Source organism: Shinella sp. BE166 (genome assembly GCF_051201095.1).
Classification (GTDB): Bacteria; Pseudomonadota; Alphaproteobacteria; order Rhizobiales; family Rhizobiaceae; genus Shinella; species Shinella lacus.
Map to the genome: position 1 here is coordinate 164,679 of NZ_JBPEHL010000006.1, position 112,284 is coordinate 276,962.

The window sequence follows — 112,284 nt, forward strand, 5'->3', positions numbered from 1 at the left end:
CGATGCCGTCCGCGCTGTCGGAGAGCCCGTCCTCGTGCAGCGCGCCGGTGACGAGCACCTGGAGCGCCAGCGTGGCGAAGGCAAGCAGGAGCGGCGGGGCGTCGATTGCCGACAGGATGGCAGCAAGCGCTGCCGAGGGCAGCACGACCAGCAGGCCGGCGAGGGGAAAGGCACGCACCGCGCGCGACAGCCGCCCGTCATGGCCGGCAAAATGGCGCTGCGGCACCGGCACGCGCGACAGGAAGGCGACAGAGCGAGCCGTGTCGTCAATGAAATCCCGGATATCCACGTCGAAGAGCCCCTCCCGGCAAAAGGGCGAGGCAAGCCGCTGCAAATGCGGTTGTCGGATTCGCGCCCTGCCTCTATTAGAGCAGTTCCAGCAAAAGTGCGTGAGCGTTTTGCGTGCCGGAACTGCGTAAAATTGATTGCTTCAGACGCCACCAACCCCGCCTTCGAAAGCCCAAAGCAAGGAATTCCCCAAGATGAGTGCCAGCGGCCTGCCGTTCGATGATTTTCGTGATTTGCTGCGCAATCTGCCCGGTCCCGATTCGGCAGCGCTCGTGGCTGCGCGCGAACGCGACAAGCAGCTCACCAAGCCGCCGGGCGCGCTCGGGCGGATGGAGGAAATCGCCTTCTGGCTCGCTGCCTGGACCGGCCGTCCGCCGGCCGTGACGCGCCCGCTCGTCGCTATCTTCGCCGGCAATCACGGCGTTACCAAGCAGGGCATCACGCCCTATCCGTCCTCGGTGACGGCGCAGATGGTGGAAAACTTTGCGGCCGGCGGTGCGGCGATCAACCAGATCTGCGTCGCCTATGACCTCGGCCTGAAGGTTTTCGACCTCGCGCTGGATTACCCGACCGCCGATATCACCGAAGAGGCGGCCCTTTCCGAGCGCGACTGCGCCGCCACCATGGCCTTCGGCATGGAAGCGGTTGCCGGCGGCACGGACCTGATCTGCATCGGCGAGATGGGCATCGGCAACACGACGATCGCCGCCGCGATCAACCTCGCGCTCTACGGCGGCACGGCGGAAGAATGGGTCGGCCCCGGCACGGGCTCGGAAGGCGAGGTGCTGAAGCGCAAGGTCGCGGCCGTGAAGAAGGCCGTCGATCTGCACCGCGCGCACCTGTCCGATCCGTTGGAAGTGCTGCGCCGCCTCGGCGGGCGCGAGATCGCGGCGATGGCGGGCGCCATCCTGGCCGCCCGCATGCAGAAGATCCCGGTCATCCTCGACGGCTATGTCGCGACCGCCGCCGGCGCCATCCTGCGCGCTGCCAATCCCTCTGCGCTCGACCATTGCCTGATCGGCCATGTTTCGGCGGAGCCCGGCCACCTGAAGTCGATCGAGAAGCTCGGCAAGACGCCGCTCCTGGCGCTCGGCATGCGGCTGGGCGAAGGCACTGGCGCGGCGCTCGCCGCAGGCATCGTCAAGGCGGCGGCCGCCTGCCATTCGGGCATGGCGACCTTCGTTCAGGCGGGCGTCAGCAACCGCACCTAGAGCGCGGTCGGCAAAAAGCCCCAAATGGTATGAATGAGACCCAGGGCATTCCCGTCATACGGGCATGCTTTATGGGCGCGGCAGAATCAGGATGTTGGAATGGGTCAGGCACCAATCAAGAAAAAGACGGGCTTCAGCCATCTCATCGCGGCGGCGACCTATTCCGCCGACGGTGCGCGGCGCCTGCTCAGCGAATCCGCCTTCCGGCACGAGCTGATCGCCTTCGGCGTCGCCATGGTGCTCTTCACCGTGGTCGGCGCCTCGTTCTTCCAATATGTCGCCATGGCGATCCTTTTCCTGCTGATGGTCGCCTTCGAGGCGCTCAACACGGCCATCGAGGAGATCGTCGACCGGGTCTCGCCGGAGATTTCGGAAATGGGCAAACATTCGAAGGATCTCGGCTCCTTCGCCGTCTTCTGCCTGATCGTCTCGAATGCCGTTTACGCCGGCTACGTCGTCGCCTCCAAGTTCATCTGAACTCAGGCGAAGCTCTTCTTGCGGGGTGCTACGGCCTGCGTCTCGGTGACGGCGGGCAGGCTCTGGAGCACGCGTTTTGCCGGCAGGATGGCGATCGCCTCGGTGCCTTCGCGCAGCTTCGATTTCAGGATGAACTCGCCATTGTGCTTGGCGAGGATGGCCTGGACGATCGGCAGGCCGAGGCCGGTGCCCTGTTCGGCGCTCTTGATAGCGATGGAGCCTTGGCCGAAGGCCGAAAGCACGACCGGGATTTCCTCTTCCGGAATGCCGGGACCGTTATCCTTGATCGAGACATATTGCCCGCCGCCGGCCGTCCAGCCGGCCTTGACGAGGATCTCGCCGCCCTGGGGGGTGAATTTCACCGCATTGGACAGAAGGTTCAGGATGACTTGGCGCAGCGCCTTTTCATCGGCCCAGACCGCCGGCATGTCGCCCTCGACCTGCTCGGCAATGGTGATGTTCTTGGCGCGGGCGCGGAGCTGGACCATACCGATGCAATCCTCGGCGATGTCGACGAGGTGCACGGAATCCTCCAACAGGTCGTATTTCCCGGCCTCGATGCGCGACAGGTCGAGGATCTCGTTGATGAGATTGAGGAGATGCTGGCCGGAGCGGTGGATGTCGGACGTGTATTCCTTATAGACCGGGTTGTTGAGCGGCCCCAGCACCTCCGTCGACATGACCTCGGAGAAGCCGAGGATCGCGTTGAGCGGCGTGCGCAACTCATGCGACATGGAGGCGAGGAAACGGGACTTCGCGAGGTTCGCCTCTTCCGCCCGGCGGCGGGCTTCGTCGGACATGGATTTCGCCACTTCCAGCTCGGCGATCAGGTCGTCCTTTTCCGATTGCGAGGAGAGCAGCTGCGCGCTGGTGTGGCGCAGGCGATGCGTCATGAAGACGAGGAACATCATGGCGGCCGCGATGATCGCGGCCATGCCGACCGTTGCGGGATCCGGTCGCAGCAGGGCGGAAATCGAAAGCGCGCCGACCGTCGGCAGGAAGGCATAGAGCACCGCATGGCGCAGCATCAGCGTGCTGATGGCGGTGACGGCGAGCGCCACGAGCAGGGAGGAGCCCTTGTAGAAATCGAAGGTGACGCCCGTGCACTGGCCGCAGGTCTGCAACGCGAAGGCCGCCCAGGTGAGGCCCATGAAGACCTGCGCGATGAGGAAGATCTGCTGCCAGCGGCGCGTGTTGTCGGCGGTGATTTCCTGCTTGCGGGCGCGGCGTGCCACGATCATGCCGAGCGCATGGACGCTCAGCGCCAGGATCGCCCAGGCGATCAGGCCGATTTCCTGCGTGAGATAGATGCCGCCGGCCGCGATCAGCACCACGACGACAGGTACGGCGAGCGCGCTCTGTGCGGCGGAGGCGATGTGGAGTTGCAACATTTCGCGCTCGAAGCCGGGCGCCAGCCCCGTCGCCGTCTGCAACCGCTCGCGAGTCGTGCGGACAGCCCGCGAAACAGCCTTGTTTCGGTGGCTGCGCGACTTGTCGACGATGATCTTGTCGGTCGAGGTACTGACGCCGGTACTCATCACACTTGCAACTGTTACGGACAGCGTTGAATTCTAGGGTCGAATCCTTAAGAAGATGCTGCCGCGCATAAACCATTTGCGAACCATTCCGGCATTTTCCGTAACGTGAATTGGGCCTCGCGCCGCCATATGACGAAACGTCAGGACTCTAGGACAGGAACGGGGTTGCATGGGACTTACGAGGCGCGCGCGTGATGTCGGCGTGGCGATGGCGATCCTGGCGCTGACGGCGCTCGTGGTCGCGCGCGTGAGCGGCGAAACAGGCGAGACGATCACCGGAGCCGCGCGCGCTGCGGATGGCGACACGCTGACGCTCGACGGCCACCGCATCCGCCTCGTCGGCATCGATACGCCGGAACTGACGCAAGTCTGCAAGCGCGACGGCGCCGACTGGCGCTGCGGTGTTGCCGCGCGCTCGCGGCTCGCCGAGTTGTTGCGCGGCGGTGCTATTACCTGCCGCACCGAGGGGACCGACAAGTACAACCGCTGGCTCGCGCGCTGCGAAACGCTGGAGGGCGACCTCGGCGAGCGCATGGTGCGTGAGGGGTTGGCGGTCGCCTATGGCGGCTACGAGGACGAGGAGCAGTTCGCCAAGGCCGAGCGCAAAGGGCTGTGGGGCTCCGAATTCGACATGCCGCAGCAATGGCGTCGGACGAACGGGCGGCCGCAGGAAGACGTGCACGATGCGGAACCGGGCGTGCTCGGCGGCATTCTGGGCGCATTAGGACTGATTTGAACGGACGACGCGATGGATGATGCGGGATTGGCAGAACTTCGCGCCGCGATTGCGGCCTGTCGGCTCTGTCGCGACGCGCCGGCGAAGGGGCCTGCCGATCGCCTGCCGCACGAGCCGCGGCCGGTCGCGGTCATCTCCGAAACCGCGCGCATCCTGATCGCAGGCCAGGCGCCGGGGCTGCGGGTGCATGGCAGCGGCCTGCCTTTCAACGATGCCTCGGGCGACCGGCTGCGCACCTGGCTCGGCGTGACGCGCGAGGAATTCTACGATCCGGCAACATTCGCCATCGTGCCGATGGGCTTCTGTTTTCCCGGGTATGATGCCCATGGCAGCGACCTGCCGCCCCGGCGCGAATGCGCACCGCTCTGGCGCGCCCGGGTGATCGGCGCCATGCCGCAGGTCGAACTGGTGCTGGCGATTGGCCAGTACGCGCAAGCCTGGCATCTGGGGGCGGCGAAGGCCGCGAGCATGACCGAGACGGTGCGCGACTGGCGGCGCCACCTCGGGCGCAACGAGGGGCCGGCGGTGCTGCCGCTGCCGCATCCGAGCTGGCGCAATACCGGCTGGCTGAAGCGCAATCCGTGGTTTGAGCAAGAGGTTCTTCCGGAGTTGCGAAAGCGGGTGAAAACTCTTACGGAATGAAATGCATTTCTTTCATTTTGCCGCTATCACGGTATATGAGGGAATTAAATTTCGTTAGGGGAAATCGATGGATCGTCTGGACCGCAAGATCCTGCGCCTTTTGCAGGAAGATTCCACGCTGGCAGTGGCGGACCTCGCCAAGAAGGTGGGTCTGTCGACCACGCCGTGCTGGCGGCGCATCCAGAAGATGGAAGAGGACGGCGTGATCCGCAAGCGCGTCGCGCTGCTCGATCCGATCAAGATCAACACCAAGGTCACGGTCTTCGTCTCGATCCGCACCAATTCGCACTCGACTGAATGGCTGAAGCGCTTTTCCGAGGTGATCGTCGAGTTTCCCGAGGTCGTCGAGTTCTACCGCATGAGCGGCGAGGTGGATTACCTGCTGCGCGTCGTCGTGCCGGATATCGGCGCCTATGACGCCTTCTACAAGCGCATGATCGCCCGCATCGAAATCCGCGATGTCTCCTCCGCCTTTGCGATGGAGCAGATCAAGTACACGACCGAGCTGCCGCTCGACTATATGATGGTGGACAACCAGAAGAGCGGCGAAGAGTAAGGCGCTTACATCTCCGGCCGCCTGAAGGTCACCGACACCGATTTCCAGGTGTCGTAGGGTGCTAGCTTTTCGAGGCCCGTGAAAGGCGCGCAGCGCACGACCGCGCGGACGGCGCTCGCCACGAAGGTCTTGGTCGCCGGATCGCCGGCGACGGGGCCGTCGACCTTGGGCGAGCCATCGAGCTCGCCCGCTTCCGTCAGCGGAAACCCAACCCGGACGGCATCGACATGGGCGGGCAGGTCCGCCGGGACGTTCCAGCATTGCGCGATCTTCTGGTGCAGCGCAGTGGCGAGCGCCAGCGCGGCGCTGTCGTCCGCCCGGACTGGTGCTGCGAGGCCCGCCAGGGTCGCGACGGCGAGCAGGGCGCGGCAGGGCGCCATGTTACTTCTTCTCCAGTCGGGCGAGCAGGGACGACGTGTCCCAGCGGTTGCCGCCCATGTCCTGCACGTCGCCGTAGAACTGGTCGATCAGGGCGGTGACGGGCAGCTTGGCGCCGTTGAGGCGGGCTTCGGACAGGACGATGCCGAGGTCCTTGCGCATCCAGTCGATGGCGAAGCCGAAATCATATTTGCCGGCGATCATCGTCTTGTGGCGGTTGTCCATCTGCCAGGAGCCAGCAGCACCCTTGGAGATGACCTCGATGACCTTCTCCATGTCGAGCCCGGCCTGCTTGCCGAAATGGATGCCTTCGGCGAGCCCCTGCACGACGCCGGCAACGCAGATCTGGTTGACCATCTTGGCAAGCTGGCCGGCGCCGGCCGGGCCCATCAGGCCGACCATGCGGGCATAGGCGTCGATGACCGGTTTCGCTTTTTCAAAGGTCGCTTCCTCGCCGCCGCACATGACGGTGAGCACGCCGTTTTCCGCGCCGGCCTGGCCGCCGGAAACGGGGGCATCGATGAAGCTAAAACCCTTGGCCCGGGTGGCGGCGTCGAGTTCACGCGCGACTTCGGCCGAGGCGGTGGTGTTGTCGATGAGGATGGCGCCGGGCTTCATGCCGTCGAGCACGCCGTCCTTGGCCGTCGTGACGGAACGCAGGTCGTCGTCGTTGCCGACGCAGGTGAAGACGAAATCGGCATCCTTTGCAGCCTCGGCCGGCGTCGCGAAGGCCTTGCCGCCGAACTCGGCTGCCCATTTTTCCGCCTTGGCAAAGGTGCGGTTGTAGACCGCCACCTCATGCCCACCCTTGACCTTCAGGTGGCCTGCCATGGGATAGCCCATGACGCCGAGACCGATGAATGCAACCTTTGCCATGCCGTAACCTCCTGCAATCTTTGGCAGGAGGTGTAGCGGATCATTGATTTCAGCGAAAGTGTTTCGTCAGCCGCGATACTTGGCAAGCACCAGATGGCCGGGGATGGGCTCGCCTTCCTCCATGCGCACGGTGATGTCGGTCATCTCGACGAGGTCGAAACCGGTCTCGTCGAGGCGCTGGCGGACATAGCCGGCGCCGTGCGCAAAACGCTGGTGCGGGCCGACCATGAAGGGGCGGCCGGCAAATGTCTCTTCCGGCAGCGTCTCGGAGGAGAAGATGAAATGGCCGCCGGCAACGAGGTTTTCGCCGGCGCCGAAGAACAGCGGTTCGAGCGCGCCGAGATAGGGCAGCACGTCGGTCGCGGTGATGAGATCGAAGGGCTCGTCGTCGTTGTCTTCGAGAAAATCGATCGCTTCGGCGACGTAGAGCGTTTCGTAGAGCTCCTTGTCATGCGCGATCTCGACCATGTTCTCCGAAAGGTCGACGCCGGTGATGTCCTCCGCCATGTCGCGCAGCGCCCCGCCGGTGAGCCCCGTGCCGCAGCCGAGGTCGAGCACGCGCTTGAAGGGGCCGAGGCCGAGCGCCTGGAACCGCTGGCGCACAAGCAGCGGCACGCAATAGCCGAGTTGCTCGACCAGTACATTGTCGAAGACTTCGGCATGCTGGTCGAAGAGGGTGGTGACATAGGCGTCGGGCGCCTTTTCCGGCGTCTCGCCGCGGCCCATCGAGGCAAGCCGCACGGCGGCCCCGCCATGGTCCTCGGGGTCGAGCGCCAGCACTTCGGCATAGGCCTTGGCGGCGGCATCGAAATCGCCGGATTTTTCCAGCGAAAGGGCGCGGTTGTAGGCGTCCGCGAGCGCGTCTTCGTCGATCTTGGTCATGGCGGGTCTCATAAGGGCCAGGCAGGACTTTGGCAATGCCGCTGCCGTGGGTAGATCTCCCGTTAGAGAAGGCGTCAGCTTTCAGTTATAGAGGTCGAGAGACAGTAACAGCGTCTTTGGAACCGGGTTCCACAGACCCGTTCGCAGTCCCGCTGCGCGGAGCGCCTGTGCCGTCCAGGTGTTGCAGCCGATCAGCGCGTTGAAATAGCCCTTGGCCTCGAAGAAGCGGTCGTTTGTTCCGTATCCTGCATTCTGGATATGCCGCCGATCACCATTGGGGTCGGTCGCGAAGCTGTCCGACGCGAAGCCGACCAGTCGTTTGAAGCCGTCATCTCCAATCTGGAAACGGGTAATGGAAGAGCCGTTGGGTGTGATGTCTCCGGCGACGTCCACATGCATGACCGCGCTGTCGACGGTGAATGCCTTCAACACAGGAATCGGTTTCAGATCCGACCAGGTCGGTGTTTCGAGATAAAAGGCGCGACCACCCCAACCGAAGATGATCCATCGTGCGTCGGGATGCGCAAGTGGCATTCCGGATTCTGCAAGGAAGGCGAAAGTGGCGCGCGTCTCGTCATCGAGCGGTATGGCGATATCCGTGTGGATGGGATTGGACAGGACAAGGATATCGCGCGTCCTTGCGGTTTCGCCGTCATGCCAGATCGGTCGCGGAAACAGCGTGCCGATCGTAACCGCGACGGCGATCACCAGGACGACGAACAGGGTGTACCGTGCGGTCTTTCGCATTGTCTCGAAGGTGCCTGCCGGGATATTCAATGCTGGCGGCAGTGGCCATTCGGGCCACAATCGTCAGCGGCGATCCGGCACTCATACACGGTCTGTCGACAGCCCGCCGGGATTTTCATCGTTTCGTCAGTGAATGATGAACTCACCCTTCAGCGCGCGCCATTCGGACGCCGAGATCAGCCGGCGGTGGACGTAGCGCACCGAATGCAGCGGGCCGTCCAGCTTCTCCTGCCAGAATTTCAGAAAACGCTTCATCTCCGGGAAATCCGGGGCGAGATCGTAGTGCTGCCAGATATAGGTCTGCAGGAACTGCTGGTGATCCGGCATGCGGTAGAGGATCTGGGCCGTGGTCATCCCGTAGCCCTTGAGCTGCATTGCCATGTCATTCGTCATAGGGACCTCATTGCTTGGTGAATGATGGTCCCTATGATTGAGCGCTTACAGGGTTAATGAAATATTGATTTTTGATGGATAGTGAGAATTTTTGTTTGAAAACAGGGTCTTGGCAGCTCTCGCCTGCAAGTGCTGCCAAGGGTCTCACCGTTTCAGGTGGCGCGTCAGGCGCAGTTCCAGCCAGGCCCAGAGATTGCGCAGCAGCTCCACGATCAGGAGATACATAAGTGCTGCCCAGAGATAGGCCTGGTAATCGAAGGTGCGCGAGAAGGCGCGGCGTGTCTCGCCCATCAGGTCGAAGACCGTGACGATGGCGACGATGGCCGAGCCCTTGATCATCAGGATGATCTCGTTGCCATAGGGACGTAGCGCGACGATCAGCGCCTGCGGCAGGATCACCTTGAAGAAGGCGACCTTCTTGGGCAGGCCGAGGGCGGCGGCGCCCTCATGCTGGCCGCGCGCCACGCTCTCGATGGCGCCGCGCAGGATTTCGGCCTGATAGGCGGCCGTGTTGAGCGTGAAGGTCAGGAGGGCGCAGTTCCAGGCATCGCGAAAGAACCACCAGAGGCCAAGCGATTTCAACTCGGCGGAGAAGCTGCCGAGGCCGTAATAGACGAGGAAGAGCTGGGTGAGCAGCGGCGTGCCGCGGAAGAAATAGACGTAGCCGTAGGCAATCCACGAGAAGACCGGGTTCTTCGACATGCGCGCGAAGGCGAGCGGCAGCGAAATGAGACCGCCGAGCACCACCGACAGCGCCACGAGCAGCAGCGTGACGCCGAGGCCGGAGAGGTAGCTGGGGCCGTATTTCGTGAATTTTTCCGGATCCCAGCCGCCGACGATCATCAGGAAGATGCCGACGGTCAGCGCCAGCCAGACGCCCATGAAAATATTGCCGAAGAAGCGGCCGGCGGTGAAGGTTTTCGGCGGGGCCGGCGGCGGGGCCTGCGGCGGGATGAGGGTGGTGACGTAGCTCATCGTGCGGCCTCCGACCGTTTGGCCCAGCTTTCGATCGAGGAGAAGACCAGCGAGGACAGGAACGCGAGCACCAGGAAGAGCAGGCAGGCGATGGCGTAGAACTCGAAGGCTTCCTTGGTGACGCGTGCGGCGACGCTCGTCTGGCGCAGGATATCCGGCAGGCCGATGACGGAGACCAGCGCGGTGTCCTTGAGAAGCGCCATCCAGAGATTGCCGAGGCCGGGAAGCGCCACGCGGATCAACTGCGGCAGGACGATGAGGCGCATGGTGCGGCCTTTGTGCAGGCCGAGCGCATACCCCGCCTCGTACTGGCCGCGCGGGATCGCCTTGAAGGCCGACAGCAGCACTTCCGAACAATAGGCGGAGAACACCACGCCGAGCGCGATCATGCCGGCGAAGAAGGCGTTGATTTCCACCGCGCCGTCATAGCCAACCGCGGCCATGAGGTTCTGCACGAGGATTTGCAGGCCGTAATAGACGATGAAGAGCGTCAGAAGCTCCGGCAGGCCGCGGAAGAGCGTGGTGTAGATGTTGGCCGACAGCCGCAGCGAGCGTTCTTCCGACTGTTTGGCCAGCGCGATGAAGAAGCCGAAGAACAGGCCGACGGGCAGGGTCGCGATGGCGAGGCTGGCCGTGACCAGGAAGCCCAGCGCGATCTCGTCGCCCCAGCCGGCGTCGCCGCATGCCAAGAGCGTGTTGCCCGCGAATAGATTGAAGATGCCGATCGGTCCGCAGAGGGGATCGATGATCCCGAGAAATGCGGATACCGCCTCGACGATGGCGGCGAAAAACCCGCTCATGCCAGAAGAACCCCCGATGCGCGCTTCGCGCTTCTTGTTAAGGCGCCTTATGCGCCCGTCTTTTCTTTATGTACAAGTTCTCAAACAAAAGGGGCGGGAGAGCAAGCCCTCCCGCCCGTGCATTCTGCTGATGGGGTCAGAAAAAACCCGCATGAAGCAGTACGTGCCGCGATCAGTCGCCGTAGACGTCGAAGGGGAAGTACTTGGCGTTGATTTCCTGATACTTGCCATTGGCGCGGATCGCCGCGACTGCAGCTGTGAACTTGTCGGCCAGCGCGGTATCGCCCTTGCGAACGGCCACGCCTGCGCCTTCGCCGTTGATGACCGGATCGATCGGCAGGGTGCCGAGCAACTTGCAGCAGGCGCCGTCCTCGGACTTCAGCCATTCGGAGAGCACGACCACGTCGTCGATCACGGCGTCGATGCGGCCGTTAGCGATGTCGAGCTTGTACTCGTCAGCCGTCGGGTAGAGCTTGACCTCGGAATCCTTCATATGCGCTTCGGCATAGTTGGAATGCGTCGTCGAGCCCTGGGCGCCGAGGAGCTTGCCGGCGAGCGCTTCCGGGGTGGCTTCCGTGATCTCGCTATCCTTCGGCACGACGATGGCCGGCGGCGTGTTGTAGTACTTCTTGGAGAAGTCGACCTGCTGCTTGCGCTCTTCGGTGATCGACATGGAGGCGATGATCGCGTCGAACTTCTTGGCGATGAGTGCCGGAATGATGCCGTCCCAGTCCTGCGTCACGAAGGTGCATTCGGCCTTCATTTCCTCGCACATCGCCTTGGCGATATCGATGTCGAAGCCGGTCAGCGTGCCGTCGGATTCGAGGTTGTTGAAGGGCGGGTAGGCGCCTTCCGTTCCGATCACGATCTTCTCGCCTTCAGCCATCGCGGAGGAGGCGAAGAGGGCGATGACCGCAGCCGAAGCTGCAAGCGTGAAACGTTTGGAAATACGCATTTTGATCCTCTCTATTATAGGCTCTCGGGTTCTTCTTGTTGTCCGGGCCTTGATGTGAAGCGGGCAGGGCTGCCCGCTTGGGTCGGATAATCGACCAATTTTCGCCAAAAAATCAACTGGTTTTCAGCCGTCTTTCCGCCCGGTTTCCCCGACAATTTCACGGCCCCTCCACTGGCCGGGCTGGCGGCGCGACCTATCTCCTGCGTCAACCGGAGCCGTTCAGGCAGGGTTAAGGCGCCGATGGCTAGGCCTTTGGACGACCATGACGGGTTCACCCACCGGCCGAAAGAGCCGGATGCACCCCTCTCGATGCAACAGACGGGACACCGTGAGGACAGAAAAAATGAGTTTCCGCTCCAGACTATTCGCAACCGTGGCACTGCCGGTGCTGTCGAGCGCGCTGATCGCCACGCCGACGCTCGCCGATGCGCTGATGAAGCCGTTCGAGGTTGCGCAGGAGAGCACCGACCAGGGCCAGGGCCAGCCGAGCGAGGAAGAACTGCTGCAGCAACAGCAGGATACCCAGCCCGCGGCTGAAGAGGAACAGCAGGGCCAGGCCGAGGAACAGAAGGCCGCCGAAGAGGCAGAGCGCGCCGCCGCCGAGCAGAAGGCTGCGGAAGAGGAAGCCCAGCGCGCCGCTGCGGACGAGCAGAAGGCCGCCGAGGAGGCGGAGCGCGCCGCTGCCGAACAGAAGGCTGCCGAGGAAGAAGCGCAACGCGCGGCCGCGGAAGAACAGCAGGCCGCCGAAGAGGCCGAGAAGGCGGCTTCAGAGCAGAAGGCTGCGGAAGACGAAGCCCAGCGTGCCGCCACAGAAGAGCAGCAACGCCAGGCCGACGAGCAGAAAGCCGCGGAGGACGCAGAGAAGGCTGCTTCCGAACAGAAGGCCGCCGAGGACGAGGCCCAGCGCGCGGCTGAGGAGCAGCGCCAGGCGGAAGAGCAGAAGGCTGCGGAAGAGCAAAAGCCGGCCGAAGACCAGCAGGCCGAGCAGCCAGTAGAACAGCCGGATGGCAGCGCTGCCGAAACGACGACGGGCGAAGAGCAGCCGGCGACCACGACCGGCGAGAGCGAACAGCAGCCGACCACCGGCGAGGGCGAGCAGCCCGCGGTCGCCGGCGAGGAAACCCCGGCCGAGACCGGCACAGAGCAACCCGCGACGGCCGAGACCGGCGAGACGCCCGCCACCGAGCCGGTGCCGGAGGTGGTCGACACGCTGACGGAAGAACAGAAGCAGGAGATCGCCGAAGATCCGGGCAAGAGCGACGAGACCGTCGTGCTGCCCGTCGAGAACGGTGCGGCCGTGCTCGACAGCGACAAGGACGCCGACAATTCCGGCGGCCAGAAGAGCCGCGACCAGCGACGCAAGCAGCGCGAAGAGCTGCGCGCCCAGGAAGAAGAGGCCCCGGTTCCCGATTCGGATGATTCCGCCCAGACGGCGATTTCCGAAGAGGTGCGCGAGGCCGTCTCGGGCAAGATCGAGGCCGGCAACAGGGAAGAGGGCAGGCGCGTCAAGCGCGCGCCGGACTTCGAGGTGCCGGAGACGACCAACATCATCAACAACACCGTGATCAACAATACGGTCATCAACAACAACACGACGATCGACAACAGCGTCACGCAGGTCAACGTCATTGAGCGCGTCGAGAACCGCACGGTGCTTGAGGTCGGCGACCAGTTGATCGTGCGCGGCGACGACCGGCCGCGCCTGCGCCGCGATTCGGAAGAGGTCTATTACGACAACCTCGCCCGTGGCCGCGTGCGCGAGACGATCGTGCGCCCCGGCGGCGTGCAGATCGTCACGATCTACAATCGTTACGGCGATATCATCCAGCGCTCGCGCGTCGGCCGGGACGGGCGGGAATATATCCTCGTCTATGCGCCGGAGCTGGAGGACGACTCGCCGCGTCCGGGCCTCGTCGATGTCGGCTATGAGCTGCCGCCGATGCGCCTGCGCATTCCGGTCAGCGACTACATCATCGACACGTCGAGCAACCCGGACCGCGACTATTACGAGTTCCTGTCCGAGCCGCCGGTGGAGCGCGTCGAGCGCGTCTACACCATCGACGAGGTGAAGCACTCGGCCCGCCTGCGCGACAAGGTCCGCCGTATCGACCTCGACACGATCACCTTCGCCACGGCGAGCGCGGAAGTGCCGATGTCCCAGGCCCGCACGCTGCGCAGCGTCGCCGACGCCATGCAGAAGGTGCTCGACAAGGATCCGGGCGAGACCTTCCTGATCGAGGGGCACACCGACGCGGTGGGTTCGGACAAGTCAAACCTCGTGCTCTCCGACGAGCGCGCCGAATCGGTCGCGAGCCTTCTGACGGACGTCTACGGCATTCCGCCGGAAAACCTCCAGACGCAGGGGTACGGCGAGCGATTCCTGAAGGTGAAGACGAGCATTGCCGAACAGCAGAACCGCCGCGTCACCATCCGCCGGGTGACGACGCTGGTACGCCCGATGGCGCGGGCGAACTGATCGCGCTTTCAAGCGTTCTAATATGGCCGCCGGTATATTGCCGGCGGCCATGTCGCATTCAGCGCGGATTCATCTGCGATGATTTAGCGTCTTTTTGAACAGTGGCGGCTTGCATTGAAACACAAAATCGCCCCAAACCCTGAAGCAAGTGCGTCAAACGCTGGCAAACGAGGAAACGCCAATGGCTAAGAGAACAACACTTCTGGCGACGGTGGCTCTGCCCATCTTTTCGCTGGTCTGGCAGCCGGTCGAAGCGGCCATGGTGCGGCCGCTGCTGCCGCAAGTCGAAAAATCCGACGTGACGACGGTGCAGAGCGAAGAAGAGGAAATCATTCGCAAGAAGCGCAATCGCGAGGAGCAGGGGGGCGGCCAGAACAAGCGCGAACGCAACCGCGAGGCCGAGCAGCAGCAGGACAATCGCCAGGAGCGCCGCAAGAAGCAGCGTGAGGCCGAGGGCGACCAGCAGCAGCAGGAGAACCGCCAGGAACGCCGCAAGAAACAACGCGAAGCTGAAGGCGACCTGCAGCAGCAGGAAAACCGCCAGGAGCGCCGCAAGAAGCAGCGTGAGGCTGAAGCCGACCAGCAGCAGCAGGAAAACCGCCAAGAGCGTCGCAAGAAGCAGCGCGAGGCTGAAGCCAACCAGCAGCAGCAGGAAAATCGCCAGGAACGCCGCAAGAAGCAGCGTGAAGCCGACGCGGATCAGCAGCAGCAGGAGCAAAACCAGGGAACCTGGCGCGCTGAGGACCGCAAGGATCAGCGTGAGCGCGAAGCCGATCGCCAAAAGCAGGAAAACACGCAGAAGACCCGTGAAGAGCGGCGTCAGAAACAGCGTGATGCCGAGGCGGATCAGCAGCGCCAGGATGCGGACCAGCAGCGTGCTCGCGAGGAACGCCGCAAGAAGCAGCGCGAGGCGGAAGCCAACCAGAAGCAGGACGACCAGAAGGCACGCCAGGAACGCCGAGAAAAGCAGCGCGAGGCCGAGCGGGAAGGCAAGCGTCCGGACGAGACGGCCGGCCGGCCGCGCCGCGAGCGCGACAAGGACCGCGAGCGCATCGCGCGCGACCCGTCCGGCACGACGGACACGATCGAGCTGCCGTTCACCGACGGTGCCGCCGTGCTCGACAGTGACAAGGACTGGGACAACCGCCGCGACCGCTCGCGCGACGAGCTGCGTCGCGAGCGCAAGGAGAAGCGCCGTGACGTGCGCGTGCGCGTTCCCGAATCCGACCGCGATGCGCAGGTCGGCTGGGAAGGCGACCGGGTTCGCTACGAATCGGGTGACCGCGAGCGCGGCGAGCGCCGTGACCGCCGGCCGCGTTACGACGAGCGGGACGGCTGGCGCGTCGAGCGCGAAATCGATGACCGCACCGTGATCAATTTCGACGGCGGCATCATCGTGCGCTCTGACGACGGGCGTCGCCTGTCGCGTCGCGCCACGGAGACCTATTACGAGGATCTGCCGAACGGCCGCACCCGTGAGGTCATCGTGCGCCCGAACGGCGACCGCGTCGTCACCATCCGCAACCGCTACGGCGATATCATCCAGCGCTCGCGCATCGATGGCGGCGGCCGCGAATATGTCATGTACTACGCGCCGGAAATCGACCGCGACAGCCGGCCGACCTTCGTCGATCCCGGCGAACGCCTGCCGCCGATGCGCCTGACGATCCCGGTCGATGAATATATCATCGACACGTCGGCGGAAGACGACACGGACTATCGTGCCTTCCTCGATCGTCCGCCGGTGGAGCCGGTCGAGCGCGTCTACTCGCTCGACGAGGTGAAATACTCGGCCCGTATCCGCGACAAGGTGCGCCGTATCGACCTCGATACGATCACCTTCGCGACCGGCTCGGCGGATATTTCGATGAACCAGGCCTCGACGCTGAAGCGGGTGGCGGATGCGATGAATGAGATCCTCGACAAGGATCCGGGCGAGACCTTCCTGATCGAGGGCCATACGGATGCGGTCGGTTCTGACGAATCGAACCTCGTGCTTTCCGACGAACGCGCCGAGGCCGTCGCCAACATCCTGACCGACGTCTACGACATCGCGCCGGAAAACCTGGCGACGCAGGGTTACGGCGAGCGCTTCCTGAAGATCGACACCGATGCTTCGGAACAGCTCAACCGCCGCGTCACCATCCGCCGCGTCACGCCGCTGGTGAAGCCGGTCGCGATGGCCGAATAATCGGCGTTAGCCGACGAGATGAAGAAGGCCGCGGGAGAAATTCCGCGGCCTTGTTTTTTGGGCGCGAAAGTTTTTCTGGCGCCGGCTGTCGGCTCGGGCATTCTTCCGGCGTCCTTTGGAAATCGTGAGAAGCTGGAGGAGAACGGCGATGATGAAACTCTATGGATTTGGCCCGACGCGCTCGCTTCGTGCGCTATGGGCGCTTCAGACGCTCGATGCGGAATTCGAGTTCGTGCCCGTCAACGTGATGGCCGGCGAAAACTATCAGCCCGATTTCCTGCGCCTCAATCCGGCCGGGAAAATCCCTGTCCTGGTGGATGGCGATCTCGTCCTGACGGAGTCCGCGGCGATCGTCTTCTATCTGGCGGAGAAGTACGGCGCCAAGGGCCTGATGCCGGCTGACCTGAAGGAACGGGCGCAGGCCTATCGCTGGGCCTTGTTCGCCGTCACCGAGCTGGAACAGCCGGTGTGGCGCATCACCAAACACACGATGTTATACGACGAGGACAAGCGCCTGCCCGGCGATATCGCGCTCGCTCGTGAAGAGTTCACGGCCATGGCAAAGGTGCTGGAGCGCCACATGGAGGGGCGCACGTTCATCGTCGGCGACCGGATGAGCGTCGCCGATTGCGTGACCGCCTATGTGCTCGACTGGGCCAATGAATGCGAGCTTCTGGGCGGCTGTCCCGGTCTCCAGGCCTATCTTGAGCGGATGTATGCGCGTCCCGAGGCGCCGCAGCGCATCGCCAAAGCCTTCGCGGACGTCCAGTCCGCCGCCTGACGGCGGGTTGCGTCAAGCCGTTGAGGGTTTTGCGAGGCCGGTTACTGCCACGACGAAATCGGCGATGCTTTTGGTGTCGTCGAGATCGAAGACGGGCAGCGTGGTGTCGGTGACCGGGTGATCGGCGGCGATGGCTGCGATATGCGGGTCTTCCGGCGCAAGCGGGATGCTGTTGGCAGCTTCCAGCCGGCGGGCCTCGATTTTCGGGATCGGCTCGCGCTTGTAGCCTTCGATCAGTACGAGGTCGCAGGGGGCGAGGCGGGCGAGGATTTCTTCGAAACTCGGCTCCGGTGCGCCGCGCAGCTCATGCATGATGGCGTAGCGCGTGCCGGAGACGATGGTCACCTCATGCGCCCCGGCCTGGCGGTGGCGGTAACTGTCGGCGCCGACCTTGTCGATGTCGAAATCGTGGTGGGCATGTTTGATGGTCGAGACCAGGTAGCCGCGGGCGACGAGCTCGGTCACCAGCCGCACGGCGAGCCCGGTCTTGCCGGAATTCTTCCAGCCGGCAATGCCGAAGATCTTTGGCCGCGTCATCGCTCCAGCACCCAGAGCCAGTTTTCCGCCTCGTCGAGATCGTCCGGCGTGTTGATGTTGAAGAACGGGTCGAATTCGCCGCGCGGCGTGTCGATCAGCGGGAAGGTGAGGTCGCGCGCCTGGTGGCGTTCGAGGTAGCTGCGCACCCGCAACGCCCCGCCGCCGGCAAGCCATTCCGAAAGGTCGGTGGCGAGTGTGACCGGCCACAGCGCGAAGACGGGATGCAGGCCGCTGACCGAGCGGGCGACGGCCATGCGCTCCGGCGTGTCGATGACGCGGGCGAGCCGGGCGACGAGGTCGGTCGGGAAGAACGGGCTGTCCGTCGGCACGGTGGCGACGTGGCTCGCCTCCGGGTGGTGGCGCTTGGCATAGTCGAGGGCGGCGAGCACGCCGCCGAGGGGACCGGCGCGCGCGGCGTCGAGATCGGCGAAGACCGGCAGTTCCTCGCCGCGTTCGAACAGCACGGGGCCATTGGCATTGACCGCGACGGCGGAGACCTGCGGGCGCAGTCGCCGGGCGGCGCGATCGATGAGCGCGGCGCCGCCGAGACGGATGCGCGCCTTGTCCTGCCCCATGCGGGAGGAAAGCCCGCCGGCGAGGATCACGCCCAATATCGCTTGTGCCGGTGCCATCTCGCTCCCATCGGCAGGTTGTTCCCATCCGATCTAGTCGGTGCGGCTCTGGCTCGCAACCCTGTCAGGGCGATTCCGGCTTCGACTCTTGTGCGACGGCCGGCACCCGGCGGCGGTTCTCGCGGTAGAAGGTGTAGAGGCCGGAGGCGACGATGATCAGAACGCCGACTGTCATCCAGACATCCGGTATCTCGCCGAAGAACAGGAAGCCGATGGCGATCGCCCAGATGAGGCTCGTATAGCGGAAGGGGGCGATGAAGGATATTTCGCCCGTGCGCATGGCGAGGATGATCGCCTGGTAGCCGACGAGCAGCAGCACGCTGGCAATCGCTAGCCGGCTAAGCACATCGCCCGACATCGGCTGCCAGCCGCCCATCGGCACGATCAGCGCCCCGCCGACGACCGTGATCGACGTTGCGGTGATGACGCTGATGAAAAGGGTGGAAACGTTCGGGTCGATGCGGCGGGTCGCAAGATCGCGCGCGGCAGCGCCGACGACCGAGGCGATGACATAGACCGCCGCCATCGAAAACCCTTCCGGGCCGGGGCGAATGACGATGAGCACCCCGGCAAAACCGGCGATGATGGCGAGCCAGCGCCGCCAGCCGACCTGTTCGCCGAGGAAGAGGGCGGCGCCGAGCGTGACGGCGAGCGGCAGCGCCTGGAGGATCGAGGCGGTGTTGGCGAGCGGCATGGCGCCGAGCGCGGAAATATAGGCGAGCGAGGCGAGGATTTCGGCGACGAGCCGCAGCAAGAGCGCCGGCTGCAGCACGACGCGCCAGGAGCCGAGTGCGCCCATCCACCAGGCGATGGCGACGACGAGCACGGTCGTCATCAGCCCGCGCACGAACATGATCTGGCCGACATTCATGGCATCGGTGACGGATTTGACCAGTGCGTCGTTGCAGGTGAAGCCGGCCATGGCGACCACCATGAAGAGGGCGCCCTTGGCATTTGCGGTGGAGTTCATGCGGGTGATTCCAGGCGATTGTCCTTCCCTCATAGGCACATTGTCGGCCGGGTGCCATCACTAGATCGACTGGAACAAACGGGATGGTTGCCGAAGGAAGCGGCGAATGAGCGTGTTTTGGGCACGAAACGATGACGATTTCGGCGCAACAGCTTGAATTTCTGCTGCTTTGGCGAAGCATTTCATTAAGCTTCCCCACCTATCGTTGCGTCATCCCAATGAACGATCGCATGATGCGACGGGTGAGGGCAGGCCGTCTGGTGGAAGATCGGCCGAATGCCCCGACATGAAGTGCCGGCCGCGCTCCCGATGGTGAGCCGAGCGGCCCCTTCGGCTTTGACAGACACCCGACGGGATCTTGGTCGTCATAAAAACGTCGGGGAACCCATGTCCTTCATTGACCGCCTGCTCCAGCAGCGCCGCATCGTTACAAAGGTGCTGCTGTTCGTCATTCCTCTCGTCGCGCTGATCGCCGGTATCGGCCTTGTCGGTTATTTCACCGCGAGCACGCTGAACGGCCACATGACGGTCACCCGCGAGACGATCAACAGCCTGTCGCATTTCCAGAACCTGCGCAGCGGATTGCAGGATTTCGTCGACAAGCCCGCGCAGGAGACGCGCGACGCGCTCTCTGCGCGGATCGACGAGCAAGATGCCGGCATCCACGATCTCGACGCGCTGCTGCCCGATGCGGGCGAAAAGGCAAAGATCGCCTCCGTCGTGGCGCTGGCCGGCACCATGCGCGCCCAGACCGAGACGCTCTGGGCAATCGACCAGGAGCGCAACGCCGTGACCGCGGAGCTCGAAGGATCGCTTGCGGCGATGGCCAAGGACGGCGCCTTTGCCGAAAAGCAGATCGGCGTCATCCGCAGCGAATCCGGCGAGAAGGAAGCCTTCGCCAAGGCTCTTCTGTTCGATGCCGCCGCCTATCAGGGCCTTGCCGAACGCATCGGCAAGTTCCGCAAGCCCGTCGCGCTGGCCATGAAGCCGGAGGACAAGGTGAAGGCGGCCGAGACCTACCTGCCGCAGCTTCTCAAGCAGCTTGCCGAATCGAAGGCGATCGCCTCGCCCAAGGCGCTGGAACAGATCAAGGTCTTCGAGGTGGAAGTCGCCGCGGTACAGGCCATCCTTGCAGGCACCGACGACGCGGAGGCCAAGAAGGCGAAATTCGTGCCGGTGCTGTCCAAGCTCGCGAAGTTCGATGCCGATTTCCTGAAGGAAGCCGGCAAGAACTCCGACACCGCCGCCAAGCGTTTTGTCGGTATGGATGCGGAGATCGTGCTGCTCAAGACGCTGATCACGCTGATGGGCGACACCTTCAAGGGCATCGACGAAACCCGCCTGCATATCAGCGAGCTGCACCGCAAGCTCGACCAGCCGAGCCGCGACGCCGTGCTTGCGGACGTCAAGGCCGTGGCCGCTAGCGCCGCCGAACTCGCAAAGCTCGGCACGAAGAATGCGGCGTTGCGTGATCTCTCCGACAAGCTCGCGCCCTCGCTCGTCAAGATCGAGAAGGGCACGCAGGACCTGATCTCCGTCGGCGAAAAATGGCAGGCCGCGCGCGTCGCCGCCTCCGCTTCCGTGGCGGATGCCAGCCAGACGCTCGAACAGTTCGTGTCGAGCGCCCAGGAGGCCGGCAAGAAGGACAGCCAGCGCTCGGCCAATGTCTCGATCATCGCCATGGTCGCCGGCACGCTGCTCGCCATCATCGGCGGCCTGATGCTCGTCGAAACGCTGCGCGGACCGCTGCGGCGCGTCAACGAAGCCATGTCGCGGCTGGCGAGCGGCGATCTCGACATCAGCATCGATGGCCGCAACCGCGGCGACGAGATCGGCGACATGGTGCGCTCGGTCGCCGTCTTCCGCGATGCCGCGCGCGAAAACGTGCGCCTCGAACAGGAAGCGGAAACCCAGCGCCAGCTGACGGCCGAGGAGCAGGCGCGCCGCGCCAGCGAGCAGGCCCGCATCGAAGCCGACCAGACCGAGGCGCTCACCGCCCTGTCCGACGTGCTCGGCCAGCTTGCCGCCGGCAATCTCGAAGAGAGCATGACGGAGGCGCTCGCCGCCGAATATGTCGCGATGGCCCGCACCTACAACAATGCCGTCGAGGCGCTGCGCGTCACGCTGTCGGACGTTCGTGCGACGACGGTTGAGATCAACGGCGGCACCAGCAACCTCGCCACCTCCGCCGACGATCTGGCGCGCCGCACCGAACAGCAGGCGGCAGCGCTGGAGGAAAGCTCGCGGGCATTGCGCCAGCTGACCGAAATCGTCCGCTCCACCGCCGAAAGCGCCCAGAAGACCGCGGTTTCGGTCGACGAGACGCACAGCTATGCCAAGCGCTCCGGCGAGGTCGTGTCTAAGGCGGTCGACGCCATGGACCAGATCAAGAAATCCTCGGAGAAGATCAGCACGATCATCGGCGTCATCGACGAGATCGCCTTCCAGACCAACCTCCTGGCGCTGAATGCCGGGGTGGAAGCGGCGCGTGCCGGTGAAGCCGGCCGCGGCTTCGCGGTCGTCGCGCAGGAAGTGCGCGAGCTTGCCCAGCGTTGCGCAGGTGCGGCCCGCGAGATCAAGGGCCTGATTTCCGACAGCTCGGCGCAGGTCCGCAACGGCGTTTCGCTCGTCACCGAGACCGGCGAGGCGCTGACTGTTATCAACGAGCACATCTCGTCGATCCACACGCTGGTCGGCAAGATCGAGGCTGCCGCTGCCGCGCAGTACGAAGGCATCAACGAGGTGAACCAGGCGGTGCACCAGGTCGAGCTCATCACACAGCAGAACGCGGCGATGGTGGAGGAAAACACCGCGGAAATCCACGGCCTGCGCCGCCGCGTCGAAAACCTCAACGAGAAGATCGACCACTTCAAAACACGCGATCTCGACACCCGGGACGGTTTCGGGCGGCAGCATTACGCGGCCTGAGCCTAGGCTCTTTTGGACATGAAAAGGCCGGGCGAAAGCCCGGCCTTTTTCGTTTGGAACCTACTTGCCGGCCTCGTAGACGACGTAGCTCTCAGGCACCGCCGGGTCCTGTTCGCCATAGGTCGGGTCGACTTCGAAGCGGGTCAGCACGAAGTCGCCGTTGATGAAGGTCCAGGTGCCGCTGTCCCAGGCGTCGCCGATGCCGCGCCAGGCGGTGTGGCTGGTGATGGTGCGTTTTTCCGCGTCGTAGGTCGCGTTCACCAGCAGTCCGGTGGCGCGGAAGCCGCGCACCTTCGGCTCGGCCTTAAGCTTGCCCATCTCGTCGTCGGTATAGGCATAGTCGAGATCGGGCGTGGCGAAGGCGACGAGTTTCGGCGATTCCGTGTCGCTCACCTTCAGCACGAAGGCGTGGCGGACATTGTAGGCGCCGGAGCCGCAGAACAGCTGGTAGAGTTCTGCCTCGATTTCCGGATCAGCCGCCGACTGGTAGCTCGCGCGATAGGAGAAGCGATAGACCGAATGGCCGAAGCCTTCGCCGTCCGGCTCGGCCATCGGCACTTCCGTCATGCCGTTCATGTCGCAATCCGTGCCGAAGGCGGCCTTGGCGACGGCTTCAGCGGCGGCAAGGCCTTCAGGGCGATCGGCTGCGAAGGTGATGGAGGGCAGGGCGGCGCAGAGGAGGGCGGCCAGAAGGGTTTTCACCGAAACCTCGCTGTTGGGCAGCGCTCAGCCGCCTGTGACGCTCATGTGGCGGGCGACGGCCGGGCGGTTGCGGCGGTCGATGATGAAATCGTGGCCCTTCGGCTTGCGGCCGATCGCCTCGTCGATCGCCTGCGACAGCAGGGCGTCGTCCTCGGAGGCGCGCAGCGGCACGCGCAGGTCGGCCGCGTCGTTCTGGCCGAGGCACATGTAGAGCGTGCCGGTGCAGGTGAGGCGCACGCGATTGCAGCTTTCGCAGAAATTATGCGTCATCGGCGTGATGAAGCCGAGGCGGCCGCCGGTTTCCGCGACCGTGACGTAACGCGCCGGCCCGCCGGTGCGGTAGGCGTTTTCGGTCAGCGTAAACTCTTCCGCGAGCCGTTCGCGCATTTCGGACAGCGGCAGGTAGCGGTCGGTGCGGTCTTCCTCGATCTCGCCCATCGGCATGGTTTCGATGAGGGTGAGGTCCATCCCGCGGCCATGCGCCCAGCGCATCAGCTCGGAAATCTCGCGATCGTTGAAATCCTTCAGCGCGACGGCGTTGATCTTGATCTTCAGGCCGGCAGCCTGTGCCGCATCGATGCCTTCCATGACCTTCGAAAGCTCACCCCAGCGGGTGATCGTCTTGAATTTCTGCGGATCGAGCGTATCGAGCGAGACGTTGATGCGGCGCACCCCGCAATCGGCAAGCTCGGCCGCGTGTTTGGCGAGCTGGGAGCCGTTGGTGGTGAGCGTCAGTTCGTCGAGGCGCCCGTCCTGCACCTGATGGCCGAGTTCACGCACGAGATGCATGATGTTCTTGCGCACCAGCGGCTCGCCGCCGGTTAGCCGCAGCTTGCGCACGCCCTTGGCGATGAAGGCGGAACAGAGCCGAGTGAGCTCTTCCAGCGTCAGCAGGTCCTTCTTCGGCAGGAAGGTCATGTTTTCCGCCATGCAATAGGTGCAGCGGAAATCGCAGCGATCCGTCACCGAGACGCGCAGATAGGTGATCGCCCGCCCGAAGGGGTCGATCATCGGTGCGTCGGACTGCGCAATGCGGCCCGCGCCATCCCATGGTCCTGCAAACGAATTCAAAACACAGCCTCCGTTCCCGGATATGTCGTGCGCGCGGGGCGCACCGTCAAGCCGGTGCGGCGATTATGGCAGCATTTTCCGCCTTGCACATCCCCGGCTTGCGGCATAGTCCTTCGCGCAAAGGCGATGGAAAGGTAATGGCATGAGCGATCTGTGGCCGACGGAACTGCGGGTCTCCAAGGACCGCCAGCGCCTCGTCGTGACGTTCAACGACAACCAGAGTTTCGACCTTTCGGCGGAACTTTTGCGCGTGCTTTCGCCCTCCGCGGAAGTGCAGGGCCATGGGCCGGGCCAGAAGGTGACGGTGCCGGGCAAGCGCAATGTCGCGATCATCTCGATGATCCCGACCGGCAATTATGCCGTGCGCATCGGCTTCGACGACCTTCACGATACTGGTATCTTCACGTGGTCCTATCTGCGCGAAGTCGGGGAAAAGGGCGCGGAGCTCTTCGCCGACTACGAACGCGACCTTGCGGAGAAAGGCATGAGCCGCGATATGTCGGAGAAACCGCGGTAACATTTCGGACTGCCTCCAAGAAGGTAGCGTCCACCGACAACCAACGGGAGATGCCCTTTTGGCAGAAGCGAATGCAAATGATCTCACCCAGGTCGTCGTCCTCTTGGCGGCGGGCGTGGCGGCGGTGCCGGTCTTCAAGAAGATCGGGCTCGGCTCGGTGCTCGGCTACCTGGCGGCGGGGCTGGCGATCGGCCCCTTCGGGCTCGGCTTCTTTGCCGATCCGCAGGCGATCATCCATGTCGCCGAACTCGGCGTGGTGATGTTCCTCTTCATCATCGGCCTTGAAATGCAACCCTCGCGGCTCTGGGGCATGCGCAAGGACATTTTCGGACTTGGCGCCATCCAGGTGATGGGCGCGATGGCGGCGCTGACCTGTATCGGGCTTTCCTTCGGCTTCCCGCTCATTCCTTCCTTCGTCGCCGGCACCGGCTTCGTCCTGACATCGACCGCCATCGTCATGCAGATGCTGCAGGAGCGCGGCACCATGTCGACGCTGAAGGGCCAGCGCATCATCGCGATCCTGCTCTTCGAGGACCTCGCCATCGTGCCGCTGCTCGCCATCGTCGTGCTGCTGGGTACGGGCGGCGCTGCCAAGGATACCTCCGACCGCTGGCTTTCGGTCGGCATCGCCATCGGCGCCATCGTGGCGCTGGTGCTGGCGGGGCGCTACCTGCTCAATCCGCTGTTTCGCGTGCTGGCGGCGTCCGGTGCGCGCGAGGTGATGACGGCCGCAGCCCTTCTCGTGGTGCTCGGCTCGGCGCTCGCCATGCAGGTCTCCGGGTTGTCGATGGCGATGGGCGCCTTCCTTGCCGGCGTGCTGCTCTCCGAATCGGCCTTCCGCCACCAGCTCGAAGCCGATATCGAGCCGTTCCGCGGCATCCTGCTCGGCCTGTTCTTCCTTGGCGTCGGCATGGCGATCGACCTCTCGGTCATCGCGGCCAACTGGCAGCTCGTGGTGGCGAGCGTCGTCGGCTACATGATCGCCAAGATCCTGATCATCTATCTGGTCGCCCGCGTGCTCGGCACCTGCCACGCCGAAAGCCTGGAACGCGCCGTGCTGATGGCGCAGGGCGGCGAATTCGCCTTCGTGCTCTATGCGGCCGCCGTTTCCGCCGGCATTTTCGACGGTGAGGACAATGCGATCCTGACGGCGACCATCATCATCTCGATGGTGCTGACACCGCTGATGGTCATCCTGCATGACCGCGTGGTGCCGAAGCAGCAGCCTTCCACCGAGGGGCTAACGTTGCCGGAGAATGTCGAGGGGACGGTGCTGATGATCGGCTTCGGCCGCTTCGGCCAGATCGTCAGCCAGCCGCTGCTCGCCCGCGGCTACACGCTCTCGCTGATCGACAAGGACGCGGAATTCGTGCGCGATGCCGCGGAGTTCGGCTTCAAGGTCTATTACGGCGACGGCTCGCGCATCGATATCCTGCATGCCGCGGGTGCGGCGACCGCCAAGGCGATCCTCATCTGCGTCGATGACAAGGAGGCGGCGGTGAAGATCGCGCAGATCGTGCATGAGGAGTTTCCGCTGGTGCCGCTTCTGGCGCGCGCCTACGACCGCGGCCACGCCATCGACCTCATCCATGCCGGCGTCGACTACCAGATCCGCGAGACCTTCGAATCCGCCACGGTCTTCAGCCGCGAGACGCTGAAGGTGCTCGGCGAGGACGAGGATCTCGCCATCGAAGTGGTCGAGGAATTCCGCGATGTCGACCGCGAGCGCCTGGCGCTCGAAACCGTCGGCGGCATCTATGCCGGCCGCCAGCTCGTGCGCGGCAATGCCCAGCCGGCCGATCTCGTCGCGGCGCGCACCGCCCGCGAGCGCGCGGCCGCGGAGGAGGAGCGCGAGCGCCGCGAAAGGGAACAGCAGGAAGAGGCCGGCTGACCGCGGATCGGGCTTGCCTTCGCGCGCCGGGTGGTTTCCCATGGGATCGACGCCGCCCGGCTCGATCACACTTGGAGAAGGACCCGCCCGCATGACGGCGACGAACGACGAACGCTTCGCCCATTCCGCCTTTTTGCGTGCCCGGGGAACAGCACAGGAAGGCAAAGTCGGCTTCGCCGAACTCTTCTTCGACCTCGTCTTCGTGCTGACCATCATCCAGCTTTCCCATTCGCTGGCGGGGCATTATTCGGCGCTCGGCCTCGTCGAGGCGGCAATGCTGACGCTCGCGGTCTGGTGGGTGTGGATCTATACGACCTGGGCGACCAACTGGCTCGATCCCGACAAGGCGCCGGTGCGCATCCTGCTCTTCGTGCTGATGTTCCTCGGACTGATGCTGTCGGTCGCCATTCCGGTCGCCTTTAGCACCGGCGGCCTGCTCTTCGCGCTCACCTATGTCGCCATGCAGGTCGGCCGCTCGGCCTTCACCGCCTATGTGATGCGGCGCGACTGGCCGGAAAACAGCCGCAACTTCATCCGCATCACCGCCTGGTCGGCCTTTGCCGCGGTGTTCTGGATCGCCGGCGCCTTCGTCGAGGAGGAGGCGCGGCTGGCGCTGTGGCTGCTGGCGCTCGTCATCGAATACAGCGCGCCGGCGCTCGGCTTCGTCACGCCCGGCATCGGGCGATCGTCGGTCAGCGACTGGCAGGTCTCCGGCGAGCATATTTCGGAGCGCTGCGCACTCTTCGTCATCATCTGCCTCGGCGAGACGATCCTCGTTACCGGCCGCACGGTCGCCGGCATGGAGTTGCTCGACGGCTTCACCATCATCCTGCTCGCCACCGCCTTCTTCTCGACCGCCACCATGTGGTGGATCTACTTCCGCTTCGGCCATGGCGAGGCGGCGCACCTGATCGAGCATTCGGCGACGCCGGGCCGTGTCGCCCGGCTTGCCTTCACCTATGCCCATATCCCGATCGTCGGCGGCATCATCCTGTCGGCCGTGGCAGAGGAATTCGCGCTCGCCCATCCGCATGGGCACGTCGATTTCAAGACGGCGAGCGCCATCCTCGGCGGGCCGATCGTCTTCCTCTCCGGCAATACCTGGTTCAAGCGGGCGGTGCGCGGACGGGCGCCGCTGTCGCATCTCGCCGGCATCGGCGCGCTTCTCCTGCTCGCCGCAGCCGTGCCCTTCGTCGAACCCTACCAACTCTTCATGGCGGCTTCCGCGGTGCTGTTCGGCGTGGCGCTCTGGGAGTTCCAGTCGCTGAAATCGACGCGGGCGGATGCGGTCGCAAAGGTCTAGATCGGATCGACATTTAGGTTGAACTCAGCCGCTGTCCCCGCGATCGCCGGAGGTTGATCAGCCTTTCGTTGGTTCTGGCCGATGGCAGCTGGGCGCGAGGTCGTAGAGGACGACAGCGACGCCAGCCTTTCGCTGCGCTGCCATCCGGTATCCCGTTACAAAAGCTGCAAACAGGGCCGCCGTTGACCGTATTGACATATCGGTAAATATCGATATTATTAGCCTATGGAATTGCTCGAAATATTCAAAGCCCTCTCAAACCGGACCCGCCTTGAAATCTTGAAAGGTTTGAAGGATCCCGCGAAGAACTTCCCTCCACAGGATGAAGGGGACGTTCTAACGGTAGGGGTCTGCGTCAGTAGCATTCAAGAAGGCGTGGGACTGTCGCAGTCGACGGTGTCTGATTATCTTGCAACCCTGCAACGAGCAGGCTTGGTGGAAGTCAGGCGCATCGGCCAGTGGACCTACTACAAGCGGAACGAAGCCACCATCAGTGCTCTTGCCGAGATCATCGGGAAGGAACTGTGATTTTTTGCCTCAGAATATCGGGAATTCTCTATATTCCTTTTTACCGAAACGAGGATGTGCAATGAAAGCGATGACACTTAAATCATTTGGCGGCCCGGATTCGTTCGAGCTTTGCGACGTGCCCAAGCCAGTGCCGCATGCCGGACAGGTGCTGGTCCAGGTACATGCAACCTCCATCAATCCGTTGGATTACCAAGTCCGACGTGGCGATTATCGCGATCTGGTGCCACTGCCGGCTATTACCGGACACGACGTATCCGGCGTTGTCGAAGCGGTCGGGCCGGGTGTGACGGCCTTCTCTCCAGGAGATGAAGTTTGGTACACCCCGCAAATATTTGACGGGCCAGGAAGCTATGCCGAGTACCACGTTGCTGCCGAAGGCATTGTGGGGAAGAAGCCTCCCTCGCTGAGCCACCTTGAAGCCGCAAGCTTGACCCTGGTTGGCGGTACGGTGTGGGAAGCACTGGTCGTGCGTGCGGCGCTAAGAGTGGGGGAAAGCATTCTGGTACATGGCGGCGCGGGAGGGGTCGGTCATGTGGCGATCCAAATCGCAAAGGCCATGGGAGCAAGAGTGTTCGCGACCGTGCGTGAAGCAAACTTTGAGTTCGCACATAGTTTGGGTGCCGATGTGGTCATCGACTACCAAAAGGAAGATTATGTCGACGCCGTCATGCGGGAAACGGCTGGCCGCGGAGTCGATGTGGTGTTCGATACCATCGGCGGTAACACATTGTCGCGCAGCCCCGACGCGCTCGCACAGCTTGGCCGTGTTGTCACGATCGTGGACATTGCACAGCCACAAAACGTCGTTCAGGCCTGGGGCAAGAACGCGAGTTATCACTTCGTTTTCACCAGACAAAACCGCGGAAAGCTCGATGAATTGAGCGCATTGATAGAACGCGGTCAGCTGCGGCCACATGTCGGCGCCGTCTACTCGCTTGCTGACATTCCACTCGCCCATGCCCGGCTGGAGACCCCCAACAACGGTGTTCGAGGAAAAATCGCGATAGCAGTCGGGCCTTCCGCTCATCTCGCAAGTGCGGGCTTTTAACCGTTGAACTCACTTTAGGGGAACGCCATGATTTATGAAATCGCTCAACTCTCGGTCCACAGAGCGCAAATTGAAACGTTCAGAGCCGCATTTGCCGAGGTCGCTCCGTTGCTCAGCCGCGCAGAAGGCTATTGCGGTCACGTTCTCGCACAAGGGATCGAAACACCCGAACTGTTCCACCTAATCGTGCGATGGCAGTCACTCGAGGATCACACGCCGGGCTTCGAAGCAAGTGAAGACCATCGGATGTTCATGATGGGCTTGCAGCGGTATTTTTCGGAAGAACCGAAGGTCTATCATATCGAGGGGGCAGCTTTTGCTACAGGCGAATATCTTGTTTAAAGTCTTATACAGAGCACGTAGCGGACGCTTGGGCAACGAAAAGCCAGCAGAGTCCTGTCCAGCCTCGCCGATGAGAGTTTATCGCTCAAAAGTCGATCCGGCCTAGGCGTCTTCGGCCACCTCATCCGCATCCATCGTCTGGAGGATGCGGATGATGTCTTCCATCGATTCGGCCACTTGCAGGCAACGGTCTTCCGGGGTCTGCGACAGGATGCGGTCGATTAGGCCGGTCTGGATGATCATTGCCTGTTCGGTGAGGCTGCGGCCGGCCTTCGTCAACGACAGGCGCAGTACGCGCTTGTCCTTCGCGTCGGCCTTGCGCAGGATCAGGTCGCGCTTTTCGAGCTGCGGCAGCAGCATGCTCATGTTGGAGCGGCCGACGAGCAGTTTTCGCGCCAGCTCCTGCTGGGAGATGCCATCGAAGCGGTAGAGGTTGACCAGGATATCGAGATGCGGCGGCTTGATGCCGAGATCGGCGATCGCCCTTGTCACCGCCTGCTGCATGAGCTGGCAGGCGCGCGCCACGCCGATCCAGCTGCGAAAGCGCGGATGATCCCAGGGGAAGGCTTGATTTTTGTTCATCGTTGTACTTTATTGTTCAGCATTGAACATTTTTTATGGATTCCCACTATGGCATCCTTTGGCTTGAAGGTCATCCGGCTGGCGCTCCAGGGGGCTGCCGCCGTCTCTCCTGCTGCCGCCGGCCGCGCCGCGTTCCGGCTGTTTGCGACGACGCCGGGCCGCCGGCCGCGTACGGCGAAGGAGAAGGAGCTTTTCGCCCGCTCCGAGGGCTGGATGCGGCAGGCCGAGCGCGTGACGCTCGCCTTTGCCGGCGGCACTGCCGTCGCGCACCGCTTTGCCGCGCGGCCCTGCCAGGCCTTTTCCGGCCGGGTGCTGGTGGTGCACGGCTGGGGCTCGCGCGCGGCCTATCTCTCGACGCTGACGGAGGCCTTGGTCGCCGCCGGCCACGAGGTGGTGGCGCTCGACCTGCCGGGCCATGGCGCCTCGCGCGGGCGAACGCTGACGCTGCCGATGGCGGTGCGGGCGATCGACGCGGCCTGGCAACGTTTCGGCGGGTTCGACTATTTCTGCGGCCATTCCTTTGGCGGGGCGTCGCTCGCCTGCGCGGCAAGCGGTCTCGTGCCGTCGGTTCCCGCGCACCGGCCGCGCCGGCTCGTCACTATCGGTTCGCCCAGCGAAATGACGTGGCTGTTCAAGGATCTCGGCCGGTTCCTGAAGCTCGGGGCCAAGGCCCAGGTGGCGCTGGAAAACCATGTGGAAAAGATTGCCGGCGCGCCGCTTTCGGCCTTCGACGCCGCGAACGGGGCCGGGCGGCTGAAGGTGCCGATGCTCGTGCTGCACGCGGAAGACGACAAGGAGGTGCCGGCGCTGCATGCCCGGCGTTATGCCGCTTCGGGGCCGAATGTCACGCTCGAATGGGCGAACGGCTTTGGCCATCGCCGCATCGTCTCCGCCGAGCCGGTGATCGATCGCATCGTGCGCTTCCTCGCTGAGGACGGGCAACGCATCGCCGCCTGACGGCCTTTTCGTCATGAACCTGTCATGCCAGGGTGCGATGCGCCGGAAACGGCAAGCAGCACAGGAGGCAAGCATGACCATCGTCACCTCGGTCGACCAGTTGAACGCGCTTTACGGCGAACCGGGCGAAGCCTCGCTCGTCAAGGTGACGAATTTCCTGCTGCCGCAATATCGCGCGATGATCGAGGCCTCGCCCTTCATGGCGCTCGCCACCGTCGGGCCGGAAGGGCTCGATTGCTCGCCGCGCGGCGATGCCGGCGCCGTCATCCATATCGAGGACGAGCGCACGCTGATGCTGCCGGACTGGCGCGGCAACAACCGCATCGATTCGCTCTCCAACATCGTGCGCGATCCGCGCGTGGCGCTGATGTTCCTCATTCCGGGCTCCAACACGACCATGCGCCTCAACGGCCGCGCGGTGGTGCGCATCGACCAGGCGCTCACCGAACGCTTCGTGATGGACGGAAAACACCCGCGCTCCGTCGTCGTGATCTCCATCGAAGAGGTCTATTCGCAATGCGCGCGCGCCGTTCTGCGCGCCGACCTCTGGAACCCGGAGAAGTTCCGCGATACCTCTTGCCTGCCGACCGTGGGCCAGATGCTCGCCTCGGCCAAGAAAGGTTTCGACGGCACCGCCTATGATCGGGAATGGCCCGGCCGGGCCGCCAGGACCATGTGGTGAGGGACAGTGAATATCTTGCCCTCCCGACCCGTCTTGTTAGCGATTGCAAGCGGCCACGGCCGATAGGTGGAGTTGGGAATGCGGATAGGAATTTTTGCGGCGGCGATCGCCGCAGTGCTTGCGGCTTCGGCCGGAGCGGCCAGGGCGGATGAGCTGATCGAAAGCTACGGCGCCTATATCGGCCAGGACGACCTCTACAACTCCAGCAACGAGCGCCTGACGCAGCCCTGGCAGGTCATCCGCCAGGACCGCGCCAATGTGCACCGCTTCGGTGTCAGCCAGCCCGGCGACGATTTCGACAACTTCTTCGCCTCGGCGCGCAACCGCGAGCTCGCCGAGCGCATGATCCGCAGCGGCCGCATCGACGGCAGCGCTGCTCGACGCCTGCTGAACGGCGATGTGCAGATCCACGTCGAAATCTGGCGCGGCGGGGGAGGCGATTATATCAACATTTCCGTGGACTAAGCACGCACTTGCGGGTGCTGCTCTCTTCGTGCTCGCCGCCTCAGTGGCGGGCGCTGCGGAGCCCGATCTTGCGGCCCGTCTCAAGCTGCTCGTCGCGGCCTATCCCGAAAGCCTCGCCGGCATCGAGGGCAACAGCCTTGTCTTCAAGGACGGTGGGGCACCGCTCGAAATCGACGACGGCAAGACGAAGGATCACCAGGCCGCGCTCGCCACCGGCGACGTCGAGGACAGCCTCCAGCAGATCTATCCGCTCGGCGCCTGCGACGCGAAACCGGTGGTGAATTTCGATCCCGGCCGCATTCGCAGCGACGCGCTGATGATGCGTCTTTACGGAAAATCGGCGAAGGCGGTGCAGGCCGATCTCGTGCCGGTCAAATGGTTTGGCGCGACGGTTCGCGTGACCAAGCGACAGGGCGCGGCTGCGGCGCTGGAGAAGGTGCGCGACGAGCTTGCGGCCAAACCGGAGCTGAAGCGCTATCTGGCGCCGTCGGCCGGCACCTTCAACTGGCGCAAGGTCTCCGGTGCGCCCAATATGTCGGTGCACAGTTTTGGCGCGGCGATCGATCTCAACACCAAGTTTGCCGATTACTGGATCTGGTCCGGCGGCAAGCCGGGCAAGGTGCCGAAATATGCCAACAAGTATCCGCTGGAGATCGTCGATATTTTCGAGCGGCACGGCTATGTCTGGGGCGGACGCTGGTATCACTACGACACCATGCATTTCGAGTATCGCCCCGATCTCATTGCCATAGCAAAAGCGGCAGGCGCTTCCGCCTGCCGCTGAGACGATATAGTGCCCAAACCTCTCCTCCGTCATCCTCGGGCTTGACCCGAGGATCCATAACCCTTTGAAAATAATGGATCCTCGGGTCAAGCCCGAGGATGACGGAGTGGTTGGGGCGGCAGGGCGTTTCCGCCTGCCGCCGATAGTGAAAAACTCAATCGCGAACGATGACCGTGACTCCCGCCGTGACTTGGGCATAGAGGTGTTCGACGTCTTCGTTCGCCATGCGGATGCAGCCGGAGGACTGCGCCTTGCCGAGCGAGGACGGCTGGTTGGTGCCGTGGATGCGGTAGATGGTCGAGCCGAGATAGATGGCGCGCGAGCCGAGCGGGTTGTCGAGGCCGCCCTTCATCGAGACCGGCAGGATCTTGCCCTTCTTGGCTTCGCGGGCACGCATGTCTTCCGGCGGCGTCCAGGTCGGCCATTCGGTCTTGCGGGTGACCTTTTCCGCGCCCGTCCAGATGAACCCCTCGCGGCCGACGCTGACGGCGTATTTCATGGCCAGGCCAGAGCCGAGCACGTGATAGAGGCGGCGTTCGGAATTGTCGACGATGATCGTGCCGGGGGCGACCTTCTCGTTGAAGGCGACGAGTTCGCGGGCGATCGGCGCGCGGGAGACGGCGGCGATCTTCTTTTCCGACTTGACCGGCTTGCCGCCGGACAGAACCTGCAGCCAGCCCGTCTTCTGGGCCGAGGAGGAGAGCGAGGCGACTTCGATCGGGTCGACGGCGTTGTCGGCTGCGAAGGCCGCGCCTGCGGTGGAAAGAAGACCTGCGAGAAGAGCGATAGCGAGCTTTTTCATTGTCCTGGTCCCTGTTTGCGGCCGTTGGCTTCATGCTCGGCGCTTTGTTCTGATGGGGACTTTCTAGGACAGCGGCGCGCGCCACGATGTTCCGGCGGGAACAGGCCTCCCGCCGGGCTTTTCGAGCCCCTAGAAGGGCTGGATCCAGACGAGGCTGCTCAGCATCAGGGCGGCGATCATCGTCAGTTCGAAAAATCCGGTTTGCATGGCGCGTTCCTCCCGTGCCGCAAAAACGCGCGACTCCCGCCGCGGTTCCGCCGGATTTGGCGGGCGAGAAAAAATTTCGTGCCAAACGCAAAACGGCGCCCGAAGGCGCCGTTTCGAAGGCAGTGCGAGGCCGCTTATTTGCGGTAGATCAGCCAGCTCTTGGCGAAATCCTTCTTCATGCCGTCCTCGAACGGCATGGTGCGGTTGCGACCGCCGTTCTTGGCGCAATAAAGCGCGATGTCGGCTTTGGAGTAGAGTTCGCCTGGACCTTCCGCCCAGGAGGCCATGCAGAAGCCGAGCGAGATGGTGATCGGGCCGTAATTGACGCCGGTCTTTGAGTTCTTGAAGGGCGTGTGCTCGAGCGCGACGCGGATGCGCTCGGCGATCGCCATTGCCTCTTCCTCGGTGTTGCCTTCCACGATCATCGCGAATTCTTCGCCGCCGGTGCGGGCGACGAGAATGTCCTTGCGCACATTGGCGCGAATCAAGCTGCCGACAGAGGCGAGGATTTTGTCGCCAACGGGGTGGCCGTAGGTGTCGTTGATCTTCTTGAAATGGTCGATGTCGGCGAGGATCAGCGCGGTCACACCGCGCGACATCGTCGAATTGTAGATGGCGGAAAGCTTGTCGTCGAAGGCGCGACGGTTGGAGAGCTGCGTCAGCGAATCCGTGTTGGCGATGCGCTTGTATTCGTCGAGTTCCTTGCGCACATTGTCCATCTCGATCGACTTCTGCGCGACGTTCTCCACCATCTCCTTGCCCTGGTTGATGGTGTCGCCGGTCGCCTGCGTCAGCACGCCGACGACGCTCTTGATGATCTCGACGCTGGTTGCGTTCTTGCCGGTGATGCGCCCGAACGTCTCGTCGAGCAGCTTATTGTAGCTTTCGAGTGAGGTCTGCTCCTGCTTCAGGAGACGCAACAGCCCTTCCAGCTCGCCGACGATCTTGGTGTGCGCGCCGTCGATGGCGGTCGCGCCATGGTGATGGCCGAAATATTTCGCGCCGATCTCGTCCAGCTCTTCCTGCGAGGCCTTGCTGCCGAGGGCGGCGAGTTCGCGCGTCAGCTTGGGATTGGAACCGATATAGGCTTCGTAGAACAGCTCGTAGTTCCGCGGGATGGGCGCGACGCCCATTATGCGCATGGCATAGGTCACCTGGGCCGCGATATCCGGCACCTGGACCTTCTGCGCAACTGCCGTGCTCATGTCGGCTGCTCCTGAATTTCGTTGGTTGGCTCCCGACCCGCAAAATAAGGCGGAAATACTTTGGGAATGATTAACGCTTCTCAACTCTCGTTACGGAAGGCTGGACGCAAAAAAGGCCGCAGATACAATGACCTGCGGCCTTTCAAGGCGGAATATTCAAAAATTCTATCTCAACCCGGCATAATCATTTTTTCAGGACGTACAACCGCGTCGAATTCTTCGTTGGTCACGTAACCGCCGCCGACGGCCTCTTCGCGAAGCGTCGTCCCGTTTTTATGGGCGGTTTTTGCGATTTTGGCGGCGTTGTCGTAGCCGATCTTCGGGGCGAGTGCTGTGACGAGCATCAGCGAACGGTCGAGGGCCGCCTTGATGTTGTCCTCGCGCGCCTCGATGCCGGTGACGCAATTGTCGGTAAACGAGATTGCGGCATCCGACAGCAACTGGACCGATTGCAGGAAGTTGTAGGCCATCAGCGGGTTGAAGACGTTGAGCTCGAAATGGCCCTGGCTGCCGGCGAAGGTGAGCGAGGCATGGTTGCCGAAGACCTGGGCGCAGACCTGGGTGAGGGCCTCGCACTGGGTCGGGTTCACCTTGCCCGGCATGATAGACGAGCCCGGCTCGTTTTCCGGCAGCGCCAGTTCGCCGAGGCCGGAGCGCGGGCCGGAGCCGAGGAAGCGGATGTCGTTGGCGATCTTGAAGAGCGCTGCGGCGGCGGCATTGATTGCGCCGTGCGAGAAGACCATCGAGTCGTGGGCGGCGAGCGCTTCGAACTTGTTCGGCGCGGTCTTGAAGGCGATGCCGGTGATCTGCGCAATGTGGTCGGCGACCTTCTCCGCAAAGCCGACCGGCGCGTTGAGGCCCGTGCCGACGGCGGTGCCGCCCTGGGCGAGTTCGCACAGGCCCGGCAGCGTCAGCTCGATGCGCTTGATCGAGGAGGCGACCTGCGCGGCGTAGCCGGAAAACTCCTGGCCGAGGGTGAGCGGAGTGGCGTCCTGCGTGTGCGTGCGGCCGATCTTGATGATGTGGTCGAAGACCTTCACCTTCGCTTCAAGGGCAGCATGCAGGTGCTTCAGCGCCGGCAGCAGGTCGTGCACGATGCGCTCGGCACAGGCGATGTGCATGGCCGTCGGATAGGTGTCGTTCGACGACTGGCTCATGTTGACGTGGTCGTTCGGGTGCACCGGCTTCTTCGAGCCCATGACGCCGCCGAGCATTTCGATCGCCCGGTTGGAGATCACCTCATTGGCGTTCATGTTCGACTGGGTGCCCGAGCCCGTCTGCCAGACGACGAGCGGGAAATGGTCGTTGAGCTTGCCGTCGATGACTTCCTGCGCGGCGTCCGTGATGGCCTTGGCGAGCGCCGGGTCGAGGCGGCCGAGTTCGGCATTGGCGCGGGCGGCGGCCTGCTTGACGATGCCGAGCGCACGCACGACCGAAAGCGGCTGCTTTTCCCAGCCGATCTTGAAATTGCCGAGCGAGCGCTGGGCCTGCGCGCCCCAATAGCGGCTGTTGTCCACTTCGATGGGGCCGAATGTATCCGTTTCCGTGCGCGTCGATGTCATTGTGCTTCCCGCTAAAAACCCATGCGCTTCGTCCTGCCGCCGGCGATGCCGCCGCATGGGGCGCGGCAGGCCGGGCGAGCGCGGGCCGTTTCATAAAAGGCCGCGCTGGCGCGAAAAAATCGCGAAAATCTCTGGCCCATCTGCGACCCGGTTGCAAGGGGCGGAATGGCCGCGCGGGACGAGACTTTCGGTTAAAATCGATTAGGCCGCGGACGGGCGGGATGAGGGCGCGCGGAGCGCTCGCGGGGCTGTGCTTTTTCCATCACAATCGTCGGCTTGTTTTTCGCGCCTTGCTGACGTTCCAGGCGAAATTTTCGTTTCCAGCGGTAAAATTCCACGCCAATTCAAATTTTTACGCCTGCCCATCCGTCTCGCTTGCCGAGGTCTGAAATGACGGTTTCGTGAGGTTTGGCAAGGCTGGCGGGGAGGGGCGTTTCCTTTTCATTCACCATCCTTTCCTATAACTTACCGGCCTGCTGGTTCGGGCGCCACCAGAGACCGCGACACGCGCGGGTCAATCGGGGAATGGAATACATGAAGCTTACCAAGACTGCCGTGCTGGCCGCCGCGCTGGCTCTCTCCTGCGCCACTGTTTCGCTCAACGCGACGCCCGCAAACGCCCTGACCGTCATGGAATGGCTGAACGGCAAGAAAAAGCAGAAGGCCGAGCCGCTTCCCGGCGTCGACACCGGCTTTGCCCTGCCGGGCGCCGAAGTGAAGCAGGAAGCCAAGCCGCTGCCCCGCGTCACCGGTCCGCGCTACTATACCTACAAGGCCGATGCGCTGAAGCGCGTCGCCGTCGACAAGCTGGCCGATCCCGTCATCACCAGCTCGATTTCCGCCGCCGTCCAGCCGGCCGGCGATGCGGGCATCCGCGCCGCCTTCGCCACCGTTGACGTGCGCACGACCGAGGGGCCTGCCAAGGCGGTCGAGAGTTTTTACGGCCAGCAGAAGAAATTCGTCTGGATCGACGGCACGGGCATCAACGAGAAGGCGAAGAGCGCCATCGCGGTTCTGGCCGATGCCGCTTCGGTCGGCCTCGATCCGTGGGACTATGCGGTCAAGATTCCGTCGGACAGCTTCGACAGCGCCGACATGAACAAGCGCTATGGCGAGCTTGCGACCTTCGAGGTGGCACTTTCGGCTGCCGTCGCCACCTATGTGCAGGACGCCGTGCGCGGCCGCATCGATCCGAACAAGATTTCCGGCTACCACGATTTCAAGCGCAAGGACGTCAATCTCGTCGCGGCGCTGAAGAACGTGGCGATGAGCAGCAACGTCAAGGGCTATCTCGAAAGCCGCTCGCCCTCGAGCGCCGATTTCCAGGCGCTGAAGGCGGAGCTTGCCAAGCTGAAGGCGGAAACTGCGGGCGAAGATCGCGTGGTCATCGCCGAAGGCACGCTCCTGAAGCCCGGCCAGAGCAATCCGGAACTCGCCAATGTCGTCAAGGGCATCGTCAAGCACGGCTCCGACGCGCTGAAGACCGATCATTCGGTGACGATCGCCACGTACACCGGCACGCCCGAATACACGCCGGAACTGGTGGCCCTCGTCGAGGCCTTCCAGAAGGAAAACGGCCTGAAGCCGGACGGCGTCGTCGGCAAGGCCTCGATCCGCAAGATGACGGGCGGCGACAGCGTTGCCGACAAGGTCGCCAAGGTCGAGGTGGCGCTGGAGCAGGCGCGCTGGCTGCCGGTCGATCTCGGCGCCCGCCACGTCTTCATCAACCAGCCGGCCTTCCAGGTCTATTATTACGAGGACGGCGCGGAAAAGTTCTCGATGCGCACGGTCGTCGGCTCGAAGTCGAACCAGACCTATTTCTTCGAGGACAAGGTGCAGACTGTCGAGGTCAACCCCTATTGGGGCGTGCCGCAGTCGATCATCATCAACGAGATGCTGCCGAAACTTCGCAGCGATCCGTCCTATCTCGACCGCATGGGCTACGAGGTCGCCGTCGGCGGCCGCGCGGTGCCGTCTTCGTCGGTCAACTGGTACGGCTCGACCTCGGGCGTTTCCGTGCGCCAGCCGCCGAGCGGCGACAATGCGCTGGGCGAACTGAAGATCCTGTTCCCGAACAGCCACGCCATCTACATGCACGACACGCCTTCGAAGAGCTTCTTCAAGAAGGACATGCGCGCGCTCAGCCACGGCTGCGTGCGCCTTGCCGAACCGCGCAAGATGGCGGCCGCCGTGCTCGGCGTGAGCGAGGAAGACGTCGGCAAGGAGATCGCCGCCGGCCACAACAAGGCGCTGCCGGTCAAGGCGGATATCCCGATCTACATCGCCTATTTCACCGCCTGGCCGAACAAGGACGGCGTGGTCGAATTCTTCGACGACGTCTATGGCCGCGACGACTACATGCGCAAGGCTTTCGCCGCGACGCAGAAGGCGCGGCAGGTCCAGGGCTGACCGTTCAGCCCCAGGTCAGCGGATCGAGCCGCAGATAAAAGGCGAGGCGCTCCCGGTCGGGCGCCTCGATTCCCAGCGTGGCGAAGAGAATGTCGAAGGCTTTTTCAGCCTCCGCTTCCGTCGTCCAGTTTTCCCCGGCATTGGCGAGCATGAGCGTGAGGTCGGCGTAACGGTCCGCCGTGCCGAGACGGCCGAGATCGATCAGGCCCGTGCAGCGCAGCGTCTGCGGGTCCACCATGAAATTCGGCATGCAGGGATCGCCGTGGCAGACCACGCGGTCTTCTCGTTCCTGCGCAAGCCGCAGCGGCAGTTCTGCCTCGACGCGGGCGAGCAGCTCGCCTGCCGGCCGCTCCTTGTCCTCATCAGGCAAAAAATCCGGATTGACGGCGTCGCGCGCCACGACACCGGCGGCGCGGGCGAACATGCCGGCGAGGTTTTTCTCGAAAGGGCAGTTTTCGATGGGAAGGGCGTGGAACGCGGCGAGCTGTTCGGCCATCGAAGGCCAGGCCGTGAGGAGGTCGGCGCCCGAAAGCGTCACCGCCGGCAGGCCCGCCACGGCGCTCATGACAAGGCAGGCGCCCTGTTCGTTCTCGCGCCAGTCCAGAAGTGCGGGGCAGGCGATGCCCTTGTCCGCCAGCCAGGCGAGCCGGTCGCGTTCGCCGGCAAGCTCTAAAGCGCGCGGTCCGGCCGCGAGCTTCGCATAGCTGCGCCCGTCCGGGCTGCGAAAAACCCGGTCGCCGGATTCGCCTTGATGCGCCGGCACCCAGCCGGCGTTGATATCCAGGAGCGTTCCGGCCCAGTCCATGGGTTCGCTCAGCGGGCGAGCAGGCGCTCGACGAGGTCGGGCGTCAGTTCGTCGAAATGGGTGATGACATGGGTCGGCTCCAGCTCGGCGACCGGCACGTCGGAATAGCCGAAGGGCACGCCAATCGACGGGACGCCGGCATTGCGCGCGACGAGCATGTCGTTGAGGCTGTCGCCGATCATCACGGTACGGAGCGGATCGGCTTCGGCGAGGCGGACAGTGCCGAGCAGGTGTTCGGCATCCGGCTTGCGCACCGCGAACGTATCGCCGCCGGTGATCGCCGCGAAACGCGCGGTCAGCCCTAGGCCGTCGACGAGGCGGCGGGCGAGGCCTTCCATCTTGTTGGTGCAGACGGCGAGGCGGTAGCCGGCGCCGGAAAGGCGGTCCATCGCATCGACGAGGCCCGGATAGGGCACCGAGACGCCCGGCATGGCCTCCGCATAATGGTCGACGAAGACGCCGAGCATGCGGGCCAGCTCCTCCTCGCTGATCTCGCGGCCGCGCAGCGAGAAGGCGCGCTTGATCATCACCGTCCCGCCATGACCGACGAGATAGGTGAGGTCGTCATAGGTGATGGGGTCAAGGCCTTCGAGACCGATCGTGTGGTTGAGGCTTGCCACGAGGTCGTGCGCGGTATCGATGAGCGTACCGTCGAGATCGAAGACAACGAGAGATGCGGACATGCGGGAAACCTTGTGAGGAGAGCGAGGGCAGGCCTCTCCGGTATGCGATGGCGCCGGCATTTGCAATCGGCTTCTCGCCCAGGGGGATGCGGCGATTTTGGCTTTCGTTTGGCATTCAGGGCGTGTAAGTGTCTCACCGGAATTCCGGCCGCTTCGGGCGCCGGCTGACGCGTATTCAAGGAGTTTTGGGGCATGGACGCCCGGGAAATGAAGATCAAGGCCGCCGAGGCCGCACTCTCCCATGTGGAAGACGGCATGCGCCTCGGCATCGGCACCGGCTCGACTGCGGAAGAGTTCGTACGGCTTCTGGCGGAGAGGGTCGCAGGCGGCCTGAAGGTCGAGGGCGTGCCCACATCCGAGCGCACGGCGCGGCTCTGCGTCGAACTCGGCGTGCCGCTGAAGTCGCTCGACGAGCTGCCGGAACTCGACCTCACCATCGACGGCGCCGACGAAGTCGACGGCCGGCTGAGCCTCATCAAGGGCGGCGGCGGTGCGTTGCTGCGCGAAAAGATCGTCGCCAGCGCCTCGACGCGCATGATCGTCATTGCCGACGAGAGCAAGGTGGTCGAGACGCTCGGCGCCTTCAAGCTGCCGATCGAGGTCAACCCGTTCGGGCTTGCCGCCACGCGCATCGCCATCGAGAAGGCGGCCGCCCGGCTTGGCCTTTCGGGCGCCATCGTGCTGCGTGCGTCAGGCGACGGCACCTTCATGACCGATGGTGGACACTATATTCTCGACGCATCTTTTGGCCGCATTCCTGATGCAGATGCGCTCGCAAGCAGCCTCAATGACATACCCGGTGTCGTCGAACACGGACTCTTCATCAATATGGCGTCGCTGGCCATCATCGCGGGACCCGCTGGTGCGCGCACGCTGACGGCAAAAGAATAGACAGGAGCACAGACCGATATGATCAAATTTGCTGGTTTCGGCCGGACCCTCGCGGTGACCCTTATCGTTTCGGCAAGCCTTGCAGGCGCTGCCACGGCGCAGGACGTCACGGACGAACAGATCAAGACCGCCCGCTCTGCCATCGACGCCATCGGCGCGACGAACGGTTTCGACAACATCCTGCCGGGCCTTGCCGTGCGCATCAAGAGCACGCTGGTTCAGGCCTCGCCGAACCACGAATCGGAAATCAATGCGACCGTCGACGAGCAGGCGCTCGCGCTTGCGCCGCGCCGCGCCGATCTGGAACGCGAGGCCGCGTCGATCTACGCAAAGACCTTCACCCAGGATGAGCTGAAGGCGATCGCCGATTTCTACACGTCGCCCGTCGGCAAGAAGCTGCTTTCGGATGGCCCGATCGCCACGCGCGAAGTCATGAAGGCCGCCGAGATCTGGGCTGTCGGCGTCGACCGCGACCTGCGGGCCGAAAGCGCCAAGAAGCTCAACCCGATCCTCGGCAGCGTGCCGGCCACCGATGGTGCGGCCACCGAGGGTGGCGAAGCGCAGCAGCCGCAGCAGTAATCGATTTTCCGGAAAAGGCGGCGTCAGCCGCCTTTTTCTTTTGCACCACCTGCTCCTATATGTTCTTCGGCCCGGTGACGGATTCGCGCTGCCGGTCCCGTCAGACGGCCACGCTTGCCCGCAGGAGATCTACCCATGGCGACATTCGACTACGACCTCTTCGTCATCGGCGGGGGCTCCGGCGGCGTGCGCAGCGCGCGGCTGGCGGCCAGCATGGGCAAGAAGGTGGCGATCGCGGAAGAATTCCGCTTTGGCGGCACCTGCGTCATCCGCGGCTGCGTGCCGAAGAAGCTCTATGTCTACGCCTCGCAGTTCCACGAGCATTTCGAGGATGCGGCCGGGTTCGGCTGGCAGGTCGGCGAGACGCGCTTCGACTGGCAGGCGCTCGTCGCCGCCAAGGAGAAGGAAATCACCCGCCTCGAAGGGCTCTACCGCAAGGGGCTCGACAATGCCGGCGCCACGATCCTTGCGACGCGTGCCGTGCTGGTCGGCCCGAACACCATCCGCCTGACCGCCACCGACGAACTGGTGACGGCGGAACGCATCCTGATCGCCGTCGGCGGCCATCCGACGCCGCATCCCGGGCTTCCCGGCTTTGAGCTGTGTATCTCCTCCAACGAGGCATTCGACCTGCCGGAGCTGCCGAAAGCCATCCTGATTGCCGGTGGCGGCTATATCGCGGTCGAATTCGCCAACATCTTCCATGGCCTCGGCGTTGAGACCACGCTGATCTATCGCGGCAAGCAGATCCTGTCGCGCTTCGACCAGGACATGCGCCACGGCCTGCAATCCGCGATGATCGCCAAGGGCATCCGCGTGATCTGCGAGGATATTATCACGGACGTGTCCGAGACCGGGGACGGCCGCCGTTCCGTCACCACCAAGTCGGGCGAGACGCTTGTCGTCGACCAGGTCATGCTGGCGCTCGGCCGCGTGCCGAACACCGGCAGCCTTGGATTGGAAACGGCGGGCGTGGCGACGAACGAGAAGGGCGCGATCATCGTCGACGATTTTTCGCGCACCAATGTCGAGAGCATTTTTGCGCTCGGCGACGTGACGGACCGCGTGCAGCTTACCCCTGTCGCGATCCATGAGGCCATGTGCTTCATCGAGACGGAGTTCCGCGGCAACCCGGTCTCGCCGGACCATGACATGATCGCCACCGCCGTGTTCTCGCAGCCCGAGATCGGCACCGTCGGCATGAGCGAAGAGGAGGCGGCAAAGGCCTTCGACGATCTCGAAATCTACCGCGCCGAATTCCGCCCGATGAAGGCGACGCTCTCCGGCCGGCAGGAAAAGACGATCATGAAGCTCGTCGTCAACGCCGCCGACCGCAAGGTGTTGGGCGCCCATATCCTCGGCCACGATGCCGGCGAAATGGCGCAGCTCCTCGGCATTTCGCTGAAAGCGGGCGTCACCAAGGACGACTTCGACCGCACGATGGCGGTGCACCCGACGGCCTCCGAAGAGCTCGTCACCATGTACCAGCCGAGCTATCGCGTGCGCGGCGGCCAGCGGGTCTGAAAGCCCGCCCGTCACGGTGACGCAAATCGGCCAGCCTCGGCTGGAACTTCGGCTATGCAAGAACCATCTAACGGTTTATAAGCCCGCATCTTCAAAACGGAGGGGCGTTCGCAGGCTTTCGCGGGCGCTTCAGGACAGGTGAGTATCATGGCACAGAATTGGACCCCGACCAGCTGGCGGCAGAAGCCCATCCAGCAGGTTCCGGATTATCCGGATCTCGCCGCATTGGCGGCGACTGAAGAGCGCCTCGCGAAGTTTCCGCCGCTCGTCTTCGCCGGCGAGGCACGCCGCCTGAAGTCGGCGCTGGCCAACGTTTCCGAGGGCAAGGGCTTCCTGCTCCAGGGCGGCGACTGTGCCGAAAGCTTCGCCGAACACGGCGCCGATACGATCCGCGACTTCTTCCGCGCCTTCCTCCAGATGGCCGTGGTGCTGACTTTTGGCGCCCAGCAGCCCGTCGTGAAGGTCGGTCGTATTGCCGGCCAGTTCGCCAAGCCCCGTTCCTCGGGCATCGAGAAGCAGGGTGACGTGTCGCTGCCGTCCTACCGCGGCGACATCATCAACGGTATCGAGTTCACCGAGGATGAGCGCATTCCGAACCCGGAACGCCAGCTCATGGCCTACCGCCAGTCGGCCGCGACGCTGAACCTGCTACGCGCTTTCGCGATGGGCGGCTACGCCAATCTCGAGAACGTCAACCAGTGGATGCTCGGCTTCGTCAAGGATAGCCCGCAGGCCGAGCGCTACCGCAAGCTCGCCGACCGGATTTCCGAGACGATGGACTTCATGAAGGCGATCGGCATCACCTCGGAAAACCATCCGAACCTGCGCGAGACCGATTTCTTCACCAGCCACGAGGCCCTGCTGCTCGGCTACGAGCAGGCGCTGACCCGCGTCGATTCGACCTCGGGCGACTGGTATGCGACGTCCGGCCACATGATCTGGATCGGCGACCGTACGCGCCAGGCCGACCATGCGCATGTCGAATATTGCCGCGGCATCAAGAACCCGCTCGGCCTCAAGTGCGGCCCGACGCTGACCAGCGACGGCCTGCTGGAGCTGATCGACCTCCTGAACCCGGCAAACGAGGCCGGCCGCCTGACGCTGATCTGCCGCTTCGGCCACGACAAGGTCGCCGACAACCTGCCGCGCCTCATCCGCGCCGTGGAGCGGGAAGGCAAGAAGGTCGTCTGGTCCTGCGACCCGATGCACGGCAATACGATCACGCTCAACAACTACAAGACCCGTCCGTTCGAGCGGATCCTGTCGGAAGTCGAAAGCTTCTTCCAGATCCACCGCGCGGAAGGCACGCATCCAGGCGGCATCCATATCGAGATGACCGGCAACGACGTGACGGAATGCACGGGTGGCGCGCGGGCGCTGTCGGGCGACGACCTCGCCGACCGCTACCACACCCATTGCGATCCGCGTCTGAACGCCGACCAGGCACTCGAACTCGCTTTTCTTCTTGCCGAGCGCATGAAGGGCGGCCGGGACGAAAAGCGCATGGTCGTGAACGGCTGATCGCCTTTCGTTCGTGCTTCGTCTCCGTAAATTAGCGGGGCTGATGCATGCATTCAGAAACGTGAATTTGACAGGAACCGGGCCGGCTCGCAAAGCTGGCCCGGTTTCGTTTGGGAGGACATATGAGCGAAGAACATTTGGGGCATTGCCTGTGCGGCGCGGTGCGCTTTCGCACCCAGGGCCAGTTGCGCGAGGTGGTTGCCTGCCATTGCAGCCAGTGCCGCCGGCAGACCGGGCATTTTTATGCCGCGACCAATGTGCGCGACGATGCGCTTGCCGTGGAGGGCGGCGAGAACGTCACCTGGTACAGGGCGAGCGACACGGCAAGCCGTGGCTTCTGCCGCGTCTGCGGCTCCGCCCTGTTCTGGAAGGGCGACGGTTCCGACTATACCTCGATCATGGCCGGCGCCTTCGACCAGCCGACGGGGCTCAGGATCGGCGTGCATATCTTCTGCGCCGACAAGGGCGATTATTACGAGATCAACGACGACGCACCGCGCTTCGCCCAGGGCCACTGAGGGCTACTGGACGAGGGCAGGGCGTTTGCAGGAGACGCCGGTGACGCGGATGTCGGCCTCGCCGATCCGGATGCCGGCGACCAGCAGTAGGTTGTAGAGCAACTGGTCGAGCGCCGGCGTCACGGCGCCGAGCGTGGTGGCGAGCGCCGAGGTGAGGATCGACGCGTTGATCGGCAGGCCGAGCAGCTTCACGTTGATCTCCAGCTCCATGTCCCCCAGCATGGTCTGGATGGTGGAGGAGAGCGTGTCGCGGGTCGATACGGATTTCGTCGTTCCGGCGGCGATTTCTGCCGATGTATAGGTGAGGTGAGTTTTTGTCAGATTCATCGCCTCGCCGGGTGCTCGCGCATCGACGCTTAAAAGCGCCGAATCGACAATGCGGGCCTTTTCCACGCGGGGCTCATCGGAGAAATGCGACAGCACCGAGGGGTTGACCTTGCCAAGCGCGATTTCCGCAACGCCCGCCACTGCGTCGATGGCCACACTGGCATTGCTGGCCGAACCGCCAAGACAGCGGATATCGGCAAGCTTTGCCTCCGACGCGGCGACCTCGATATAAAGCGGCAGCTTGACACGCAGGCCAGCAAGCACTGCGAGGCCATCAATGTTCACCTCGACCGCAAGCCGCGTCTGGGCGCTGCGCACCGCGGTGCCCGGCGCGCCAAGCCTGTTCGACGGGGTCTCCACCGGCGGTTCGCCGATTGCGAGGTCCACGGTAACGGCGCCAAGGCCGGGCACAACCGTGCCGAGGTCGAGGGCGACCTGGTTCGTTCCATTCGCCAGCGCGGCCGCGGAAGAGATCATCTGCAAGGCGTTGATCGACATCTTCCAGTCGCCGCCGGTTCCAATCGTCAGGCCTTTCTTCGGATCGAGGTTAAGGATGCGCGACAGCGGCAGTTTCACCTTGCTGCCGGCCGTTGCCTGCTCCAGAAGCCGCAGGGCCGACCGTACGGGGCCGGAAAGCCCCTCGACGGCGCCCATCGAGGTGAGAAGTTGCGGCATGGTTACGCCGGCATTCAGCACATCCTCATAGGTGCCGGCCGTCAGGTTGAGGTTCGTCGCAATCGCCTTCAGGAACGGCTGGACCGAAATGTCGGTATCGACCAGCGCCCGGTAGTCCATGACGTTGAGCGAGAGGTTCGTGCCGAGGAGTTTCCCGAGCAGCGCATTCAGGATGCCGCCATTGAGGCTGGCAAGACGCGTGCCGATGGAGAAGGAGGCTGTCTTGGAGCGGGCGGCGGAGCCCGTGGCCGAAAGCGTCAGCGAGTTCTGCATGAAGAGCGAGGAGACAAAGAGGTCGGCTTTCCTTGAAAGCATGACGCGGGCGGCGTCCGCATCCGTGGTGGCAGTCTTGAAGCGCGCTTCCGGCGCGATAGCGGGGTCAGCAATATAGCGCCCGCGCTCGACAAGCGCCGTTCCCTGCGTCAACTTGGCGTTGCTGGGCGTGATCACCGCGGGGATGACCTTGCCGTCCTTACCGGTCACGGAGATCGGCAGGTTGTTGAGTGCAAAGTATGTGGCGGCCGATTGTTCGGCATCGCCGACGCTTGCAGCGGCTGCGATGGCGGCAAGATCCGCTTCCGTCTGCAATTGGCGCTGTTGCAGCGTGAGGTAGCTATAGTCAACGCCGAGCGCGATCGAAAAAATCAGGAGGGGCAGGCTCAGGGCTGCGAGGGTGCCGATGTTGCCTGCGCGATCCTTGAGGAGTGTTTTGGGCACCTTCATGCGTCAAAGCCCTCCTACGCGAACAGTGGCATAGCGCTCGATCTTTTTCCCGGGGAGCACGAAGGTGAAGAGGCCCCAGATGGGCAAATCGCTTGAATCGTAGGAGATGACGACCGTGAATTGATCCGAATTACCAGGATCGTCCCCAATCACCACCTGCATCTTCGAGCGATTTATAAAGGAGTAATCAAACCGCGACGCTTCGAGATAGCGGTTTACCAGCGTGACCCGTTCCGTCGAATTAATACCCGCGACTGCCGTGCGGGCTGCATCGGCGGCGATCTGTTGCACGGAACTCGCGACGCTCAGGTAGATGCCGTAGGCAATGATCGTGAAGAGCACGAGAAAGAAGAGTGGCGCGATGATCGCAAACTCGATTGCCGACGTGCCAGCGCGATCCTTGCAAAGGCGGGACAGAGCATACATGACATCTCCTCCTTAGGATTGTGACGAGGCTGTCCGCATCCACCAATGGATGCTGAGGTCATGGTGCACCCTGAATCTTAAGTTCCCCTTTAGATTGCGCTGTTTTATTCTGAAGCACTTTTTGATTGTGCGCTATTTAGTTTCGCCCTTCTAATATGTTGTGCAAGCGCAGAACTTCGCGCTTGAGCCCTGCGATCTCGTCGATGAAGTGCGTATCAATCTTGTGGTGTAGAGCGATCAACTCGATCTCCGCCTTGAGGTTGACCTCGTAGTCCTTGGAGGCCTCGAAGCGGTCGCGGGCGGCCTGCCGGTTCTGCGACATCATGATGATCGGCGCCTGGATGGCCGCGAGCATGGACAGAACGAGGTTCAGGAAGATGAAGGGGTAGGGGTCGAAAGCGTCGCGCGTGAGCAGGATCGTATTGGAAACCGTCCAGACGACAAGGAAGATGAAAAAGCCGATGATGAAGCCCCACGAGCCGCCGATGCGGGCGATGTCGTCGGCTATGCGTTCGCCGAACGATTGTTTGGCTTCATAGGCGACGTTCCTGTCTTCCGACAGGATGCGGCCTTCGCGGGAGTGCAGCAGCACTTCCCGTTCGGTCTCGTCGAGTTCGCTGGCGGCTTTGCCGAAGAGGATCTGGGCGGCGTCGTCGAAGGGTCTCATGGCCGGGCTCCGGAGAAGGGAATCGGAGCCCTAGCCTAGCGCTGTTTAGAAGCCCGCCGCCATCAGTTCCGCATGGGAATTGAAGAAGCGTTCGAGACCGTACTGCTTGCCGAACATGATGTCGTGCTGCAGGAAGCGGAAGTCGCGTACCAGCGGGTCGATCGTCTTCTTGCGCGCCCAGCCTGCCGTGCCGTTGCCCTTGGCGTCGATCAGCATGTAGCGGTCGATGACGCGCAGCTTGTCGTGCACCGCGCCTAGGAAGCCGGTGTAGTAGGGATGCTCGAAGCCGGCTTCCTTGAGGATGTAGTAGGACAGGAAGGCCGGGCTGATCGTGCCGATCTCCTTTTCCGTGCCGGTCTTGTTCGACCAGATGACGAGCGGCGTTTCGTGCTCCTTCTGCATCTGCTCGGGCGAGCCCTTGCGCGATGCGGTGATGCCCCTCATGTAGCCGGAGTTCTGGTAGACCGTGTTGAGCGGCGGCAAGTGATCGCCGAAGACGACGATGATCGTCTCGCGATCGCGCGTCTTCGCCCAGTCCATCAACATCTTCAGGCTCTGGTCCGCTTCCTTCACGCCCTGGGCGTAGCTGGCGAGCATGCGGTTGTCGCGCGCATCGAGCTTGCCGTCCACGGCGATGTCGGTCTTCGCATAGCGCCCGTCGTCATAGGGGCCGTGGCCCTGGAGCGTGACGGTGAAAAAGAAGAACGGGTCTTCCTGCGCATCCGCCTGGCGGATGATTTCCTTGGTCAGCGCCTCGTCCGAGGTGAAGTTGCCGCGTTTTGCAAGCGGCGGCATCTTGTCGACGTCCTTGAAGGTCTGGAAGCCGAAGGCCTTGTAGACGCTGGAGCGGTTCCAGAACCAGCCGGAGAACGGATGGATGGCGCGCGCCGTGTAGCCTTCCGCCCGGAAGAAGGTGGCAAGCGACGGGATCGGCTTGCGCACATATTGCTGGTAGGGAATGCTGCCCGTTGGCAGGAAGGCATTGGAGAAGCCGGTCAGCGCCTCGAACTCGACATTGGCGGTGAGGCCGCCGAATTCCGGCGAGAAGACGTTGCCGCTCTGGCTTTCGCGGATCACCGGCATCGGGTCGGCCGAGAGTTTCACGCTCTGGATGCGCGTCGGATCCCACAGCGATTCACTCATCACCACAATGACATCGGGCTTGGAGCGGTGCGTGGTGCCGGCCGGCAGCGGCTTCGACGGGATCTTGTCGATCGCATCGACCATGTAGCCGGACGGGGCCTGGACGTTGGCCATCGGCAGGTTGATGGCAAAGGCCATGACGAAGCCGTTGTGGCGATAGTTCTCCGCCTGGTCCCACATGATCGGGAAAACCTTCAGCCGGTCACGGACCCAGGAGAATTCGTTATAGTCCATGATGGAAACGAAGCCGGCGATGAGCGGCAGCGCGACGGCAAGCCGCGTCAGGCGCTCCTTCTTCGTCAGCGGCCGGAAGCGGCGCCAGGCGAAGACCCACAGGCTGATGAGGGCGACGACGGACGCGACGACGGCCAGCGCGAGCGCGGCGGCCGTCCACGGCCGGTCCTGCACCAGCACCGGCATCAGCTCCATGATCTGGCGCCCGAAGAGCAGGTCGGTCGGATAAAGCGGGTCGGTCAGAAAGACTTGTTTCTGCTGCGAAATGACGCCCATCAGCACGACGAGCGGCGAGACGAGCAGCACGGCCTTGTGCTGCCGGCCGATAAGCGCATCGATGGCGAGGTAGAGCAGGAAGAACACGCCCGTGGTGGTCCAGGCGGGCTGTTCGGGGTTGGTGAAATAGAGCCAGGTCTGGTCGACGGAGCCGCGCGTGATAAGCTCGACGGCAACGACGGTCAGAAGGGCGAGAAGCAGGGAAACGGCGAGCGAACGCAGGACCGCCAGCGCCTTGATATGACGCGCGAAAAAGCCTGCCTCAACGGCAAGGCCTTCGGCGGCTTCGATAGCCACGGCGGTGGGAGTGAACAGGGCCAAGGCCATCTCCAAACTTCATAAAACTTTCGTACCATTGTCATATGGATGTCATCTTGAACAGGAGATGAACGGTTTCTGCAACGTTCATCCAATGCTTTGGTTCCCCCTGTTGCACTGCGGCAATGTTCGGCGCGAGACGCTGAAAAACCGGGGCTTGCGGCGAAAGCGCGCGCAAACCGCACGCAAACCCCACCGGCCTTCATTCCCAAAGCGCCCGTCATGCTCTAAAGAGCTTGTCGACCGTTCGAGAGTGCGGCAGCGAGGCGCGGCCGCAGGATCGGACACCATGAGGAAACGGGTCCGCAGACATGACTTCCGAGACTGAAAAGGCGACGCTGCGCATCGCTATTGCGCAATTGAACCCGACCGTCGGCGACGTTGCCGGCAATCTCGCCAAGGCGCGCGCCGCGCGCGAGGACGCCGCCCGCCAGGGCGCCGACCTGCTGCTTCTGACGGAGCTCTTTATTTCCGGCTATCCGCCGGAAGACCTCGTGCTGAAACCCGCCTTCCTGAAGGCCTGCCGCCGCGCGGTGGATGACCTCGCCAATGACACCGCCGACGGCGGCCCCGGCGTCATCATCGGCTTTCCCCGGCAGGACGAGACCGGACGCTACAACGCCGTCGCCGTGCTCGACGGCGGCAAGGTGATCGCGGTGCGCGACAAGGTGGACCTGCCGAACTACGGCGAGTTCGACGAAAAGCGCGTCTTCGACCAGGGCGCTATGCCTGGGCCGGTCAATTTCCGCGGCGTGCGCCTCGGCATCCCGATCTGCGAGGATATCTGGGGCGAACTCGGCGTTTGCGAGACTCTGGCCGAAAGCGGCGCCGAAATCCTGTTGTCGCCGAACGGTTCGCCCTATTATCGCGCCAAGGTCGACGTGCGCCACCAGGTGGTGCTGAAGCAGGTCATCGAGACCGGGCTGCCGCTCATCTACGCCAACCAGCTCGGCGGCCAGGACGAACTGGTGTTCGATGGCGCGAGCTTCGCCTTCAACACGGACAAGTCGCTCGCCTTCCAGATGAGCCAGTTCGAGGAAACGATCGCGCTCACCACCTGGAAGAAGCGCGGCGACGGCTGGGTCTGCGACGGCGGGCCGATGTCGCGCATTCCCGAGCACGAGGAGGCGGATTACCGTGCCTGCCTGCTCGGCTTCCGCGATTACGTCAACAAGAACGGCTTCAAGAACGTCGTGCTCGGCCTGTCCGGCGGCATCGACTCGGCGATCTGCGCGGCCATCGCCGTGGATGCGTTGGGCGAGGAGCGGGTGCGCTGCATCATGCTGCCCTACCGCTATACCTCGAAGGATTCGCTAAAGGACGCGGCCGATTGCGCCAAGCTGCTCGGCTGCCGCTATGACATCGTGCCGATCGAGGCGCCGGTGAGCGGCTTCCTCTCCTCGCTTTCGGAACTTTTCGAAGGCACGGAAGAGGGCATCACGGAAGAAAACCTGCAGAGCCGCACGCGCGGCACGATCCTCATGGCCGTCTCCAACAAGTTCGGCTCGATGGTCGTCACCACCGGCAACAAGTCGGAAATGTCGGTCGGTTACGCCACGCTCTACGGTGACATGAACGGTGGCTTCAATCCCATCAAGGACCTTTACAAGATGCAGGTCTACGCGCTGTCGCGCTGGCGCAACGAACATACGCCGCCGGGTGCGCTCGGCCCGACGGGCGAGGTGATCCCGAAGAACATCATCGACAAGGCGCCGTCGGCCGAGCTGCGCCCCAACCAGACCGACCAGGATTCGCTGCCGCCCTATCCGGTGCTCGACGACATCCTCGAATGCCTCGTCGAAAAGGAGATGAGCACCGAGGAGATCGTCTCGCACGGCCATGACGTGGCGACGGTGCATCGCATCGAGCACCTGCTCTACATCGCCGAATACAAGCGCCGCCAGTCGGCGCCGGGCGTGAAGATCACCAAGAAGAACTTCGGCCGCGACCGCCGCTACCCGATCACCAACCGGTTCCGGGATCGGGGCTGAACATGGAGGCGCGCTCCAGCGAGCCGGGCGGTGATGAAAACCGCCCGGATTTCACGACGGAGGAAATCAGGCTCATCCGGTTGTGGTCGCTGAGCGACATGTCGGCCGGCCGGCAGGTTTCGGCGCAGGTCGCCTATTTCGCAACACCGGCAGTGTTCGGCATCTACGGCCTTGCGACCGGCAGCCTTGTCATCGTCGGCGTGGCCTTTACCTGCATCCTTTTGTTGTTGGTCTGGGGTTTCGTTTCGACTTGGCGCGACCAGAGCAATGTCGTGCTGATGCAATCGATCTGCCGGAAGCTGTTGCCGGCGGTGGATGAGCAGCGATAACGGCAGGAGAAATCATGCGCAGTTCCGTCGAAATCCACAACATTGTCACCGGCGAAACGCGGATTGTCTGGCAGACGGAGCGGCTTGTCGAGGCGCCGAATTTTTCGCGGGATGGGCGTTTCCTGGTCATCAACGGTGACGGGTCGCTGTATCGCCTTTCAGTCGACGGCGGCGAACCGGTGCAGATCGACACCGGGTTTGCAACGCTTTGCAACAACGATCATGGGCTTTCGCCCGATGGCACGTTGCTGGCGATCAGCGACAAGGTGGAATTCGGCAAGTCGGCGATCTATGTGCTGCCGGCGGAAGGCGGGACGCCGCGGCTGGTGACTCCGAACCTGCCGTCCTATTGGCATGGCTGGTCGCCGGATGGGGCGACGTTCGCCTATTGCGGCATCCGCGACGATCTCTTCGATATCTACACGATCCCGGTCGCCGGCGGCGAGGAGCGTCGGCTGACATTTGGCGAGGGGCGCAATGACGGGCCGGATTATTCGGCGGATGGCGACTGGATCTATTTCAATTCCAGCCGCACCGGCCGCATGCAGATCTGGCGGGTGCGGCCAAATGGCAGCGAGCCGACGCGCATCACCGACAGCCCCTATGGCGACTGGTTCCCGCATCCTTCGCCCGATGGCCGGCACTTGCTGGTGCTTTCCTATGATGGCGATGTCTTCGACCATCCGCGCGATCTTAGCGTGCGCCTGCGCCTGATGGACATGGATGGCGGCAATGCGCGCGTCCTTTTCGAGCTTTTCGGCGGGCAGGGCACGATGAACGTGCCGAACTGGGCGCCGGACGGCGAAAAATTCGCCTTCGTGCGCTACGCGCCGGCCGCCTGATCTCCCGATATCCGGTGAGCGCAAGTTAAGTTTTTGCTCACCAGCCCGCTTAAGCGATTTTTGCCGTCTTGCCTGTAGCCTTTGTTCAACAATGTCCGGAAAACCGGGCGGGGGACAGGCAGGGGCAGAGATGACGAGCAAAGCGGAAGAAAGCCGCGCGACACGGCGACGCGGTGTTGGTTTGGTGATCCGGACGGCGGCCGTGATGATCGTGCTGCTGTTCGGCGCCGCCAATTACCTCGTGCTCGATTACGCGATCGAGCGGGCCGACAGTTTCGTTGCCGAGACCGAGCGCACGCTGGTGCGCAACGAGTTCGGCCACCAGATCGACCAGGTCGTGCAGTACCAGAGCCAGCTTTCCTTCTGGGACAAGAGCTTCAACGAACTGGCCGATGGCATGCCGGGCGACGCCTTCGTGCGGGACCAGCTGCGTGACTGGATGTGGTCCGACTTCGGTTTCTCCTGGATGATCTTCGCTTCGCCGGACGGCGAAAAGGTGCTCGGCGTTTATCGCGGGGAAAAGGTTTCCGAGAGCAAGGCGCGCGAAAAGCTGCATTGGGTGAGCGATCTCACCCACAAGGCCGAGCGCAAGTATCGTGAGGCGCTCTCGCCGGACCGCGGCGGCTGGCAGGTGGCGCGCGCGAAGGAGGATCCCGACCTCCTGACCCCGGCGCTGCCGGAAATCCATGTCACCGGCATGCGCCTCATCGACCGCGTCATGAGCATCGTCGTCGTGCAGGCCGTCGTTCCGAAGTCGCTCTATATCCCGGCCCACCGGCTGGAGCCGACACTGCTCATCACCGTCAAGCCGGTCTCGAAAAAGATGCTGGCGAACACCGAGCGACGACTCGGCGTGCACGATCTCGGCTTTACCCCCATCGTGACGCAGGAGCCGGGGCTGGTAATGACGCCGGTCGGCGCCGATGCCTACAATCCCATGGTCGCCTCCTGGCGGCCGAATATGCCGGGCTCCTTCGTCTGGCGCTCGGCGCTGCCGCAGATCGCGATGTTCGTGCTGGTCTTCGCCGGCGTCATGCTCTTCGTCACGCTGCGCTTCTCTGCCCTCATCAAGGCGCTCCAGCGCAGCGAGGCGAAAAACGCCTTCCTCGCGCGGCATGACACGCTGACGGGGCTGAAGAACCGCAGCGGCTTCGACGAGGAGGTGCGCCGCGCCATCCGCAGGGGCGAGACCAAGCCCTTCGCCATTCTCGCGCTCGACCTCGACAAGTTCAAGGCGGTCAACGACCGGCATGGCCATGCGGCCGGTGACGCCGTGCTCCAGGCCGTCGCCCGGCGGTTTTCCGATCGTATCGGCAAGCAGGGCTGTGTCGCCCGCCTCGGCGGCGACGAATTCTCCGTGCTCCTCACCGGCGAGCGAAGCCACGAGGCTCTGCTGGAGCTTGCCGGCAGCCTCGTGCGCGATACGCAGGTGCCGATCGCCTATGACGGCCAGTTGCTGGTCATCGGCGGCAGCGCCGGGATCGCGCAGTTCCCGCAGCACGGCGGCTCCGTGCATGACGTGATGGTGATGGCGGATGCTGCGCTCTACGCCGCCAAGAACGCCGGCCGAAACCGCGCCGTCCATGCGGATCATGTCGGCCAGGAGATGATTATCGAGGCCGGCGAGGCGCGCGCGGCCTGATATAGGGCGCTGACAGGCCGGTGCGCGGCGCGGGCAGGCTTGATCGCGCCGCCAAGCCATGCGCATATCGTTTCCGTCAGGTGCCTGCGTTTCGCAGGAGAATCGGGAATCCGGTGCGGGCGAGAGCCTCAAGTCCGGAACGTGCCCAGCGCTGTGACGGGGATGGTTCGCACCGTAAAAGCTTGAATCGATTCAGGCTTTTGCCACTGGTTGTTCAACCGGGAAGGCAGGTGCGGGGCGCGTGACCCGAAGTCAGAAGACCGGCCTGGCAAGATTGACCGAACCGCGCGGACGGCGGAAGGTTGTGCGCATTGTTGGGGAGATGACGATGCGAGCCGAACCGTGCGACCGTCTGGTCGGGGCGGGCGCCTTTTCCAGCGAGGACAAGGCCGCCGTCTACCATGCCATCGAAACGCGCCGCGACGTGCGCGACCAGTTTCTGCCCGATCCCTTGCCGAACGATCTCGTGGGCCGCCTGCTGCACGCCGCCCACAGCGCGCCCTCGGTCGGCTTCATGCAGCCGTGGAATTTTCTGCTGGTGCGCAGCGAGGCGACCCGGCGCGCGGTGCATGCCGCCTTCCTGAAGGCGAATGCGGAAGCGGCGGCGATGTTCGACGGCGACCGCCAGACGCAGTATCGTGCGTTGAAACTCGAAGGCATCCTGAAGGCGCCGCTGTCGATCTGCGTCACCTGCGACCCGACGCGCGGCGGGACCGTCGTTCTGGGGCGCACGCACAATCCGCGCATGGATGTCTATTCCACGGTCTGTGCGGTGCAGAACCTCTGGCTTGCGGCGCGGGCGGAAGGGGTGGGCGTCGGCTGGGTCAGCATCTTCCACGACAGCGACATCCGAAACATCCTCGGCATTCCAGACCATGTCGAGATCGTCGCCTGGCTCTGCGTCGGCCTGGTCGACCGCCTCTATGCCGAGCCGGAGCTTGCGGTGAAGGGATGGCGGCAGCGCCTGCCGCTGGAGGACCTGGTGTTTGAGGAGCGCTGGCCGGACGCGGGCGTCAGTTGACGCCGGCATCGGCCGGGCGGCCGAGGTCGATGGCGGATTCGTTGGCCGGCAGGAAAACCGGACCGACCGTGCGCACCTTGCTCTTCGCCGGGTCGTAGTCGCGTTCCTCGACCTTCACCGGCAGCTTGGCCGGCGTCTCGTCCTTCTTCGGCAGCGTGTGGATGGTGGTGATCGAGCCGCCTTGCTCGTCGCTATCCCTGCCGGTGTTCGCTGTCTCGTTGCCCTTCAGCGCCTTCTCGCGCTTGATCATCTCTTGGTAATAGGCCGAGAGGTTGCAGCCGCAGGCGCCGGGCTTGGAGAGGTCGCGCGTGCGATAGGAGAAGGCGTTCGGCATTTCGTAATAGGGCCGGCCGGTGACCGTTGAGGTCATCTGGTCCGTCTCCTGGCCGTTCGTCATCGACTGGTAGAACAGTTCGGTCTGCGTCTCGGGGCACATCATCGCGCAAACCTGCTGGTCGCGGCGGAAATCGAGCGGGGTTGCGCCCGACGAGATCGGGAAGAAGCCGCCGTCGCAGGTGCGCACGCAGACGGTGCGCAGGTTGCCATGGCCGGAGCCGCCGCCGAGCGAGCGCAGTTGCAGGCGCTCGCTGCCCTCCGGCGTGGTGCCGAGCGGGAGCGTGCGTTTTTCATCGAGCGTGCGCAGCGTTTCGGTCGCCGCAATCGGCACCACCTTCGCTTCGTCATTGCAGCCGTTGCTTGCGAGCAGCGCGGTCAGGCGGGTGCGCTTGCCCTGCGACGAGGTGCCGCCGGCAAATTCGCGGCGCTTCTTGTCAAGGATGTCGAGGTTGCGCTCCATCTTGCCGATGACCGTCGAGAGCGTGTCGCAGGCCGCCGCATTGGCGCCGCCGACGACGATGATGCTGCCGCCCGAGCAGCCGAGCCGGCGCTGGTCGCTCTTGGCCTTGCGAAGCTGGATGTTCTGGCGGGCGATGGCACCGGCATATTTGCGCGCGCTCGCCGTATCGACCACCACCTTGGGCAGGTTCGCAAGCTCCGCCTGGATCTGCTCGCACACCGCCGCTGCCGCCGTGCCGCCTGAAAACAGAAGCGGTAAGCCGGTCGCAACGGCAAACAGAAGGCGGCTCAAACCTTTCAAATTGACGATCCTGTGAAACTGTCGGGGCCGCGATCCGGCCGCATAAGCATATCCTATCATAGGCTGCATGAAGGGAAGCGCAACGTGCTCCCGCATTTGTGATTAATGCGCGCGGGAAAATATGAGTTGCGTATTCATCTTTTTGCCTGCTGCCCGCAATTGATCTCGTCGGGGGCTTGGTGTAGCACTCTGCGCACATACAACAGCCGGTTATGCGCCCTTCGCCGCGCAGCCGCCGTTCGGCGGAAGACCGGCCCTTCACAGGCAGGTGAACATGCGGATTTCGTCAGTTTTGTTGAGCCCATTCTACGCGCTCCAGCTCGCATCCGGCGCAAAATCCTTCGCCGACAATCCCGTCATCGGCAGCAAATGGCTGAACCGCAAGGGATTGCACGAGAAGCGCGTCTCGCTCGCCATGCGCATAGCGGCCTGGCGCCGCACCAAGCTGGAAAAGCTCGTTGCCCCGGAATACCGCCGGCAATATGCCGAAAACGGCTTCGTGAAGATCGAAGACTTTCTGTCGCCCGAGGTTTTTGCCGCTGTCACCCGCGAGATCGCCGAGCGCGATTTCGAGCGTTACGACATGCTGCAGGGCGAGACCGTCACCCGCCGCGCCATCATCGACGACAGCGATCTGGAAAGCCTGCCGGGCTTCAAGGCCGCGCGCAACGATCCGCGCGTGACCAATCTGCTGCGCTACGTTTCCTCACATGACGGCCAGCCGCTGCTCGTCGTGCAGGTGGTGATGGCGCTGCCGTCGGTCGTCACGCAGGGCTCGACGGACCCGCAGACAGCGCTGCACAGCGATACGTTCCAGCCGACCGCCAAGGCCTGGCTGTTCCTGCGCGATGTCGGCGAGGAAGACGGTCCGTTCTCCTATGTGCCGGGCTCGCACGAGATGACGCCGCAGCGCCTCGCCTGGGAGCGCCGCATCAGCGAGAACGCCGATTCCATCGAGAACAAATACTCCGCCCGCGGCTCGCTGCGCATCATGCCGGACGAGCTTTCGGCGCTGGGTTATGTCCAGCCGGTCAAGATGACGGTCAAGGCCAACACGCTGATCGTCGCCGATACGCATGGTTTCCATGCCCGCAGCCCGAGCTACAAGACGACGACGCGCATCGAGATCTACGGATCGCTGCGCCGCAATCCGTTCCTGCCGTTCACCGGCCTGCACATCGCTTCGCTGCCCTTCATCGCGTCCGGCATGAACCGGCTGATCATCAATGCGATGGGTTTTCGCGCCAAGCTCGGCCTCAAGGGCTCGCCCTGGAAGGATGCCGGCAAGGGCAAGGCCGATGAATGGTCGAAGCGGCTGAAGCAGCCTTCGGCCTGACCCTCACGAATTGCCGGATCGGCCGTGCTGCCCTTGCAAGGCGGCCGGTCCGGCCCTAAATGTCCGGCATCGTCAATGCCGACCGGATGGTGCACCATGGATTTCAACCCGACCACAAATCGACGTCGTTTTGTCCTCGGGGAATTTTCCGTCCATGCCGCATTCCATCACGCTTTCCAAAATCACCTGGTCCACGCCTGACGGCCACACCCTTCTTTCCGATCTCGACCTGACCTTCGGCGCCGAGCGCGCCGGCCTGATCGGCCGCAATGGCGTCGGCAAGACGACGTTGCTGAAACTCGTCACCGGCGATCTGGTGCCACAGGCCGGCACCGTCACCGTCGACGGCACGATAGGCCTGTTGCGCCAGAGCGTGCAGGTCTTTGCCAACGAGACCATCGCCAGCCTGTTCGGCATCGTCGATGCGCTCGATCTGCTCGCCCGCGCCGAGCGCGGCGAGGCGGAGGCGCATGAACTCGCCGACGCCGACTGGCCGCTGGAGACGCGGCTCAGCGCGGCGCTGGCGCGTGTCGGGCTGGAGGCCGCGCCGGACACGCCGCTCGCGTCGCTCTCCGGCGGGCAGCGCACGCGGGCGGCACTTGCCGCGCTTATCTTCGCGGAGCCGGATTTTCTGCTGCTCGACGAACCGACGAACAATCTCGACCGCGACGGGCGGCGGGCGGTGATCGACATGCTGGCCGGCTGGCGGGCCGGCGCGATCGTCGTCAGCCACGACCGCGAGCTGCTCGAAACCATGGACGGGATCGTCGAACTCACCACGCTTGGCGCTAACAGGTACGGCGGCAACTGGAGCGCCTATCGCGCCCGCAAGGCGCAGGAGCTCGCCGCCGCGCATCGCGACCTTGCGGATGCGGAAAAGCAGGCCGCGGAGGTGGCGCGCACCATGCAGACCATCGCCGAGCGCAAGGCGCGCAAGGACAGCGCCGGACGCCGCAAGAAGGCGAGGGGCGACATCCCGCGCATCATGCTGGGCGCGATGAAGGAGCGCAGCGAACTGACCAGCGGCGCGAACGCCCGGCTTGCCGAAAGCCGGCAGGGGCAGGCGGCGGCTGCCGTGATGGCGGCGCGCGAGCGCATCGAAATCCTCCAGCCGCTGACCGTCAGCGTGCCGCCGACCCATCTCTCCGCAGGCAAATCGGTGCTGAAGATGGAGGGCGCCACGGCCGGCTATCTGCCGGAGCGGCCCGTTATCCGTGACCTCTCCTTCGCCATGACCGGTCCGGAGCGGGTCGCCGTGACGGGGCCGAACGGTTCCGGCAAGACGACCTTTCTAGGGCTCGTCACCGGTGACCTCCAGCCCTGGCAGGGAAGCGTGCGCCGCTTCACCGACTTTGCCATGCTCGACCAGCGCGTGAGCCTGCTCGATCCGGCGCTGTCGATCCGCGACAACTTTCGCCGGATCAACGCGGATGCCGATGAAAACGCCTGCCGGGCGGCGCTGGCGCGCTTCATGTTCCGCGCCGATGCCGCCTTGCAGGGCGTCGGCAGCCTCAGCGGCGGCCAGTTGCTGCGCGCCGGCCTCGCCTGCGTGCTCGGCGGTGCCACACCGCCGCCGCTGCTCATCCTCGACGAGCCGACGAACCATCTGGACATCGACTCGATCGAGGCGGTGGAGGCGGGCCTGCGCGCCTATGACGGCGCGCTGCTGGTCGTCAGCCATGACGAACCGTTCCTGGAGGCGATCGGCATCACGCGGCGGCTGGAGCTTTTGGGTGCACCTCTCCTCCGTCATGGTCGGGCTTGACCCGACCATCCACGCAGCGGGCGCCGCCTGGATCCTCGGGTCGAGCCCGAGGATGACGAGAGTGGGGAGGAGGCTCGGCGGCGATCTGAACCGGGCTGAGCCCCGCCCTCCACCGTCAGGCGCGGCCGAAGCGTTCGATGACTTCGGCGAGCGGTATGTGCCCCTTGAACGCGCCGGAGCCGGCCGGGGTTTCGCCGTCTTCGAGGGCTGTTGCAAAGCGCACCGCCGGGTCTGCCTCCAGCCGGCGGCGGATGGCTTCGATGCGGGGCCAGCGGCTGGCGGGTGCCACCTCGTGGTAGTCCAGCCAGCGGGCGACGCCGATCAGGACGCCGTCTGCGAGGGTGGGGCGGTCGCCGACAAGGTAGGGCGTGTCGCCGAGCATGGCTTCCAGCTTGTCATGCCGCTCGATGACGGCCTTGCGGCCCCATGTGCGCAGCGATTGCTGCAACACCGGGTCCGGCGTCTCCATCTCGAGTGCCGACCAGAGCGGGCTGAAGGCGCCGGTGAAGCCGGTGTTGAGATAGGCCATCAGCTGGTGCATGCGGTCGGCTTCGGGAGACGTGGGATCGAAGCTGATGTGTCGTTCCGTATCGCGGGCGGCGAACCAGTGGGCGATCGCCATGGTTTCGGTGATGACCCGGCCGTCGTCGGTGACGAGCGCCGGCGTCTCGTGCCGGGCGTTGAGGTGGGCATAGGACGGGTCGCGCATTTCGCCCAGCATGTCGACGCGGCAGAGCCTGTAGGGCTTGCCGAGCCATTCGAGGGACGAGACGAGGCCCATGGAGCTTCCGGCGGGGAAGCCGTAGATGAGGATCGGTTCCAATGGTGTTCTCCGTGATTTCTGTTGACCACGCTGCGCAGCGACACTGGACCTAAGCGCTCTCCGCCCCCATGTAAATTACGCACATTTTTGTCACCACGCCGGAGCCCGCCATGAAGGATCTCGTTTCCCGTTGCCCAATCGAGGAGGTCATGCAGGTGCTCGGCGGCCGCTGGCCGACGCTCTTGATCTACTATCTGAAGGACGGCACGAAGCGGTTCAGCGACCTTCGCCGCGACAATCCCACGGTCTCGCACCGCATCCTGACGCTCGAACTGCGCAAGCTGGAACAGGCCGGCATCGTCGAGCGCACCGTCTTCGACGGCTATCCGCTGCGCGTCGAATATGATCTCACGCCCGCCGGCCACACGCTGATGCCGCTGGTCGATGCGCTGGGCGATTGGTGGGAGGCGCACGACGCGGCACGCCCGGTCGCGCAAACGAAAACGGCTACCGAGGCGGCGGCCGTTTCATAAGGTGCAAGGATTTCCGATCAGACCGGGTAGGAGGCTTCCACCACGGCAAGCGCTGCCATGTTGACGACGCCGCGCGAGGTGGCGGACGGCGACAGGATATGGGCGGGAAGCGCAGCGCCGAGCAGGATCGGGCCGACATGCAGCGAGTCCGTCATGGTCTTCACCACGCCGAGCGCGATGTTGGCGGCGTCGAGGTTCGGGAAGACGAGCAGGTTGGCTTCGCCCGTCAGCGTCGAATCCGGCATGACGCGATGGCGCAGCGCCTCGGAGATCGCGGCATCGCCGTGCATTTCGCCGTCCGCTTCCAGCGTCGGGTCCATGTCGCGCACCAGCGCCATGGCTTTGCGCATCTTGAAGGCGCTTTCCGAATCGCGCGACCCGAAATTCGAATGCGAGACGAGGGCGGCGCGCGGCGTGATGCCGAAGCGGCGGATTTCCTGGGCGGCCATCACCGTCATCTGCGCCACTTCCGCAGCCGTCGGCTCGCAGGTGACGTAGGTGTCGGTGAAGAAGGTCGCGCCGCGCTGCGAGATCAGCAGGCTGAGGGCGGAGAAATTCAGCACGCCGCCCTTCTTGCCGATGATCTGGCTGACATCGCGCATGTGGCGGGCATAGCGCCCTTCGACGCCGCAGATCAGCGCATCCGCCTCGCCGCGCTTGACGGCGAGCGCGCCGATGACCGTCTGGTTCGTGCGCACGATGGTGCGGGCGGCTTCGGGGATCACGCCCTTGCGGCCGACGATGCGGAAATAGTCGTCGACATAGTCACGGAAGCGCGGATCGTCTTCCGGGTTCACCACCTCGAAATCCACATGCGGGCGCACGCGCAGGCCGTAGCGCTTGAGGCGCGTCTCGATGATATGCGGGCGGCCGATGAGGATCGGCTTGGCGATCTCCTCCTCCAGCAGCACCTGGGCGGCGCGCAGCACGCGTTCGTCCTCGCCTTCGGCGAAGATCACGCGCTTCTTGGCAGCGTTCTTCGCGGCGGCGAAGATCGGCTTCATGATGAAGCCGGAGCGCCAGACGAAGCGGTTGAGCTGGTCGAGATAGGCGTCGAAATCGGTGATCGGGCGTGTCGCGACGCCGGTTTCCGCCGCCGCGCGCGCCACGGCCGGCGCGATGCGCAGGATGAGGCGCTGATCGAAGGGCGAGGGGATCAGGTAGTTCGGGCCGAAGCTCGGCGTGTCGCCGGAATAGGCGCGCGCGGCGACGTCCGACACTTCCTCGCGGGCGAGTGCCGCGATGGCGCGCACCGCCGCCATCTTCATCTCCTCGTTGATCGTGCGCGCGCCGCAATCGAGCGCGCCGCGGAAGATGTAAGGGAAGCAGAGAACGTTGTTGACCTGGTTGGGGAAATCCGAGCGGCCGGTGCAGATCATCGCGTCGGGACGCGCGGCGCGCGCCTCTTCCGGCATGATTTCCGGCGTCGGGTTGGCGAGCGCCATGATGAGCGGGCGCTCGGCCATGCGGGCGAGCAGTTCTGGCTTCAGCACGCCGGCGGCCGACAGGCCTAGGAAGACATCGGCGCCGTCGATCGATTCGGAGAGCTGGCGCTTGTCCGTCTCCTGCGCATAGACGGATTTCCACTGGTCCATCAGCGCTTCGCGGCCTTTGTAGACGAGGCCCTCGATGTCGTGCACCCAGATGTTCTCCACCTTGGCGCCGAGCACGACGAGCTGGTTGAGGCAGGCGAGCGCTGCCGCACCGGCGCCCGAGGCTACGATCTTCGCCTCATGCAGCGACTTGCCGGCAAGCTCCAGGCCGTTCAGCACCGCGGCCGCGACGATGATCGCCGTGCCGTGCTGGTCGTCGTGGAAGACGGGGATGTCCATCTTCTCGCGCAACTCGCGCTCGACCTCGAAACATTCCGGCGCCTTGATGTCTTCCAGGTTGATGCCGCCGAAGGTCGGCTCCAGGGCGGAGACGACATTGACCATCTCGTCGACGGTCGGCGCGTCGATCTCGATGTCGAAGACGTCGATGCCGGCGAATTTCTTGAAGAGCACCGCCTTGCCCTCCATCACGGGCTTGGAGGCGAGCGGGCCGATATTGCCGAGGCCGAGCACGGCCGTGCCGTTCGAGACGACGGCGACGAGGTTGGCGCGGGCCGTATAATCAGCGGCCGTGCTTGGGTCGTCGCGGATGGCGAGACAGGGGGCGGCGACGCCGGGCGAATAGGCGAGCGCCAGGTCGCGCTGGTTGCCGAGCGGCTTGGTGGGGGTGATCTCGAGCTTGCCGGGGCGGGGATGGCGGTGGAAGAAGAGAGCCTGCTGATCGATATCGCCGCTTGCGGGTCCGTCCTGCGTCCTCGATTTATCGCCCGTGCTCATGGTGCTCCCTGTCATATGCTGTTTTCGTTGCGGCTCTTTCTGCCATGAAACCGCCGCTACGTGAAGTTTCCGGAACATTCCATAAAGCCGCAATCAGCGACCTGTGCAATGCCTATTTGCGGACAGGAAATGCATAGGTGTGTCATCAATTTGAAACAGGAGTCTGGTTTTCAACGGAGCCAAAGCCGCCCGTTATGAAGATGTTTGCGGCGGCCGGCCACCCGGAGACCAAGGCATGACTGCGACCCTCGCCGACCCGAATGTCCGTCATTTCCGCACGCTGTTCATCTCGGATGTGCATCTGGGATCGAAAGCGGCCAAGGCGGATTTCCTGATCGATTTCCTGCGTCACCATGAAGCGGAGACGATCGTGCTCGTCGGCGACATCGTCGACGGCTGGCGCCTCAAGCGCAACTGGTACTGGCCGCAGGCCTTCAACGACGTCACGCAGAAGTTCCTGCGCAAGGCGCGCAAGGGCACGCGCATCATCTACATCCCCGGCAACCACGACGAATTCCTGCGCGAATTCCCCGGCACGCATTTCGGCGGCGTCGAGGTGGCGCAGCGCATCATCCATGAAGGCGCCGACGGCAAGCGCTACCTCGTGCTGCATGGCGACGAGTTCGACGTCGTGGTGCGCCACGCCCGCGTCGTCGCCTATCTCGGCGACTGGGCCTATGACGCCGCCATCGCCATCAACGTCGTCTTTGCCGCGGTGCGCCGGAGGCTCGGGCTGCCCTACTGGTCGTTCTCCTCCTGGGCCAAGCAGCAGGTGAAATCGGCGGTCAACTTCATCGGCGAGTTCCAGAAGGTGGTGGCCGAAGAGGCACGGCGCAACAATGCCGACGGCGTGATCTGCGGCCACATCCACCATGCCGTCATCACCGAGATCGACGGCATCCGCTACATCAACAGCGGCGACTGGGTGGAAAGCTGCACGGCGATCGCCGAACATCATGACGGCGAAATGGAACTGATCACCTGGCAGAAGATTTCGACCTCGACCGTGCCGGTCGCGCTCGCCTCGCGCAACATCGGCGCCATCGAGCCTGCCGGGGCGGAAGCCGCCTGACGCGGCGTTCCCGTATTGCCGCCGATTTCGGCCGCAATGGCGTCCGGTAGAAATAGCGGATTGGCGTAAGTACATCGGCGTGCTAGAGCCCGGAGCGTCTCCCAACGCAGGTTTCCCGCCAATGACTGCCCCTTCCGGGTTTACCGTGACCTCAGGCGCGCCGCCGTTCTTCGCCGCGCGCATCGCCCTCGTTTTCTGTGCGCCGATGATGGTCAACGGTATTGCGCTGCCGTTCTTTCCGGTCTGGCTCGAAACCTTGTCGATGAGCGATTTCCAGATCGGCATCGTGCTGGCCGTGCCGCTGTTCGTGCGCGTCTTCACGGCGCCGGTCGCCGGCATCATTGCGGACCGGATCGGCGAGCGCTCGATCGTGCTGATCTGGTCGGCGCTGCTTTCGCTTGCAACCGCGATCGCGCTCTTTGCAACCGGCTCCTTCTGGCCGGTGCTGCTGCTCTACACGCTGCAAGGTGCGGTCTATTCACCCTATGTGCCGATCACCGAGGCGATCATGCTGTCCGGCGTACGGCGCTGGAATTTCGATTATGGCAAGATGCGGCTCTGGGGCTCGCTCGCGTTCATCGTCGCGACGATGATCGGCGGCTGGCTTGCCGGGCTCTATGGCGGCGCCATGGTGCTGCCGGCGATGGCGGCCGCCTTCGTGCTGACGGTGCTCGGCGCCGTGATCGCCCCCAGGATCGGCAAGCCGCGCCGGCCTTCGCCGATCACTGCGATTGCCGAAGTGCCGCGAACGAGCACGCTGCGCCAAAGGGATGTGCAGCTCATGCTGATTGGCGTCTCCCTCGTCAATGCCAGCCACGCCATGCTCTTCGCCTTTTCGGCGATCTACTGGCAGAAGATGGGTTTCAGCGGCGTGGACGTCGGCATCCTGTGGAGCGCCGGCGTGCTGGCGGAGGTGGTTTTCTTCCTCTTTGCCGTCCAGCTTCGGCGGCGCTTCAACCTGTGGTCCATGATGATCTTCGGCAGCACGGTCGCCGTCGCCCGCTGGATCCTCTTTCCGATGGAAATGTCCTTCGCCGGCTACTTCATGCTGCAATGTCTGCATGCCTTCACTTACGCGATCATCCACATGAGCGTGCAGAGCCGGCTGGTGGAGCGCGTGGCGGAGGAGCAGGAGGCGGCCGCCCAGGGGCTCTATTTCTTCTACACCGGCATTTTCACGGCGCTCGCCACCTTCCTGTCGGGCTATGCCTTCAGCTGGTACGGCGTGCAGGGTTTTTACCTCATGTCGCTCGTCGCAGCGGCAGGCCTCGTCTCGGTCATTGCCGGCCGGCTCGTCGCACCGCATGCTCAGCCCCGGAGTGTCGCTTCCGGCGGATAGACGGAGGAGCCCTCGTAGTGCAGGCCGGGCTCCCGGTCTTTGGCAAGCAGCAGCGGGCCGTCGAGATCGACGAAATCGGCGCCCTGCGCCAGCAGGACGGCGGGCGCCATGCCGAGCGACGTGCCGACCATGCAGCCGACCATGATCTTGAGGCCATGCCGCTTTGCCGTCTCGCGCAGCGCCAGCGCCTCCGTCAACCCGCCCGCCTTGTCGAGCTTGATGTTGATCGCGTCATAGCGGTCGACGAGGCTCTCCACGTCCTCGGTGCGGTGCACGCTCTCGTCGGCGCAGACGGGAATGGGACGGGCGAGGCCGCGCAGGGCCGAATCATCGCCGGCCGGAAGCGGCTGCTCGACCAGCGCGATGCGCGCCTCGGCGCAGATCGAAAAATGATGAGCGAGGTTTTCTGCCGTCCAGCCCTCGTTCGCATCGAGGATGATGGCGCTTTCCGGCGCCCCGGCGCGCACGGCGCGGATGCGCGCGGCATCGTCCGCTGTCCCGACCTTTACCTTGAGCAGCGCCCGCCAGGACTGTTCCGCCGCCTGCCGCTGCATGGCTTCGGGCTCGCCGAGCGAGAGCGTATAGGCGGTGACGAGGTTTTGCGGGGCGCTCGTGTTGATCACCTGCCAGGTCGGCACGCCGGAGAGTTTGGCTTCGAGATCCCAGAGCGCGCAGTCGAGCGCGTTGCGCGCCGCCCCGGCTGGCATGACCCGGGCGAGTTCCTCGCGGCCGATGCCGTCCTCGACCGCGCCGCGCATCTCTTCGATGGCCGCGAGCACGCCGGCGACCGATTCGCCGTAGCGCGCATAGGGCACGCATTCGCCCCGGCCGATAAGGCCTGAAGCGCCGATCGTGCAGGTCACCACCTCGGCCATCGTCTTTGCGCCACGCGAAATGGTGAAGGTTCCGGCAATCGGGAAGGTTTCCGGCGTGGCGAGCAAGGTGCGGTGCATTGTGTCGATCCTGGCATGGTCCCCGAAAAAATCGAGGCGTGGCGCGGCTTTTGCCGGTTCGTTCGGTGACAGAGGGGCGACGAGCCGATAAGACAGGCGCATGTTGTCCCCAGCACACGGGAAGATGCAAGAGACTTGACCGCCGCTGCCCGTACCTCACTCGACATCGCGACCGAAAGCCTGCCCGGCAATGGCGGGGAGATCTGGCGTCTCACCGGCGAATGGGTGAACGCGTCCGCAGTTGCCGCCAGCAAGCGGCTCGCGGAGCTTGGCCGCGGGCAGGGCGGCGCGTTGGAGATCGACCTCAGCGGTGTCGCGGCCATGGATACCGCCGGTGCCTGGCTGCTGCGCCGCGCGATCACCGAGCGGCAGGCCGGTGGCGCCGATGTGAGCCTCACCGACCGCGAGGGCGCCAACTACGCCGACTTGATCTCCGCCCTGCCGGAAAAGCTCGCCGAGCCCGGCGACGGTGACGGCGAGCGCAAGACGCTGTTCGAGCGCGTTTTCGAACCTGTCGGCCGTGTCATGGTGGAGGTGTGGGACGACACGGTCGCCGCCATGTTCATCCTCGGCTCGGCGGTGCGCGGCGCCCAGCTCAAGCTTGGCCGGCAGAGCGGCCTGTCGCCGGCGGCGATCGTCCACCAGATCGACCGCATGGGCGTGCGCGCCGTGCCGATCATCCTGCTGATGTCCTTCCTGATCGGCGCGATCATCGCGCAGCAGGGGGCCTTCCAGCTCCGTTATTTCGGCGCGGAAGTCTTCGTCGTCGACCTCGTGGGCATTCTCCAGCTGCGCGAAATCGGCGTGCTACTCACCGCCATCATGATCGCCGGCCGCTCTGGCAGCGCAATCACCGCCGAAATCGGCTCGATGAAGATGCGCGAGGAGATCGACGCGCTGAAGGTCATGGGCCTCAGCCCGATCGGCGTGCTGGTGTTCCCGCGGCTCGTGGCGCTGACGATTGCGCTGCCGCTGCTCACCATTATCGCCAACTTCGCGGCGCTGCTGGGGGCCGCCTTCGTCTCCTGGTCCTATTCCGGCATCACCTTCGATACGTTCCTGTCGCGGCTGCGCGAGGCGATCGACCTTTCGACGATCGTTTCCGGCATGATCAAGGCGCCCTTCATGGCGCTGATCATCGGCATCGTCGCCTCCGTGGAAGGCTTGAAGGTGGGCGGCAGCGCCGAATCGCTCGGCCGCCACGTCACGGCCGCCGTGGTGAAGTCCATTTTCGTGGTCATCCTCGTCGACGGCCTTTTCGCCATGTTCTACGCCGCAATCGACTTCTGAGGACACTGATGGATCAGGTTTCGGCAAAACAGGACGACGTGGTGCTTTCGGTGAAGGACCTGACCGTCGGCTTCGGCAGCAATGTCGTGCTCGATGAGCTCAACCTCGACATCTATCGCGGCGAGATTCTCGGCTTCGTCGGCGCGTCCGGCACCGGCAAGTCGGTGCTGATGCGCACGGTCCTGCGCCTGCTGCCGCGCCGCTCCGGCGCCATCCGCATCTTCGGCGTGGACTTCGACAAGGCGACGGAAGAGGAGCGGCTCCGGCTCGACATGAAGCTCGGCGTGCTTTTCCAGCACGGTGCGCTGTTTTCCGCGCTGACGGTCAAGGAGAATATCCAGGTGCCGATGCGCGAATATCTCGACCTGCCGCAGGCGATGATGGACGAGCTGGCGCGGCTGAAGATCGAGCTGGTGGGCCTCGCGCCGGAAGCAGCGGACAAATATCCGTCCGAACTTTCCGGCGGCATGATCAAGCGTGCGGCACTGGCGCGTGCGCTGGCGCTCGATCCAAACCTCGTTTTCCTCGATGAGCCGACCTCCGGTCTCGACCCGATCGGCGCGGCCGAATTCGATGAGCTGATCGCCAAACTGCGCGACACCCTGGGACTGACCGTGTATATGGTGACTCACGATCTCGACAGCCTGTTTTCGGTCTGCGACCGCATTGCTGTTCTCGGGAACAAGAAAGTCATGGTCGAAGGCACGATCGAGGACATGCTGGCCTTTGACGATGCGTGGGTGCAGTCCTATTTCCAGGGCAAACGCGCGCGGTCGATCGTCCGCAATGCGTGAAGGAGTGTCCGGGGCTTTTTCGCCCCGGTGGATGGATTTGCGAGCAGGATAACCGGAACGCATGGAAACGAAAGCCAACTACGCCCTTGTCGGTTTCTTCACCGTGCTCGTCATGGCCGCCGCCTTCGCCTTCGTCTACTGGATGTCGCAATATGGCCGCGGCGGCGAGATGGCGCAGCTCGCGATCCGCATTCCGGGCTCCGCGAACGGCCTCAGCATCGGCTCCCCGGTGCGCTTCAACGGTATCCCCGTCGGCTCGGTGCGCAGCCTCGCGATCGATGCCGAAGACCCGCGTTTCTCCGTCGCCATGACGGAAGTCTCGACCAGCGCGCCGGTCAAGAAGTCCACGACGGCGGTTCTGGAAGTACAGGGGCTGACCGGTGCGGCTTACATCGAGCTTTCGGGCGGCAATGGTGGCGACGAGAACATCCTTCGCCAGGCCTTCGACAGCGAAGTGCCGGCGGTTCTCAAGGCCGAACAGTCGAGCGTGACGAACATCCTGTCGACAGCCGACAAGATCCTGAAACGCGCCGACACGGCGATTACCGATATCCAGGGTTTCGTCGCCGATGCGCGCGGGCCGCTTACCACGACGATCCGCAATGCCGAGCAGTTTTCCGGCTCGCTCGCCCGCAACGGCGAGAAGATCGACGAATTCCTGCAAAGCGTCGGCGGCCTGTCTGAAACCTTCCGCAATCTTTCGACCCGGCTCGATACGACGCTCGCCTCCGTCGACGACCTGATCAAGGCGGTCGATCCCAAGAAGGTCGAAGACTTCGTCGGCAATGTCGACAAGATCAGCAAGGACATTGCGGACGCCTCCGGCGATATCAAGACCACCGTCGAAGGGTTCCGCAAGACGGCCGAGACCTTCGACACCTTCGGCAAGCGGGCGACGACGACGCTCGACAAGGTCGATGGCCTGATCGCCGCAGTCGACCCGCAGAAGGTCGGTGGCGCGATCGACAATATCTCGGTCGCGACCGCGGATGCGCGCAAGGCCATCGCCTCGGTGACGGGTGTCGCCGACCGCATTGGCGCGCGCAAAGAGGATATCGACCAGATCATCACCGACGTGCAGCAGATGTCGAACAAGTTGAACGCCGCCTCCACGCGCGTCGACGGCGTGCTCGCCAAGCTCGACGGCTTCCTGGGCGAGGGCGATTCCGAATCGCTCTTCGCGGAAGCCAAGGCGACGCTGCAATCGATCAAGCAGGCGGCGGACACGCTGAACGGCCGGATCGGCCCGATCGCCGACGGGCTGCAACGCTTCTCCGGCTCCGGCCTGCGTGACGTCGAGGCGCTGGTGCTCGATACGCGGCGCACGATCCAGAATCTCGACAGCGCGATCTCCGGTTTCGAGCGCGATCCGCAGCGCCTGCTCTTCGGCGGCGAGACGGTCAAGCAGTATGACGGCCGCACAAGGCGTTGATTTCGCCCGCAAGTGTGGCCCTATCTCCACAATGGTTAACAGCCGGATGCCGGACGCGATTTTGTCCGCCTCCGCAACCGTGACAGCGTGCCATGCCCCTGATACAGATTCGTGGCGTAAGGGTTTGAGGACGACATGACGGTATCGGGTATGGGTTTGTTGCGGAACGGGACTGCGGCGCGCGCCGCGCTGATCGCCGTTCTGGCTGCCACGCTTGCCGCCTGCGGCAGCACACAGGCCAAGAACGACACCTACGCGCTCTCTTCCACCGCTTCGGTGCAAGGCCCGTCGGCCAAGAACAGGCAGATCCTCGTGCCGCAGCCGTCCGCGCTGAAGGCGCTCGACAGCGGGCAGATCGTCATCCGCCCGTCCCCCTCGGAAATCCAGTATCTCGCCGGCGCTCAATGGAGCGACAGCCTGACCAAGATGGTGCAGGCGAAGCTCGTGCAGGCGTTTGAAAATACCGGCCTTGTCGGCGGCGTCGGCAAGCCGGGCGAGGGCCTGGCGATCGACTACCAGGTCGCCACCGATATCCGCACCTTCGAGGTGGAGACCGCCGGCGCGGATACCGCCGTGGTGGAGATTTCCGCAAAGCTGCTCAACGATCGTAACGGCACGGTTCGGGCGCAAAAGGTTTTTCGCGCGGCAGTGCCGGTTGGCGGAACGGGAAACACGGCCTTCGTGAAGGCGCTCGATGCGGCCTTCGCCGCGGTCACCGCCGACATCGTGGGCTGGACGCTCGCCGCGATCTGATCATGCATTCGTGAGAATCAAAAAAGGCCGTGCGCTGCGGATCGCAGCGCACGGCCTTGTCACATCAGGCGCCCTGCACGCCCTGAATGGCCGAGACCTTCCACTCGGCGCCGTTGCGGCGCACGAAGGTCCAGATTTCGACGGCCTCTGTAAGGTTGTCTGGATCGCCGGAGACAAGCTTGCCGGTCGCGCGGTCGCGCATCACGTCGATTCTCTCGTAGCGCATGGCCACCGTCGCATAATCGTCCGCGCCTTCACTCCAGGCCTCCGCAACGTCGCCCTGCACGAGGTGGATGTCGCGCACCTCGTTCTTCAGGCCCTGCGTGGCGTTGTCGCTGAGCTCTTCGGCGAGATAGGACATCGCCTCCGGCGTGGTGATCTGGCGCAGCGTGCGGAAATCTTCCGCGGCATAGGCCGCCTGCAATTCCTTCAGGAGGCCCTCGAACTGTTGGAGGTCTTCCGGCTTGACGCCGATCTCGTCGCCGCCGGCTTTCGGCTGCACCGCCGCTGCTGCCGCCTGGCGATTGCCGCCGCCGATGCGCGGGATTTCGAAATCCGAGCCGCCAGTCTGATAGGCGTTGCGGGCCTGCGCATTGCCGGGGCCGGCATAGGCGGGCGCGTTCTTCTGCGCGAACATACGGCGCAGGAACAGGAAGACGCCGGCGATCAGCAGCACTTGCAGGATGAGGCCGAGGAAGCCGATGCCACCGCCGAGGCCCTGGCCGAGCAGCATACCGACGAGGCCGCCGAGCATCAGGCCGCCGATGAGCGAGCCGCCGAAGCCGCCGAACAGGCCGGGGCGCTGGCCATTGGCCGTCGTGGTGCGGTTTGCCGAGGGCTGGGCGGACTGCTGGCGCGTCATGGTGCGGTCGATCGGCTGGGCATCCAGCGGCGCGGTGCGCGTCGTCGAGGGCGTCTGGAAGGTCCGGGTGCCGCGGCTGCCGAAACCACCGCCGGCGCGGCGTGCTTCCGCAAAGTCGACCATCGTCATCATCACCATGACCGCCACCGCGATCGTCGCCAGAAACCGTGCAAAGCCCTGTATCAAGATCATTTCCGTCTCTCTTCCCATGCGCCGACCGGCGCGTCGAAACGCATATAGAGGGTAAGAGCGCGGAATTTAAGGGTTTTGACCGCGAAAAGACGCCGTGATCGTTCACAAAAACGAGACGGCCGCCCGGAGGCGGCCGTCTCTGTTCGTTTTTTCGCCAAAGCGATGCGCTTCGGCCGGAAATGCTTAGCTGAAGCGGCCTGCCGCGTGCGCCAGCATGGTGTAGACCTTGCCGGTGTCGGAGGTGAGGTAGGTCTGCGTCATCACCTTGTCGCGGTCGTTGCGGGCGACGTCGGCGAGCAGCTTTTCAAAATCGGAGATGTAGCGGTCGACCGCAGTGCGGAATTCCGGCTCGCGCTCGTATTTGCGCTTGATCTCGTCGAAGGTCTGCTGGCCCTTCAGCGTATAGAGGCGGCGTGTGAAGACGTCACGCTCGCCCCGCTGGTAGCGCCGCCACAGGTCGACCGAGGCATCGTGGTCGATGGCGCGGGCGATATCGACGGAGAGCGAGTTCAGCGATTCGACGACGTGGCGCGGGTTGCGGGTGTCGGCCGGGCGGGCCGCCTGGGCGTCGCCGCGCGGCTGGGCGAACTGGGCTTCCTCGCGGGAGACGGCGCCGCGCAGCAGGTCGCGCATCCAGCCGCCTTCGCCAGCGGTCTTGTTTTCCGCCTCTGCGGCGCGCTGCGGCACCGTGGCGGTCGCCGCACGCTCGAGGCCGAGGCTGCCGCGCAGCGGCACGCTCTCCTCGCGGCGCGGTTCTGCGCGGGTTTCCTGCACCGGCTGCTGCACGGCCTTGGCCTGGACCACGGCCGGGCGCGAGACTTCCAGCGCCGAGGAAGACTTGCCGATAATGTCGGAAAGGTCCTGCAGCGCCTTGATCTGCTCGCTGACGGCACGGCGCATCTGCGCGGCGTTTTCCTTGGCTTCTTCCGGCAGGTCGAAGGCGCCGCGCTTCAGTTCGCCGCGCGTCTGGTCGAGTTCCTTGCGGATATCGGTGGCGGCGCGGCGGATTTCCTCGGTGGCGCCAGAGAACTTGCCGACGGCTTCCTCGACGGCCTGGCGCAGCGTTTCGCGCATGACGGTCGTGGCGGCGTCGGATTTCTTGCCGGATTCGGTGAGCAGGCGATCTACATCGGAGAGCGAGGCGCCGACGCTGCCGCGCAGGCGGTTCGCCACTTCCTTGGTGCGTTCCTCCGCACGGTTGAATGCGCCCTCGACGGACTGGCTTGCTTCCTCGCCGGCCTTCACCATCGAATCACGCAGTGCTGTGGCCGTGGCTTCTGCGCGCTTCTCGGTCTCGCCGAGAATGCGGCCGACATCGGCAAACGAGCTCTGGATGCCGCCGCGCAGGTTGCTGGCGATGAGGCCGGAGCGTTCCTCGGCGCGGCTGAACACGCCCTCGACCATGCCTTCGAGCGACTGCATGGTCTTCTCGATCTCTTCCGAGCGCTGCACGAGGCCAACGGAGAGCGAGCGCAGCGCGTCCTGGCGTTCTTCCAGCGTCGAGACGAGGTTCGACTGGGCGGCGGCGAGCAGGTCGGAGGCCTGCGACAGGATCTTCGAGTGATCCTCGAAGCGCCCGACGATGCCGCCGATCTGCGACAGCGTGCCGGAGGAGATGTCGGAGAGGCGATCGACCTTGCCTTCGAGCAGGCGCGACGTGGTGGCAACCATGTCGGCCGCGCGGTCGGCGGAGGCGGAGAAGCGCTCGGTGGTCGTGGTCAGCTGCTCGTCGACGGCGCCGAGCGTCTGGCTTGCGGCATCGACGAGGCCGGCGATCGCGCCGTTGCTTTCCGAGAGGCGGGCGATCAGGCTCAAGACATTCGCCTGCAGGCCGCTTTCGATCTCGCGCATCTGGCCGGCGGCTTCTTCCGTGCGGCTGGAGATGGCGGCGAGCGTATCGGCGGTGCGGGCGGAGATCGCGTTGATGAGCGCGGCGTTCTCGTTGCGCATGCGGTCGGCGCTTTCGCGGGCAACGCCGCTGAGGCGCTCGGCCCCCTCGCGGGTGACACCGCTCAGACGTTCTGCACTCTCCTGAGCGACGCCGCTCAAGCGCTCGGCAGCCTCGCGGGCGACGCCGGTGATGCTTTCCGCAGCCTCGCGGCCGACGGCGGCATAGTCGTCGATGACCGGGCGGGCTTCCTCGTTGATCAGGCGCGACAGTTCTTCCGTGCGGCTGGCCAGCATGGAGTTCAGTTCGCGCGTGCGCTCGTCGAGCGTCGAGCGGATCGACGCGCCCCGGGCTTCCAGCGCCTTCTCGACCTCGCCGAGGCCGGTGCGCAGCGACTGCGCCTGGCCGGCTAGGCGGTTTTCGGTCTCGGCGAAGCGGGCGACGGCGGCCGTGGTGGTTTCGTCCACGGCGCGCGTGAAGGCTTCGTTGCGGGCGGAAAGGTTGCCGGCGAATTCCTCACCCGTGCGGGCGATGGTTTCGGCGGCGCGCTGGGCTTCCGCACCCATGTCCTGGGCCGCGCGGGAAACCGCGCCGCGCAGCGACGAGCTGAGGCTGGCGAATTCCTCGCCGGTCTTGGCAAGCGATTGGGCCGAGCGGATCGCTTCTGCGTCCATGTCCTGCGCGGCCTGTGACACGGCTTCGCGCAGCGTGTGGGCGAGGCCCGCGGCCTTGCCGTCGATCGTGCGGTTGACGCTGTCGAGACCGATGGTGAGCGCCCGGTCCATGGTGCCGAGGCGTTCCTCGATGCGGCCGGTCTTCTCGTCGATGGTGACGCCGATGCGCGTGGCGGCTTCGTCGGTGACGCGCTCGATCTGGCTGGTGCGTTCGGCGAGCGTTCCATCGATGCGTTCGGCCGCTTCGCCGGCAAGGCGCGCGATCTCGCTGCCGCGTGCGGCAAGCGTGCCGTCGATCAGCGAGGTGGCCTCGCCGACAGCGCGCTGGATTTCGCCGGCGCGGGTGACGAGGGCGCCATCCATGCGTTCGGCAGCTTCATTGACGCTGCGCTCGATCTGGTCTGCACGGCCGTTGAGGGTCTCCTCAAGGCGGTCTGCTGCCTGGCCGGCGACGCGGGTGAGCTGCTCGGCGCGGCTGGCAAGCGTACCGTCGATGCGATCGGCGGCTTCGCCGGTGACGCGGGCGATCTGTTCGGCGCGGTTGGCGAGCGAACCGTCGATACGGTCGGCGGCTTCGCCGGTCACCCGTTCGATATCCGTGATGCGGCCCGACAGGGCACCTTCGATGCGCAGCGCGGCATCGGCGCTGACGCGCTCGATATCGGTAACGCGGCCGGCGAGCGTCGCTGCGATGCGCGCCGTCGTCTCGTCGCCGATGCGGTCGACCTCGGCCATCGGGCGGGAGAGGGCGTCGGAGACGCGCAGCGACACATCGCTGCCCACGCGGTCGAGATCGGAAAGGCGTTCTGACAACGTATCGGAGATGCGCAGCGCCGCCGTATCGACGATGCCGGAGACGTTGTCGACGCTGTGTTCGATGCGGGCTTCGAGCTTGCCGAGGTTTTCCTCCAGCCGGCTGCCCGTCGTGTCGAAGCGGGTGGCGACGCTGTCGACGGTCTGTTCCATGCGGTTGCCGAAGGTGACAGCGGCCTCGGCAATCTTCGAAGAGCTTTCGATGAGCCGTTCGGCGACGACACCCGCACTTTCGCGCACACGCTGGTCGAGCACGGCGGCGCTGCCGTCGATGGTGCGGCGCAGTGCTTCCTCGTGCTGCTCCATGGTCAGTTCCAGCATGCCGGCGCTGGTGGCGATCGACGTGCCGATCGTGGTGACCTGGTCGTTGAGGGTCTCGGTGAGGTGGTTGCGGCCCTCGGTGATCGCAAGGTTGATCGCGTTGATGCGGTCGTCGAGCGTCGCGCGGATCTCCTCATGGGTGGAGGTCAGCGAACCGGCAAGCTCGGAGGCGCGGCCGGAAAGCTGCTCCATCGACATTTCCAGCATGCCGGCGCTGGTGGCAATAGAGGTGCCGATCGAGGTGACCTGGTCGTTCAGCGTCTCGTTGAGGTGGTTGCGGCCATCGGTGATCGCGGCATTGATCGCGTCGATGCGGTCGTCGAGCGTCGCGCGGATCTGGTCGTGCGTGGAGACGAGGGAACCCGTCAGCTCCGAGGCACGGCCGGAAAGCTGCTCCATCGACATTTCCAGCATGCCTGCGCTGGTGGCAATGGAGGTGCCGATCGAGGTGACCTGGTCGTTCAGCGTCTCGGTCAGCTGGTTGCGGCCCTCGGTGATCGCGACGTTGATGGCGTTGATGCGGTCGTCGAGCGTCGCGCGAATCTGCTCCTGGGTGGAGACGAGCGAGCCGGCAAGCTCCGAAGCACGGCCGGACAAGGCTTCCGCGATGTTGGCGGCACGGCCGGAAAAGGCTTCGGCGAATTCGGCCGCCTGGCCGTGCAGCACGCCGCCAAGCTGCTGGGTACCTTCGGACAGCACTGTCTCGACGCGGTTTGCAGCCGCGTCGATCGACGACTGCATGGAACCCGCGCTGTTGGACAGCACCGAGGCGAGGTTGGCCGTGCGGCCGGTGATGACCTCGTCGATCTGGCGGGCGGCGCCGGTCAGCGCGTTCTCGACGCGGCTGGCGGCCGAGCCGACCGACTGTTCGAGCTGGTTGCCGGTCTCGTTCAGCATGGAGGAGAGAGCGGCGGTGCGCTCGGAAAGCGCATTGTCGATGCGGCCGTGGCTGGCGGCGATGGTGGAGGTGATCTGGTCGGCGCGCGCACCGAGCGCGTCTTCCATGCGGGCCTGGGCGGCCTCGATATCGGTGGCAATGGCCGTGCCGCGGCTGTCGAGCGCCTGCGTCAGGCGGCGTTCGCTGCTCGAAATGCTTTCGACCAGCGCTTCGGCGCGGGCACCAAGGGCGTTTTCCATGCGTGCCTGGGCGGCTTCGATATCGGTGGCGATGGCCGTGCCGCGGCTGTCGAGCGCTTCCGTCAGGCGGCGCTCGCTGCCCGAGACGCTTTCGGCGAGTGCCTCTGCGCGGGCGCCAAAACCGGTTTCGATGCGGTTCTGCACGTCGGCGAGGCCGCCGAGCAGGGCTGCGGACTTTTCCGAGAGCACCGAATTCATGCGCTCATGCGCGCCGGTGACGGCATTCGTAATGGCGTCGGCGTGGCCGGTCACGGCGCTTTCGAAGACTTCCTGGCCGGTGCCAAGCGTCGTCGCAAGCGCGAAGGACTGGTCGGTCAGCGTGTTGCCGAGGCGGTCGATGCTGGACGTGAGAATGCCGTCGATCGCCTCATGGCCGCTGGCGACGGTCTCGTTGATGCGGGCGAGGCTTTCCATCAGCTTGGAATCGAGCGAACCGGCGCGCTGGTCGAAGGCGGTGGCGAATTCCTCGACGCGCTGGTCGAAGGCGCTGGCGATCTGGCCGACGGTCGCCTGCATGCGCTCGTCGAAGAAGCCGGAGCGCAGGTCGAGGTCCATGACCGTGTCGTCGGCGGCGTTCTTCAGGCTCTGGCGGAACTGCGCGCCCTTTTCGTCGAGGGCCGCGTTCATCGATTCGAGAACATGGTCGAGGCCGCCGGTGACGGCCTGCTGGCCGATCGACAGGCTTTCGCTGATCTCGCGGGTGCGGGCGATCAGCGTCTCGTTGAGCTGCTTGGCGCGCTCGTTCAGCGCCGCGTTCAGCTTCTCCGTGTTGGTGTCGAGCGAGGTGGCGCGGGTCTCGAACTGGTTCAGCAGGTCCCGGCCGCGCGAATCGAGGCTCTTGGTCAGGTGGTCCAGGCGGGTGTCGAACTCCTGGGCGAGCGCGAGGCCGGAGGAGGAGAGGGTGGATAGCAGGCTGTCGGTGCGGGCCGAAAGCATGGCGCCGATCGTCTGCGTCGCGCTGTCGGACTTTTCCATCAGCATGGCGGCGCGGGTGTCGAGCATGGAGGCGAAGGCTTCGCCCGACGTCGCAAGGCGGTTCGTGATGCTCTCGCCGGCGCTTGCCAGCTCATCCTTCAACTGTTCGTGCGCGCCGGAAATCGACGAGCGGACGCGTTCTGCATGGCTGACGATCGCCTCGCGCTCGGAGCCGAGCTCCTGCACGAGCGTGCGCACGCGCATTTCATTGTCGGCGTAGCTGCGTTCCAGCGCGTTCACTTCGGAATGCACGAGGGTTTCGAGTTCGGTGGCGCGCGCGATGGTGCGCTCGATGCCTTCGTTCATCGCCGAGACTTCGCGGCGCACGGCCTGGCCGACGGTCATGATGCGGTCGGTGGCGACGGTTTCCGGTTCGGACAGGCGAAGGGCGACTTCCGCCATGGAGCGGGCGGCGCTGCGCAGCTCATGGGCGCGCGAAATCATGATGGCGAAGGCGAAGAACAGCATGATCGGCATAACGATGGCGACGAGCATGCCGATGGCGCCGGGCAGCGCCACGAGGTCGGCGACCGAGCGGATCTGCCAGATCTGCGGTGCATAAAGCAAGTTTGCGACGCCGAGGCCGCCGATGACCCAGAGAACGGACATCAGGATGGCCATGCGGATCGAAGTGCGGCCGGAGCGCACGTCGAGCGACTTGAGAATCGCGGCGGGCGTCTTGCGCGAACCGTCATTGGCCGGCTGGAAGGTCGGTGTCTTCGGTGCGGGATCAGGCGTCAGGCTGCGCGCCGTCTCGCCGGAGGCCGGGCGCGTGGCGGGCTTTTCCTGCGTCTTGTTCGGAATGCGACTTGCTGGTTCAGACACATGGGCCTCCGAAGCGTCCTTCTTCGAGGGCGTCTCCGGCGCTAGATCGTCAAAGTCGATTTTAAGTGCCTCTTCGAGGGCCTGAAAGGCCTTGTCGTCGATCGACTCGGTGGACTTGTTCGTCGCCATGCGGTTACGCCTCGTTACCATGTCCGGGATCGGGCTTCATACGCGCTGCCGCTGCTCAGGCGCATTCGAACCGTCCGGTTGGTGGCCGGTCTTGCTGCTTACCCTCATGGCAAGCAGCGTCCGGACCGCCGTTCATTCCAATTCGCTCGATAGACCGAAAAGGCGAAGCGGTGTATCTCCGCCCACGGCTTATCCACCGGCACTATCCGGTCGTATCGTAGTGACACATTAGCCTGTATCACACAATTCATTGCCATCTCCCTTAGGTCGAAACTTAACAGGAAGTTAACATTCCACAGATTTGTATCGCGATGGAATAGTTATGAAAAAGGCAATTTTTCAGCCGTTAACCATAGTTTGCGATTCATGCCCCTTTTGCGCCGCCTTTTAATCGGATAGGCGCGCCGGCCACGCAGAATGGCGGTCCATGTCCCTGCCGGTTGCAGGCCAGGCGCCCGGACCGCTTCGACATCTGCGTGCATCACAACGAAACAAGCGTACGTAGCGTATATAAGGATATTGGCAAATGGCAGCGCTCAACATCGCATTCGAGGCGCCCGACAATGCAGGCGGCATGTCCCATTCCGGGGGACGGCCGATCGATCTGATACACCTTGCGCGCCAGACCATGGGCGACAAGGCACTGGAACTGGAAGTGCTGCAGATGTTCGCGCGGGCCGCCCGCGAGAGCATGAAGGAGCTTGCGGCCTCCGAAGGCGAGGCCCGCGCCGCCGTCGCGCATCGCCTGAAGGGGTCCGCCCAGTCGGTCGGCGCCACCGTCGTCAGCAAGGCTGCCGAGGCGCTGGAGGCAAACCCGGCCGATGCGATCGCGCTTGCCGCCGTTGCCGCCGCCGTCGTCGAAGCGGAAAATTTCATCCTCAAACTCTGCCGCTGATCGTCGCAGGCTCGCCGCCCGGACGTGGCGCGGTGGGCAAAGCCGATGGCGCGTCCGGACCTGCCATGGCCCTGCCGGGCGCGCGATGTTGACTGGGAAGGGGTTTTGTTGGAAACAACCGCCGGAAAACCGGCGGTTCGGCACCGTCCCTTCGCCGGCCAGTCTTTCGCCTCCTCGGGCAGCCTACAGGATCCGGACCCATCATGAGCAAACTCACCATCGTCGCCTTCGACGGCACGCGCCACGAACTGGATGTCGCCAACGGCTCCACGGTCATGGAGAATGCCGTGCGCAACTCCGTGCCCGGCATCGAGGCCGAATGCGGCGGCGCCTGCGCCTGCGCGACCTGTCATGTCTATGTCGACGACGCGTGGAGCGGCACCGTCGGCCCGCCGGAAGCGATGGAAGAGGACATGCTGGACTTCGCCTACGACGTCCGCCCGACCTCGCGGCTCTCCTGTCAGATCAAGATGTCGGATGCGTTTGACGGGCTCGTGGTTCACGTCCCGGAACGCCAGGCCTGACATCTCCCATTTTCGCTGGAGTTCTTTTTTCGCATCTGCCCTTCCGGCAGAAGGACGGCGCACGGCTATACGGTGTCTTCTCGACGCGTGAAGAAGAGAATCGGTTGTTCTGCAGGCCGGAAAGAATAGAGGGACAAAAAAAGAGCCTCGCCGGTCGATAAGGACGAGCGAGGCCAGGAGGGCGCATCGCAGACAGGAGAGGGAGGAGACACCTGCTGTTAAGATAAGGACGCGCCAGGAGAACCTGTTACAAACCGTTTCATGCAACTTCGGGAAGGAAAATCGTCTTCCCGTTCACTGTTGAAATGAAGATACGGTGATTTGCGGATTTGCGCTATCGCTAAAACTAACCATTAATTTCATGCATGCGCAGGCACCCGGGCCTTGCCCCGGTCCGAATCCATTAAAACTCTTTCAAGAAATACATGCGCCGCCGGCTTTTACTCGCCGCGGTTCTTCAGCCGGTGCACAAGGAGCCGCATCATGCGGTCGTTGAAGTTCTTCGATTCGACGCGGTCGAACCGTGCCTGGTCGGCATCGTGTTTCGTCACGGCATCGGCCGTCACCCGGTCGACACGCGCCTGCATGCGCTCGCAGTCGGATTCGGGGCGCAGCTTTTTCAGATCGCGCTCCAGGCCGCGGGCATGCTGGCGGGCGATCTCGGCATGGCGCTCCTCGTGGCGGCGGATGTCGCTTGCCAGCGTATCCCAGATGAGGGCGAGCGAGGCGGTCGTGCGGTTGCGGTTCTTCCAGCGCGGCAGGATGATCTGGGTGGAAAGCGTCACCTTCGCCTCGCCGACCGCACAACGGCTGCCGCGGCGCACATAGGTGACCGAGCCGCCCCATTTGATCTTGGTGGCGCCGGGATGGCGCGCGCCGCTGTGTTTCATCATCGGGCCGCGCTTCGACAGTTCCGCATCGAGTTCCGCGGCGGTATGTCCGCCGACGGAGAAATAGGCGAAGGTCTTCGACGTGATCGTCTGGGCGGCGGCCGGCTGAAGAGCGAGGCAGGTGAGGGCGGCAACGGCCATCAGGCGAGCGATGGTCTTCATTCGGTTCCGTATTCCTTTCGCCATCGGGTGTGCCCGATGCAGTGCCGGCGGACGGCGCCGGTTGAACTTCCCTTAAGCTTGGGGCATAGGCTCGGCAAGCGCAACACTCTTTCCCCGGCGCTGGTTAATTGCGGAAGGAAACCGCCATGTTCTCGCCGTTCGATCCGTTCCGCTGGGCGCTCGCCCATGGCCGGTTTCTGGAGCTCGGCCCGCGCGGCATCCTGATGGCGATCGTCAACGTGACGCCCGATTCTTTCTCCGACGGCGGAAAATTCGACAGCGCGGACGCGGCAGTGGCGCAGGCGATCCTCTGTCTGGAACAGGGCGCCGAAATCGTCGATATCGGTGGCGAATCGACCAGGCCCGGCGCCGCCCCCGTGACGGCGGCCGAGGAGCAGGATCGTATCCTCCCGGTCATCGAGGCGCTGGCCGGCACGACGGACGCCATCCTCTCCGTCGACACCTTTCGCGCCGAGACGGCCCGGCTCGCCATTGCCGCCGGCGCGCATATCGTCAACGACGTGCACGGCCTGCAGCGCGAGCCCGACATTGCCCGGGTGGCCGCGGAAAGCGGCGCTGGGCTCTGCATCATGCATACGGGCCGCGACCGCGAGAAACGGCCGGATGTGGTGGAGGACCAGTATCTCTTCCTCGGCCGTTCGCTGGAGATCGCCCGCGAGGCCGGCGTGGCGCGCGAGGCGATGGTGCTCGATCCGGGCTTCGGCTTTGCCAAGGATACCGACGAAAATCTCGAACTGATGGCGCGTTTCGGCGAGCTTTACGGTTTTGCGCTGCCTATTCTCGCCGGCACCTCGCGAAAACGCTTCGTCGGCGCGGTCACGGGGCGCGATGCGGCCGACAGGGATGTCGGCACCGCCGCGACGACGGCGCTGCTGCGGGTCGCAGGGGCTGCGGTCTTCAGGGTGCACGATGTCGCAATCAACAGGGATGCGCTCGCCATTGCCGATGCTATGCTCGCCGCAGGGCGCACGGTGAAGGTGCGCGAGGCGCGCGTCGCAGAACCGGCCAGACAGGAAAGATCATGACCACCACCTACACGATCACGCTCAAGAACTGCGCCTTCTTCGCCCGCCACGGCCTGCACGACGCGGAAGAATTTTTGGGCCAGCGATTCTTCGTCGATGCGGAGCTGGAGGTGCGGCCGCTGCGCCCGCTTTCCGACGATGCGATCGAATCGACCGTCGACTATGGCGTGGCCTTCCAGGAGATCGAGAAGATCGTCACCGGCCAGCGCCGCTACCTCATCGAGGCCCTAGCGCAGGAGATCGCCACCGTGCTCTGTGCCCGCTTCCCGCAGATTTCGCGCGCGCGCATCACGGTGCGCAAGCCGAATGCGCCGGTGCCCGGCGTGCTCGATTACGTGCAGGTCACGGTCGACCATGCCGTCTGAACCCTTCCGCCAGGCCTCGCTCGGCCTCGGCGGCAATATAGGCGATCCGGTGCGGGCGATGGCGCAAGCGCTCCAGGCGCTCGATGCGCGGCCCGACTGCCGCGTCACGGCCGTGTCCAGGCTCTATCGTACGCCGCCCTGGGGCAAGACGGACCAAGACTGGTTCTTCAATGCCTGCGCGCTGGTCGAGACGCTGCTGGAGCCCGAGCCGCTGCTCGATACGTGCCTCGGCATCGAGCGCGACATGAAGCGTGAGCGCAAGGAGCGCTGGGGCCCGCGCACCATCGATATCGACGTTCTGACGTTTGAGGGTGTCGCGCAGGCCGGTGGGCGGCTGGAACTGCCGCATCCGCGCATGACAGGCCGCGGTTTCGTGCTGATGCCGCTCGCCGACGTCGCGCCTGCGCTGGAGGTGCAGGGGCGCACGGTCGAATCCTGGCTGAAGGATGCGGATGTCGCGGGTATCGAGCCCGCGAGTGCCGGCGCCGGCTGGTGGAAGATTACTTGATCGAACCGACGGCGATGTCGTCGAGGTTACGGTCGAGCGAGACGCCGATGACCGGGATCATCTTGTTCTCGACCTTCACCGAGATGGTGATGTTCAGCTTGTTGTCGCTTTCGAGGCGCGCGATCATCGCGCCGTTCAGCTTCTGACGGTTGATGCCCATGACGACCTTGTTGCCGTTGACCTGGCCCGAGGTGATGTCGAGGCCCTTGCCGGCTGCGCCGTCGAGGAACTTGCCCTTGTAGGTGCTGCCTGCCTTGCTGATCAGCGCCGACATCGGCTGCTTGAAGACACCGACGCGGCAGAAGCCGTCAAGCTGGATGCCGGCGCCCTTGGCGGGTGCCGTGTCGCCCGTCAGGTCGCAGGAGAATTTTGTGCCCTTGTACTTGCCGGCGACGATTTCGCCCTTGCCCTGCCAGTTGCCGGTGACCTGCTCGAAGAAGGCCTTGTCGCGCGAGCCGGCGGACGCCGGAACCGCGACGGTGGTGGCTGCGAGGAAGGCCGCTACGGAGGCGCGGGCGATCAAAGAGGTGCGCGAGAACATGAACGATCCTTGATGGGCGACGGCCATCTGGCCTGCTGATGTGCGATGAGATTTGCGCGAAAATGGTTAATGGACGGTTTCCGTCAGCCTTGCCCTTCGTCATTTGATGGGATGGGACACCCTGAAAACCGGGGTGTTGCAGCGAGGTCACGCCTCGTCGCGGCGGCTGGCCGAGGTGCCTGGCGTCAGATCACCGATGAAATCGCCGATGCCGGGGCGTTTCAGCGCACGGAAGGGCATCGGGCGGCAGAGGTCCATGGCGGCAATGCCGATCCGTGCCGTCATCAATCCATTGATGACGCCCTCACCGAGCCGGGCGGAGAGTTTTGACGCCAACCCATGGCCCAGCACCTGCTGCACCAGACTGTCACCCATGGCGATGGACCCGGTGACGGCGAGGTGCGCGACCACATCGCGCATCAGGCGCAGCATGCCGATCTTGCCGGGCCTTCCCCCGTATAGCTCGGCCATTCCGCGCACCAGCCGGCTGCTTTCGTAGATGACGTAGCCGAGGTCGACCAGCGCGCGCGGACTAACGGCCGTGACGATGGAGACGCGCTTGGCGGCGCCAAGAATCAGGGCGCGCGCCTCGCGGTCGAGCGGGCCCATCAGTTCGCGTTCGGCGAGGTCAACAAGATGGACCGCATCGATGATTTCGCCCTCCGTCTCGACAAGCCGCGCCCGGCCGCGCGCCGTTTGCGGTCGAGCGGAGAGTAGCTGCACCAGCCGGGCGACGATGGCGCGGCCGACCGACGGCGTCGGCGACAGGGTGGCGTCTACAACGTCGCGCTTCAGATCCTGCACGGCTGCCAGCCGCCTGAGGCCTATGAGTTCGCGCAGCACGAGGCCAAGGACGGCGAGGACGGCGACGGCCGCGGCACCGATCGCCAGATAACCGAGCCAGTCGTTGCGGCTGAACAAATCGCGGATCAGCGAATCGACCCAGAGACCGATCGCAAGCGAGACAAGCAGGCCAAGCGCGCCGAAGGCGATGCGGCCGAGCGTGAGGCGGCGACGACGCGGGGTGGCGACCGGGGTCGCAAGCTCCGGCACGTCGGCCGTCGTCGCGATGAAGGGGTCCTCGGCATCCGGCGTCAGCCGGACGGCCTCGTCGAAGGCGGCGGGCGCGCGCGGTTTGGCGCGTTCCGGCGTGGTATCGGCGGGCAGCGAGAAGGCGGCGGGCTTGCGCGGACGGTCGTTCATGCGAGCCGGTCTCCGATCAGATATTGCAGCGCCCGGTCGAGCCGGATGTGGGGCACGGACAATTTCAGACCGCCGCCCGTCTCCTCGATATGCGGCGGGCGGAAGCGCACGAAGTTCAGGAGATGCGGCGGTTCGCCTTCGGGCGCGGCGTCAAGCGCTTTGAAAAGTGAATCCGGATTCTCCGGCAAGTCCCCGGGAAATATCGCTGTTTTGCGTTCGCCGTCGAAGACCTCGCCATTGATCCGCTCGCCCGCCATCGGCGTGCCGACGATGACCGGCAGCACCTGTCCGTCATGCGGCACGGTCGCCTCGCGGGTGGCGCGCACGGAGGCGAGCGCCATCACCTCGATGCCGGCGCCGCTCATGCCGATGCGCGCGATGGCGCGTTCGACGAGCCGGCGCGTGACCGCTTCCAGCCGCGCATGGCTTTCATGGTGCAGGTGGTCGGCCTTGGTGGCGGCAATAACGATGCGGTCGATGCGGCGCGTCACGAAGGACGACAGAAAGTTGTTGGAGCCAGCGCGAAAACAGTCGAGCACGTCGCCAAGCGCGCGCTCCAGGTCGTGCACGGCCTCCGCGCCGCGGTTGATCGCCTGCAGCGCGTCGATCAGCACGATCTGCCGGTCGAGCCGGGCGAAATGCTCGCGGAAGAACGGGCGCACCACATGCGTCTTGTAGGCCTCGTAGCGCCGCTCCATCATCGCATGCAGCGAACCCTTGGCGGGGCTGCCCTTGGGAAGGTTCGCCAGTGGCGCGAAGGTGAGCGCGGGCGAACCTTCGAGATCGCCGGGCATCAGGAAGCGGCCCGGCGGCAGCGTCGAGAGCGAACGTTCGTCGGATTTACAGGCCTTCAGATAGGCGGTGAAAGCGTCGGCGAGCGCGCGGGCGGTCGCCTCCTCTCCGCTCGCCGCCGGATCGACGGTGGCGGATAACGCCAGCCAGTCGCGCGCCAGTTCCGCGCGGATGCCGGAGCCGGCGAGCGCTACGGTATTCTCGCTGAAGGTGCGAAAATCCTGCGCCAATAGCGGCAGGTCGAGCAGCCATTCGCCGGGATAGTCGACGATGTCGATCGATAGGTTGCCGGGCGAGAACAGCCGGCCCCAGCCGGACGCGCTCTCATAATCGAGCGTGATGCGAAGCTGCGAGATGGCGCGGGTCGAATCCGGCCAGACGCGATCGGCGACCAGCGCGCGGATATGGTCCTCGTATTGAAAACGCGGCACCGCGTCGTCCGGCTGCGGCTCCAGCCGGATTTTTGACACGCGGCCCGAGCGTCCGGCCTCGAACAGCGGCAGGCGGCCGCCGTTCAGCAGATTGTGCACGAGCGAGGAGATGAAGACCGTTTTTCCGGCGCGCGACAGCCCCGTCACGCCGAGGCGGATCGACGGGTTGACGAGATTGGTGGCGCGCCCGGTCAAGGCGTCGAGCGCGAGCAGGGCTTCGTCGGTGAAGGAGGTCAGGCTAGGGGGCAAGGTCTCTTTCCAGCATCGAAAGCGATATAGGAAACGAAATCCGGCGGGAAAAGAGGTCGCCCTATGATCAGCGCGCCGGCCGCGGCCTCATGAAGCCGGCAAGGCAGGCTCCGGCATAGGCATCCTCGCTCGGCCGCTCGTCGAAATCGAGGATGGCGAGGCCCGCGGTCGGGTAGCCGAACGGGGCGGCGGCCTCCGCGATCTCCTTGCCGACCAGGCGGTGGAAGAATTCCTCGATCATCGGATTGTGGCCAACGATCATCACCGAGTTTTCCTGGCGGTTGGCGAAGGCGAGCGCGGCATAGGCATCGATCGTGCCGGAATAGAGCTGGTCGACATGCTCGATCGTCAAATCCTGGCTGACCGAGCGGTGGAACGGTTCGGCGGTCTGCCGGCAGCGTGCTGCGGTGGAGGAAAAGATGAGGGCCGGCTTGTAGCCCTGGTCGGCGGCTTCCTCGGCGATGACCTCCGCTTCGGCAAAGCCGTCATCGTCGAGCGAGCGGTCGAAATCCGACTGGCCGGGCTCGGCCCAGGCGGCGCGGGCGTGGCGAAGCAGATAGAGCCGGAATGCCGGCGTACCGAGAGATGCCAAGTCTGTCCTCCATCCGCCTCACGGCCGATGATCCGCGCCGCTTCCGACTTCATGTCTTTCCTCGCCGGAAAGATCAACCGGTTTTGCGAATGGGGGCATTCACGATCGTGTCGGAAACCGCCCGGTAGGCGAGCGTGTCTTCCAGCCGCTGCGGCCTTGCGAAGTAATAACCCTGCATCATGCGGCAGCCGAGCGCCCGGAGCGCCACCATCTGCTCATGCGTTTCCATGCCCTCGACGACGCAGACGCAGCCGATATTGCGCGACAGGTCGACGATGGTCTTGACGATGCTGCGGCTGAGTTCGTTCGTCGCGATGTCGACGATGAAGCCGCGGTCGATCTTGATCTTGGTGAGCGGCAGCTTGTGCACGTAGCTGAGGCTGGAATGGCCCGTGCCGAAATCGTCGAGCGCGATGCCGATGCCGCGCTCGGCAAGGCGGCGGATGTTTTCGGCGGCCAGCGCGAAATTGCGCATGACGGCGGTTTCCGTCACCTCGATGTCGAGGCGGGCGGGATCGACGCCGCTTTCCGCGATGATGTCGAGCAGGTTGTCGACGGTCTTGTTGGAGACGACGTCGCGGGTCGACAGGTTGACGGAGAGGCGTATGTGGTCCGGCCAGCTTTTCGCCGCCACAAGCGCCTTGCGCATCAAGGTCTCCGTCAGGCGGCCGATGATGCCGGCGCGCTCGGCGGCGCGGATGAAGACGGCCGGGGGTACGAGGCCGAGCGTGGGGCTCTCCCAGCGGGCGAGCGCCTCATAGGCGGAGATGCCATTGGTATCCGCATCGACCATCGGCTGGAAGACGAGGTACATTTCGCTCTCGAAGTCGGCGGCGCGCAGCGCCTGCTGGATGCGGCCCTGCTCGTTGATTTCGGCCTCGTGCTCCGCGGAAAAGACCACTGCGGTGCCGCGAAAATTCTGCTTGGCGAGGTAGAGGGCGAAATCGGCGCGATCGAACAGCCGGTCGGCCGTCGTGCCGGCGTCCCCCAGGATCGAGATGCCGAGCGAGCCGGAAACCCGTGCCGTCTGGCCGTTGAAGACATAGGGCTCCTGGAGTGCGGCGCAGATCTCTTCGCCCAGTCCGTGCAGCCGGTCGGGGCAGGGGCTGCCCTCGAAGACGACGCCGAATTCATCGCCGCCAAGCCGGGCGGGAAACACGCCCTCGCCGGAAAAGCCGGAAAGTCGTTCGCCCACTTCGATCAGCAGCTTGTCGCCAATGCCATGGCCGAACGCGTCGTTGACCGGCTTGAAGCCGTCGAGGTCGATGAGGCCGAGGGCGAGGCCCGCGCCGTTCTTCTCCGCCTCGGTGATCCGCTTTTCCAGCTCGGCGCGGAACTGGCGGCGGTTCGGCAGGTTGGTCAGGCTGTCGAGATTGGCGAGGCGATGGTTTTCGTCGCTGAGCCGCTGGGTTTCCGCCTGGCGCTCGGTCAAATCCTTCTGCGACTGGATGAGCGCGCCGAAATCCCGGTAATAGGTCAGCAGAATGAACACCATGGCGACGGTGACGAGCGCGACGTTGAGCGCCAGCGCCGTGAAGACCGGGTTGCCCGAAGTGCCGAAGAATATCGTGAACGGCCCGAGGACGATCGCCGTCAGTGCAAGGGCGGCCGCGCGCAGATGCATCAGGCAGAAGATGCAGCCGATCACCGTGTTGGCGATGTAGAAGGCGACATGGGACTGCTGGTAGGCATCGCCGTAGGAAAACAGGCTGAGCGACCAGGCGCAGAAGCCGGCGCCGAGCAGCGCGGTCAGTCGATAGGTCGAGCGCAGCCGGCCGGTCGCTTCCTCATGCGTATAGGTCCGGTTGCGGCTGAACCACCAGTGCACCAGGCGGAATACGCTGACGGCGTAGAGCATCGACGGAATATAGAGGGTGAGAAGGGCGGGCGCCGCCTGGAAATGCGTAACCGTGAGGGCAACGGTATTGGTGACCAGCATGAAGTAAAGCAGCGGCACCTGCTTCGTAAAAGCGGCAAGCTGCGCCTGTACGAGTTCCGGATTGCCGGATTCGATCGTGAGAACGGCCTTTGCCCTGCTGAACATCAATGCGTGCTCCTGCCCTTACGGGAAGAAAAGCACGAGTTGCTAAAATAAGTCTGAATCCACAGGCGAGACAGTTTCGCGAAAGAAAATTGTCCTACTCTTCCTCGTATACCGAATGCTTGTGCCTATATTTGCGGCAGGATGGCATGGCGGACGGGCCATTGCGGCCCCCGAGTGCGGAATGGTTTGCGGGCCTTTACCGGCCGGTTTTGCCATCTCGTTGTAATCTTGATGAAATATTAGTCTGGCAAGGTTCAAAACAAAGGCAGGCGCGAAAATCCGTGGGTAAGTCCCGGCAGGCTTGAATCACGCAACCCGTGGGGATATACAGCGCGCCTTGAGATGTTCTTCAGGAGAATCGCGTTGAGTGAGAAGATCGATCTTAGCAATCTCGTCCTCAATGAGGACGATGAATTCATGAGTGCCAACCAGCGGGCTTACTTCCGAGCGAAGCTGAACGCCTGGAAAAACGACATCCTGCGCGAAGCGCGCGAAACCCTCGACCACCTGGCAGAAGAAAGCGCAAATCATCCGGACCTCGCGGATCGGGCTTCTTCGGAAACCGATCGTGCCATTGAACTTCGCGCACGCGACCGCCAGCGCAAGCTGATCTCCAAGATCGATGCGGCGCTGCAACGTCTCGACGAAGGCACCTACGGCTATTGCGAGGAAACGGGCGAACCGATCGGCCTCAAGCGTCTCGACGCCCGACCGATCGCCACGCTTTCGATCGAGGCGCAGGAGCGCCACGAGCGTCGGGAAAAGGTGTATCGCGACGAGTAAGCGTTTTCTGCGGGATTTCCGCAGGCGGCGTTGACGACGATCGAACACCGGAGATCTCCGGTGCCGGCAGCTTTTTTACTGCGCGGCATCGAGAGGGTCAAAAATTGAAGCCGTTGGAAGCCTTTCTTCCAACGGTTTTTTTCTGTCCTCACGCCGCGTAAGCCGACTCAGGCCTTGCGGTTGGCGGCGATTTCGCCGAGCAGGCGGGCCATTTCGGCTTCGGTTTCTTCGCGGCTCTTGGCGCTCGCCTGTCCGCTCATCGCTGCGGTCTGCGTGGGGTTCGAGGTGGGCTGGGCGCTCGTGTGGGCGCCGCTGCTCGCTGCGGCGTTGCTGGCCATTTCGGCCTCGAGGATCTTTTCGAATTCGCTGACGAGCGCCGGATTGTCGGCGATGTTGGTCGTGGGTTTCGCGAGCACCGGCGTCGTCACCGGGCGCTGTACAACCTGGCCGGTGGTGGCCTGACCGCTCGTCGTCGCCACGGATTGCGGGCTCAGCACGCGCTGGCGGCTCTGCTCCAGCACATCCTCGATTCGGCGTTCCGACGAGCGCTGCTCGGCATTCGCCTGCGCCTGCTGGTTCGTCGTCACCGGCTGGGTGACCGTGCGCACCGGCACGGCGCGTGCGGCACCCTCGTCGTCACCGGCATAGAGCACCTTGGCCATGGCGGAGACGCCTTCCGGCGTTGCGACCGCGCGGCGTTCCACGGCACCTGCCGTCGTGGTGGCGGCGCTGGAGGAGGCTGCCGAGCGTGCGGCGACAGCGGTCTCGACGGCCTTGACCGGCGTTTCGCGCAGGACGGGCGCGGGTTCGGCGCGTTCGATGGTCTGGGTTGCCTTTTCGACGGCCAGGGTTGCCTTGTCGGCTGGCTGGGCAGTTTCGGCCGAGGCGTTTGCGATGCGGGTCTCGATGACGATGTCGGTCGGGCCGCCGATCATCAGGAGATGTTCCACGTCGTCGCGGCGCACCAGCACGAGGCGGCGGCGCGTGTCGATCGCGGCGGCATCGAGCACGGCAAGCCGCGGCGTGCGGTTGCGTCCGCCGCGAATGAAGGGCGAGGAGGGACGGCCCCGGATGATCCACAGCACCAGTGCAAGGCAGAGCAGGCCGAGCAGCACCACCACGGCGGCGATGACGAACTTCGTGCCGTTCTCTGCGAGAATCTCCTGGAACATGGCGCGGTCACTCCTTCGGGCATTTGCCCTTTTTGGGCAGATTGCTGTATTTGACGGCTTTTTACGGGGTCCTACAAGCGCTTCGCCGCGCTTGTCCAGCACCGAATGCCGTCGTCATCGTCGCGTAAGTATGGCAGATTACGAAAATTGCGATGTTTGAGCCGGGAATATTCCCTGTGAATTCGCGGCCTTGCTTCCCCTCGATGGCTTTTTGCGCTTCCCTCGTGCGGATAAACATGATTCTCGCATCGGGTCCCGGCCAAGCGCAAGGCCGGACGGATGCAGACGAGGGATTGATGACGACGATGAAGCGGCCGGGCGAGGACAATCTGCCGATCGTGGACCGCGGTGTGCGGCCGGCGGTGGCGCTTCGCGTCGTGCTGCTGGCGATCGTGCTCGCGGCCTCGGCCGGCGCGTTCATCGTGTTCAAGAACCAGCTCGACAACGAGCTCGTGCTCGGCGTTCTCGGCGTGCTCGCCATGGCCGGCATCTTCTTCGTCGTCTCGGCGCTGATCGGCTTCATCGAGATCATGCCGCAGGCGACGCGCTCCGACGATCTCGCCCGCGCCTTCCTCGATTCGCACCCGGACGGCACCGTCATCACCGACCGCAAGGGCCGCATCGTCTATGCCAATGCCGCCTATGGCGCGCTGACGGGGGCAAACGGCGAGGCGGAGGTGCAGACGCTCGAAACGCTGCTGTCGCGCAACCGCGACGCCACCGAGGCCGTCTACCGCCTGACGAACGGCCTGCACGAGGGCAAGGAGGGGGCGGAGGAATTCCGCGTCCAGAAGCCGCTCAACCCGTCTGCCGCCAACGGTTCCGGCGCGCAGTGGTATCGCCTCAAGGCCCGCGTGCTGCCGAACCGCGAAAAGGCCAAGCAGCCGCTCTATATCTGGCAGGTCTCCAACATCACCTCCGAGCGCGACGACCAGGAGCGCTTCTTCAAGGAATTGCAGAACGCGATCGACTATCTCGACCATGCGCCCGCCGGCTTCTTCTCCGCCGGCCGCAAGGGCGAGATCGTTTACCTGAACGCCACGCTTGCCGAATGGCTCGGCATCGATCTGGCAAAATTCCATCCGGGCGCACTTTCCATTGCCGATGTCGTGGCGGGCGAGGGGCTGGCCCTCATCCAGTCCGTGCAGGCCGAGCCTGGTCTGAAGCGCACCGAGATGCTCGACCTCGACCTGCGCAAGACCAATGGCCAGAGCCTTCCAGTCCGCATCGTGCACCGCGTCACCTCGATGCGCGACGGCGCGCCGGGCGAAAGCCGCACCATCGTGCTTGCCCGCGAAGAAGGCGGCGAAGGCGACCAGTCCGCCTCGATCGCCTCGATGCGCTTCACGCGCTTCTTCAACAACACGCCGATGGCGATCGCCTCCGTCGATGGCAACGGCCGGATCCTGCGCACCAACGCACCGTTCCTGAAACTGTTTTCCACCGTCGTCTCGCGCGACGATATCGACCACGGCGCCAAGCTGGAAACCATCGTGCACGAGACGGACCGGCTGCGCCTGCAATCGGCGCTCGATGCGGCCAAGGATCGGCAGGGCGATATCCCGCCGCTCGATTCGCTGCATCCGGCCGACGATACCCGGCACTTTCGCTTCTATGTGAACGCTGTCATCGACCAGAGCGACGAGGCGCCGGAAGAGGCGGCCATCGTCTATGCCGTCGAGAGCACCGAGCAGAAGGCGCTCGAAACCCAGATGGCGCAGACGCAGAAGATGAATGCGGTCGGCACGCTCGCCGGCGGCATCGCGCACGATTTCAACAACGTGCTGACGGCGATCCTGCTGTCCTCCGACCACCTGCTGCTCTCCGCCCGCCCGTCGGATGCGAGTTTCGCCGATCTCATGGAGATCAAGCGCAACGCCAACCGCGCCGCCGTGCTGGTGCGCCAGCTGCTCGCGTTCTCGCGCAAGCAGACGATGCGCCCGACCGTGCTGAACCTCACCGACGTCATCGGCGACCTGCGCATGCTCGTCGACCGTATGACCGGCACGAATGTCAAGATCGAGGTCGAATACGGCCGCGACCTCTGGGCGGTGAAGACCGATCTCGGCCAGTTCGAGCAGGTGCTGATCAACCTCGCCGTCAATGCCCGCGACGCGATGCCGGAGGGCGGCACGATCACCTTCCGCACCCGCAACGTGGAGGCCGAGGAGGCCGCCGCCCGCAATCTGCGCGACCTGCCGGAGGGCGACTACGTAGAAGTCGAGGTCGCCGACCAGGGCACCGGCATCCCGCCCGAAATCATCGACAAGATCTTCGAGCCCTTCTTCACCACCAAGGAGGTCGGCAAGGGCACGGGTCTCGGCCTTTCCATGGTCTACGGCATCGTCAAACAGTCCGGCGGCTACATCTATCTCGATTCCGAAGTCGGCAAGGGCACGACCTTCCGCATCCTCATGCCGCGCCACACCGAGGAAGAACTGCCGGTTGATGCGACCGCCCTGCAGGCCGGCGAAAAGCAGCCGGTCGCCGCCGTGCCGGCGGTGGAGAAGGAACCGCGCGACCTCACCGGCGGCTCGGCCGTCGTGCTGCTCGTCGAGGACGAGGAGGCGGTGCGCCGCGGCGGCAAACGCATGCTGGAAACCCGCGGCTATACCGTGCACGAGGCCGGCTCCGGCGTCGAAGCGCTCGACATCATGGAAGAGCTGAACGGCGCCGTCGATATCGTCGTCTCCGACGTCGTGATGCCGGAAATGGACGGCCCGACGCTGCTGCGCGAATTGCGCAAAGGCTATCCCGACATGAAGTTCATCTTCGTCTCCGGCTACGCCGAAGATGCCTTCGCCCGCAACCTCCCCGCCGACGCCAAATTCGGCTTCCTGCCAAAACCGTTCTCGTTGAAGCAGCTTGCGGAAGCGGTGCGGGAGATGCTGGACGCGTGAGGCTTGGGATCGTGTTTGCGCATCACGTTCTGCGCAAATGCCCCGATAGATCCATCCAGTTCGGATTTGCCGCCTCAATGAGATTCACCTTGCACTGACGCGGCAAGTTCCTGATCGATTCTTGGCGCGACACAGCGCCTTCAATGGTGTTGTGAAACTCGAACCACACGATCCTTGTCGCGCCGTGAACCGACATGACTTCGGAAATACGACTATCGGGCCACCCCAGAGCGTGGCTCGTCAGATCGTGCGCGACACGAACGTAGAGCGCTCCGTTGCGGCTCGATTCCAAAATATAGACGCAGATCCGTCGCGCAGGTTTGGAATGGAACCCAGGCGCATAGCACGGTTCCCGAAAGCCCGTAGTGCGACGCTCCCGTTTCGGTTTAGGCCACTGAAGCGGGGATAGCCAACCGCAATTCGTCCGCATGTCTTTCAGCCGATTCCGCTGCTTTCGCCGCGCACCGGACCGGCATCGCCTCTCTAGCGGGACGTGATCTATTTCTCCCACAAATCCTTCAATGCTGTGGTGCATTTGCAGCCCATTGCTGATCGCATTTTGAATGCAGGAGCGACGGCTGGCATAGGCTTTGATAGAGGCCCCGATCAGGTGCCCATTTGCCGCTCTATGTTCCCAGTGCCAGCCCGTTTCCGCTCTATGAATTTTCCACCTGTCGCCGATTGTCCGTTTGCCCCCACGCCTCATGATTTCCTCCCTTTGAGACATGCTCGCAAGGGTAGGTGCTATTTTTTGGTTGTCCAGAAATCAAAAATACAACCCAAGGCCAATTAGTGGATCGCCAAGTTGCAAAAATGCGCGAAAGATTGTAGTTTTTTGGCATTTCTTGAGGATTTTCTTAGGATTGCTCTGTGTTAATTTAAGCAACCTTTGATTGAGTAATTGTAAGATAGCCGAGCAAAATATTTTACTGCTTTTAGTCTCAACTCAAAAAATACCCCGGCAAACTGCCGGGGTTCATAATTTGTTCCCCGATCGCGCGAATCAGTTGGATCTGGTTGATTCGCTCATTGCAGACGATTTCAGCGTGCTCCGCATTGTCGAGTGTGCGGCCGACGGCGGTCTCCCTTGTGGAGCCGCCGGCTGGAAATCTTATTTCATCGGATAGACGAGTTCCTTCTCCGCCGAATCGACCACAAAGACCGCGAGTAGCTTGGCGGGGTCAGTCGTGCTGTCATTGGCGCTGACGCCGTGGCGGTCGCCGGGCAGTTCGGAAAAGTTTTCGCCCGCCTTATAGACCTTGACCGGGCCGCCATTGACCTGGCTGCGGATCGCGCCTTCGAGCACTGTTGCATAAATAAAGGCCGAGGTTGGGTGGGTGTGACCTTCGGAAAAGCCGCCCGGCCCATATTCGACCAACACGCTGCGGATGCTCTTGCCCGGCACGTTCGGCAGCTCGTGTTCGTAGACGAGCGTCACCTTCGCGGCCTCGCTGGCAAGCGAAGGGCTGGCGGTGGCGATTGTGGCGGCGAGTGCTGCGAAGAGGAGGGATGTTCTGGTCATCTGAGTGCTCCTTATGGTGGGAAGGAAGGGCGTGTCGCACCATGGCGACACGCGGTTACCGGCGCGGGGCGGTGGCGAACCACTGCTTGAAGGTGCTTTTGCCGAGGCGCGGGTTGTCGTCCGAGACGAGCGAGCCGTCTTCGAGCCGGGCGCCGAAATAGCGGGCTTCGGGGTCGGCTGCGACCTTGCGGGGATCGTTCATGGCCTGGAGGTAGAGCGCGACCAGTTCGTGAAGCCGAAAGCGCTCCGGGCCGGCGATTTCGATCGTGCCGTTGATCGGCGCGGCCTGCGCCACGTCGGCCATCGCATCCGCGACGTCGTCCGAGGCGATCGGCTGAACGTAGGCGGCGGAGAGATGGACGGTATCGCCGACCGTTCCCGACTGCGCGATGCCGCTCACGAACTCCATGAACTGCGTTGAATGCACGATCGTATAGGGAATTCCGGACGCCTTGATCAGCTTTTCCTGTGCGAGCTTGGCGCGGAAATAGCCGCTTTCCTGCAAGCGCTCCGTGCCGACCACGGAGAGCGCGATATGATGCTTCACGCCTGCCACCTTTTCGGCGGCAAGGAGGTTGCGCCCGGAGGTCTCGAAGAACGCAATCACATCCGCGTCGGCGAAGGAGGGGGAGTTTGCGAGGTCGAGCACGACGTCGGCGCCGGCAAGCGCGTCAGTCAGTCCTTCGCCGGTGATCGTGTTGACGCCGGTGTTGGGCGAGGCGGCGATGACCTCGTGGCCGTTCGGGCGCAGGCGGTCCACCGTCTTCGAGCCGATGAGGCCGGTGCCGCCGATGATGACGATTTTCATGATAGGTCTCCCTTCGCGGCGCTGGGTAGCGCCACGGTTCCAGTGTTCGTGATGATCGCTGCGGATTAGTTGAGGCCGGCCTTGTCGAGGCCGTACAGCTTGTCGGCCGAGCCCGGCACGGACTTGAAGGCGATGCTGGCGCGGTTCCAGGCATTGATCGCCATGATCGCGAAAGTGAGGTCGGAAATTTCCTTCTCGGAAAGCTGGCCGCGCACGCGCTCGTAAAGCTCGTCCGGAATGCCACCTTCGGGCAGCTTCGTCAGGGCTTCCGTCCAGGCAAGGGCCGCGCGCTCACGCGGGATGAACAGGGTCGATTCGCGCCAGATGGCGACGTGATGGACGCGCAGTTCGCTTTCTCCGTGGATCTTGGCTTCCTTCACATGCATGTCGAGGCAGAAGGCGCAGCCATTCATCTGCGAGGCCCGGATGTTCACCAGGTCGCGGATCTTCTGTTCGATGACGCTGCCGGCGAGCGCCATGCTCAGATCGGAAATCTTCTTGAACAGTTCGGGGGACTGCTGGGCGTAGTTCAGGCGTTGGGTCATATTCGCTCTCCTTAATTAAGGATGTTTTATATCCTTATGGATACAAGATATCCTTAATTGCTGGACTGTAAAGCCGAAACGGCATAAGCTCCGCGTATAAGTCTTATGTCGAAGAGTATGAGGCGGGGCGATGGACATCGTATCGGCGTTGCGCACGTTCCTGCGTGTGGCGGAGACCTCTTCCTTCTCGGCCGCTGCGCAGGATCTCCACCTGACGCAGCCCGCGGTATCGCGGCAGATTTCCGCCCTGGAGGCGCGTCTCAACGTCCGCCTTCTCCACCGTACGACCAGCGCACTGGCACTGACGGCCGAGGGGGAGCGCATCATCCCGATGGCGCTGCGCGTGCTGGAAGCCGTGGACGAGCTTGGCGACAGCCTCGGTCAGGATGCCGCAACGGCGATGGGGAATGTGAAGCTCAGCGTCCCGGCGCCGCTCGGGCTTTTTCTCGCCGACCGGGTGGAAAGCCTGCTCGCGCGCCATCCCGGGCTTTCGGTCGAGCTGATCTTCAGGGAGGACGCTTCCGACCTGGTGCAGGATGGGATCGATCTTGAGGTGCGGATCGGCCCGGTGTCGGACAATGGCCTGATCTGTCGACGGATCGGATGGACCACGGCTTTTCTCGTCGCCTCTCCCGCCTATCTTGCGACATGCTGTCCCCCAAGCGCACTCGAAGACCTCACCGACCACGCCTGTATCTGCTACCAACGGGCGGGCGACAATCGCGCCTGGTCCTTTTCCGATGGGGCGTGCGACTTCGCGGTTCGCATCACGCCGCGGCTGATTGCGCACAATGCCGTCGCGGTTCATCGCGCGACCGTCGCAGGCGCAGGCCTCTCGGTGCTCTCCCACATCCTCGCCCTGCCGGACATGCAAAGCGGCCGGCTTGTCGAGGTCATGCCCGATTTCCGGCCCACCCGACTGCCGATCAGCGTGGTCTATCCCTCACGGCGCAACATGCCGCTGCGCACGAAGGCGGTGCTGGAATTCCTGACCGAGGCCGTCCACGACGATCACCTGATGCGCGCATCGGACGTCTAGGCCCGGCGGCAAGGGCGGATTGATGAAAGCAATGAGATGCGGCCGGGCTCCTAGCCCTCGACCGGAACGCCCAGGCCCACCTTCACGCGATCCATCGCGACGAAGGTGCGGAAGCGTTTGACGTTGTTGTTGCCGAAGAAGAGGCGGCGGGTCAGGGCTTCGTAGTCGGCCATCGCCGGAACGACGACGACGAGGATGAAGTCGGCCTCGCCGGTGACGTAGTAACATTGCTGGATTTCCGGGGCGGCGGCGAATTCTTGCTTGGCCGCCTCGATCTGCGCCGCCGTCTCGCTGATCACCTCCACCTCCACGAAGATGGTGATGGATTGGCCGAGGGCGACCGGATCGACGACGGCGACGTTCGCCCGGATGACGCCCTCTTCGGTCATGCGCTTGATGCGGCGCTGGACGGCGGGTGCGGAGAGATTGACGGCCTCGCCGATGGTGCGCTGCGGCGTCATATTGTCCTGCTGCAGGATCGCGAGGATTTTTCGGTCGAAGGCATCAAGGCGCACGAATGGGTCTCCAGACGAAACAAACTTGCAAAACGGAGGCCGAATATCAGCGCTCATTTCGATGGGGTTGCAATATCTTTCAGCAGTCACATCGAAGGAGGCCGCCCATGTTTCTCAAGAATTCCCATGCCGACTATCGCGCGCCGCTCGATCCGCGCGATGCCGAGACCCTTGGGATTGCCGCCGCCGCAGAGGTCGAACGTTATCTCTCCTTCCGTGACAACCACGCGGAGACGCCGCTTGTAGCGCTGCCGGGGCTGGCGGAAAAACTCGGCATTGGCGCGGTCCACATCAAGGATGAAGGGCACCGTTTCGGGCTCGGCAGTTTCAAGGCGCTTGGCGGGGCCTATGCGGTGATCCGGCTCGTTCTGGAGGAAGCCGGCAAGCGGCTTGGCCGGATCGTTGACATATCCGAGCTTCATGCGCCGGAGGTGCAGGCCGTCGCGCGCGGCATGACGGTCGCCTGTGCCACGGATGGCAACCACGGCCGGTCCGTCGCGCAGGGCGCTGAGCTCGTGGGCGCGCGGGCGGCGATCTTCGTGCATTCCGGCGTCAGCGATGAACGGGTGGCCGCCATTGCCCGCTTCGGTGCGGAGATGGTCCGCGTCGAGGGCACCTATGACGATTCTGTCCGCGAGGCGGCGCGCGTGGCAGCCGAAAGGGGCTGGACGATCGTCTCCGACACGTCCTGGCCCGGCTATGAGCGCATTCCCGGTCTGGTGATGCAGGGCTACACCGCGCTCGTGCGCGAGGCGCTGCGGAAACTGCCGGAGCCTCCGACCCATGTCTTCATCCAGTCGGGCGTGGGCGGCATTGCCGCTTCCGTTGCCGGCCACCTCGCGCTCGAATTCGGCGAAGCCCGCCCGGTCTTCACCGTCGTCGATCCGGCCCGCGCCGCCTGCCTCTTCGAGACGGCGCGGGCCGGCCATCCGGTGACGATCGAACATGGCGCGCCGACCGTCATGGCCATGCTCGAATGTTACGAGCCGTCGCTCATCGCTTGGCGTATCCTGTCGCGCGTCGCGGATGCGTTCATGACCGTCAACGAGGAGGATGCGGTTGCGGTGATGTGGCAGCTCGCCAATCCGGTGGATGGCGACCCCGCCATCGTTGCGGGCGAAAGCGGCGGGGTCGGACTTGCGGGCCTGATGCGTGCGATGGCCGATCCGGCGGTCAAGGCCGCGCTGGGTTTCGATGCCCGGTCGCGCATCTTCCTCGTGAACACGGAGGGGGCCACGGACCCCGGCAAATACGCGGAAATCGTCGGGTTTTCGCCAGCGGTCGTCGCGGCACGTAACCACAGGGGCGCCGGTGCATGAGCCATCCATCGATCAATGCGGAGCGGCTTCTAGGGCGTATCCATACCCTCGGTTCAATCGGGCGTGATGCCGAAGGCCGGCTTGTGCGCCTTGCCGCCTCCGGTACGGAAAAGCTGGGGCGCGACCAGTTCGTGGCCTGGCTGGAGGGAGCCGGCTTCGATGTCGCCGTGGATCGCATCGGCAACATTTTTGGCATCTGGCGGCCGGAAGGCCTGGACGATACGGCACCGCTGATGCTCGGCTCCCATATCGACACGGTCATCGACGCCGGCATCTATGACGGATGTTACGGGGTTCTTGCGGGGCTGGAGGTGATCGAGACCTTAAAGGCCGAGGGTTTTCGGCCATCGCGCCCCGTGGTCGTCGCCGCCTTCACCAACGAGGAAGGCGTGCGTTACGCACCCGACATGATGGGGTCGCTGGTCTATGCGGGTGGGCTCGATGTCGATGCGGCGCTCGCATCGGTCGGGACGGATGGAACGGTGCTCGGCGACGAACTCGCCCGTATCGGCTACGCCGGCGGCTATGAACCCGGCTTCCTGAAGCCGCATGCCTATCTCGAACTGCACATAGAACAAGGCCCGGTGCTGGAGCGCGAGGGCATCTCGATCGGTGCGGTCGAGAACCTGCAGGGGATTTCCTGGCAGCGGGTAACGATCGAGGGCGACGCCAACCATGCCGGCACCACGCCGATGTCGATGCGCCGCGATGCCGGCCATGCGGCCGCGCGCGTCGTGACCTTCCTGTGGGAGCGCGCGGTGGCCGCCAATACGCCGACGGTTGCCACTGTCGGCTGCATGCGCTTCGAGCCCAACGCCATCAACGTCATCCCGTCGCGCGCGACCTTCACGGTCGACCTGCGCGATCCGGACGAGGGGCGCTTGATGGAGGAGGAGGCCGCCTTTGCCGCATTCCTCGACGTTTTGGCGGTGGAAGAGCGGGTGTCGGTTTCCGTCGAGCGGTTGGCCCGGTTCGAGCCGGTAACGTTCGACCGGGGGATTGTCGAGCACATCGCGGCGGCGGCGAGGGAGCGCGGCCTTTCCTGCAAGCGCATGACATCCGGTGCCGGCCACGATGCGCAGATGATCGCCCGCATTGCACCGGCTGCCATGATCTTCGTGCCAAGCGCCGGTGGCATCAGCCACAATCCCAAGGAATATACCGCAGACGACGACCTTGTCGCCGGGGCCAACATCCTGCTCGATGTCGTTCGCCACCTGGCCACTGAAGGAGAATCGGCATGACCACCGACAGGACGGCGCTTCACGCCGAAATGACCGCCTGGCGGCGGGATCTACACGCCCATCCCGAATTCGGCTTCGAGGAGAAACGCACCGCGGCCTTCGTCGCGGCGAAGCTTCGCGAATTCGGCCTTGACGAGGTGGTGGAAGGTGTCGGCGGCACGGGTGTTGTCGGAACGCTGAGGCGCGGAGCGGGCAATCGCGCCGTCGCGCTCAGGGCGGACATGGATGCGTTGAGGATTCCCGAGCAGGGCGACAAGGCCTATCGCTCGCAAAACCCCGGCGTCATGCATGCCTGCGGTCATGATGGACACACGGTGATGCTGCTCGGCGCCGCGAAGATGCTGGCGGAGGAGGGCGGTTTCGATGGCACGGTCCGCTTCATCTTCCAGCCGGCAGAGGAATGGGGCAAGGGCGCACTCGCCATGCTCGACGATGGCCTCATGCAGCGGTTTCCCTTCGACGAGATCTACGGCATTCACAATATGCCGGGCCTGCCGGTCGGGCATTTCGAGACGCGGCCCGGCCCTTTCATGTCTGCGGAAGACAATTTCGAGATCGTGCTTCAAGGCGTGGGCGGCCATGCCGCGCGGCCGCACTGGGGCAACGAGGTTCTCGTCGCGGCCTGCGCGCTGGTCACCAGTCTCCAGACCATCGTCTCGCGCCGGCTGAGCCCGACGGATGTGGGCGTCGTCTCGGTCACGGAACTCATCACCGACGGCACGCGCAACGCGCTGCCGGGGCTGGCGCGCGTGCTGGGCGATGCCCGCAGCTTCCGGCCGGAGGTGAGCGCTTCCATCGAAAAGCAGATGCGCATCATCGCGGAGGGCACGGCGCTGGCGCACAACGTCACCGCGACGGTGGCCTATACGAGGGAGTTAGTGCCGCTTTTGAACGATGCCGCGCTCGTCGAGGAAGCCTTCGCCGTCGCACGCGGCATCCTGCGGCCCGATGACGTCCGGCTCGCGGCCGAACCGATGACGGGGTCGGAGGACTTTGCGCATTTCCTCGCCCATGTGCCCGGCTGCTTCGTCTTCCTCGGCAACGGCCGGGAGTCGGCGCCGCTGCACAATCCCACCTACGATTTCAACGATGAAGGGCTCCTGCACGGCGCAGATTTCCACGCCGGAATGATCCGGCGCAGATGCGCGGTCGGGTGATCAGAGTTTTCTGGCGATTTCCAGAAAGGCCTCGAACTGCTCCTGAGGCACGAAGGATCCGCCGGTCGTCCAGACGATGTGGGTCGCCTGCGACAGGTGATCGGCGATGTTCAGCCGCTCGCAGAACGCACGTCCCTGCGGATGTTTCACGACGAATTCCGGCCCTGCGAAGCCTGCGGTCGCTGATGGCTCCAGGCGCAAGCCCTGGGTCTCATGGGCGAGAAGCAGCCAGCGGAAGAGCGATATGTCGTCGACCGTGAAGACGCCGGCAAGCATGTTGCGCATGACGCGTGCCACGAAGGCCGACATGCGGGCGACCGCCATGCCGTCTGCCTCGGTCCTGTTGCTCAGGCCCACGTCGTAAACCGAGACGAGATCATCCGAGCCGCTCATCATGTGGACGAGCGCGCAGGGCGACTGGACGGGCTCTACGAAGAAACAATGCACAACGTCGCCGAAAACTTTCTTGGCGCCGTAGGTGACGCCGCCGGGTGCGCCGCCGATGCCGCATGGCAGGTAGAGAAACAGCGGATGCTCGGCATCGACGACGATCCTCAGCGCATTGAGCTGTTCTGCGAGTTCCAGCGCCGCGACGCTGTAGCCGAGGAACAGCTGCCGGGATTGTTCGTCGTCGACGAAATAGATGGATGGGTCGCTTTCCGCGATAATGCGGGCATTCTCGACGGCGGTGGTGTAGTCCGCCTCGTGCTGCACTACCTCCACGCCGAGCCTCCGCAGGCGCTCCACCTTCCAGGCCTTGGCATCGGACGACATGTGAACGGTGGCCTTGAAGCCGAGGGCGCGGGCGGCGACGCCGACGCTAAGCCCGAGGTTTCCCGTGCTGCCGACGGCGATCGTGTGGCGGGAGAACAGAGCTTTCGCCGCGGCGCCGGCCAGATCGCGGATATCCTGACCGTCCTTCAGGAGGCCTTCCCGCCTGGCGAGCGCCTCGGCGAAAACGAAGACCTCATAAACGCCGCCGCGCGCCTTGATCGATCCGGCGACCGGCAGCGCGCTGTCCGCCTTCACGAACACCCGGCCGAATTCGGCGCCGCCATAGCCGAGGGCATCCCGAAGCCCCTCCAGCTCGATCAGGTTCGAGCGGATTGCTCCCGCCGTCGCCTCTAACTCGGGAAAGCAGGTTTCAAGCAGCGGTGCCAGCCGGATCCAGTTCGCCTGCGACTCGTCGACCTGGTCGGGGTTGAGCGGCAGGGAAGCGTCGCCGATCGCGTTGTCGCGGTACAGCGAATTGGTCCAGAGCGTCGGGCGGGCGGCAAGTACATCCGCGCGGGCGGGGTCGTTCGGCGGCTGAAATGTCATCGCGGCTTCCATTCTGGTTGCGGCTTAATCGTAGCGGCTGATCTTACCGACTCAGCCCATGCGTTCGGAGACATAGGAACCCGGCGATGGCGGGAAGACGATCGTCTTGTTGCCATTCACGAAGACCCGGCCGTGGATATGGGCATGAATGGCGCGTGCCAAGACCTGGCTCTCCACGTCGCGGCCGAGGCTGACATAGTCGTCGGCGCTTTGCGCATGGGTGACGCGAACGGTGTCCTGCTCGATGATCGGGCCTTCGTCGAGATCGGCGGTCACATAGTGCGAGGTAGCGCCGATGAGTTTGACGCCACGTTCGAAGGCCTGCTTGTAGGGATTGGCGCCCTTGAACGAGGGCAGGAAGGAGTGGTGGATATTGATGATGCGGCCGGACATCCTGCGGCACATCTCGTCGGAAAGGACCTGCATGTAGCGCGCGAGCACGATGAGTTCCGCGCCGGATTCCTCGACGATCCGCATCTGTTCGGCTTCGGCCGCGGGCTTGTTCTCCTTCGTCACCTTGATGCATTGGAACGGAATGTCATGGTTCACCACGAGCTTCTGATAGTCCGTATGGTTGGAGATGACGCCGACGATGTCGATCGGCAGCGCGCCGATGCGCCAGCGGTATAGCAGGTCGTTCAGGCAATGGCCGAAGCGTGAGACCATCAGCACGACCTTGCGCTTGGCCGTCTCATCGAAGAATTCGGCATCGGCCTCATATCGTTCGACGATCTCAGCGAAACCCTCGCGCAGTTGCGAGAGCGTGCGTCCTTCTTCCGAATGGAAGCTGACGCGCATGAAATACCGACCGGTGCTCTTGTCGTCGAACTGGGCGCTATCGGAGATGTTGCAGCCGTTCGTGGAAAGATAATTCGCGATCGCTGCCGTCACGCCCCGGATCGAAGGGCAGGCGACACGAAGCGCATATCGGTGGGTGGACATGGCTGGAAATCCTCTGGCTGCGCCGGTCAATCGGCGCTGATAGCGTTCAGGCGGCAGAAGGCCGTCAGGGTGTTGGAGAGCAGGCAGGCGATCGTCATGGGGCCGACGCCGCCGGGCACGGGCGTGATCGCGGCCGCGTGGCCGGCCTCCTCGAAAGCGACGTCGCCGACGATGCGCGACTTGCCGTCCACCTCGATGCGGTTGATGCCGACGTCCATTACCACGGCGCCCGGCTTGATCCAGTCACCGCGAACCAATCCGGGGCGTCCCACCGCGACGACCAGGATATCGGCCGCCCGGCAGAGCTCCGGCGTGTTTTTTGTGCGCGAATGTGCGATCGTCACCGTGCAATTTTCCGCAAGGAGAAGCTGCGCCATGGGCTTGCCGACGATGTTCGACTTGCCGATGACGACGGCGTGCAGGCCGGACAGGCTTTGGCCGAGCTGATCCTTCAGCAGCATCAGGCAGCCGAGCGGCGTGCAGGGCACCAGCGCCGGCTGGCCGGTTGAAAGACGGCCGGCATTGGAAATGTGGAAGCCGTCGACGTCCTTGTCGGGGTTGATTTCCTGGATGACCGCCGCCGCATCGAGATGGGCCGGCAGCGGTAGCTGAACCAGGATGCCGTGCACGTCCGGAGCGACATTGAGCCTGCCGATCAACGCCATCAGCTCGGCCTGTCCGGTGTCGGCGGGCAGCTCGTATTTGAACGATCGCATGCCCGCGGCCACCGTCTGGCGGTGCTTCGCGCCGACATAGACGGCGCTCGCAGGATCGGTGCCGACGAGCACGACGGCGAGCCCCGGAACCTTGCCGGTTCTCTGCCTGGCGCTTTCCACTCTGAGCTTGATGTTTTCGAGCAGCCCGGCAGCGAACCGTTTTCCATCGATGACGGCGGTGCCGGCGATCCTGTCCATTCGCATCGTTGTTCCCCGATGTTCAGTGGGCGTAAACCGGGAAGGCCTGGGTCAGGTCTGCGACCTTCGCTTTGGCTCCGGGCACGATGTCGTCGGCCTTGCCGGCGGCTTCCGCCTCGATGAGGTCGGCGATGATGGTGCCGAGCGTGCGCAGCTCGTCTTCCTTCATGCCGCGCGTGGTGGCGGCGGAGACGCCGAGGCGCATGCCGACCCATTCGGGCGGGCGCGGGCTGTCGTTCGGGATCGGGTTCTTGTTCGCCGTGATGTTGGCGCGCGCGAGAAGGTCTTCCGCCTGCTTGCCGTTGAGCCCCTTGCTCGACAGGTCTACCAGGACGATATGCGTGTCGGTTCCGCCCGAGACGATGCGGATGCCGCGTTCGATCAGGGTTTCGGCAAGCGCACGCGCATTGGCCTTCACCTGTTGGGCATAGACCTTGAAGTCGTCGCGCAGCGCTTCGCCGAGGCAGATCGCCTTGGCGGCGAGCACATTGCTGTGCAGCGAGCCCTGAACACCGGGAAACACCGCGGCCTGCAGCTTCTTGAACCAGTCCGGATTGTTGGTGAGGATCAGGCCGCCGCGCGGGCCGCGCAGCGTCTTGGTCGTCGTGCAGGTGACGATGTCGGCATGGGGGAATGGCGAGGGATGGGCGCCGCCGGCAACGAGGCCGGCGATATGCGCCATGTCGACGAGAAACCAGGCGCCGACCTTCCTGGCGATCCGGCCCATGCGCTCGAAATCCAGTTCACGCGGATAGGCCGAGCCGCCGGTGATGAGGAGGGTCGGGCGGACTTTTTCGGCAATACGCTCCAGCGCGTCGTAGTCAATCACTTCGGTTTGCGGGTCGACATTGTAGTTGTGCGATTCGAACCAGCGGCCGGAGAGGTTGCCCTTCATGCCGTGCGACAGGTGGCCACCTGCGGCGAGATCGAGCGAGAGCACCTTGTCGCCCGGCTTCAGCAGCAGGAAGAAGACGGCGAGGTTCGCCTGGGTGCCGGAGTGGGGCTGGACATTGGCGTAAGCGCAGCCGAACAGTTCCTTCGCGCGGTCGATCGCAGCCTGCTCGACGACATCGACGAACTGGCCGCCGCCGTGGAAGCGATTGCCCGGATAGCCTTCCAGCGTCTTGTTGGTCATTTCATGCGCCAGCGCGTCGAGCACGGCGCGGCTGACGATGTTTTCCGACGCGATGAGCTCGATCTGATCCTGCTGGCGCTGGCGTTCGTTGTCGAGCGCCTCGGCCACGAGGGGATCGCGCTCGTGAACCGAGGCGTTGAAATAGGCTTGTGTCTGTTCGGTCATGACCTGTCTCCGGGCGAATACCGTTGTATTGGGTTCGCCGGAAAGCTAGTCGGGCGTTCATTCCAGAAAAAGTTAATAATATTTGCACATACGTTCTGATTTGCTAATCATTTAGTTTCACGTCAGGGAGACGAATGATGGACCTCGCCCGGTTGCGCGCACTCAGAGAATTGTCGATCCGCAAGACGATGGCCGCGGTCGCCGAGGCGCTCTACGTCTCGCCCTCGGCCGTTTCGCAGCAGATCGCGCTGCTCGAACAGGAGGTCGGCATCGACCTGATCGAGCGCCGCGGCCGTGGCGTCGAGCTGACGCCGGCCGGCAAGCAGCTCGTCGAGCGGGCCGAGCGCATCCTCATCGAGCTGGAATCGGCGCGTGCCGATATTGCGGAGCTGAAGAAGGTCATTGCCGGCGAGTTGCGGGTTGCCGCCTTTCCCTCCATCGCGGCGGCGCTGGTGGCGGGAGCGATCCAGGACCTCCACCGTCTCCACCCCCGCCTGACCGTGCAGTTCGATGAAATGGAGCCTGCGGAAAGCCTAGCCGCCCTTCGCAGCTGGCAGACCGATCTTGCCTTTATCGACGATCTCAACGTGCCGCCGGGGGCGCTGGACCCCAACATCGAGACGATCCCGCTGATGGAGGACGTCTTCAACGTCATGGTCTCCCAGACGCACCCGCTCGCCAACCAGCCGACCGTGATGCTGCACCAATTGCGGAACGAGCGCTGGGCGCTCGACACGGCGTCGTCGACCTACAACCGGATGATTTCCGATGCCTGCCAGGAGGCGGGTTTTACGCCGAACATCGTCGCGCGCTGCAAGGGCTTCGAAGTGACGATCGCGCTCATTCGCGAGGGATACGGCATCTCCATCCTGCCGGGTCTACGCGCAAGCTATGACCTGGAGGACGTCTGGGTCTGCAAGGTGGTGCCGGAAATCCGGCGCAAGATCTCTCTCGCCTTCCGGAAGGGCGAGAAGAAAAGTCCGGCCGTGCAGGCCTTCATCGCCGAGGTCAACCAGCGGGTCAGCGGGCGCCGCCGGCCAACCTCCGTCGCGGAGCAAACGGCAAATGGAGAGGGCGGTTGACGGCACCGAAGCATGAGTAAATCAACAGTTTTTCTAAGTGGTATGTAAAGTAGAATTAAGTAGACCTGTATAAACACCCCTCCTATCGTTCCCCTGTCGATTGATATGGGCCGCGCATCGGATAGCCGCAGCGACCTCAAGCAAACGACGGAACATCAGCTTCAGAACGGCAAGAGCCGCTGTTGCCCTATCGCCCAAGCACGTCTCGGCAACACCGGCTGTCCTGCGCGTTCACGCAGGCCAACTCGCGATAGAACAGGGGAATACAATGAATTTCAAACACATACTGATGGCCGGCACCTTTGCCGGCGCAGCCCTCGTGGCGAGCCACGCTTCGGCCTCTGTGCTCGATTCCGTCAAGCAGCGTGGGACGCTGAATTGCGGCACCGACAACACGGCGCCCGGTTTCGGCTACCTCAACACCACGACGGGCCAGATGGAAGGGCTCGACGTCGATTTCTGCAAGGCGATCGCCGCCGCCGTTCTCGGCGACGCGTCCAAGGTCAAGTTCGTCACCGTCACGGACAAGAGCCGCTTCGACGCAGTCTTGACCAACCAGGTTGATGTCGTCTTCGCACACACGACCATCAAGCCGGCCCGCGAATCCTCGATCGCCATCGATTTCCTGCCGATCAATTTCTACGACGGCACCGGCGTCATGGTGAAGACGGAGTCGGGCGTCGCGAAATTCGACGACCTCGACGGCGCCACTTTCTGCACGACGCAGGGCTCGGTGACCGAGACGGTGCTGACCAGCGCCTTCAAGGCGCGCGGCTGGACGGCCTCCAAAGTGCTGACCTACGAGAACCTCGAAAAGCTCTTCGCCGCGCTGAATTCCGGTCGCTGCAACGCCATGAGCACGGACAAGTCGGCGCTGGCCGCCTGGGCCGGCAACTCGCCAAAGCCCGCCGATTACCTGATCCTGCCCGATACGCTCGACAAGTCGCCCTTCGGCGGTTTCGTCGTGGCGAACGATTCCAAGTGGCGCAACGCGCTGCGCTGGACCTCCTACGGCCTGTTCCAGGCAGAAGAATCCGGGATCTCGCAGGGCAATCTCGATGAGAAGCTGAAGAGCGAGGATCCCTTCGTCCAGAAATTCCTCGGCGTGGGCGGCGGTTACGGCAAGGATTTCGGCCTGCCCGACGACTTCGTGGCGCAGGCGATCAAGGCCGTCGGAAACTATGGCGAGATCTACGCGCGCAATCTCGGCCCGGACACCAGGATGTTCCTCGACCGCAAGGGCACGCCGAACGCTCTCTGGACCGAGGGCGGCGCCATCTATTCGCCCCTCTGGAACTGATCCCTCTGCCGCGTAAGCCGAGGCGGAGCCTCTCTGCCTCGGCTGTCTTTCGAGCATCTGGAACTGCGATATGACCCTGGAACACACGAACGCGACCGGCCCCACGGTCGAGCGTGACCTGACAGTCGCGCGACGGCGGCGCAACCGGATCCGATATCACGCCACGCAGCTTGCCGTGGTCGCTGCGGCACTGGCCCTGGTCGTGCTCTTCGCCGTCGCGGTCAAGGAGGGGCTGGCGCGGCATGGCATCAAGTTCAGCTTCTCGTTCCTCTGGGATGCGGCCGGCTTCGACATCAGCGAGGGCAAGACCTTCGTCTTCGATAGCGGATTCTGGCTTGTTTTCAACGAATTCACGTCGGACCGCTCGATCGCCCAGGCCTTCGTCGCGGGCATCGTGAACACGATCAAGGTCGCGGTGCTTGCGATCCTGCTCAGCACGGTGCTCGGAACCCTGCTCGGTGTCGGCCGCCTCTCGACCAATTGGGTGGTCCGCAACCTCTCCTTCTGGTGCGTCGAGTTCGTTCGCAACACGCCGCTCCTGATCCAGCTCGTCTTCTGGTACTTCGCCGTCGTGCTGCATTTCCCGCCGATCGCCGCCGCTGCGAAATTCTACGGCGTCATCATCAGCCAGCAGGGCCTCTATGTTCCGGCGCTCACATGGCGGCGCGAGGGCTCTGCGGTGGCGATCGCGCTCGCAAGCGCCTGCTGGGTCGCCGTGCTCGGGCTGATTTTCGACAGGCACAGGACGACCCGCTGGATTTGTCTCGGCGCGCTCGTCGCACTGCCGTCCCTGATGCTCGCCACCGGCATCCTGGCGCTGGACTTCCCCGTCGCCTCGAAATTCCAGGCGAGCGGCGGCACGAGCATCAGCCCGGAAATGGCGGCGCTGCTTCTGGCGATCGTCTTCAACAGCGCGTCCTATATCGCCGAGATCGTGCGCGGCTCCATCGATGCCCTGCCGAAAGGCCAATGGGAAGCGGCGGCGTCGCTCGGCCTTGGCCGGCGCGATACTGTCAACGACATCATCCTTCCGCAGGTCTTCCGGGTCGTGCTGCCGTCCTTCGGCAACCAGTATATCAGCCTGACGAAGAACACGGCGCTCGGCATCGCGATCGGCTATCCGGAACTGTTCAACATTTACGGCACCATCGCCAACCAGACGGGCCACAGCCTCGAAGGCATCGTCATCGTCATGGTGTCCTACCTGATCCTAAGCTGGATCATCAGCGCGGCCGTCAGCTGGGCCGACCGCCGCCTGAGCAATCCCGGAGCAATGCGATGATCGCACGATCCCTGATGTGGTCCCGCCACAACCTTTTCGGCAAGCCTTTCGACGTTCTGCTGTCCCTCACGGTCATTCCGGGCACTCTCTGGCTGATCTACCAGGCCGCGACCTGGGCCTTGGCGACGGCACAGTGGGATATCATCCCGCAGAGCCTTCGCGTGCTGATGATCGGGATTTTTCCGGCGGACCAGGCCTGGCGTTCCTGGGTGGCGGTTGCCATCATCGCGGCGCTGCTGGGCGCCGCCCTCGGATGCGTCTTCGCCTTCCGGACTCGCCATGCCGGGTTCCTGGCGCTGGTTCTCGCCGTCCTAGTGTCGATGACGGGCCTCGGCAACCTTTTCACGCTCGCCTTGCTTCTGGCCACTTTCGCCGGTGCCTGGAGCCTGACGTCGCATGTGCCAATGTCGCGCAAGGTGCTGATACCGGCGAGTTTTACCGGGCTGATCGCCATCTTCGCGGTCATGTCGCCGCCCGGAGCCGGGCTCTGGGGCGGCCTGCTGCTCAGCGTTCTGCTCACCCTGGTGACAGCAGTCCTGTCCCTGCCCATCGGCATCCTGCTCGCCTTCGGACGGCGCAGCCGCTTTTCCAGCCTTCGAATGATCTCTACGGCCTATATCGAGGTGATGCGCTCGGTCCCGCTGATCCTGGTCGTCTACTGGATCCGGATCCTGATGCTGGTGCTGACACCCGAACTCAACCTGGCGGATGTCGTGCGCGGCATGGTCGGCTTCACGCTGTTCTATTCCGCCTATGTCGCCGAATATGTGCGCAGCGGCTTACAGGCCGTGCCGCGCGGCCAGACCGAGGCCGCCCGTTCGCTCGGCATGAGCGAGTTCGATATCAACCGGTCGATCGTCCTGCCGCAGGCGCTGCGCGTCGTGGTGCCGCCGCTCGTCGGCAATGTGCTCGATATCTTCAACGCCGCGCCGCTGGTCTTCATCATCGGGCTTACGGATTTTCTGCGCGCCGGGCAGATGATCCTCGCCAATCCGCAATATGGCGACCGCACCTACGAAGTCTATTCGTTCCTGTTCTTCACCTATTTCCTCGTCGGCTCGCTCATCACCTTCGTCGCCCGCAAGCTTGAGGCCCATCTCGCCCGGGGCAGCCGATGACCGACGCCAATTCTCCAGGAGCCGCTCCGATGAACACCATCGTCGACATGAAAAGCCTCAACAAGTTCTACGGCAGCCACCACGTTCTGAAGGACGTCGACCTTTCGGTATCGCGCGGCGAGGTGGTGGTGGTGATCGGCGCGAGCGGATCGGGCAAATCCACACTCATTCGCTGCGTCAACGGGCTTGAAATGTACCAGAACGGCAGCCTGCTGGTCGACGGCTACCAGATGCCCGTCGAGGAGGATCGGCTGCTGGGCGGCGAGAAGGAGCTTGTCGCCATCCGCAAGGGCGTCGGCATGGTTTTCCAGCAGTTCAACCTGTTCCCGCACAAGACGGTGGTC

101 protein-coding genes and 1 riboswitch (2 of these 102 running past the window's edge) are annotated in these 112,284 nt (G+C 64.2%); of the genes, 55 read left to right on the forward strand and 46 right to left on the reverse strand.

What is annotated here, in order from left to right; translation table 11 throughout:
• Positions 1 to 289 carry the 5' end (the start) of an adenosylcobinamide-GDP ribazoletransferase gene (locus J2Y63_RS17175; protein WP_435267072.1) on the reverse strand. Its footprint begins 494 nt before the window's first position, so only the first 289 of its 783 coding nucleotides appear in the window; the start codon lies at positions 287 to 289; the stop codon falls past the left edge of the window.
• A 193-nt stretch (positions 290 to 482) separates the two neighbouring features.
• Between J2Y63_RS17175 and cobT the strand changes: the two genes are divergently transcribed.
• Together cobT and J2Y63_RS17185 are read left to right on the forward strand one after the other, a co-directional pair.
• Positions 483 to 1,499: a nicotinate-nucleotide--dimethylbenzimidazole phosphoribosyltransferase gene (gene cobT, locus J2Y63_RS17180; RefSeq protein ID WP_435267073.1), complete on the forward strand. Its 1,017-nt coding sequence runs from the start codon at positions 483 to 485 to the stop codon at positions 1,497 to 1,499.
• Between the two features lie 99 nt (positions 1,500 to 1,598).
• Entirely contained in the window at positions 1,599 to 1,976 is a 378-nt protein-coding gene (locus tag J2Y63_RS17185) for a diacylglycerol kinase (protein WP_435267074.1), read from the forward strand.
• A 2-nt stretch (positions 1,977 to 1,978) separates the two neighbouring features.
• On the opposite strand, the gene J2Y63_RS17190 is transcribed toward J2Y63_RS17185, so the two are convergent.
• Positions 1,979 to 3,514 carry a sensor histidine kinase gene (locus tag J2Y63_RS17190; protein WP_435267075.1) on the reverse strand — a complete coding sequence of 512 codons (1,536 nt, stop codon included), beginning with the start codon at positions 3,512 to 3,514 and terminating at the stop codon, positions 1,979 to 1,981.
• Positions 3,515 to 3,683: 169 nt separating this feature from the next.
• On the opposite strand from J2Y63_RS17190, the gene J2Y63_RS17195 reads away from it, so the two are divergent.
• The 3 genes from J2Y63_RS17195 to J2Y63_RS17205 all read left to right on the forward strand — a co-directional run bounded on the left by J2Y63_RS17195 (position 3,684) and on the right by J2Y63_RS17205 (position 5,448).
• Entirely contained in the window at positions 3,684 to 4,250 is a 567-nt protein-coding gene (locus J2Y63_RS17195; RefSeq protein WP_435267076.1) for a thermonuclease family protein, read from the forward strand.
• Positions 4,251 to 4,262: 12 nt separating this feature from the next.
• Positions 4,263 to 4,892: a uracil-DNA glycosylase family protein gene (locus J2Y63_RS17200; RefSeq protein ID WP_435267077.1), complete on the forward strand. Its 630-nt coding sequence runs from the start codon at positions 4,263 to 4,265 to the stop codon at positions 4,890 to 4,892.
• A 67-nt stretch (positions 4,893 to 4,959) separates the two neighbouring features.
• The gene (locus J2Y63_RS17205) at positions 4,960 to 5,448 is read left to right on the forward strand and encodes an Lrp/AsnC family transcriptional regulator (protein WP_256115585.1); all 489 of its coding nucleotides are present in this window, start codon (positions 4,960 to 4,962) and stop codon (positions 5,446 to 5,448) included.
• A gap of 5 nt (positions 5,449 to 5,453) precedes the next feature.
• Here J2Y63_RS17205 and J2Y63_RS17210 read toward each other — a convergent pair whose 3' ends face one another.
• The 8 genes from J2Y63_RS17210 to J2Y63_RS17245 all read right to left on the reverse strand — a co-directional run bounded on the left by J2Y63_RS17210 (position 5,454) and on the right by J2Y63_RS17245 (position 11,454).
• Positions 5,454 to 5,828 carry a hypothetical protein gene (locus tag J2Y63_RS17210; RefSeq protein WP_435267078.1) on the reverse strand — a complete coding sequence of 125 codons (375 nt, stop codon included), beginning with the start codon at positions 5,826 to 5,828 and terminating at the stop codon, positions 5,454 to 5,456.
• 1 nt (position 5,829) lies between these two features.
• Positions 5,830 to 6,720, reverse strand: coding sequence for an NAD(P)-dependent oxidoreductase (locus J2Y63_RS17215; RefSeq protein WP_435267208.1), 891 nt, complete (start codon positions 6,718 to 6,720; stop codon positions 5,830 to 5,832).
• A gap of 48 nt (positions 6,721 to 6,768) precedes the next feature.
• A complete protein-coding gene (locus J2Y63_RS17220) occupies positions 6,769 to 7,584 on the reverse strand; it encodes a methyltransferase (RefSeq protein WP_435267079.1) in 816 nt (271 codons plus the stop codon).
• Between the two features lie 81 nt (positions 7,585 to 7,665).
• The gene (locus J2Y63_RS17225; protein ID WP_435267080.1) at positions 7,666 to 8,331 is read right to left on the reverse strand and encodes a TIGR02117 family protein; all 666 of its coding nucleotides are present in this window, start codon (positions 8,329 to 8,331) and stop codon (positions 7,666 to 7,668) included.
• A gap of 126 nt (positions 8,332 to 8,457) precedes the next feature.
• Positions 8,458 to 8,724, reverse strand: a complete 267-nt coding sequence (locus tag J2Y63_RS17230) for an usg protein (RefSeq protein WP_256115589.1) — start codon at positions 8,722 to 8,724, stop codon at positions 8,458 to 8,460.
• 144 nt (positions 8,725 to 8,868) lie between these two features.
• A complete protein-coding gene (locus J2Y63_RS17235) occupies positions 8,869 to 9,699 on the reverse strand; it encodes an ABC transporter permease (RefSeq protein ID WP_256115590.1) in 831 nt (276 codons plus the stop codon).
• Positions 9,696 to 10,499: an ABC transporter permease gene (locus J2Y63_RS17240; protein WP_256115591.1), complete on the reverse strand. Its 804-nt coding sequence runs from the start codon at positions 10,497 to 10,499 to the stop codon at positions 9,696 to 9,698. The genes J2Y63_RS17235 and J2Y63_RS17240 overlap by 4 nt, the downstream gene beginning before the upstream one ends.
• A 172-nt stretch (positions 10,500 to 10,671) precedes the next feature.
• A complete protein-coding gene (locus J2Y63_RS17245) occupies positions 10,672 to 11,454 on the reverse strand; it encodes an ABC transporter substrate-binding protein (protein ID WP_256115592.1) in 783 nt (260 codons plus the stop codon).
• Positions 11,455 to 11,797: 343 nt separating this feature from the next.
• On the opposite strand from J2Y63_RS17245, the gene J2Y63_RS17250 reads away from it, so the two are divergent.
• The 3 genes from J2Y63_RS17250 (at position 11,798) to J2Y63_RS17260 (ending at position 16,902) form a co-directional block, all read left to right on the forward strand.
• Positions 11,798 to 13,930: an OmpA family protein gene (locus tag J2Y63_RS17250; RefSeq protein WP_435267081.1), complete on the forward strand. Its 2,133-nt coding sequence runs from the start codon at positions 11,798 to 11,800 to the stop codon at positions 13,928 to 13,930.
• A gap of 181 nt (positions 13,931 to 14,111) precedes the next feature.
• Positions 14,112 to 16,121: an OmpA family protein gene (locus tag J2Y63_RS17255; RefSeq protein ID WP_435267082.1), complete on the forward strand. Its 2,010-nt coding sequence runs from the start codon at positions 14,112 to 14,114 to the stop codon at positions 16,119 to 16,121.
• 148 nt (positions 16,122 to 16,269) lie between these two features.
• Positions 16,270 to 16,902 (forward strand): glutathione S-transferase family protein, encoded by a 633-nt coding sequence (locus tag J2Y63_RS17260; protein WP_435267083.1) that lies wholly within the window; start codon positions 16,270 to 16,272, stop codon positions 16,900 to 16,902.
• Positions 16,903 to 16,914: 12 nt separating this feature from the next.
• Here J2Y63_RS17260 and mobB read toward each other — a convergent pair whose 3' ends face one another.
• The 3 genes from mobB to J2Y63_RS17275 form a co-directional block, all read right to left on the reverse strand.
• Positions 16,915 to 17,439, reverse strand: coding sequence for a molybdopterin-guanine dinucleotide biosynthesis protein B (gene mobB, locus J2Y63_RS17265; protein WP_435267084.1), 525 nt, complete (start codon positions 17,437 to 17,439; stop codon positions 16,915 to 16,917).
• The gene (mobA, locus tag J2Y63_RS17270; protein WP_435267085.1) at positions 17,436 to 18,071 is read right to left on the reverse strand and encodes a molybdenum cofactor guanylyltransferase MobA; all 636 of its coding nucleotides are present in this window, start codon (positions 18,069 to 18,071) and stop codon (positions 17,436 to 17,438) included. The genes mobB and mobA overlap by 4 nt, the downstream gene beginning before the upstream one ends.
• 64 nt (positions 18,072 to 18,135) lie before the next feature.
• Positions 18,136 to 19,041: a DMT family transporter gene (locus J2Y63_RS17275; RefSeq protein ID WP_435267086.1), complete on the reverse strand. Its 906-nt coding sequence runs from the start codon at positions 19,039 to 19,041 to the stop codon at positions 18,136 to 18,138.
• Positions 19,042 to 19,428: 387 nt separating this feature from the next.
• Here J2Y63_RS17275 and J2Y63_RS17280 point away from each other — a divergent pair, with 387 nt between their 5' ends.
• Positions 19,429 to 21,969 (forward strand): methyl-accepting chemotaxis protein, encoded by a 2,541-nt coding sequence (locus J2Y63_RS17280; protein WP_435267087.1) that lies wholly within the window; start codon positions 19,429 to 19,431, stop codon positions 21,967 to 21,969.
• A 60-nt stretch (positions 21,970 to 22,029) separates the two neighbouring features.
• On the opposite strand, the gene J2Y63_RS17285 is transcribed toward J2Y63_RS17280, so the two are convergent.
• Positions 22,030 to 22,671 (reverse strand): DUF1176 domain-containing protein, encoded by a 642-nt coding sequence (locus J2Y63_RS17285; RefSeq protein ID WP_435267088.1) that lies wholly within the window; start codon positions 22,669 to 22,671, stop codon positions 22,030 to 22,032.
• Positions 22,672 to 22,695: 24 nt separating this feature from the next.
• A complete protein-coding gene (moaA, locus tag J2Y63_RS17290; RefSeq protein ID WP_435267209.1) occupies positions 22,696 to 23,682 on the reverse strand; it encodes a GTP 3',8-cyclase MoaA in 987 nt (328 codons plus the stop codon).
• A 202-nt stretch (positions 23,683 to 23,884) separates the two neighbouring features.
• Here moaA and J2Y63_RS17295 point away from each other — a divergent pair, with 202 nt between their 5' ends.
• From J2Y63_RS17295 to J2Y63_RS17320, 6 genes are all read left to right on the forward strand, one after another.
• Positions 23,885 to 24,259, forward strand: a complete 375-nt coding sequence (locus J2Y63_RS17295) for a gamma-butyrobetaine hydroxylase-like domain-containing protein (RefSeq protein ID WP_435267089.1) — start codon at positions 23,885 to 23,887, stop codon at positions 24,257 to 24,259.
• A gap of 58 nt (positions 24,260 to 24,317) precedes the next feature.
• A complete protein-coding gene (locus tag J2Y63_RS17300) occupies positions 24,318 to 26,150 on the forward strand; it encodes a monovalent cation:proton antiporter-2 (CPA2) family protein (RefSeq protein WP_435267090.1) in 1,833 nt (610 codons plus the stop codon).
• Between the two features lie 91 nt (positions 26,151 to 26,241).
• Positions 26,242 to 27,453: a low temperature requirement protein A gene (locus J2Y63_RS17305; protein WP_435267091.1), complete on the forward strand. Its 1,212-nt coding sequence runs from the start codon at positions 26,242 to 26,244 to the stop codon at positions 27,451 to 27,453.
• 225 nt (positions 27,454 to 27,678) lie between these two features.
• A complete protein-coding gene (locus J2Y63_RS17310) occupies positions 27,679 to 27,981 on the forward strand; it encodes an ArsR/SmtB family transcription factor (protein WP_066658179.1) in 303 nt (100 codons plus the stop codon).
• 61 nt (positions 27,982 to 28,042) lie between these two features.
• Positions 28,043 to 29,032 carry a zinc-dependent alcohol dehydrogenase family protein gene (locus J2Y63_RS17315; protein WP_435267092.1) on the forward strand — a complete coding sequence of 330 codons (990 nt, stop codon included), beginning with the start codon at positions 28,043 to 28,045 and terminating at the stop codon, positions 29,030 to 29,032.
• A 27-nt stretch (positions 29,033 to 29,059) separates the two neighbouring features.
• Positions 29,060 to 29,374 (forward strand): antibiotic biosynthesis monooxygenase family protein, encoded by a 315-nt coding sequence (locus J2Y63_RS17320; RefSeq protein ID WP_435267093.1) that lies wholly within the window; start codon positions 29,060 to 29,062, stop codon positions 29,372 to 29,374.
• A 102-nt stretch (positions 29,375 to 29,476) separates the two neighbouring features.
• Here the strand turns inward: J2Y63_RS17320 and J2Y63_RS17325 are convergent, their stop codons facing one another.
• Entirely contained in the window at positions 29,477 to 29,956 is a 480-nt protein-coding gene (locus tag J2Y63_RS17325) for a MarR family winged helix-turn-helix transcriptional regulator (RefSeq protein WP_435267094.1), read from the reverse strand.
• A 48-nt stretch (positions 29,957 to 30,004) separates the two neighbouring features.
• On the opposite strand from J2Y63_RS17325, the gene J2Y63_RS17330 reads away from it, so the two are divergent.
• From J2Y63_RS17330 to J2Y63_RS17345, 4 genes are all read left to right on the forward strand, one after another.
• Positions 30,005 to 30,913: an alpha/beta hydrolase gene (locus J2Y63_RS17330; RefSeq protein ID WP_435267095.1), complete on the forward strand. Its 909-nt coding sequence runs from the start codon at positions 30,005 to 30,007 to the stop codon at positions 30,911 to 30,913.
• Between the two features lie 73 nt (positions 30,914 to 30,986).
• The gene (locus tag J2Y63_RS17335; protein WP_435267096.1) at positions 30,987 to 31,595 is read left to right on the forward strand and encodes a pyridoxamine 5'-phosphate oxidase family protein; all 609 of its coding nucleotides are present in this window, start codon (positions 30,987 to 30,989) and stop codon (positions 31,593 to 31,595) included.
• A 78-nt stretch (positions 31,596 to 31,673) separates the two neighbouring features.
• Complete coding sequence (locus J2Y63_RS17340; RefSeq protein ID WP_435267097.1) at positions 31,674 to 32,060, forward strand: hypothetical protein; 387 nt, start codon at positions 31,674 to 31,676, stop codon at positions 32,058 to 32,060.
• Between the two features lie 28 nt (positions 32,061 to 32,088).
• Positions 32,089 to 32,844, forward strand: coding sequence for a M15 family metallopeptidase (locus J2Y63_RS17345; RefSeq protein WP_435267098.1), 756 nt, complete (start codon positions 32,089 to 32,091; stop codon positions 32,842 to 32,844).
• A 154-nt stretch (positions 32,845 to 32,998) separates the two neighbouring features.
• On the opposite strand, the gene J2Y63_RS17350 is transcribed toward J2Y63_RS17345, so the two are convergent.
• From J2Y63_RS17350 to fumC, 3 genes are all read right to left on the reverse strand, one after another.
• Entirely contained in the window at positions 32,999 to 33,646 is a 648-nt protein-coding gene (locus J2Y63_RS17350) for a L,D-transpeptidase (RefSeq protein ID WP_256115614.1), read from the reverse strand.
• Between the two features lie 341 nt (positions 33,647 to 33,987).
• A complete protein-coding gene (locus tag J2Y63_RS17355) occupies positions 33,988 to 35,058 on the reverse strand; it encodes a GGDEF domain-containing protein (protein WP_256115615.1) in 1,071 nt (356 codons plus the stop codon).
• A gap of 170 nt (positions 35,059 to 35,228) precedes the next feature.
• Positions 35,229 to 36,677 (reverse strand): class II fumarate hydratase, encoded by a 1,449-nt coding sequence (gene fumC / locus J2Y63_RS17360; RefSeq protein ID WP_435267099.1) that lies wholly within the window; start codon positions 36,675 to 36,677, stop codon positions 35,229 to 35,231.
• 477 nt (positions 36,678 to 37,154) lie between these two features.
• Here fumC and J2Y63_RS17365 point away from each other — a divergent pair, with 477 nt between their 5' ends.
• A complete protein-coding gene (locus J2Y63_RS17365) occupies positions 37,155 to 39,029 on the forward strand; it encodes a L,D-transpeptidase family protein (RefSeq protein ID WP_435267100.1) in 1,875 nt (624 codons plus the stop codon).
• A gap of 4 nt (positions 39,030 to 39,033) precedes the next feature.
• On the opposite strand, the gene J2Y63_RS17370 is transcribed toward J2Y63_RS17365, so the two are convergent.
• Complete coding sequence (locus J2Y63_RS17370; protein ID WP_435267101.1) at positions 39,034 to 39,834, reverse strand: APH(3'') family aminoglycoside O-phosphotransferase; 801 nt, start codon at positions 39,832 to 39,834, stop codon at positions 39,034 to 39,036.
• Positions 39,835 to 39,842: 8 nt separating this feature from the next.
• Entirely contained in the window at positions 39,843 to 40,517 is a 675-nt protein-coding gene (locus J2Y63_RS17375; protein WP_435267102.1) for an HAD family hydrolase, read from the reverse strand.
• A gap of 192 nt (positions 40,518 to 40,709) precedes the next feature.
• Between J2Y63_RS17375 and rpiA the strand changes: the two genes are divergently transcribed.
• The 5 genes from rpiA (at position 40,710) to J2Y63_RS17400 (ending at position 45,550) form a co-directional block, all read left to right on the forward strand.
• Positions 40,710 to 41,408 carry a ribose-5-phosphate isomerase RpiA gene (gene rpiA / locus J2Y63_RS17380; protein ID WP_435267103.1) on the forward strand — a complete coding sequence of 233 codons (699 nt, stop codon included), beginning with the start codon at positions 40,710 to 40,712 and terminating at the stop codon, positions 41,406 to 41,408.
• A gap of 18 nt (positions 41,409 to 41,426) precedes the next feature.
• On the forward strand, positions 41,427 to 41,987 hold the full coding sequence (locus J2Y63_RS17385; protein ID WP_256115622.1) for a DUF2059 domain-containing protein: 561 nt from the start codon (positions 41,427 to 41,429) through the stop codon (positions 41,985 to 41,987).
• 135 nt (positions 41,988 to 42,122) lie between these two features.
• Entirely contained in the window at positions 42,123 to 43,511 is a 1,389-nt protein-coding gene (gene gor / locus J2Y63_RS17390; protein WP_435267104.1) for a glutathione-disulfide reductase, read from the forward strand.
• A 147-nt stretch (positions 43,512 to 43,658) separates the two neighbouring features.
• Positions 43,659 to 45,032 carry a class II 3-deoxy-7-phosphoheptulonate synthase gene (locus J2Y63_RS17395; RefSeq protein ID WP_435267105.1) on the forward strand — a complete coding sequence of 458 codons (1,374 nt, stop codon included), beginning with the start codon at positions 43,659 to 43,661 and terminating at the stop codon, positions 45,030 to 45,032.
• A 122-nt stretch (positions 45,033 to 45,154) separates the two neighbouring features.
• Positions 45,155 to 45,550: a GFA family protein gene (locus J2Y63_RS17400; RefSeq protein ID WP_435267106.1), complete on the forward strand. Its 396-nt coding sequence runs from the start codon at positions 45,155 to 45,157 to the stop codon at positions 45,548 to 45,550.
• A 3-nt stretch (positions 45,551 to 45,553) separates the two neighbouring features.
• Here J2Y63_RS17400 and J2Y63_RS17405 read toward each other — a convergent pair whose 3' ends face one another.
• The 4 genes from J2Y63_RS17405 to J2Y63_RS17420 all read right to left on the reverse strand — a co-directional run bounded on the left by J2Y63_RS17405 (position 45,554) and on the right by J2Y63_RS17420 (position 50,348).
• On the reverse strand, positions 45,554 to 47,275 hold the full coding sequence (locus tag J2Y63_RS17405; protein ID WP_435267107.1) for a pilus assembly protein TadG-related protein: 1,722 nt from the start codon (positions 47,273 to 47,275) through the stop codon (positions 45,554 to 45,556).
• A gap of 3 nt (positions 47,276 to 47,278) precedes the next feature.
• Entirely contained in the window at positions 47,279 to 47,701 is a 423-nt protein-coding gene (locus J2Y63_RS17410) for a TadE/TadG family type IV pilus assembly protein (RefSeq protein ID WP_256115628.1), read from the reverse strand.
• A 136-nt stretch (positions 47,702 to 47,837) separates the two neighbouring features.
• Positions 47,838 to 48,368, reverse strand: coding sequence for a DUF1003 domain-containing protein (locus J2Y63_RS17415; RefSeq protein WP_256115629.1), 531 nt, complete (start codon positions 48,366 to 48,368; stop codon positions 47,838 to 47,840).
• Between the two features lie 45 nt (positions 48,369 to 48,413).
• Positions 48,414 to 50,348: an LTA synthase family protein gene (locus tag J2Y63_RS17420; RefSeq protein ID WP_435267108.1), complete on the reverse strand. Its 1,935-nt coding sequence runs from the start codon at positions 50,346 to 50,348 to the stop codon at positions 48,414 to 48,416.
• A gap of 302 nt (positions 50,349 to 50,650) precedes the next feature.
• On the opposite strand from J2Y63_RS17420, the gene J2Y63_RS17425 reads away from it, so the two are divergent.
• The 5 genes from J2Y63_RS17425 to bluB all read left to right on the forward strand — a co-directional run bounded on the left by J2Y63_RS17425 (position 50,651) and on the right by bluB (position 56,164).
• On the forward strand, positions 50,651 to 52,330 hold the full coding sequence (locus J2Y63_RS17425; RefSeq protein ID WP_435267109.1) for an NAD+ synthase: 1,680 nt from the start codon (positions 50,651 to 50,653) through the stop codon (positions 52,328 to 52,330).
• 2 nt (positions 52,331 to 52,332) lie between these two features.
• Positions 52,333 to 52,659 (forward strand): hypothetical protein, encoded by a 327-nt coding sequence (locus J2Y63_RS17430; RefSeq protein ID WP_435267110.1) that lies wholly within the window; start codon positions 52,333 to 52,335, stop codon positions 52,657 to 52,659.
• 14 nt (positions 52,660 to 52,673) lie between these two features.
• Positions 52,674 to 53,501, forward strand: coding sequence for a TolB family protein (locus J2Y63_RS17435; protein ID WP_435267111.1), 828 nt, complete (start codon positions 52,674 to 52,676; stop codon positions 53,499 to 53,501).
• A gap of 130 nt (positions 53,502 to 53,631) precedes the next feature.
• Complete coding sequence (locus J2Y63_RS17440) at positions 53,632 to 55,143, forward strand: diguanylate cyclase domain-containing protein (RefSeq protein WP_435267112.1); 1,512 nt, start codon at positions 53,632 to 53,634, stop codon at positions 55,141 to 55,143.
• A 61-nt stretch (positions 55,144 to 55,204) separates the two neighbouring features.
• Positions 55,205 to 55,426, forward strand: a riboswitch (cobalamin riboswitch).
• Between the two features lie 45 nt (positions 55,427 to 55,471).
• A complete protein-coding gene (bluB, locus tag J2Y63_RS17445) occupies positions 55,472 to 56,164 on the forward strand; it encodes a 5,6-dimethylbenzimidazole synthase (protein ID WP_435267113.1) in 693 nt (230 codons plus the stop codon).
• On the opposite strand, the gene J2Y63_RS17450 is transcribed toward bluB, so the two are convergent.
• Positions 56,157 to 57,260, reverse strand: coding sequence for a DUF2865 domain-containing protein (locus J2Y63_RS17450; RefSeq protein ID WP_435267114.1), 1,104 nt, complete (start codon positions 57,258 to 57,260; stop codon positions 56,157 to 56,159). The two genes, bluB and J2Y63_RS17450, sit on opposite strands and share 8 nt — an antisense overlap.
• Positions 57,261 to 57,555: 295 nt before the next feature.
• Between J2Y63_RS17450 and J2Y63_RS17455 the strand changes: the two genes are divergently transcribed.
• Positions 57,556 to 58,596: a phytanoyl-CoA dioxygenase family protein gene (locus J2Y63_RS17455; protein ID WP_435267115.1), complete on the forward strand. Its 1,041-nt coding sequence runs from the start codon at positions 57,556 to 57,558 to the stop codon at positions 58,594 to 58,596.
• A gap of 154 nt (positions 58,597 to 58,750) precedes the next feature.
• Entirely contained in the window at positions 58,751 to 60,361 is a 1,611-nt protein-coding gene (locus J2Y63_RS17460) for an ABC-F family ATP-binding cassette domain-containing protein (RefSeq protein WP_435267116.1), read from the forward strand.
• A 115-nt stretch (positions 60,362 to 60,476) separates the two neighbouring features.
• Here the strand turns inward: J2Y63_RS17460 and J2Y63_RS17465 are convergent, their stop codons facing one another.
• Positions 60,477 to 61,184 (reverse strand): glutathione S-transferase family protein, encoded by a 708-nt coding sequence (locus J2Y63_RS17465; protein ID WP_435267117.1) that lies wholly within the window; start codon positions 61,182 to 61,184, stop codon positions 60,477 to 60,479.
• 110 nt (positions 61,185 to 61,294) lie between these two features.
• Between J2Y63_RS17465 and J2Y63_RS17470 the strand changes: the two genes are divergently transcribed.
• Positions 61,295 to 61,657, forward strand: coding sequence for a winged helix-turn-helix transcriptional regulator (locus tag J2Y63_RS17470; protein WP_435267118.1), 363 nt, complete (start codon positions 61,295 to 61,297; stop codon positions 61,655 to 61,657).
• A gap of 17 nt (positions 61,658 to 61,674) precedes the next feature.
• Here the strand turns inward: J2Y63_RS17470 and J2Y63_RS17475 are convergent, their stop codons facing one another.
• Complete coding sequence (locus tag J2Y63_RS17475; protein ID WP_435267119.1) at positions 61,675 to 63,987, reverse strand: NADP-dependent malic enzyme; 2,313 nt, start codon at positions 63,985 to 63,987, stop codon at positions 61,675 to 61,677.
• 235 nt (positions 63,988 to 64,222) lie between these two features.
• On the opposite strand from J2Y63_RS17475, the gene J2Y63_RS17480 reads away from it, so the two are divergent.
• Both J2Y63_RS17480 and J2Y63_RS17485 read left to right on the forward strand, forming a co-directional pair.
• The gene (locus J2Y63_RS17480; RefSeq protein ID WP_256115643.1) at positions 64,223 to 65,059 is read left to right on the forward strand and encodes a UDP-2,3-diacylglucosamine diphosphatase; all 837 of its coding nucleotides are present in this window, start codon (positions 64,223 to 64,225) and stop codon (positions 65,057 to 65,059) included.
• Between the two features lie 121 nt (positions 65,060 to 65,180).
• The gene (locus J2Y63_RS17485; RefSeq protein ID WP_435267120.1) at positions 65,181 to 66,398 is read left to right on the forward strand and encodes an MFS transporter; all 1,218 of its coding nucleotides are present in this window, start codon (positions 65,181 to 65,183) and stop codon (positions 66,396 to 66,398) included.
• Here J2Y63_RS17485 and dgcA read toward each other — a convergent pair.
• Positions 66,368 to 67,351 carry an N-acetyl-D-Glu racemase DgcA gene (dgcA, locus tag J2Y63_RS17490; RefSeq protein WP_435267121.1) on the reverse strand — a complete coding sequence of 328 codons (984 nt, stop codon included), beginning with the start codon at positions 67,349 to 67,351 and terminating at the stop codon, positions 66,368 to 66,370. The two genes, J2Y63_RS17485 and dgcA, sit on opposite strands and share 31 nt — an antisense overlap.
• Before the next feature lie 201 nt (positions 67,352 to 67,552).
• On the opposite strand from dgcA, the gene J2Y63_RS17495 reads away from it, so the two are divergent.
• From J2Y63_RS17495 to J2Y63_RS17510, 4 genes are all read left to right on the forward strand, one after another.
• Positions 67,553 to 68,641 carry an MlaE family lipid ABC transporter permease subunit gene (locus J2Y63_RS17495; protein ID WP_435267210.1) on the forward strand — a complete coding sequence of 363 codons (1,089 nt, stop codon included), beginning with the start codon at positions 67,553 to 67,555 and terminating at the stop codon, positions 68,639 to 68,641.
• A gap of 8 nt (positions 68,642 to 68,649) precedes the next feature.
• Complete coding sequence (locus J2Y63_RS17500; RefSeq protein WP_435267122.1) at positions 68,650 to 69,435, forward strand: ABC transporter ATP-binding protein; 786 nt, start codon at positions 68,650 to 68,652, stop codon at positions 69,433 to 69,435.
• A gap of 61 nt (positions 69,436 to 69,496) precedes the next feature.
• Positions 69,497 to 70,867: an MlaD family protein gene (locus tag J2Y63_RS17505; protein ID WP_435267123.1), complete on the forward strand. Its 1,371-nt coding sequence runs from the start codon at positions 69,497 to 69,499 to the stop codon at positions 70,865 to 70,867.
• A gap of 135 nt (positions 70,868 to 71,002) precedes the next feature.
• On the forward strand, positions 71,003 to 71,620 hold the full coding sequence (locus J2Y63_RS17510; RefSeq protein WP_435267124.1) for an ABC-type transport auxiliary lipoprotein family protein: 618 nt from the start codon (positions 71,003 to 71,005) through the stop codon (positions 71,618 to 71,620).
• Positions 71,621 to 71,684: 64 nt separating this feature from the next.
• On the opposite strand, the gene J2Y63_RS17515 is transcribed toward J2Y63_RS17510, so the two are convergent.
• Both J2Y63_RS17515 and J2Y63_RS17520 read right to left on the reverse strand, forming a co-directional pair.
• Positions 71,685 to 72,674: a Tim44 domain-containing protein gene (locus J2Y63_RS17515; protein WP_435267125.1), complete on the reverse strand. Its 990-nt coding sequence runs from the start codon at positions 72,672 to 72,674 to the stop codon at positions 71,685 to 71,687.
• Positions 72,675 to 72,857: 183 nt separating this feature from the next.
• Positions 72,858 to 79,436 (reverse strand): kinesin, encoded by a 6,579-nt coding sequence (locus tag J2Y63_RS17520; RefSeq protein WP_435267126.1) that lies wholly within the window; start codon positions 79,434 to 79,436, stop codon positions 72,858 to 72,860.
• A 526-nt stretch (positions 79,437 to 79,962) separates the two neighbouring features.
• Here J2Y63_RS17520 and J2Y63_RS17525 point away from each other — a divergent pair.
• Complete coding sequence (locus tag J2Y63_RS17525; protein ID WP_435267127.1) at positions 79,963 to 80,331, forward strand: Hpt domain-containing protein; 369 nt, start codon at positions 79,963 to 79,965, stop codon at positions 80,329 to 80,331.
• Between the two features lie 203 nt (positions 80,332 to 80,534).
• Positions 80,535 to 80,855 carry a (2Fe-2S)-binding protein gene (locus tag J2Y63_RS17530; RefSeq protein ID WP_256115651.1) on the forward strand — a complete coding sequence of 107 codons (321 nt, stop codon included), beginning with the start codon at positions 80,535 to 80,537 and terminating at the stop codon, positions 80,853 to 80,855.
• A gap of 440 nt (positions 80,856 to 81,295) precedes the next feature.
• Here the strand turns inward: J2Y63_RS17530 and J2Y63_RS17535 are convergent, their stop codons facing one another.
• Positions 81,296 to 81,907, reverse strand: a complete 612-nt coding sequence (locus J2Y63_RS17535) for a DUF922 domain-containing Zn-dependent protease (protein WP_256115652.1) — start codon at positions 81,905 to 81,907, stop codon at positions 81,296 to 81,298.
• A 146-nt stretch (positions 81,908 to 82,053) separates the two neighbouring features.
• On the opposite strand from J2Y63_RS17535, the gene folP reads away from it, so the two are divergent.
• Genes folP through folK form a run of 3 tightly spaced genes read left to right on the forward strand, consistent with a single transcriptional unit; the run spans position 82,054 to position 83,826 of the window.
• Positions 82,054 to 82,953 (forward strand): dihydropteroate synthase, encoded by a 900-nt coding sequence (folP, locus tag J2Y63_RS17540; RefSeq protein ID WP_435267128.1) that lies wholly within the window; start codon positions 82,054 to 82,056, stop codon positions 82,951 to 82,953.
• Positions 82,950 to 83,318 carry a dihydroneopterin aldolase gene (gene folB / locus J2Y63_RS17545; RefSeq protein WP_023512200.1) on the forward strand — a complete coding sequence of 123 codons (369 nt, stop codon included), beginning with the start codon at positions 82,950 to 82,952 and terminating at the stop codon, positions 83,316 to 83,318. Before folP ends, folB begins: the two co-directional genes overlap by 4 nt.
• Positions 83,308 to 83,826: a 2-amino-4-hydroxy-6-hydroxymethyldihydropteridine diphosphokinase gene (folK, locus tag J2Y63_RS17550; RefSeq protein WP_435267129.1), complete on the forward strand. Its 519-nt coding sequence runs from the start codon at positions 83,308 to 83,310 to the stop codon at positions 83,824 to 83,826. The genes folB and folK overlap by 11 nt, the downstream gene beginning before the upstream one ends.
• On the opposite strand, the gene J2Y63_RS17555 is transcribed toward folK, so the two are convergent.
• The 5 genes from J2Y63_RS17555 to J2Y63_RS17575 all read right to left on the reverse strand — a co-directional run bounded on the left by J2Y63_RS17555 (position 83,819) and on the right by J2Y63_RS17575 (position 89,678).
• Entirely contained in the window at positions 83,819 to 84,367 is a 549-nt protein-coding gene (locus J2Y63_RS17555; protein ID WP_256115655.1) for a hypothetical protein, read from the reverse strand. The genes folK and J2Y63_RS17555 overlap by 8 nt on opposite strands.
• 147 nt (positions 84,368 to 84,514) lie before the next feature.
• Positions 84,515 to 85,570, reverse strand: a complete 1,056-nt coding sequence (locus tag J2Y63_RS17560; protein WP_435267130.1) for a YcjF family protein — start codon at positions 85,568 to 85,570, stop codon at positions 84,515 to 84,517.
• Positions 85,567 to 87,042: a YcjX family protein gene (locus tag J2Y63_RS17565; protein ID WP_435267131.1), complete on the reverse strand. Its 1,476-nt coding sequence runs from the start codon at positions 87,040 to 87,042 to the stop codon at positions 85,567 to 85,569. The genes J2Y63_RS17560 and J2Y63_RS17565 overlap by 4 nt, the downstream gene beginning before the upstream one ends.
• A 67-nt stretch (positions 87,043 to 87,109) precedes the next feature.
• Positions 87,110 to 87,634, reverse strand: coding sequence for a SixA phosphatase family protein (locus tag J2Y63_RS17570; protein ID WP_435267132.1), 525 nt, complete (start codon positions 87,632 to 87,634; stop codon positions 87,110 to 87,112).
• Between the two features lie 73 nt (positions 87,635 to 87,707).
• On the reverse strand, positions 87,708 to 89,678 hold the full coding sequence (locus J2Y63_RS17575; RefSeq protein ID WP_435267133.1) for a putative bifunctional diguanylate cyclase/phosphodiesterase: 1,971 nt from the start codon (positions 89,676 to 89,678) through the stop codon (positions 87,708 to 87,710).
• 363 nt (positions 89,679 to 90,041) lie between these two features.
• Between J2Y63_RS17575 and dksA the strand changes: the two genes are divergently transcribed.
• On the forward strand, positions 90,042 to 90,461 hold the full coding sequence (gene dksA, locus J2Y63_RS17580) for an RNA polymerase-binding protein DksA (RefSeq protein ID WP_256115660.1): 420 nt from the start codon (positions 90,042 to 90,044) through the stop codon (positions 90,459 to 90,461).
• 167 nt (positions 90,462 to 90,628) lie between these two features.
• On the opposite strand, the gene J2Y63_RS17585 is transcribed toward dksA, so the two are convergent.
• The gene (locus tag J2Y63_RS17585; protein ID WP_435267134.1) at positions 90,629 to 91,633 is read right to left on the reverse strand and encodes a flagellar biosynthetic protein FliO; all 1,005 of its coding nucleotides are present in this window, start codon (positions 91,631 to 91,633) and stop codon (positions 90,629 to 90,631) included.
• Between the two features lie 296 nt (positions 91,634 to 91,929).
• Between J2Y63_RS17585 and cckA the strand changes: the two genes are divergently transcribed.
• Entirely contained in the window at positions 91,930 to 94,533 is a 2,604-nt protein-coding gene (cckA, locus tag J2Y63_RS17590) for a cell cycle histidine kinase CckA (protein ID WP_435267135.1), read from the forward strand.
• 1,111 nt (positions 94,534 to 95,644) lie between these two features.
• On the opposite strand, the gene J2Y63_RS17595 is transcribed toward cckA, so the two are convergent.
• From J2Y63_RS17595 to J2Y63_RS17605, 3 genes are all read right to left on the reverse strand, one after another.
• Entirely contained in the window at positions 95,645 to 96,055 is a 411-nt protein-coding gene (locus J2Y63_RS17595) for a cupin domain-containing protein (protein ID WP_435267136.1), read from the reverse strand.
• A 55-nt stretch (positions 96,056 to 96,110) separates the two neighbouring features.
• Positions 96,111 to 96,863, reverse strand: coding sequence for an SDR family oxidoreductase (locus J2Y63_RS17600; protein WP_435267137.1), 753 nt, complete (start codon positions 96,861 to 96,863; stop codon positions 96,111 to 96,113).
• Positions 96,864 to 96,928: 65 nt separating this feature from the next.
• On the reverse strand, positions 96,929 to 97,408 hold the full coding sequence (locus tag J2Y63_RS17605; RefSeq protein ID WP_435267138.1) for a carboxymuconolactone decarboxylase family protein: 480 nt from the start codon (positions 97,406 to 97,408) through the stop codon (positions 96,929 to 96,931).
• 130 nt (positions 97,409 to 97,538) lie between these two features.
• On the opposite strand from J2Y63_RS17605, the gene J2Y63_RS17610 reads away from it, so the two are divergent.
• On the forward strand, positions 97,539 to 98,447 hold the full coding sequence (locus J2Y63_RS17610) for a LysR family transcriptional regulator (RefSeq protein ID WP_435267139.1): 909 nt from the start codon (positions 97,539 to 97,541) through the stop codon (positions 98,445 to 98,447).
• Between the two features lie 50 nt (positions 98,448 to 98,497).
• Here J2Y63_RS17610 and J2Y63_RS17615 read toward each other — a convergent pair whose 3' ends face one another.
• Complete coding sequence (locus tag J2Y63_RS17615) at positions 98,498 to 98,962, reverse strand: Lrp/AsnC family transcriptional regulator (protein ID WP_435267140.1); 465 nt, start codon at positions 98,960 to 98,962, stop codon at positions 98,498 to 98,500.
• Positions 98,963 to 99,069: 107 nt separating this feature from the next.
• Between J2Y63_RS17615 and J2Y63_RS17620 the strand changes: the two genes are divergently transcribed.
• From J2Y63_RS17620 to J2Y63_RS17630, 3 genes are read left to right on the forward strand one after another with little or no spacing between them, the layout of a single operon-like run.
• Entirely contained in the window at positions 99,070 to 100,281 is a 1,212-nt protein-coding gene (locus J2Y63_RS17620) for a diaminopropionate ammonia-lyase (protein WP_435267141.1), read from the forward strand.
• Positions 100,278 to 101,525: a Zn-dependent hydrolase gene (locus tag J2Y63_RS17625; RefSeq protein WP_435267142.1), complete on the forward strand. Its 1,248-nt coding sequence runs from the start codon at positions 100,278 to 100,280 to the stop codon at positions 101,523 to 101,525. The genes J2Y63_RS17620 and J2Y63_RS17625 overlap by 4 nt, the downstream gene beginning before the upstream one ends.
• Positions 101,522 to 102,682 (forward strand): M20 aminoacylase family protein, encoded by a 1,161-nt coding sequence (locus tag J2Y63_RS17630; protein WP_435267143.1) that lies wholly within the window; start codon positions 101,522 to 101,524, stop codon positions 102,680 to 102,682. The genes J2Y63_RS17625 and J2Y63_RS17630 overlap by 4 nt, the downstream gene beginning before the upstream one ends.
• Here the strand turns inward: J2Y63_RS17630 and J2Y63_RS17635 are convergent, their stop codons facing one another.
• Genes J2Y63_RS17635 through glyA form a run of 4 tightly spaced genes read right to left on the reverse strand, consistent with a single transcriptional unit; the run spans position 102,683 to position 107,158 of the window.
• A complete protein-coding gene (locus J2Y63_RS17635; RefSeq protein WP_435267144.1) occupies positions 102,683 to 104,002 on the reverse strand; it encodes a D-serine ammonia-lyase in 1,320 nt (439 codons plus the stop codon). It abuts the gene before it with no gap.
• A 51-nt stretch (positions 104,003 to 104,053) separates the two neighbouring features.
• Positions 104,054 to 104,944, reverse strand: a complete 891-nt coding sequence (purU, locus tag J2Y63_RS17640; RefSeq protein WP_435267145.1) for a formyltetrahydrofolate deformylase — start codon at positions 104,942 to 104,944, stop codon at positions 104,054 to 104,056.
• Between the two features lie 26 nt (positions 104,945 to 104,970).
• Positions 104,971 to 105,864 carry a bifunctional methylenetetrahydrofolate dehydrogenase/methenyltetrahydrofolate cyclohydrolase FolD gene (folD, locus tag J2Y63_RS17645; RefSeq protein ID WP_435267146.1) on the reverse strand — a complete coding sequence of 298 codons (894 nt, stop codon included), beginning with the start codon at positions 105,862 to 105,864 and terminating at the stop codon, positions 104,971 to 104,973.
• A gap of 16 nt (positions 105,865 to 105,880) precedes the next feature.
• The gene (gene glyA / locus J2Y63_RS17650) at positions 105,881 to 107,158 is read right to left on the reverse strand and encodes a serine hydroxymethyltransferase (protein ID WP_435267147.1); all 1,278 of its coding nucleotides are present in this window, start codon (positions 107,156 to 107,158) and stop codon (positions 105,881 to 105,883) included.
• A gap of 134 nt (positions 107,159 to 107,292) precedes the next feature.
• Here glyA and J2Y63_RS17655 point away from each other — a divergent pair, with 134 nt between their 5' ends.
• The 5 genes from J2Y63_RS17655 to J2Y63_RS17675 all read left to right on the forward strand — a co-directional run.
• Complete coding sequence (locus tag J2Y63_RS17655) at positions 107,293 to 108,240, forward strand: LysR substrate-binding domain-containing protein (protein WP_435267148.1); 948 nt, start codon at positions 107,293 to 107,295, stop codon at positions 108,238 to 108,240.
• Positions 108,241 to 108,508: 268 nt separating this feature from the next.
• Positions 108,509 to 109,540, forward strand: a complete 1,032-nt coding sequence (locus tag J2Y63_RS17660) for a transporter substrate-binding domain-containing protein (RefSeq protein WP_435267149.1) — start codon at positions 108,509 to 108,511, stop codon at positions 109,538 to 109,540.
• A gap of 70 nt (positions 109,541 to 109,610) precedes the next feature.
• Positions 109,611 to 110,822, forward strand: a complete 1,212-nt coding sequence (locus J2Y63_RS17665; protein WP_435267150.1) for an ABC transporter permease subunit — start codon at positions 109,611 to 109,613, stop codon at positions 110,820 to 110,822.
• On the forward strand, positions 110,819 to 111,940 hold the full coding sequence (locus J2Y63_RS17670; protein WP_435267151.1) for an amino acid ABC transporter permease: 1,122 nt from the start codon (positions 110,819 to 110,821) through the stop codon (positions 111,938 to 111,940). Before J2Y63_RS17665 ends, J2Y63_RS17670 begins: the two co-directional genes overlap by 4 nt.
• Positions 111,941 to 111,969: 29 nt before the next feature.
• On the forward strand, positions 111,970 to 112,284 hold the beginning of the coding sequence (locus J2Y63_RS17675) for an amino acid ABC transporter ATP-binding protein (RefSeq protein WP_435267152.1). Its footprint extends 444 nt past the window's final position; 315 of the gene's 759 nt are visible here — the first part of the coding sequence; it begins with the start codon at positions 111,970 to 111,972; its stop codon lies off the right edge, out of view.

Bases quoted from the DNA above. Each gene is read 5' to 3' on its own strand.
- J2Y63_RS17555 (WP_256115655.1), bottom strand. From the start codon at position 84,367: ATGTTCTCGCGCACCTCTTTGATCGCCCGCGCCTCCGTAGCGGCCTTC.
- rpiA (WP_435267103.1), top strand. From the start codon at position 40,710: ATGGACGCCCGGGAAATGAAGATCAAGGCCGCCGAGGCCGCACTCTCC.
- J2Y63_RS17245 (WP_256115592.1), bottom strand. From the start codon at position 11,454: ATGCGTATTTCCAAACGTTTCACGCTTGCAGCTTCGGCTGCGGTCATC.
- J2Y63_RS17220 (WP_435267079.1), bottom strand. From the start codon at position 7,584: ATGACCAAGATCGACGAAGACGCGCTCGCGGACGCCTACAACCGCGCC.
- mobB (WP_435267084.1), bottom strand. From the start codon at position 17,439: ATGACGCGGCCAAAGATCTTCGGCATTGCCGGCTGGAAGAATTCCGGC.
- J2Y63_RS17230 (WP_256115589.1), bottom strand. From the start codon at position 8,724: ATGACGAATGACATGGCAATGCAGCTCAAGGGCTACGGGATGACCACG.
- J2Y63_RS17575 (WP_435267133.1), bottom strand. From the start codon at position 89,678: ATGTTCAGCAGGGCAAAGGCCGTTCTCACGATCGAATCCGGCAATCCG.
- dgcA (WP_435267121.1), bottom strand. From the start codon at position 67,351: ATGCACCGCACCTTGCTCGCCACGCCGGAAACCTTCCCGATTGCCGGA.
- J2Y63_RS17395 (WP_435267105.1), top strand. From the start codon at position 43,659: ATGGCACAGAATTGGACCCCGACCAGCTGGCGGCAGAAGCCCATCCAG.
- J2Y63_RS17205 (WP_256115585.1), top strand. From the start codon at position 4,960: ATGGATCGTCTGGACCGCAAGATCCTGCGCCTTTTGCAGGAAGATTCC.
- J2Y63_RS17485 (WP_435267120.1), top strand. From the start codon at position 65,181: ATGACTGCCCCTTCCGGGTTTACCGTGACCTCAGGCGCGCCGCCGTTC.
- J2Y63_RS17200 (WP_435267077.1), top strand. From the start codon at position 4,263: ATGGATGATGCGGGATTGGCAGAACTTCGCGCCGCGATTGCGGCCTGT.
- J2Y63_RS17375 (WP_435267102.1), bottom strand. From the start codon at position 40,517: ATGTCCGCATCTCTCGTTGTCTTCGATCTCGACGGTACGCTCATCGAT.
- bluB (WP_435267113.1), top strand. From the start codon at position 55,472: ATGCGAGCCGAACCGTGCGACCGTCTGGTCGGGGCGGGCGCCTTTTCC.
- J2Y63_RS17400 (WP_435267106.1), top strand. From the start codon at position 45,155: ATGAGCGAAGAACATTTGGGGCATTGCCTGTGCGGCGCGGTGCGCTTT.
- J2Y63_RS17430 (WP_435267110.1), top strand. From the start codon at position 52,333: ATGGAGGCGCGCTCCAGCGAGCCGGGCGGTGATGAAAACCGCCCGGAT.
- J2Y63_RS17620 (WP_435267141.1), top strand. From the start codon at position 99,070: ATGTTTCTCAAGAATTCCCATGCCGACTATCGCGCGCCGCTCGATCCG.
- J2Y63_RS17530 (WP_256115651.1), top strand. From the start codon at position 80,535: ATGAGCAAACTCACCATCGTCGCCTTCGACGGCACGCGCCACGAACTG.
- J2Y63_RS17370 (WP_435267101.1), bottom strand. From the start codon at position 39,834: ATGGACTGGGCCGGAACGCTCCTGGATATCAACGCCGGCTGGGTGCCG.
- cckA (WP_435267135.1), top strand. From the start codon at position 91,930: ATGACGACGATGAAGCGGCCGGGCGAGGACAATCTGCCGATCGTGGAC.
- J2Y63_RS17635 (WP_435267144.1), bottom strand. From the start codon at position 104,002: ATGACATTTCAGCCGCCGAACGACCCCGCCCGCGCGGATGTACTTGCC.
- J2Y63_RS17500 (WP_435267122.1), top strand. From the start codon at position 68,650: ATGGATCAGGTTTCGGCAAAACAGGACGACGTGGTGCTTTCGGTGAAG.
- J2Y63_RS17210 (WP_435267078.1), bottom strand. From the start codon at position 5,828: ATGGCGCCCTGCCGCGCCCTGCTCGCCGTCGCGACCCTGGCGGGCCTC.
- J2Y63_RS17405 (WP_435267107.1), bottom strand. From the start codon at position 47,275: ATGAAGGTGCCCAAAACACTCCTCAAGGATCGCGCAGGCAACATCGGC.
- J2Y63_RS17425 (WP_435267109.1), top strand. From the start codon at position 50,651: ATGACTTCCGAGACTGAAAAGGCGACGCTGCGCATCGCTATTGCGCAA.
- J2Y63_RS17410 (WP_256115628.1), bottom strand. From the start codon at position 47,701: ATGTATGCTCTGTCCCGCCTTTGCAAGGATCGCGCTGGCACGTCGGCA.
- J2Y63_RS17660 (WP_435267149.1), top strand. From the start codon at position 108,509: ATGAATTTCAAACACATACTGATGGCCGGCACCTTTGCCGGCGCAGCC.
- J2Y63_RS17665 (WP_435267150.1), top strand. From the start codon at position 109,611: ATGACCCTGGAACACACGAACGCGACCGGCCCCACGGTCGAGCGTGAC.
- fumC (WP_435267099.1), bottom strand. From the start codon at position 36,677: ATGCGGCGGCATCGCCGGCGGCAGGACGAAGCGCATGGGTTTTTAGCG.
- J2Y63_RS17510 (WP_435267124.1), top strand. From the start codon at position 71,003: ATGACGGTATCGGGTATGGGTTTGTTGCGGAACGGGACTGCGGCGCGC.
- mobA (WP_435267085.1), bottom strand. From the start codon at position 18,071: ATGGCACCGGCACAAGCGATATTGGGCGTGATCCTCGCCGGCGGGCTT.
- J2Y63_RS17475 (WP_435267119.1), bottom strand. From the start codon at position 63,987: ATGAGCACGGGCGATAAATCGAGGACGCAGGACGGACCCGCAAGCGGC.
- J2Y63_RS17255 (WP_435267082.1), top strand. From the start codon at position 14,112: ATGGCTAAGAGAACAACACTTCTGGCGACGGTGGCTCTGCCCATCTTT.
- J2Y63_RS17185 (WP_435267074.1), top strand. From the start codon at position 1,599: ATGGGTCAGGCACCAATCAAGAAAAAGACGGGCTTCAGCCATCTCATC.
- J2Y63_RS17365 (WP_435267100.1), top strand. From the start codon at position 37,155: ATGAAGCTTACCAAGACTGCCGTGCTGGCCGCCGCGCTGGCTCTCTCC.
- J2Y63_RS17470 (WP_435267118.1), top strand. From the start codon at position 61,295: ATGAAGGATCTCGTTTCCCGTTGCCCAATCGAGGAGGTCATGCAGGTG.
- J2Y63_RS17385 (WP_256115622.1), top strand. From the start codon at position 41,427: ATGATCAAATTTGCTGGTTTCGGCCGGACCCTCGCGGTGACCCTTATC.
- J2Y63_RS17325 (WP_435267094.1), bottom strand. From the start codon at position 29,956: ATGAACAAAAATCAAGCCTTCCCCTGGGATCATCCGCGCTTTCGCAGC.
- J2Y63_RS17315 (WP_435267092.1), top strand. From the start codon at position 28,043: ATGAAAGCGATGACACTTAAATCATTTGGCGGCCCGGATTCGTTCGAG.
- J2Y63_RS17240 (WP_256115591.1), bottom strand. From the start codon at position 10,499: ATGAGCGGGTTTTTCGCCGCCATCGTCGAGGCGGTATCCGCATTTCTC.
- cobT (WP_435267073.1), top strand. From the start codon at position 483: ATGAGTGCCAGCGGCCTGCCGTTCGATGATTTTCGTGATTTGCTGCGC.
- J2Y63_RS17520 (WP_435267126.1), bottom strand. From the start codon at position 79,436: ATGGCGACGAACAAGTCCACCGAGTCGATCGACGACAAGGCCTTTCAG.
- folK (WP_435267129.1), top strand. From the start codon at position 83,308: ATGCCGTCTGAACCCTTCCGCCAGGCCTCGCTCGGCCTCGGCGGCAAT.
- J2Y63_RS17625 (WP_435267142.1), top strand. From the start codon at position 100,278: ATGAGCCATCCATCGATCAATGCGGAGCGGCTTCTAGGGCGTATCCAT.
- J2Y63_RS17250 (WP_435267081.1), top strand. From the start codon at position 11,798: ATGAGTTTCCGCTCCAGACTATTCGCAACCGTGGCACTGCCGGTGCTG.
- J2Y63_RS17585 (WP_435267134.1), bottom strand. From the start codon at position 91,633: ATGTTCCAGGAGATTCTCGCAGAGAACGGCACGAAGTTCGTCATCGCC.
- J2Y63_RS17225 (WP_435267080.1), bottom strand. From the start codon at position 8,331: ATGCGAAAGACCGCACGGTACACCCTGTTCGTCGTCCTGGTGATCGCC.
- J2Y63_RS17670 (WP_435267151.1), top strand. From the start codon at position 110,819: ATGATCGCACGATCCCTGATGTGGTCCCGCCACAACCTTTTCGGCAAG.
- folB (WP_023512200.1), top strand. From the start codon at position 82,950: ATGACCACCACCTACACGATCACGCTCAAGAACTGCGCCTTCTTCGCC.
- J2Y63_RS17630 (WP_435267143.1), top strand. From the start codon at position 101,522: ATGACCACCGACAGGACGGCGCTTCACGCCGAAATGACCGCCTGGCGG.
- J2Y63_RS17260 (WP_435267083.1), top strand. From the start codon at position 16,270: ATGATGAAACTCTATGGATTTGGCCCGACGCGCTCGCTTCGTGCGCTA.
- J2Y63_RS17340 (WP_435267097.1), top strand. From the start codon at position 31,674: ATGCGGATAGGAATTTTTGCGGCGGCGATCGCCGCAGTGCTTGCGGCT.
- folP (WP_435267128.1), top strand. From the start codon at position 82,054: ATGTTCTCGCCGTTCGATCCGTTCCGCTGGGCGCTCGCCCATGGCCGG.
- J2Y63_RS17295 (WP_435267089.1), top strand. From the start codon at position 23,885: ATGAGCGATCTGTGGCCGACGGAACTGCGGGTCTCCAAGGACCGCCAG.
- J2Y63_RS17605 (WP_435267138.1), bottom strand. From the start codon at position 97,408: ATGACCCAACGCCTGAACTACGCCCAGCAGTCCCCCGAACTGTTCAAG.
- J2Y63_RS17535 (WP_256115652.1), bottom strand. From the start codon at position 81,907: ATGAAGACCATCGCTCGCCTGATGGCCGTTGCCGCCCTCACCTGCCTC.
- J2Y63_RS17460 (WP_435267116.1), top strand. From the start codon at position 58,751: ATGCCGCATTCCATCACGCTTTCCAAAATCACCTGGTCCACGCCTGAC.
- J2Y63_RS17350 (WP_256115614.1), bottom strand. From the start codon at position 33,646: ATGAAAAAGCTCGCTATCGCTCTTCTCGCAGGTCTTCTTTCCACCGCA.
- J2Y63_RS17415 (WP_256115629.1), bottom strand. From the start codon at position 48,368: ATGAGACCCTTCGACGACGCCGCCCAGATCCTCTTCGGCAAAGCCGCC.
- J2Y63_RS17195 (WP_435267076.1), top strand. From the start codon at position 3,684: ATGGGACTTACGAGGCGCGCGCGTGATGTCGGCGTGGCGATGGCGATC.
- J2Y63_RS17655 (WP_435267148.1), top strand. From the start codon at position 107,293: ATGATGGACCTCGCCCGGTTGCGCGCACTCAGAGAATTGTCGATCCGC.
- J2Y63_RS17235 (WP_256115590.1), bottom strand. From the start codon at position 9,699: ATGAGCTACGTCACCACCCTCATCCCGCCGCAGGCCCCGCCGCCGGCC.
- J2Y63_RS17305 (WP_435267091.1), top strand. From the start codon at position 26,242: ATGACGGCGACGAACGACGAACGCTTCGCCCATTCCGCCTTTTTGCGT.
- J2Y63_RS17515 (WP_435267125.1), bottom strand. From the start codon at position 72,674: ATGATCTTGATACAGGGCTTTGCACGGTTTCTGGCGACGATCGCGGTG.
- gor (WP_435267104.1), top strand. From the start codon at position 42,123: ATGGCGACATTCGACTACGACCTCTTCGTCATCGGCGGGGGCTCCGGC.
- J2Y63_RS17480 (WP_256115643.1), top strand. From the start codon at position 64,223: ATGACTGCGACCCTCGCCGACCCGAATGTCCGTCATTTCCGCACGCTG.
- J2Y63_RS17595 (WP_435267136.1), bottom strand. From the start codon at position 96,055: ATGACCAGAACATCCCTCCTCTTCGCAGCACTCGCCGCCACAATCGCC.
- J2Y63_RS17355 (WP_256115615.1), bottom strand. From the start codon at position 35,058: ATGAGCACGGCAGTTGCGCAGAAGGTCCAGGTGCCGGATATCGCGGCC.
- J2Y63_RS17275 (WP_435267086.1), bottom strand. From the start codon at position 19,041: ATGAACTCCACCGCAAATGCCAAGGGCGCCCTCTTCATGGTGGTCGCC.
- purU (WP_435267145.1), bottom strand. From the start codon at position 104,944: ATGTCCACCCACCGATATGCGCTTCGTGTCGCCTGCCCTTCGATCCGG.
- glyA (WP_435267147.1), bottom strand. From the start codon at position 107,158: ATGACCGAACAGACACAAGCCTATTTCAACGCCTCGGTTCACGAGCGC.
- J2Y63_RS17560 (WP_435267130.1), bottom strand. From the start codon at position 85,570: ATGAACGACCGTCCGCGCAAGCCCGCCGCCTTCTCGCTGCCCGCCGAT.
- moaA (WP_435267209.1), bottom strand. From the start codon at position 23,682: ATGATCGACCCCTTCGGGCGGGCGATCACCTATCTGCGCGTCTCGGTG.
- folD (WP_435267146.1), bottom strand. From the start codon at position 105,864: ATGCGAATGGACAGGATCGCCGGCACCGCCGTCATCGATGGAAAACGG.
- J2Y63_RS17335 (WP_435267096.1), top strand. From the start codon at position 30,987: ATGACCATCGTCACCTCGGTCGACCAGTTGAACGCGCTTTACGGCGAA.
- J2Y63_RS17600 (WP_435267137.1), bottom strand. From the start codon at position 96,863: ATGAAAATCGTCATCATCGGCGGCACCGGCCTCATCGGCTCGAAGACG.
- J2Y63_RS17330 (WP_435267095.1), top strand. From the start codon at position 30,005: ATGGCATCCTTTGGCTTGAAGGTCATCCGGCTGGCGCTCCAGGGGGCT.
- J2Y63_RS17505 (WP_435267123.1), top strand. From the start codon at position 69,497: ATGGAAACGAAAGCCAACTACGCCCTTGTCGGTTTCTTCACCGTGCTC.
- J2Y63_RS17190 (WP_435267075.1), bottom strand. From the start codon at position 3,514: ATGAGTACCGGCGTCAGTACCTCGACCGACAAGATCATCGTCGACAAG.
- J2Y63_RS17310 (WP_066658179.1), top strand. From the start codon at position 27,679: ATGGAATTGCTCGAAATATTCAAAGCCCTCTCAAACCGGACCCGCCTT.
- J2Y63_RS17280 (WP_435267087.1), top strand. From the start codon at position 19,429: ATGTCCTTCATTGACCGCCTGCTCCAGCAGCGCCGCATCGTTACAAAG.
- J2Y63_RS17610 (WP_435267139.1), top strand. From the start codon at position 97,539: ATGGACATCGTATCGGCGTTGCGCACGTTCCTGCGTGTGGCGGAGACC.
- J2Y63_RS17435 (WP_435267111.1), top strand. From the start codon at position 52,674: ATGCGCAGTTCCGTCGAAATCCACAACATTGTCACCGGCGAAACGCGG.
- J2Y63_RS17320 (WP_435267093.1), top strand. From the start codon at position 29,060: ATGATTTATGAAATCGCTCAACTCTCGGTCCACAGAGCGCAAATTGAA.
- J2Y63_RS17420 (WP_435267108.1), bottom strand. From the start codon at position 50,348: ATGGCCTTGGCCCTGTTCACTCCCACCGCCGTGGCTATCGAAGCCGCC.
- J2Y63_RS17525 (WP_435267127.1), top strand. From the start codon at position 79,963: ATGGCAGCGCTCAACATCGCATTCGAGGCGCCCGACAATGCAGGCGGC.
- J2Y63_RS17440 (WP_435267112.1), top strand. From the start codon at position 53,632: ATGACGAGCAAAGCGGAAGAAAGCCGCGCGACACGGCGACGCGGTGTT.